The 110610-nt window shown below is 65.4% G+C and carries 113 protein-coding genes and 3 tRNA genes (2 of these 116 only partly in view); 44 read left to right on the top strand and 72 right to left on the bottom strand.

What is annotated here, in order from left to right; genetic code table 11:
- The 3 genes from E4S58_RS15400 to phaC form a co-directional block, all read right to left on the bottom strand.
- A protein-coding gene (locus E4S58_RS15400; RefSeq protein ID WP_136637334.1) for a pyridoxamine 5'-phosphate oxidase family protein crosses the window boundary here: on the bottom strand, positions 1 to 53 show its beginning. Its footprint begins 550 nt before the window's first position; only the first 53 of its 603 coding nucleotides appear in the window; its start codon is at positions 51 to 53; the stop codon falls past the left edge of the window.
- A gap of 181 nt (positions 54 to 234) precedes the next feature.
- Positions 235 to 678 (bottom strand): phasin, PhaP, encoded by a 444-nt coding sequence (locus E4S58_RS15395; RefSeq protein WP_136637333.1) that lies wholly within the window; start codon positions 676 to 678, stop codon positions 235 to 237.
- Positions 679 to 826: 148 nt separating this feature from the next.
- Positions 827 to 2650: a class I poly(R)-hydroxyalkanoic acid synthase gene (gene phaC / locus E4S58_RS15390; protein WP_136637332.1), complete on the bottom strand. Its 1824-nt coding sequence runs from the start codon at positions 2648 to 2650 to the stop codon at positions 827 to 829.
- Between the two features lie 149 nt (positions 2651 to 2799).
- Between phaC and phaZ the strand changes: the two genes are divergently transcribed.
- Entirely contained in the window at positions 2800 to 4101 is a 1302-nt protein-coding gene (phaZ, locus tag E4S58_RS15385) for a polyhydroxyalkanoate depolymerase (RefSeq protein WP_136637331.1), read from the top strand.
- A 208-nt stretch (positions 4102 to 4309) separates the two neighbouring features.
- On the opposite strand, the gene E4S58_RS15380 is transcribed toward phaZ, so the two are convergent.
- Complete coding sequence (locus E4S58_RS15380) at positions 4310 to 4771, bottom strand: methylated-DNA--[protein]-cysteine S-methyltransferase (RefSeq protein WP_136637330.1); 462 nt, start codon at positions 4769 to 4771, stop codon at positions 4310 to 4312.
- Between the two features lie 168 nt (positions 4772 to 4939).
- Between E4S58_RS15380 and E4S58_RS15375 the strand changes: the two genes are divergently transcribed.
- From E4S58_RS15375 to E4S58_RS15365, 3 genes are all read left to right on the top strand, one after another.
- Positions 4940 to 5944 carry an NAD(P)H-dependent flavin oxidoreductase gene (locus E4S58_RS15375; protein ID WP_136637329.1) on the top strand — a complete coding sequence of 335 codons (1005 nt, stop codon included), beginning with the start codon at positions 4940 to 4942 and terminating at the stop codon, positions 5942 to 5944.
- Positions 5941 to 6354: a VOC family protein gene (locus E4S58_RS15370; RefSeq protein WP_136637328.1), complete on the top strand. Its 414-nt coding sequence runs from the start codon at positions 5941 to 5943 to the stop codon at positions 6352 to 6354. The genes E4S58_RS15375 and E4S58_RS15370 overlap by 4 nt, the downstream gene beginning before the upstream one ends.
- A gap of 90 nt (positions 6355 to 6444) precedes the next feature.
- Positions 6445 to 7581 carry a lytic murein transglycosylase gene (locus tag E4S58_RS15365; protein ID WP_136637327.1) on the top strand — a complete coding sequence of 379 codons (1137 nt, stop codon included), beginning with the start codon at positions 6445 to 6447 and terminating at the stop codon, positions 7579 to 7581.
- Between the two features lie 18 nt (positions 7582 to 7599).
- Here E4S58_RS15365 and E4S58_RS15360 read toward each other — a convergent pair whose 3' ends face one another.
- The 9 genes from E4S58_RS15360 to E4S58_RS15320 form a co-directional block, all read right to left on the bottom strand.
- A complete protein-coding gene (locus E4S58_RS15360) occupies positions 7600 to 8319 on the bottom strand; it encodes a nitroreductase (RefSeq protein ID WP_136637326.1) in 720 nt (239 codons plus the stop codon).
- A 100-nt stretch (positions 8320 to 8419) separates the two neighbouring features.
- Positions 8420 to 9526, bottom strand: a complete 1107-nt coding sequence (locus E4S58_RS15355) for an acyl-CoA dehydrogenase family protein (RefSeq protein ID WP_169052690.1) — start codon at positions 9524 to 9526, stop codon at positions 8420 to 8422.
- Between the two features lie 7 nt (positions 9527 to 9533).
- Entirely contained in the window at positions 9534 to 10736 is a 1203-nt protein-coding gene (locus tag E4S58_RS15350) for an acyl-CoA dehydrogenase family protein (protein ID WP_136637324.1), read from the bottom strand.
- Positions 10737 to 10745: 9 nt separating this feature from the next.
- Positions 10746 to 12416 (bottom strand): AMP-binding protein, encoded by a 1671-nt coding sequence (locus E4S58_RS15345; RefSeq protein ID WP_169052689.1) that lies wholly within the window; start codon positions 12414 to 12416, stop codon positions 10746 to 10748.
- Between the two features lie 339 nt (positions 12417 to 12755).
- On the bottom strand, positions 12756 to 15059 hold the full coding sequence (locus E4S58_RS15340) for a xanthine dehydrogenase family protein molybdopterin-binding subunit (protein ID WP_169052688.1): 2304 nt from the start codon (positions 15057 to 15059) through the stop codon (positions 12756 to 12758).
- A gap of 210 nt (positions 15060 to 15269) precedes the next feature.
- Positions 15270 to 16586: a TRAP transporter large permease gene (locus E4S58_RS15335; RefSeq protein ID WP_136637321.1), complete on the bottom strand. Its 1317-nt coding sequence runs from the start codon at positions 16584 to 16586 to the stop codon at positions 15270 to 15272.
- Positions 16583 to 17143 carry a TRAP transporter small permease subunit gene (locus tag E4S58_RS15330; protein ID WP_136637320.1) on the bottom strand — a complete coding sequence of 187 codons (561 nt, stop codon included), beginning with the start codon at positions 17141 to 17143 and terminating at the stop codon, positions 16583 to 16585. The genes E4S58_RS15335 and E4S58_RS15330 overlap by 4 nt, the downstream gene beginning before the upstream one ends.
- Positions 17144 to 17274: 131 nt before the next feature.
- Entirely contained in the window at positions 17275 to 18315 is a 1041-nt protein-coding gene (dctP, locus tag E4S58_RS15325; protein ID WP_136637319.1) for a TRAP transporter substrate-binding protein DctP, read from the bottom strand.
- Positions 18316 to 18591: 276 nt separating this feature from the next.
- Complete coding sequence (locus tag E4S58_RS15320; RefSeq protein ID WP_136637318.1) at positions 18592 to 19242, bottom strand: hypothetical protein; 651 nt, start codon at positions 19240 to 19242, stop codon at positions 18592 to 18594.
- 151 nt (positions 19243 to 19393) lie between these two features.
- On the opposite strand from E4S58_RS15320, the gene E4S58_RS15315 reads away from it, so the two are divergent.
- The 4 genes from E4S58_RS15315 to E4S58_RS15300 are packed head-to-tail and all read left to right on the top strand — an operon-like array spanning position 19394 to position 24219.
- On the top strand, positions 19394 to 20659 hold the full coding sequence (locus tag E4S58_RS15315; RefSeq protein ID WP_136637317.1) for a S1C family serine protease: 1266 nt from the start codon (positions 19394 to 19396) through the stop codon (positions 20657 to 20659).
- Between the two features lie 6 nt (positions 20660 to 20665).
- Positions 20666 to 21367: a response regulator transcription factor gene (locus tag E4S58_RS15310; protein ID WP_136637316.1), complete on the top strand. Its 702-nt coding sequence runs from the start codon at positions 20666 to 20668 to the stop codon at positions 21365 to 21367.
- Entirely contained in the window at positions 21351 to 22712 is a 1362-nt protein-coding gene (locus tag E4S58_RS15305; protein ID WP_169052687.1) for a sensor histidine kinase, read from the top strand. The genes E4S58_RS15310 and E4S58_RS15305 overlap by 17 nt, the downstream gene beginning before the upstream one ends.
- Before the next feature lie 43 nt (positions 22713 to 22755).
- Positions 22756 to 24219 (top strand): patatin-like phospholipase family protein, encoded by a 1464-nt coding sequence (locus E4S58_RS15300; protein ID WP_136637314.1) that lies wholly within the window; start codon positions 22756 to 22758, stop codon positions 24217 to 24219.
- 53 nt (positions 24220 to 24272) lie between these two features.
- Here the strand turns inward: E4S58_RS15300 and E4S58_RS15295 are convergent, their stop codons facing one another.
- From E4S58_RS15295 to E4S58_RS15285, 3 genes are read right to left on the bottom strand one after another with little or no spacing between them, the layout of a single operon-like run.
- Positions 24273 to 25160 carry an MBL fold metallo-hydrolase gene (locus tag E4S58_RS15295; protein ID WP_136637313.1) on the bottom strand — a complete coding sequence of 296 codons (888 nt, stop codon included), beginning with the start codon at positions 25158 to 25160 and terminating at the stop codon, positions 24273 to 24275.
- Entirely contained in the window at positions 25157 to 26302 is a 1146-nt protein-coding gene (locus E4S58_RS15290) for an NADH:flavin oxidoreductase/NADH oxidase (protein ID WP_136637312.1), read from the bottom strand. The genes E4S58_RS15295 and E4S58_RS15290 overlap by 4 nt, the downstream gene beginning before the upstream one ends.
- Before the next feature lie 9 nt (positions 26303 to 26311).
- Positions 26312 to 27454 (bottom strand): zinc-binding dehydrogenase, encoded by a 1143-nt coding sequence (locus tag E4S58_RS15285; protein WP_136637311.1) that lies wholly within the window; start codon positions 27452 to 27454, stop codon positions 26312 to 26314.
- Between the two features lie 220 nt (positions 27455 to 27674).
- Here E4S58_RS15285 and E4S58_RS17945 point away from each other — a divergent pair, with 220 nt between their 5' ends.
- On the top strand, positions 27675 to 27839 hold the full coding sequence (locus E4S58_RS17945; RefSeq protein WP_169052686.1) for a hypothetical protein: 165 nt from the start codon (positions 27675 to 27677) through the stop codon (positions 27837 to 27839).
- Positions 27840 to 27894: 55 nt separating this feature from the next.
- Here E4S58_RS17945 and E4S58_RS15280 read toward each other — a convergent pair.
- Both E4S58_RS15280 and E4S58_RS15275 read right to left on the bottom strand, forming a co-directional pair.
- Positions 27895 to 27970, bottom strand: a tRNA-Thr gene (locus E4S58_RS15280).
- A 41-nt stretch (positions 27971 to 28011) separates the two neighbouring features.
- Positions 28012 to 29697 (bottom strand): ABC transporter permease, encoded by a 1686-nt coding sequence (locus E4S58_RS15275; protein ID WP_136637310.1) that lies wholly within the window; start codon positions 29695 to 29697, stop codon positions 28012 to 28014.
- Between the two features lie 89 nt (positions 29698 to 29786).
- Here E4S58_RS15275 and E4S58_RS15270 point away from each other — a divergent pair, with 89 nt between their 5' ends.
- Entirely contained in the window at positions 29787 to 30668 is an 882-nt protein-coding gene (locus E4S58_RS15270; RefSeq protein ID WP_136637309.1) for a hypothetical protein, read from the top strand.
- 92 nt (positions 30669 to 30760) lie between these two features.
- On the opposite strand, the gene E4S58_RS15265 is transcribed toward E4S58_RS15270, so the two are convergent.
- The gene (locus E4S58_RS15265; RefSeq protein ID WP_205965397.1) at positions 30761 to 31039 is read right to left on the bottom strand and encodes a DUF2312 domain-containing protein; all 279 of its coding nucleotides are present in this window, start codon (positions 31037 to 31039) and stop codon (positions 30761 to 30763) included.
- Positions 31040 to 31172: 133 nt separating this feature from the next.
- Here E4S58_RS15265 and E4S58_RS15260 point away from each other — a divergent pair, with 133 nt between their 5' ends.
- Positions 31173 to 31388, top strand: a complete 216-nt coding sequence (locus E4S58_RS15260) for a hypothetical protein (RefSeq protein ID WP_136637308.1) — start codon at positions 31173 to 31175, stop codon at positions 31386 to 31388.
- Positions 31389 to 31391: 3 nt separating this feature from the next.
- Here the strand turns inward: E4S58_RS15260 and E4S58_RS15255 are convergent, their stop codons facing one another.
- Both E4S58_RS15255 and E4S58_RS15250 read right to left on the bottom strand, forming a co-directional pair.
- Positions 31392 to 33422: an enoyl-CoA hydratase-related protein gene (locus tag E4S58_RS15255; RefSeq protein WP_136637307.1), complete on the bottom strand. Its 2031-nt coding sequence runs from the start codon at positions 33420 to 33422 to the stop codon at positions 31392 to 31394.
- A 174-nt stretch (positions 33423 to 33596) separates the two neighbouring features.
- Positions 33597 to 33812: a hypothetical protein gene (locus E4S58_RS15250; RefSeq protein ID WP_136637306.1), complete on the bottom strand. Its 216-nt coding sequence runs from the start codon at positions 33810 to 33812 to the stop codon at positions 33597 to 33599.
- A 344-nt stretch (positions 33813 to 34156) separates the two neighbouring features.
- On the opposite strand from E4S58_RS15250, the gene E4S58_RS15245 reads away from it, so the two are divergent.
- The 4 genes from E4S58_RS15245 to E4S58_RS15230 all read left to right on the top strand — a co-directional run bounded on the left by E4S58_RS15245 (position 34157) and on the right by E4S58_RS15230 (position 36382).
- Positions 34157 to 35020, top strand: coding sequence for an MBL fold metallo-hydrolase (locus E4S58_RS15245; RefSeq protein ID WP_136637305.1), 864 nt, complete (start codon positions 34157 to 34159; stop codon positions 35018 to 35020).
- Positions 35021 to 35092: 72 nt separating this feature from the next.
- Positions 35093 to 35518 (top strand): YeeE/YedE family protein, encoded by a 426-nt coding sequence (locus E4S58_RS15240; RefSeq protein WP_136637304.1) that lies wholly within the window; start codon positions 35093 to 35095, stop codon positions 35516 to 35518.
- Positions 35518 to 35952, top strand: coding sequence for a DUF6691 family protein (locus E4S58_RS15235; RefSeq protein WP_136637303.1), 435 nt, complete (start codon positions 35518 to 35520; stop codon positions 35950 to 35952). Before E4S58_RS15240 ends, E4S58_RS15235 begins: the two co-directional genes overlap by 1 nt.
- A gap of 10 nt (positions 35953 to 35962) precedes the next feature.
- Positions 35963 to 36382 carry a protein tyrosine phosphatase family protein gene (locus E4S58_RS15230; protein ID WP_136637302.1) on the top strand — a complete coding sequence of 140 codons (420 nt, stop codon included), beginning with the start codon at positions 35963 to 35965 and terminating at the stop codon, positions 36380 to 36382.
- Between the two features lie 73 nt (positions 36383 to 36455).
- Here the strand turns inward: E4S58_RS15230 and E4S58_RS15225 are convergent, their stop codons facing one another.
- From E4S58_RS15225 to E4S58_RS15205, 5 genes are all read right to left on the bottom strand, one after another.
- Positions 36456 to 37553 (bottom strand): FliM/FliN family flagellar motor switch protein, encoded by a 1098-nt coding sequence (locus tag E4S58_RS15225; protein ID WP_169052685.1) that lies wholly within the window; start codon positions 37551 to 37553, stop codon positions 36456 to 36458.
- 161 nt (positions 37554 to 37714) lie between these two features.
- Positions 37715 to 40396: an ATP-binding protein gene (locus E4S58_RS15220; protein WP_136637300.1), complete on the bottom strand. Its 2682-nt coding sequence runs from the start codon at positions 40394 to 40396 to the stop codon at positions 37715 to 37717.
- Positions 40396 to 40689: a hypothetical protein gene (locus E4S58_RS15215; RefSeq protein ID WP_136637299.1), complete on the bottom strand. Its 294-nt coding sequence runs from the start codon at positions 40687 to 40689 to the stop codon at positions 40396 to 40398. The genes E4S58_RS15220 and E4S58_RS15215 overlap by 1 nt, the downstream gene beginning before the upstream one ends.
- Positions 40686 to 41054 carry a response regulator transcription factor gene (locus tag E4S58_RS15210; RefSeq protein ID WP_136637298.1) on the bottom strand — a complete coding sequence of 123 codons (369 nt, stop codon included), beginning with the start codon at positions 41052 to 41054 and terminating at the stop codon, positions 40686 to 40688. Before E4S58_RS15210 ends, E4S58_RS15215 begins: the two co-directional genes overlap by 4 nt.
- 82 nt (positions 41055 to 41136) lie before the next feature.
- Complete coding sequence (locus tag E4S58_RS15205; RefSeq protein ID WP_136637297.1) at positions 41137 to 42465, bottom strand: helix-turn-helix transcriptional regulator; 1329 nt, start codon at positions 42463 to 42465, stop codon at positions 41137 to 41139.
- A 221-nt stretch (positions 42466 to 42686) separates the two neighbouring features.
- On the opposite strand from E4S58_RS15205, the gene E4S58_RS15200 reads away from it, so the two are divergent.
- The 10 genes from E4S58_RS15200 (at position 42687) to aat (ending at position 53853) form a co-directional block, all read left to right on the top strand.
- A complete protein-coding gene (locus E4S58_RS15200; RefSeq protein ID WP_136637296.1) occupies positions 42687 to 44030 on the top strand; it encodes a substrate-binding protein in 1344 nt (447 codons plus the stop codon).
- Between the two features lie 121 nt (positions 44031 to 44151).
- Positions 44152 to 45183: a branched-chain amino acid ABC transporter permease gene (locus E4S58_RS15195; RefSeq protein ID WP_136637295.1), complete on the top strand. Its 1032-nt coding sequence runs from the start codon at positions 44152 to 44154 to the stop codon at positions 45181 to 45183.
- 3 nt (positions 45184 to 45186) lie between these two features.
- Positions 45187 to 46383, top strand: a complete 1197-nt coding sequence (locus E4S58_RS15190) for a branched-chain amino acid ABC transporter permease (protein ID WP_136637294.1) — start codon at positions 45187 to 45189, stop codon at positions 46381 to 46383.
- A gap of 11 nt (positions 46384 to 46394) precedes the next feature.
- On the top strand, positions 46395 to 47159 hold the full coding sequence (locus E4S58_RS15185) for an ABC transporter ATP-binding protein (RefSeq protein ID WP_136637293.1): 765 nt from the start codon (positions 46395 to 46397) through the stop codon (positions 47157 to 47159).
- A 91-nt stretch (positions 47160 to 47250) separates the two neighbouring features.
- Positions 47251 to 48006, top strand: coding sequence for an ABC transporter ATP-binding protein (locus tag E4S58_RS15180; RefSeq protein WP_136637292.1), 756 nt, complete (start codon positions 47251 to 47253; stop codon positions 48004 to 48006).
- Between the two features lie 222 nt (positions 48007 to 48228).
- The gene (gene acs, locus E4S58_RS15175) at positions 48229 to 50178 is read left to right on the top strand and encodes an acetate--CoA ligase (protein WP_136637605.1); all 1950 of its coding nucleotides are present in this window, start codon (positions 48229 to 48231) and stop codon (positions 50176 to 50178) included.
- Between the two features lie 150 nt (positions 50179 to 50328).
- Positions 50329 to 50994 (top strand): PRC-barrel domain-containing protein, encoded by a 666-nt coding sequence (locus E4S58_RS17940; protein WP_169052684.1) that lies wholly within the window; start codon positions 50329 to 50331, stop codon positions 50992 to 50994.
- Between the two features lie 164 nt (positions 50995 to 51158).
- Positions 51159 to 51662 (top strand): acetyl-CoA carboxylase biotin carboxyl carrier protein, encoded by a 504-nt coding sequence (gene accB / locus E4S58_RS15160; RefSeq protein ID WP_136637289.1) that lies wholly within the window; start codon positions 51159 to 51161, stop codon positions 51660 to 51662.
- A gap of 22 nt (positions 51663 to 51684) precedes the next feature.
- Positions 51685 to 53034: an acetyl-CoA carboxylase biotin carboxylase subunit gene (accC, locus tag E4S58_RS15155; RefSeq protein ID WP_136637288.1), complete on the top strand. Its 1350-nt coding sequence runs from the start codon at positions 51685 to 51687 to the stop codon at positions 53032 to 53034.
- 156 nt (positions 53035 to 53190) lie between these two features.
- Positions 53191 to 53853, top strand: coding sequence for a leucyl/phenylalanyl-tRNA--protein transferase (aat, locus tag E4S58_RS15150; protein WP_136637287.1), 663 nt, complete (start codon positions 53191 to 53193; stop codon positions 53851 to 53853).
- Here the strand turns inward: aat and E4S58_RS15145 are convergent.
- From E4S58_RS15145 to E4S58_RS15135, 3 genes are read right to left on the bottom strand one after another with little or no spacing between them, the layout of a single operon-like run.
- Entirely contained in the window at positions 53808 to 54179 is a 372-nt protein-coding gene (locus E4S58_RS15145; RefSeq protein WP_136637286.1) for a DUF2155 domain-containing protein, read from the bottom strand. The genes aat and E4S58_RS15145 overlap by 46 nt on opposite strands.
- Positions 54176 to 54628 carry an outer membrane lipid asymmetry maintenance protein MlaD gene (gene mlaD, locus E4S58_RS15140; protein ID WP_136637285.1) on the bottom strand — a complete coding sequence of 151 codons (453 nt, stop codon included), beginning with the start codon at positions 54626 to 54628 and terminating at the stop codon, positions 54176 to 54178. Before mlaD ends, E4S58_RS15145 begins: the two co-directional genes overlap by 4 nt.
- A gap of 11 nt (positions 54629 to 54639) precedes the next feature.
- Positions 54640 to 55023, bottom strand: a complete 384-nt coding sequence (locus E4S58_RS15135) for an NADH:ubiquinone oxidoreductase subunit NDUFA12 (protein WP_136637284.1) — start codon at positions 55021 to 55023, stop codon at positions 54640 to 54642.
- Between the two features lie 172 nt (positions 55024 to 55195).
- On the opposite strand from E4S58_RS15135, the gene E4S58_RS15130 reads away from it, so the two are divergent.
- The gene (locus E4S58_RS15130) at positions 55196 to 56950 is read left to right on the top strand and encodes an FkbM family methyltransferase (protein WP_136637283.1); all 1755 of its coding nucleotides are present in this window, start codon (positions 55196 to 55198) and stop codon (positions 56948 to 56950) included.
- Here E4S58_RS15130 and E4S58_RS15125 read toward each other — a convergent pair.
- The 16 genes from E4S58_RS15125 to E4S58_RS15050 all read right to left on the bottom strand — a co-directional run bounded on the left by E4S58_RS15125 (position 56935) and on the right by E4S58_RS15050 (position 70710).
- Positions 56935 to 57306 (bottom strand): RidA family protein, encoded by a 372-nt coding sequence (locus E4S58_RS15125; protein WP_136637282.1) that lies wholly within the window; start codon positions 57304 to 57306, stop codon positions 56935 to 56937. The genes E4S58_RS15130 and E4S58_RS15125 overlap by 16 nt on opposite strands.
- Positions 57307 to 57371: 65 nt before the next feature.
- Positions 57372 to 58640 carry an ATP-dependent Clp protease ATP-binding subunit ClpX gene (gene clpX / locus E4S58_RS15120; protein WP_136637281.1) on the bottom strand — a complete coding sequence of 423 codons (1269 nt, stop codon included), beginning with the start codon at positions 58638 to 58640 and terminating at the stop codon, positions 57372 to 57374.
- A gap of 185 nt (positions 58641 to 58825) precedes the next feature.
- Entirely contained in the window at positions 58826 to 59455 is a 630-nt protein-coding gene (locus E4S58_RS15115) for an ATP-dependent Clp protease proteolytic subunit (protein ID WP_136637280.1), read from the bottom strand.
- A 173-nt stretch (positions 59456 to 59628) separates the two neighbouring features.
- Positions 59629 to 59895, bottom strand: coding sequence for a Txe/YoeB family addiction module toxin (locus E4S58_RS15110; protein WP_136637279.1), 267 nt, complete (start codon positions 59893 to 59895; stop codon positions 59629 to 59631).
- Positions 59876 to 60133, bottom strand: coding sequence for a type II toxin-antitoxin system Phd/YefM family antitoxin (locus E4S58_RS15105; RefSeq protein ID WP_240789591.1), 258 nt, complete (start codon positions 60131 to 60133; stop codon positions 59876 to 59878). The genes E4S58_RS15110 and E4S58_RS15105 overlap by 20 nt, the downstream gene beginning before the upstream one ends.
- Positions 60134 to 60253: 120 nt before the next feature.
- A complete protein-coding gene (locus E4S58_RS15100) occupies positions 60254 to 61522 on the bottom strand; it encodes an NAD(P)/FAD-dependent oxidoreductase (RefSeq protein ID WP_136637277.1) in 1269 nt (422 codons plus the stop codon).
- A gap of 48 nt (positions 61523 to 61570) precedes the next feature.
- Positions 61571 to 62224 (bottom strand): c-type cytochrome, encoded by a 654-nt coding sequence (locus E4S58_RS15095; RefSeq protein ID WP_240789590.1) that lies wholly within the window; start codon positions 62222 to 62224, stop codon positions 61571 to 61573.
- A gap of 398 nt (positions 62225 to 62622) precedes the next feature.
- The gene (locus E4S58_RS15090; RefSeq protein ID WP_136637603.1) at positions 62623 to 63648 is read right to left on the bottom strand and encodes a c-type cytochrome; all 1026 of its coding nucleotides are present in this window, start codon (positions 63646 to 63648) and stop codon (positions 62623 to 62625) included.
- 262 nt (positions 63649 to 63910) lie between these two features.
- A complete protein-coding gene (gene soxC / locus E4S58_RS15085; RefSeq protein ID WP_136637276.1) occupies positions 63911 to 65200 on the bottom strand; it encodes a sulfite dehydrogenase in 1290 nt (429 codons plus the stop codon).
- 100 nt (positions 65201 to 65300) lie between these two features.
- Complete coding sequence (soxB, locus tag E4S58_RS15080; protein WP_136637275.1) at positions 65301 to 66998, bottom strand: thiosulfohydrolase SoxB; 1698 nt, start codon at positions 66996 to 66998, stop codon at positions 65301 to 65303.
- A gap of 87 nt (positions 66999 to 67085) precedes the next feature.
- Complete coding sequence (gene soxA, locus E4S58_RS15075; protein ID WP_136637274.1) at positions 67086 to 67946, bottom strand: sulfur oxidation c-type cytochrome SoxA; 861 nt, start codon at positions 67944 to 67946, stop codon at positions 67086 to 67088.
- Positions 67947 to 67970: 24 nt separating this feature from the next.
- Positions 67971 to 68300 (bottom strand): thiosulfate oxidation carrier complex protein SoxZ, encoded by a 330-nt coding sequence (gene soxZ / locus E4S58_RS15070; protein WP_136637273.1) that lies wholly within the window; start codon positions 68298 to 68300, stop codon positions 67971 to 67973.
- Between the two features lie 23 nt (positions 68301 to 68323).
- Positions 68324 to 68740 (bottom strand): thiosulfate oxidation carrier protein SoxY, encoded by a 417-nt coding sequence (gene soxY / locus E4S58_RS15065; protein ID WP_136637272.1) that lies wholly within the window; start codon positions 68738 to 68740, stop codon positions 68324 to 68326.
- A gap of 24 nt (positions 68741 to 68764) precedes the next feature.
- On the bottom strand, positions 68765 to 69244 hold the full coding sequence (soxX, locus tag E4S58_RS15060; RefSeq protein ID WP_205965396.1) for a sulfur oxidation c-type cytochrome SoxX: 480 nt from the start codon (positions 69242 to 69244) through the stop codon (positions 68765 to 68767).
- A gap of 151 nt (positions 69245 to 69395) precedes the next feature.
- A complete protein-coding gene (locus tag E4S58_RS15055; protein ID WP_136637271.1) occupies positions 69396 to 69962 on the bottom strand; it encodes a thioredoxin family protein in 567 nt (188 codons plus the stop codon).
- 10 nt (positions 69963 to 69972) lie between these two features.
- A complete protein-coding gene (locus E4S58_RS15050) occupies positions 69973 to 70710 on the bottom strand; it encodes a cytochrome c biogenesis CcdA family protein (protein WP_136637270.1) in 738 nt (245 codons plus the stop codon).
- 48 nt (positions 70711 to 70758) lie between these two features.
- On the opposite strand from E4S58_RS15050, the gene E4S58_RS15045 reads away from it, so the two are divergent.
- From E4S58_RS15045 to E4S58_RS15020, 6 genes are all read left to right on the top strand, one after another.
- Positions 70759 to 71172, top strand: coding sequence for a thioredoxin family protein (locus E4S58_RS15045; protein ID WP_240789572.1), 414 nt, complete (start codon positions 70759 to 70761; stop codon positions 71170 to 71172).
- A 107-nt stretch (positions 71173 to 71279) separates the two neighbouring features.
- Positions 71280 to 71618 (top strand): ArsR/SmtB family transcription factor, encoded by a 339-nt coding sequence (locus E4S58_RS15040; protein WP_136637600.1) that lies wholly within the window; start codon positions 71280 to 71282, stop codon positions 71616 to 71618.
- 45 nt (positions 71619 to 71663) lie between these two features.
- On the top strand, positions 71664 to 72725 hold the full coding sequence (locus E4S58_RS15035; RefSeq protein WP_136637269.1) for a YeeE/YedE family protein: 1062 nt from the start codon (positions 71664 to 71666) through the stop codon (positions 72723 to 72725).
- Between the two features lie 80 nt (positions 72726 to 72805).
- Positions 72806 to 73495 carry a DUF1045 domain-containing protein gene (locus E4S58_RS15030; RefSeq protein WP_169052709.1) on the top strand — a complete coding sequence of 230 codons (690 nt, stop codon included), beginning with the start codon at positions 72806 to 72808 and terminating at the stop codon, positions 73493 to 73495.
- A gap of 236 nt (positions 73496 to 73731) precedes the next feature.
- Positions 73732 to 74994 (top strand): TetR/AcrR family transcriptional regulator, encoded by a 1263-nt coding sequence (locus E4S58_RS15025; RefSeq protein ID WP_136637267.1) that lies wholly within the window; start codon positions 73732 to 73734, stop codon positions 74992 to 74994.
- Between the two features lie 130 nt (positions 74995 to 75124).
- Positions 75125 to 76018, top strand: a complete 894-nt coding sequence (locus E4S58_RS15020) for an alpha/beta fold hydrolase (RefSeq protein WP_136637266.1) — start codon at positions 75125 to 75127, stop codon at positions 76016 to 76018.
- A gap of 114 nt (positions 76019 to 76132) precedes the next feature.
- Here the strand turns inward: E4S58_RS15020 and E4S58_RS15015 are convergent, their stop codons facing one another.
- The 9 genes from E4S58_RS15015 to E4S58_RS17935 all read right to left on the bottom strand — a co-directional run bounded on the left by E4S58_RS15015 (position 76133) and on the right by E4S58_RS17935 (position 84974).
- Positions 76133 to 77020, bottom strand: a complete 888-nt coding sequence (locus tag E4S58_RS15015) for an acyl-CoA thioesterase (RefSeq protein WP_136637265.1) — start codon at positions 77018 to 77020, stop codon at positions 76133 to 76135.
- Positions 77021 to 77153: 133 nt separating this feature from the next.
- Positions 77154 to 78134: an ABC transporter ATP-binding protein gene (locus tag E4S58_RS15010; protein ID WP_136637264.1), complete on the bottom strand. Its 981-nt coding sequence runs from the start codon at positions 78132 to 78134 to the stop codon at positions 77154 to 77156.
- On the bottom strand, positions 78131 to 79117 hold the full coding sequence (locus E4S58_RS15005) for an ABC transporter ATP-binding protein (protein ID WP_136637263.1): 987 nt from the start codon (positions 79115 to 79117) through the stop codon (positions 78131 to 78133). The genes E4S58_RS15010 and E4S58_RS15005 overlap by 4 nt, the downstream gene beginning before the upstream one ends.
- 11 nt (positions 79118 to 79128) lie before the next feature.
- Positions 79129 to 80037: an ABC transporter permease gene (locus E4S58_RS15000; protein ID WP_136637262.1), complete on the bottom strand. Its 909-nt coding sequence runs from the start codon at positions 80035 to 80037 to the stop codon at positions 79129 to 79131.
- Positions 80030 to 80983: an ABC transporter permease gene (locus tag E4S58_RS14995; protein WP_136637261.1), complete on the bottom strand. Its 954-nt coding sequence runs from the start codon at positions 80981 to 80983 to the stop codon at positions 80030 to 80032. The genes E4S58_RS15000 and E4S58_RS14995 overlap by 8 nt, the downstream gene beginning before the upstream one ends.
- A gap of 84 nt (positions 80984 to 81067) precedes the next feature.
- Positions 81068 to 82624, bottom strand: a complete 1557-nt coding sequence (locus E4S58_RS14990; protein ID WP_136637260.1) for an ABC transporter substrate-binding protein — start codon at positions 82622 to 82624, stop codon at positions 81068 to 81070.
- 428 nt (positions 82625 to 83052) lie between these two features.
- Positions 83053 to 83520, bottom strand: coding sequence for a DUF2948 family protein (locus E4S58_RS14985; protein ID WP_136637259.1), 468 nt, complete (start codon positions 83518 to 83520; stop codon positions 83053 to 83055).
- Positions 83517 to 84785, bottom strand: coding sequence for a UDP-N-acetylglucosamine 1-carboxyvinyltransferase (murA, locus tag E4S58_RS14980; protein WP_136637258.1), 1269 nt, complete (start codon positions 84783 to 84785; stop codon positions 83517 to 83519). Before murA ends, E4S58_RS14985 begins: the two co-directional genes overlap by 4 nt.
- A gap of 36 nt (positions 84786 to 84821) precedes the next feature.
- A complete protein-coding gene (locus E4S58_RS17935; protein WP_169052682.1) occupies positions 84822 to 84974 on the bottom strand; it encodes a hypothetical protein in 153 nt (50 codons plus the stop codon).
- A 105-nt stretch (positions 84975 to 85079) separates the two neighbouring features.
- Here E4S58_RS17935 and E4S58_RS14975 point away from each other — a divergent pair.
- A tRNA-Thr gene (locus E4S58_RS14975) sits at positions 85080 to 85154 on the top strand.
- A gap of 149 nt (positions 85155 to 85303) precedes the next feature.
- On the opposite strand, the gene E4S58_RS14970 is transcribed toward E4S58_RS14975, so the two are convergent.
- From E4S58_RS14970 to E4S58_RS14915, 12 genes are all read right to left on the bottom strand, one after another.
- Positions 85304 to 86068 carry an ABC transporter permease gene (locus tag E4S58_RS14970; RefSeq protein WP_136637257.1) on the bottom strand — a complete coding sequence of 255 codons (765 nt, stop codon included), beginning with the start codon at positions 86066 to 86068 and terminating at the stop codon, positions 85304 to 85306.
- On the bottom strand, positions 86068 to 86868 hold the full coding sequence (locus E4S58_RS14965; RefSeq protein WP_136637256.1) for an ABC transporter ATP-binding protein: 801 nt from the start codon (positions 86866 to 86868) through the stop codon (positions 86068 to 86070). The genes E4S58_RS14970 and E4S58_RS14965 overlap by 1 nt, the downstream gene beginning before the upstream one ends.
- A gap of 36 nt (positions 86869 to 86904) precedes the next feature.
- Positions 86905 to 87915 carry an ABC transporter substrate-binding protein gene (locus E4S58_RS14960; RefSeq protein WP_136637255.1) on the bottom strand — a complete coding sequence of 337 codons (1011 nt, stop codon included), beginning with the start codon at positions 87913 to 87915 and terminating at the stop codon, positions 86905 to 86907.
- A 224-nt stretch (positions 87916 to 88139) separates the two neighbouring features.
- On the bottom strand, positions 88140 to 89411 hold the full coding sequence (locus E4S58_RS14955; RefSeq protein ID WP_136637254.1) for a cytochrome P450: 1272 nt from the start codon (positions 89409 to 89411) through the stop codon (positions 88140 to 88142).
- A 186-nt stretch (positions 89412 to 89597) separates the two neighbouring features.
- Complete coding sequence (locus tag E4S58_RS14950; RefSeq protein ID WP_136637253.1) at positions 89598 to 91499, bottom strand: acyl-CoA synthetase; 1902 nt, start codon at positions 91497 to 91499, stop codon at positions 89598 to 89600.
- 205 nt (positions 91500 to 91704) lie between these two features.
- Entirely contained in the window at positions 91705 to 92115 is a 411-nt protein-coding gene (gene lysM / locus E4S58_RS14945; protein WP_136637252.1) for a peptidoglycan-binding protein LysM, read from the bottom strand.
- A 54-nt stretch (positions 92116 to 92169) separates the two neighbouring features.
- Positions 92170 to 93984 (bottom strand): ABC transporter transmembrane domain-containing protein, encoded by a 1815-nt coding sequence (locus tag E4S58_RS14940; RefSeq protein ID WP_136637251.1) that lies wholly within the window; start codon positions 93982 to 93984, stop codon positions 92170 to 92172.
- Between the two features lie 145 nt (positions 93985 to 94129).
- Positions 94130 to 94203, bottom strand: a tRNA-Gly gene (locus E4S58_RS14935).
- 72 nt (positions 94204 to 94275) lie between these two features.
- Complete coding sequence (locus E4S58_RS14930) at positions 94276 to 95175, bottom strand: AEC family transporter (RefSeq protein WP_240789571.1); 900 nt, start codon at positions 95173 to 95175, stop codon at positions 94276 to 94278.
- Positions 95176 to 95246: 71 nt separating this feature from the next.
- Positions 95247 to 96320 carry a DUF475 domain-containing protein gene (locus E4S58_RS14925; protein ID WP_136637250.1) on the bottom strand — a complete coding sequence of 358 codons (1074 nt, stop codon included), beginning with the start codon at positions 96318 to 96320 and terminating at the stop codon, positions 95247 to 95249.
- Between the two features lie 198 nt (positions 96321 to 96518).
- Positions 96519 to 96839 (bottom strand): hypothetical protein, encoded by a 321-nt coding sequence (locus E4S58_RS14920; protein ID WP_136637249.1) that lies wholly within the window; start codon positions 96837 to 96839, stop codon positions 96519 to 96521.
- A gap of 9 nt (positions 96840 to 96848) precedes the next feature.
- Positions 96849 to 97175 carry an ElaB/YgaM/YqjD family protein gene (locus E4S58_RS14915; RefSeq protein ID WP_136637248.1) on the bottom strand — a complete coding sequence of 109 codons (327 nt, stop codon included), beginning with the start codon at positions 97173 to 97175 and terminating at the stop codon, positions 96849 to 96851.
- A gap of 200 nt (positions 97176 to 97375) precedes the next feature.
- On the opposite strand from E4S58_RS14915, the gene E4S58_RS14910 reads away from it, so the two are divergent.
- Positions 97376 to 98056: a hypothetical protein gene (locus E4S58_RS14910; RefSeq protein WP_136637247.1), complete on the top strand. Its 681-nt coding sequence runs from the start codon at positions 97376 to 97378 to the stop codon at positions 98054 to 98056.
- Here E4S58_RS14910 and E4S58_RS14905 read toward each other — a convergent pair.
- Both E4S58_RS14905 and E4S58_RS14900 read right to left on the bottom strand, forming a co-directional pair.
- Complete coding sequence (locus E4S58_RS14905) at positions 98053 to 98712, bottom strand: SOS response-associated peptidase (protein WP_136637246.1); 660 nt, start codon at positions 98710 to 98712, stop codon at positions 98053 to 98055. The two genes, E4S58_RS14910 and E4S58_RS14905, sit on opposite strands and share 4 nt — an antisense overlap.
- Positions 98712 to 99020 carry a DnaJ family domain-containing protein gene (locus E4S58_RS14900; protein ID WP_136637245.1) on the bottom strand — a complete coding sequence of 103 codons (309 nt, stop codon included), beginning with the start codon at positions 99018 to 99020 and terminating at the stop codon, positions 98712 to 98714. Before E4S58_RS14900 ends, E4S58_RS14905 begins: the two co-directional genes overlap by 1 nt.
- A gap of 154 nt (positions 99021 to 99174) precedes the next feature.
- Between E4S58_RS14900 and E4S58_RS14895 the strand changes: the two genes are divergently transcribed.
- Both E4S58_RS14895 and E4S58_RS14890 read left to right on the top strand, forming a co-directional pair.
- A complete protein-coding gene (locus E4S58_RS14895; protein ID WP_136637244.1) occupies positions 99175 to 99465 on the top strand; it encodes a GNAT family N-acetyltransferase in 291 nt (96 codons plus the stop codon).
- A 1-nt stretch (position 99466) separates the two neighbouring features.
- Entirely contained in the window at positions 99467 to 100423 is a 957-nt protein-coding gene (locus tag E4S58_RS14890) for a pirin family protein (RefSeq protein WP_136637243.1), read from the top strand.
- Between the two features lie 88 nt (positions 100424 to 100511).
- Here E4S58_RS14890 and E4S58_RS14885 read toward each other — a convergent pair whose 3' ends face one another.
- Positions 100512 to 102080 carry a bifunctional metallophosphatase/5'-nucleotidase gene (locus tag E4S58_RS14885; RefSeq protein WP_136637242.1) on the bottom strand — a complete coding sequence of 523 codons (1569 nt, stop codon included), beginning with the start codon at positions 102078 to 102080 and terminating at the stop codon, positions 100512 to 100514.
- A gap of 173 nt (positions 102081 to 102253) precedes the next feature.
- On the opposite strand from E4S58_RS14885, the gene E4S58_RS14880 reads away from it, so the two are divergent.
- Genes E4S58_RS14880 through arsC form a run of 3 tightly spaced genes read left to right on the top strand, consistent with a single transcriptional unit; the run spans position 102254 to position 103988 of the window.
- Positions 102254 to 102592, top strand: a complete 339-nt coding sequence (locus tag E4S58_RS14880; RefSeq protein WP_136637598.1) for a DUF952 domain-containing protein — start codon at positions 102254 to 102256, stop codon at positions 102590 to 102592.
- Positions 102589 to 103647 (top strand): quinone-dependent dihydroorotate dehydrogenase, encoded by a 1059-nt coding sequence (locus E4S58_RS14875; RefSeq protein ID WP_136637241.1) that lies wholly within the window; start codon positions 102589 to 102591, stop codon positions 103645 to 103647. The genes E4S58_RS14880 and E4S58_RS14875 overlap by 4 nt, the downstream gene beginning before the upstream one ends.
- Positions 103644 to 103988: an arsenate reductase (glutaredoxin) gene (arsC, locus tag E4S58_RS14870; protein ID WP_136637240.1), complete on the top strand. Its 345-nt coding sequence runs from the start codon at positions 103644 to 103646 to the stop codon at positions 103986 to 103988. The genes E4S58_RS14875 and arsC overlap by 4 nt, the downstream gene beginning before the upstream one ends.
- A gap of 82 nt (positions 103989 to 104070) precedes the next feature.
- On the opposite strand, the gene E4S58_RS14865 is transcribed toward arsC, so the two are convergent.
- From E4S58_RS14865 to E4S58_RS14855, 3 genes are read right to left on the bottom strand one after another with little or no spacing between them, the layout of a single operon-like run.
- Positions 104071 to 105384, bottom strand: coding sequence for an MATE family efflux transporter (locus E4S58_RS14865; RefSeq protein ID WP_136637239.1), 1314 nt, complete (start codon positions 105382 to 105384; stop codon positions 104071 to 104073).
- A complete protein-coding gene (locus tag E4S58_RS14860; protein WP_136637238.1) occupies positions 105377 to 105883 on the bottom strand; it encodes a PaaI family thioesterase in 507 nt (168 codons plus the stop codon). Before E4S58_RS14860 ends, E4S58_RS14865 begins: the two co-directional genes overlap by 8 nt.
- Positions 105880 to 106332: a PaaI family thioesterase gene (locus tag E4S58_RS14855; RefSeq protein WP_420821287.1), complete on the bottom strand. Its 453-nt coding sequence runs from the start codon at positions 106330 to 106332 to the stop codon at positions 105880 to 105882. Before E4S58_RS14855 ends, E4S58_RS14860 begins: the two co-directional genes overlap by 4 nt.
- 146 nt (positions 106333 to 106478) lie before the next feature.
- On the opposite strand from E4S58_RS14855, the gene E4S58_RS14850 reads away from it, so the two are divergent.
- The 5 genes from E4S58_RS14850 to E4S58_RS14830 all read left to right on the top strand — a co-directional run.
- A complete protein-coding gene (locus tag E4S58_RS14850) occupies positions 106479 to 106907 on the top strand; it encodes a MerR family transcriptional regulator (RefSeq protein ID WP_240789569.1) in 429 nt (142 codons plus the stop codon).
- A gap of 221 nt (positions 106908 to 107128) precedes the next feature.
- Positions 107129 to 107533 (top strand): MerR family transcriptional regulator, encoded by a 405-nt coding sequence (locus E4S58_RS14845; RefSeq protein WP_136637236.1) that lies wholly within the window; start codon positions 107129 to 107131, stop codon positions 107531 to 107533.
- 27 nt (positions 107534 to 107560) lie between these two features.
- Positions 107561 to 109339, top strand: coding sequence for an acyl-CoA dehydrogenase C-terminal domain-containing protein (locus tag E4S58_RS14840; RefSeq protein WP_136637235.1), 1779 nt, complete (start codon positions 107561 to 107563; stop codon positions 109337 to 109339).
- Between the two features lie 148 nt (positions 109340 to 109487).
- Positions 109488 to 109700, top strand: coding sequence for a hypothetical protein (locus E4S58_RS14835; protein WP_136637234.1), 213 nt, complete (start codon positions 109488 to 109490; stop codon positions 109698 to 109700).
- 286 nt (positions 109701 to 109986) lie between these two features.
- Positions 109987 to 110610, top strand: partial view of a glutathione S-transferase family protein gene (locus tag E4S58_RS14830; RefSeq protein ID WP_136637233.1) — the 5' portion only. It continues 12 nt past the right edge of the window; the window shows 624 of its 636 coding nt (coding positions 1-624); its start codon is at positions 109987 to 109989; the stop codon falls past the right edge of the window.

The following is a 110610-nucleotide window of genomic DNA, read 5'->3' as shown; positions in this document are numbered from 1 at the left end:
ACGGGATCGCCGTAAAGTTCTTCCAGTCGGGCAATGTCGGTGATCGGGTTCATGGGCCGCTCCTGTGATGTCGGGGGCACCATGCGGCGACGGGGGCGCCGCCGCAACGCGCATATGAGCCGATTCCGGAACCCCGGGGCTTGCGCGCACGAAAAAGGGCGGGTCCGTAATTGGACCCGCCCGTCTTTCACGTTCCGTTTAGGGAGGAGAATGGAACGTGTTCCGGTAACCGGATTACTTCGCTGCGGCCTTCTTGGCGGCTGCGGTGGTGTCCTTCGCGGCCTTCTGAACGGCAGCAGAGGTTTCTTCCGCCATGTCCTTGCCGGCAGCCATCATCAGCTCGACCGTGTCGGTCTGGGCTTTCTTGGCGATCTCGGCGAAGGCGGCCAGGTTTTCGGCAGCCATCTCGGCCGAGGCGGTCGCGAAATCGGTCACGGCCTTTGCGTAGTCTGCGGGCTCTGCCTTGACCTTTGCGAGGTCGGACATCTTGGACAGGGTGTCCTTGGTCCATTTGGTGGACAGGTCGCTGGACTTTTCAGCTGCGTTCAGCGCGATGCCGGACAGCTTTTCGTTCAGGGTTGCGGTGGACTTGAAGGAGTCTTCGAACGACTTGGTGTCGACCGGGAAGGCGCCCATCATGTCTTTCATCATCGCGGTGAAGTCTTGGGTAGTAGCCATTGTTAGTTCCTCTCTCGGGGTCGGTCCCGCTTCCATTCGGGTCCGTATTGCATCTCCGAGAAAGAATATGGATGCTGCGCCGCAGAAAATCAAGTTCTTTTTGCTGCAGCGCAGAAAATGTAGCCTAGTCCGAAGGATAGGTCGCGGGTCACGCGGGCAGAGGTGCCTTTACGTAACGTCCGGGTGCCGGGCACAGCGCCGGATGAGTCGAATCCCCCGGTTCGCGCGCCGGAACCATCTTGCCGGAATTGGCCTTGATCCATTCGCCCCAACGCGGCCACCAGCTGGCCTTGGTGAACTCGGCCCCTTCCAGCCACTCCTCGGGCGACAGGGTCAGGTCGTCGTTGGTGTAGTGGCCGTACTTGTTCCGGCTGGGCGGGTTCACGATCCCCGCGATATGACCGGACTGCGACACCACGAAGGTGCGCTCCTTGGCGCCGGTCATCTTCTGGATGCCCGTATAACTCGTCTTCCAGGCGGCGATGTGATCGGTTTCGCAGGTGATCGCATAGACCGGAACGTTCACGTCCGACACATGCAGGCGTTCCCCGCAAAGCTCGATTCCCTGGGTGGTGAATTCGTTGCGCTGGCAGAGCCCCCGCAGGTATTCGACCGCCATCTTGCCCGGCAGGTTGGTGCCGTCGCCATTCCAGAACAGCAGGTCGAAGGCGGGCGGCGCCTCGCCCATCATGTAGCTGCGGATCGCGGGGCGATAGATCAGGTCGTTCGACCGCAGGAAGGAAAAGGTGCGCGCCATGATGTGGCTGCGCAGGATGCCGGTCTGGGCGACCTCGGCCTCGATCCCGTCGATGAAGTCGTCCTGCAGGAAGGGTGTGAAATCGCCCTGGTCGGCAAAGTCGGTCAGCGCGGTAAAGAAGGTCGCCGTGTTCACCGACCGGTCCTTGCGGTGCTTCATCAGCGACAGGGTCATCGCCAGTGTCGTGCCGCCGATGCAATAGCCGATCGCATTGACCTTCTTCTGGCCGGTGATCGCCTTGGCCTCGCGGATGGCGGCCAGGTAGCCGTCCTCGATGTAATCTGCCAGCCCGGTCTCGGCATAGCTGACGTCGGGGTTGACCCAGCTGACCACGAACAGCGTGATCCCCTGCTCGGTCACCCACTTGATGAAGCTGTTCTGTTCCTTCAGGTCGAGGATGTAGAACTTGTTGATCCACGGCGGGAAGATCACCAGCGGGATCGCGTGCACCTCTTCGGTGCGGGGCGCGTACTGGATCAGCTCCATCATGTGGTTGCGGTAGACCACCTGCCCTTCGCTGGCGCCGACGTTTTCGCCGACCGTGAAGGCCGTGCTGTCCGCCAGGCGCACCTGCATCTCGCCGTTCGAGGCCTCGATATCCGCGACGAGGTTCTCAAGCCCCTTCACCAGACTCTCCCCCTCGGTCTCGACCGCGCGTTCCAGCGCGTCGGGATTGGTCGCCAGGAAGTTCGTGGGCGCCATCATGTCGACGATCTGCTGGCTGAAATACTTCAGCTTCTTGCGTTCGGTCGGCTCCAGCCCCTCGGCATCCTCGACCGCGTCGTGCATCGCCTTGGCGTTCAGCATGTACTGCTGCTTGATGAAGTTGAACCAGGGGTGGGTCTTCCACAGCGGGTTGGCAAAGCGCGGATCGTCGGGGGTGTGATCCTCGGGCGCCTGCAGGTTTCCCTTGGCCAGCGCCTGCTGGGCTTCCATGAAGTGATGCACGGATTTCGTCCAGAAATCCGCCTGGTGTTCGAAGATGCGGGCGGGGTTCTGCATCATCTCGGTCCACCACGCGCCTGACGCCTTGGCAAAGATCTCGGGGTCTGGTGCGTTGAGCGCGGCATTGGACGGCGTGCGTTTCGCAAGTGCAGCAGTCAGCCGCTGCGTCAGATCATCGACACGCCGGAGGTTGGCGTTCAGGCGTTCAAGCGCGGCATCCGTGACACTGTCAGCACCTGATTCACCGGAATTGTTATCTTTTGTTGCCATGTTAATCGTTCCCCCCTAAATTGCTGCTATGCAGCATAGTCAGCTGCCCCCGGAGACCACCCAGATGCCTTGTGGTAATACCAAGGCACAGGATGCAGGACCGCGAGGCCGTTGATAAACTGGCCAAAATGATCCTCCGGGAGACGCACATGCGCTATATGGCAACTTACGACCTTATGGAGTCGTTCCGCAACACCCAGCAATGGATGGGCGCGACGGCGCTGTCGATGGCATCCTACCCTGCCTTCCAATTGATCCCCAACCCGGCCCTCAACTTCATGGCCGCCTGGGGCGAAGTCGCCGAGCGGTCGTACAGCCGCATGGTCGTCAAACCCGACTGGGGCATCCATTCGGTCCCCTGCGATGACGGACGCGACCACATCGTCACGGTCGAAAAGGTGGTCCAGCGCCCCTTCGGCGACCTGATCCATTTCGACGTGAAGGGCCGCGAGCCGATGGATCGCAAGATCCTGCTCGTCGCGCCGATGTCCGGGCATTATGCGACCCTCCTCCGGTCGACCGTGATTTCGCTTCTGCCCGATGCGGACGTCTATATCACCGACTGGCACAACGCCCGTGACATCCCCGTCTCCGAAGGCAAGTTCGATATCGAGGACTACACCCTCTACCTTGTCGATTTCATGAAGGAACTGGGCCCCGACACCAACGTCATCGCCGTCTGCCAGCCCGCGCCCCTGACGCTCGCCGCCACCGCCTACCTGGCCGAGATCGACCCGGACGCGCAGCCGCGCACCCTGACCCTGATCGGCGGCCCGATCGACCCGAACGCCACCCCGACCGAGGTGACCGATTTCGGCCATTCGGTCACCATGGGCCAGCTGGAAGAGATGATGATCCAGCGCGTCGGCGCGTCCTACAAGGGCATCGGGCGCCGCGTCTATCCGGGCCTGCTGCAGCTGACCTCGTTCATCTCGATGAACGCGGACAAGCATTCCAAGGCCTTTCAGGACCAGATCATGCGCGTCATGCGCGGCGAAGCCTCGGACCACGACCACCACAACCGGTTCTACGATGAATACCTCGCGGTCATGGACATGACGGCGGAATTCTACCTGACCACGGTCGATCGCGTCTTCAAGAAAGCCGAAATCGCCGCCAATGAATTTGTCGTCGACGGCCACAAGGTCGATATCGGCAAGATCACCACCGTCGCCGTCAAGACGGTCGAGGGCGAGAACGACGATATCTCGGCCCCCGGCCAGTGCGTCGCCGCGCTTGACCTCTGCACCGGCCTGCCGGACGAGATGAAGGCATCCCACCTGGAACCCGGCGCGGGCCACTACGGCATTTTCGCCGGGTCGTCCTGGCGCAACAACATCCGCCCCCTGGTGCTGGATTTCATCGACGCCAACACGGGCGAGCGCAAGACGACCAAGCGCAAGGGCAAGGCGACGAAGGACAGCGCCACGCCGAACCTGAAGGCGGTCTGAGCACGGCGTCAGTCGCTGACGGACCACAAGAAAAACAATCGACATGAAAAAACCCTGCGCTGACACCAGCGCAGGGTTTTTCATGTCGGCCGGCAAACCTGCACAGGATGGTCGGGCCGGAGGGGGCCGTGGGACCGTCGGCCCCTGCTGGGTCAGTCAGCCACAGCCAGGATCCGCACAAACGGACGCCAATAAGGCCTCGTCCCCTTCAGATCAGCAGCCCCGCCGCCCCCTCGTGCCGCAGCAGGATCACCTTGCTCTCCACCCCGCCGGGGGCGGAAAATCCGCCCAGCCCGGTGGCTGACAGGATCCGGTGGCAGGGCACAATCAGCGGGATCGGATTCTGACCGCAGGCCTGACCCACGGCCTGCGCAGGACGGCCAAGTGCCCGGGCCAGATCGCCGTAGGTGCGCGTCTCGCCAAAGGGGATCGCCTGCAACAGGGCGCAGACGTCCTGCACCAGTGGCCCGGCATCGACACGCACCGGCAGGTCGAACGCCTCCCGCTCTCCGGCCCAATAGGCGCGGACCTGCGCCTCGGCCTCGATCAGAAGCGGCGTGGGCTCTGCGCCCGTCATCGCCCGCCACCCGGCCTCCACGATCGCGCCGCCGCCGTCGCGGACCGAAAACCGCCCAAGCGGCGTGTCGAAGGAATGCACCGGATCAGCCATGGCGCCACGCTGCCCGGCCCGGTCAAATTCCGCAAGGCGGATTGACGTAACGACTTGCCGCGTCACCTCTTGGAGCGCCTTCGAATCCATGCTTCAAACATGGGTAACGCGTGTCGGACCGGCGCTTCGTCCCGAAGCCCCGCCACAGGCCCAAGGGAGGATACCACCATGACCATGCCAGCCCAGTTGCAGAACCTGCGGATCCCGCTGATCGGCAGCCCGCTTTTCATCATCTCGAACCCCGACCTCGTTCTGGCCCAGTGCAAGTCCGGCATCGTCGGATCCTTCCCCGCGCTCAACGCGCGCGAGGCCGCGGGCGAAGAGATCGAACTGGACAAGTGGCTGACCCGCATCACCGAGGAACTGGACGCCCACAACCAGGCCAACCCCGATCAGCCCGCCGCGCCCTATGCGGTCAACCAGATCGTGCACAAGTCGAACGCCCGCCTTGAGCGCGACGTTGAGATCTGCGTCAAGCACAAGGTTCCGGTCTGGATCACCTCGCTCGGGGCGCAGGAATGGGTCTACGAGGCCGCGCATTCCGTCGGCGCCATCGTCCTGCACGACATCATCAACGACATGTTCGCCCGCAAGGCCATCGCCAAGGGGGCCGACGGTCTGATCGCCGTGGCGGCCGGGGCCGGTGGTCACGCAGGCGCCCTGTCGCCGCTGGCGCTGGTGCAGGAAATCCGCGAATGGTTCGACGGCCCGCTGTTCCTGTCCGGTGCGATCGGCAAGGGCGACAGCATCCTTGCCGCACAGGCCATGGGCGCGGACGGCGGCTATGCCGGGTCGATCTTCATCGCCACCGAAGAGGCCAACGCCCAGCCCGACTACAAGCAGATGATCGCGGACCATGGCGCGTCGGACATCGTCTATTCGAACCTCTTCACTGGGGTCTGGGGCAACTACCTCAAGCCGTCGATCGCGGCGGCAGGCATGGACCCCGAGGCGCTGGAACGCTCGGACCCCTCGGCGATGAACTTTGGCGGCGGCGCGTCCAAGGCCAAGAAGTGGAAGGATATCTGGGGCTCGGGCCAGGGCATCGGCGCGGTCAAGGACATCCGTCCGACGGCCCAAGTCGTCGACCAGCTGGCAGCGGAATATCACGCCGCGCAACAGCGCCTGGCCGCCACCATCGGCTGGCCCGGCGTCGCCAAGGCGGCAGAGTGAGCTATACGGTCGGGCGGCTGATCGATCACCTGGACATCCGGGTGAGCGATCCGGCCGTCTCCCTGCCCTTCTACCGCGCGATCTTCACCGCCCTCGGCCATCAGGTCGAGGCGCTGGAGGATGCCATCAACTGTGACGAGGTCTATGTCACCGCATCCGGGAACACCGGCCGGGTGACGCGCGATCTGCACCTGTGCTTCCAGGCCGCCACCCGCGCGCAGGTCGCGGCCTTCCACGCGGCGGGCCTGGCCCATGGCGGCCGCGACAATGGTGCGCCGGGCCTGCGCGATTACCATCCGGGCTACTACGCGGCCTTCCTGCTGGATCCTGACGGCAACAACCTTGAGGCCAAGGTCGACGAACGCATCACCGACCGCACGGCCCCCGCAATCACGCTCACGACGGCGTGACCCGCAGCGGGCCGCTCATCGCCTGTGCCGCCCTTCCCGCCCTTGGTCGGCTGTGCTCTACTCCTCGCAAACCAGTGGGAGGAGAGCAGAATGATCCCCAGACGCACCTTCATGGCCCTGACCGGCGCGGCCACCCTGACGGCCTGCGGCGCGGCCCCCAGCCTGCCCGGTCGCAGCAGCCCCGACACCCCCGATGACCTGCGCCCGGTGCGCAACAGCGGCTTCGATGCCTGGGTCACCGCCTTCCGCCCCCGCGCGCAGGCCGCAGGGATCACGCCGCGCACTCTGGACGCCGCCTTCCGGGGCGCGGGCTTCATCCCCGGCGTGGTGACCCGCGACCGGTCACAGCCTGAAAGCTCCTATTCACTGGAAGACTACCTTCAGATCGCCGCCTCGGACGACCGCGTTGCCAAGGGCCGCGCGGCCTTTGCCCGCCAGCGCGGCACGCTGAGCGCCCTTGAGCGCCGCTATGGCGTTCCGGCCGAAATCCTCTGCGCGGTCTGGGGGCTGGAAAGCCAGTACGGGGAAAAGCGCGGCACCGTGCCGGTGATTTCCGCCACCGCGACGCTGGCCTACGACGGTCGGCGCGGCGCGTTCTTCGAAAAACAGCTGATCGCCGCCCTGCGCATCCTGCAATCGGGCGATGTCACGCCCGCCAACATGGTGGGCAGCTGGGCCGGCGCCATGGGGCACACGCAGTTCATCCCGACCTCCTACCTCGCCTATGCGGTCGACTTCACCGGCGACGGCCGGCGCGACATCTGGTCGGATGACCCGACCGATGCACTGGCCTCCACGGCTGCCTACCTCGCGAAGTCCGGCTGGACGCCAGGGCTGAAATGGGGCGGGGAAACCGGCGCGCCGGGCACACCATCGGGGCGCGTGATCGCGCCGCAGCCAGGCGGGCCGACCTTTACCGTCACCTCGAATTTCGACGCGATCAAGCGCTACAACAACTCGGATCTCTACGCGATCGGCATCGGGCACCTGTCTGACCGGCTGGCGGGCGCGGGCCCGCTGCGCGGCAGCTTCCCGCCCGACCGCTACGGCATGACCCTGCGTGACCGGATCGCCCTGCAGAAACGCCTGACCGCGGCCGGCTATGACACCGGCGGCACCTCGGGTGTGATCGGCCCGAAAAGCCGCGCCGCGATCCGGGCCTACCAGCAGGCGAACGGGCTGGCGGTCACGGGCGATCCCTCGATGGATCTGCTGGCGCGGGTGTGACCCCGCGCCGCGCGCCATCTACTCCGCAGCCTTCGCGGTGATGCGCCGTCCCTGCCCCGCGTCGTCAAAGCCCTGGAACGAACAGTTCTCGGTGACGGCGCGGCGGTGCGATTTCACCCCGTTGGCGGCAAAATCCTCGTCCGGCCAGCCAAGCGCCACGCAGGTCAGGATCACCTGGTCCTCGGGGATCTCGGCGCATTCGCGCACGACAGGTGACTGCATGATCCCCTGCCCGTTGATCACCGCGCCCAGCCCCTTGTCCCAGGCCGCCAGCACCAGCCCATAGACCGCAGCGCCCGCGTCGAAGATCGCGACCGGCCCGTGATCGTCCAGCGCGCGATCATAGGTCACCACGACCGACACCGGCGCATCAAACTGCCGGAACCCGCGCATGACCCAGTCCTGCCGCATCTCCTTGTCCTCGCGGGCGATGCCCATGGCGGCGAAAAGCTGCTTGGCGATCTCGACCTGCCGCTCGCGGTGCACGCCTTCATAGGCCCCGTGCGCCGGGATCTCGCGACTTGGCGGCACGCCGCCCAGCATCCTCTCCGAATTGCCGCGTCGCACGTTTTCCAGCACCTCGCCCGTCAGCACGTGGAAATGCCAGGGCTGCGTGTTCATCGACGACGGCGCCATGTTGGCCACCGCCAGCAGCTCCTCCATCAGCTCCCGGCTGATCGGTTCATCCGTGAACCCCCGGATCGACCGCCTGTCGCGCATCGCCTTGACCAGATCCATCACTCTCTCCCTTTGGTGTCAGGGGCACGGCCCGCGCCGCGCCCCATCTTCATCTTGCAAAAAATACTCCCGCCGGAGGCATCGCGCCCCTCGGGGGCGATCAGGCCGCCAGGCCACCCGCCTCGCACAGCCGGTCCATGTGGAAATCCCGGTCGCCATGGGCAATCTCAAGCATCGTCAGCCGTTTGAAGTAATGCCCGATGGCATATTCCATCGTCATGCCGACCCCGCCATGCAGCTGGATCGACATCTGCCCCACCTCGCGCGAGGCATCGCACATCTTCACCTTGGCCGCCGACAGCGCCAGGTCGCGCGCCTGCGCGTCCGTGTCGTCGCACATGACGCTGGCATACATCGCCATCGACTTGACCTGTTCCTTCTCGACCACCGCGCCCGCCGCGATATGTTGCAGCGCCTGGAACGACCCGATGGCACGGCCGAACTGTTCGCGGCCCTTGATGTACTCGACCGTTTCTTCGATGGCCTTCTCCATGCACCCAAGTGACTCTGCCATCACCGCCGACAGCGCCCGCGCCTCGGCCAGGGCAATCGCTTCGGCCGCCGCGATACCGCCCGTCAGCTTCTCCGAGGGCGTGCCGTCAAAGCTCAGCTCTGCCGCACGTTTGCCGTCCTGGGTCTTGTAGGCCCGCGCCTCCACGCCCTTGGCCCCGCCCTTCACCATATAAAGCCCCAGCCCCTCCGGGCCCTTGGCCGTGACGAAGATCAGGTTGGCCTCGGCCCCGAAGGACACGACCGTCTTGGTGCCCGACAGCGCGCCGTCGGCCGTGGCTGTGGTCGCGATATCCTCGCCCCGGTCGATCATGCCCGGTTCCAGATGCGCCCAGGTCGGCAGGGTGTCTCCGCCGATGATGCCTTCGGCCACGCTCGCCCGCTGATCGGCTGACCCCGCCTGCAAAAGCGAGGGCGCGATGGCCATCGCCTCGGCCCAGGGTTCGTTGGTCAGCGCATAGCCCATGGCCTGGCCCACGATCATCGTCTCGACCGAGCTGCCGCCAAGGCCGCCTTCGTCTTCCGAAAACGGCAGCGCGAAGATGCCCAGATCGGCATAACCGCGCCAGATCGCCGGATCGTACCCGCCATCCTTCGCCATGTACCTGCGGCGCGCCTCGAAGTCGTACTTGTCGCCCAGAAACCGTGTCAGGCTGTCCGAGAGCATCCGCTGTTCGTCATTCAGTTCAAAGTTCATTTCGTCCTCACAGCCCCAGAATTGCCTTCGAGATGATGCCCTTCTGCACCTGGTCCGACCCGCCATAGATCGAGGATTTGCGGAAGTTGAAGTAGTTCGGCGCCGCCCGTTCGACCCAGGGATCGCCGATCCGGGCATTGTCGCCCAGCTCTCCGTCCGTCCAGGGCATGGCCTGTTCGCCCGCGACCTCGACGAAAAGCTCGGTCATCCGCTGCACCATCTGCGCGCCCTTGATCTTGATGACGCTGGTCGCCGGATCGGGTTTCGACTGGTCCGCCCCCGCCTCCATCGACGACAGCACGCGCATGGTCGTCATCTCAAGCGCCTTGAGCTCGACCTGCGCCTCGACGAACTTGTCGCGGAACCGGGGATGATCCCACAGCGGCTTGCCACGCACGATCCGGGTCTTGGCGATCTCTTTCAGCTCTTCAAGCTTGGCCTGGCTCGCGCCGACACGCGGCGCGCCCAGACGTTCGTTGCCCAGCAGGAACTTGGCATAGGTCCAGCCCTTGTTGACCTCACCGATCAGGTTCTTCGCGGGCACCTTGACGTCGGTGAAGAAGACCGAGTTGATCTCGTGCGCGCCGTCCATGGTCTGAATCGGATGCACCTCGACGCCCGGGGATGTCATGTCGACCAGCAGGAAGGAAATCCCCTCCTGCTTCTTGCCCTCGGTCGAGGTCCGCACCAACAGGAAGATCCAGTCGGCGTGCTGGGCATAGGTCGTCCAGGTCTTCTGCCCGTTGACGATCCACTGCTGGCCCGCCTCGTCCCATTCCGCCTTGCACTTGAGCGAGGCAAGGTCGGACCCGGCGCCGGGTTCAGAGAACCCCTGACAGAACCAGTAGTCCAACGACGCGATCTTGGGCAGAAATTCCTTCTTCATCTCGTCGCTGGCGAACTGGATCAGCACCGGGCCGATCATGCCGACGTTGAACCCCTGCGGGTCCGGCGCCCCGGCCTTCTGGTTTTCCTGCTGGAAGATGTACATCTGCGTGACCGACCAGCCCGGCCCGCCCCATTCGGCAGGCCAGCGCGGCGTGGCCCAGCCCTTGGCATGCAGGGTCTTGTGCCACTGCACCGTCATCTCTTTCGTCGGCGGGTTGCCGCGTTTCAGGTAATCGCGCGTCTCGTCCGGCAGGTTCGCGTCGATGAAGTCGCGGACCTCCTTGCGAAACGCCTCTTCCTCGGGGGTGAATGTCAGCTCCATGGGTGCTCCTCAGGCCGTCTCTTCGGCCGCGCGGGCCAGTTCCTGTTCCTTCAGCATCTTGCGGGATGCCTTGCCGACCGCCGTACGCGGCAGTTCGCTGCGGAACTCAAGATGTCGGGGGATCTCGTGTCGCCCCAGCTTGTCCTCAAGGAAAGCCTGCAGGTCCTCAAGCGTGAAGGCCCCGGCGCCTGGGTTCAGCATGACGAAGGCCTTGGCGCTTTCGCCGCGATAGGCATCCGGCACGCCGATCACCATCGCTTCCAGCACGTCGGGATGCTGGTGGATCGCGTTCTCGATCGTCAGCGGATAGACGTTGAAGCCGCCCGATAGGATCATGTCCTTCTTGCGGTCCACGATGTAGAACCAGCCGTCTTCGTCCATGTAGCCGATGTCGCCGGTCAGGAAGTATCCGTCACGGGTGTAGCACGCCGCGTTTTCCTCATCGGACCGGTTCCAGTAGCCCGCCGTGACGTTCGGCCCCTTGATGACCATCTCGCCCGACTGGCCCGGCGCCAGGTCCTTTTCACAATCGTCCACGTCGACGATCTTCATGTCGACGCCCGGCACCGGGATGCCGATGGTCCCCAGCTTGTTGTCGGGCATACCGCGCGGAACGGTCGTTCCGGCGGGCGAGGTTTCGGTCATGCCCCAGCCGCCGCGCAGCTTGAGCCCGGTCAGTTGCTTGACCCGGGTGTAGACCTCCATCGGCAGCGGTGCGCCGCCCGAGGCGACGTAATCCAGCGACGACAGATCGCGCTTGTCGATGTCCGGCAGGGCGAGGATCGCGATCCAGGTGGTCGGCACCCCGCCAAGCGATACGATGCCCTTCTTTTCGATCTCGTCGATGGCGCTGGCGGCGTCGAACCGCAACCGCAGGCACAGCGTCCCCCCTTCGGAGGCGCGTTTGATCATGCCCGAGCTGAGCCCCATGATGTGGAACAGCGGCGAATAGCCAAGCGCGGGCTTGCCGGGCTGCTGCGAGGCCTCGCCCTTGCCCATTTCCGAATACATCTGCGATGCAGTCGCAAGGTTCGAATGTGTCAACTGCGCGGCCTTGGGAACCCCGGTTGTGCCGCCAGTATATTGCAAAAGTGCAAGGTCTTCCGGCGTGGTCGGGGCTGCATCCATCGGCGCGGCGCTATGGCCGCCCAGCAGATCCTCGACCGCATGGGCGCCTTCGATCACCGGGCAATCGCGCCCCTGCGCCGACACTGGGTCCGGGCAGAGGTAGAGCGTGGGACAGGTGCCATTGGCCAGAAGCCGCGGGAACCGGCCCGAGAATTCCGGCGTGGTCAGGGATATCACCAGCTTCGCACCGCTGTCGGTCAGCTTGTGCGCCAGTTCCTGTTCCGCATCCAGCGGCGACAGGTGCGTCACCGCGGCCCCGGCCCAGAGCGCGCCGAAAAAGAAGATCGGATGCCAGGGACAGTTCGGCAGGTGCAGCGCGATCCGGTCACCCTTTTCGATGCCGGCGGCCTTCAGCGCCCGCGCGACCTGGCTGACCAGCCCGTGCATCTGCGCGAAGGTGAATTCCTGGCCGTAGTATTCGATCATGACCGTGTCGGGCCAGGTCGCGAAACTGTGCGCCATCCGGTCGTTCACCGTCTGCGGCACCGGGGTAAAGCGCGGATCGACCCCCTCTGCGTACCAATTGAACCACGGGCGTTCCGGCCTCATCATGTCGTCCTCCCTTCGACGCACGCACCGCCCGGGCTTAACGGCAGACGTCATCGGGACCGGCAGATCGCCAGTCCCAATGACCCCGGCCCCGCCGTCCATCAAGACGGAGACCCCGTGACGCTTGCGATGTCCTCCCTGCGCGAAATTCCGCCTTGCAGAATTGAGTTTCACGCTCTTATCGCAGGCTAGTCCAAGCCCGCGCGGGCCGTCAATGGCCATTGACCGGGAGGTTAGCAAAACTGGCGAAGGGGGTTATTTGACGGGGTGTGACGACCGGACGAACCGATCGTTCCGCTACGGAAATCACGTAGCGGAACGGTCGGTCAACGCCAGCACCGCTCAGGCCCTTGCAGCGTCGATCGCGGCCCAGACCCGGCCGGGCGTGGCGGGCATGTGGAAGTCGGTGACACCGACCTGCGCCAGCGCATCCAGCACCGCGCTCATCCCCGCCGCCAGGCCGCCGACCGACCCGGCCTCGCCCACGCCCTTGACCCCAAGCGGGTTCATGCCCGTCGGCACCTGGTAGAAGCCGCAGTCGTAATTGGGCAGGTCGCTGGCACGCGGCATCGCGTAATCCATGAAGGACCCGGTCAGCAGCTGGCCGTCATCGGCACCATAAGCGATCTCCTCCATGAAGATCTGCCCAAGCGCCTGCGCCACGCCACCCTGGATCTGGCCTTCGGCGATCTGGGGTTGCAGCACGCGGCCGATGTCTTCGACGGCCGCGTAGCCAAGGATCTCGAACCGGCCGGTCTCCGGGTCCAGTTCGACCTCGCAGACGTGGCAGCCATTGGGGAAGGTCGGCGCCTCGGGCGAGAATTCGCCGTTCGCGGCCAGGGGGATGCCCTTTTCGCCCGCAACCTTGGCCACCTGTTGCAGCGTGATCTCGCGGTCGGTCCCGGCAATGCGGAACACGCCGCCCTCGTATTCGATGTCGGCCACGTCGGCCTCAAGCTCTTCGCCGGCCAGCCCCCTGGCATCCGCCAGGATCGTATCGACCGCGCCCTTCAGCGCCGAGCCGCATTTGATCATCGCGCCCGAACCGCCCATGCCGCCGCCCTTGGCGATCACATCCGTGTCGCCCTGGGCATAGCTGATTTGGTCCGGCGCGATTTCGAACCCTTCGGCGGCCAGGTCGATCAACGCGGTCTCGACCCCTTGGCCTGCGGAAAACGCCCCCGCCGCGATCGAGATCGAGCCGTCGCCGTGCAGTTCCACATTGGTCCAGTCGGCGCCGCGCCGTCCCCACATGCCGCCCGCCGTCTCGATACACAGCGCGAGGCCAAGCCCCCGCACCCGCCCACGGGCGGCGCTGTCGGCCTTGCGCGCCGCGTACCCGTCCAGATGGGCGCGGGCGATCCCGGCGTCCATGACCTTTTCAAACGCGCCGCTGTCGTAGCCGAAGTACCAGTTGGCGGGCCAGGGCATCTGGTCTTCGCCGATCAGGTTGCGCCGACGCAGGTCGATCCGGTCGATCCCAAGATCACGCGCGGCCTTGTCGATCAGCCCTTCGATGATGAAGGTCGCCTCGGGTCGCCCGGCCCCCCGATAGGGCGCGACGGGCACGGTGTTGGTCAGATAGGCCTCAAGCCGGCCGGCGATCACCGGGGTGGTGTAAACGCCCGCCACACCGCCGAAATTCAGCACCGGCGGCAGGGTCCGCCCCGAAGCATAGGCGCCCGCGTCCAACCGTTGCAGCACCGTCAGCGCGGTAAAGCGCCCCTCGGCGTCCAGCCCCAGTTCGGCCTCGAACTCCATCGCGCGGCCCCCTTCGTCCGACAGCAGCGCCTCGCCCCGGTCGGCGCGCCAGCGCACCGGACGATCCAGTTGCATCGCGGCCCAGAAGACCAGCATCTCTTCCCGCAGGGGGCCAGATTTCATCCCGAAGGCCCCGCCCACGTCGCCGCCGACGACACGGATCTGTGCAGGTTCCATCGCAAAGGCCTCGGCCAGGGCGCCGCGCATCGCGGGCGGGTTCTGGTGGCTGGCATATAGCCCGTGCCGTCCACCGGGTTCGGGACGGGCCAGCGCCACGCGCGGCTCCATCGTGGCGGCGGCGACGCGGGTGATCGGGGCGGACAGGCGGATGCGATGCGCGGAGGCGGCGAGCGCAGCCTCGGCCTCGGCCCAGTCGCCGCGTTCCCATTCCGCCGCGACATTGCCGGGCCGGTCGTCATGCACCGCCCGCGCGCCCTCGGCCCGGGCGTCGGCGATGCTGACCACCGCCGCCTGTTCATCGAGGTCGGGCATCACCGCCTCGGCCGCATCCATCGCCTGTTCGCGCGTCTCGGCCACCACCATGGCGATCGGTTCGCCGATGAACCGGACCGCGCCTTCCGCCAGCAGCGGGCGGGGCGTTTCAGTCCACTTGCGCCCGTCCGGCCCTTCAAGCGCCATGGCCGCCTGCACCGGGCCGATGCCAGCCGCCGCCAGATCCGCCGCCGTGTAGATCGCCACCACACCCGACATGTCCCGCGCGTCGTCGCAGTCGATGTCGCCGATCGTGGCGGCGGCATAGGGCGAGCGCACGAAGACGGACCAGAGCGCGCCGTCCACCTGAAGGTCGTCGGTGTAGCGTCCCTGCCCGGTGGTGAGGCGATGGTCTTCGACCCGTCCGATACGGGGGGCTGTCTGCTGGCTCATGGGGGACTCCTTGCTCGCGCGGCGCAGCGTGAGGTTAGTCATATCGGCGGGGCCGTCAAACCCGCGCGCCCTGCACAGATCGCCACTGCGCCTGTGCATCGGGGCAAGATGCCGAAACCTTCGGCAGGAGGCCGGGCGCGCGACAAGGCAGGACGCCCGGCATCGGCCCGAAGGCAAACCGCCGCCCCGGGTCGGGGGCGGCGGTCAGGGTCATCTGGCGAAGAAGACCTCGGGTAGATAGAGCGCGATGCCCGGGAAGAGGATGATCAGAAGCACCCCCACCAGCGTCACGATCACGTAAGGTATGACCGAGGCATAGATGTCGCCCATGGTCACCCCCGCAGGCGCCACCCCCTTGAGATAGAAGAGGTTGAAGCCGAAGGGCGGGGTCATGTAGCCGACCTCCATCATGATGATGAAAAGGATGCCGAACCAGATCGGATCGAAGCCGTAGGCCTCGACCACCGGCAGGAAGACCGGCAGCGTGATCAGCATGATGCCGACCGGGTCCAGCACCATCCCGAACAGGAACAGCACGAACAGCATGAAGACCAGCGCGCCCCATTTGCCGCCGGGGATATAGGTCATCAGGTCCGAAATCAGCGACTGTGCCCCAAGCGCCGTGTAGGCGGTCGAGAACGCATGTGCCGCAAACAGGATCCACATCACCAGCGCCGTCAGCTTGAGCGTCGCAATGGCGGCCTCGTGGATGACCTTCCAGCTCAGCTGCCGGTTCACGGCCGTCGCGAAAAGCGCGCCGAAGACGCCCACGGCGGCCGCTTCGGTCGGGGTGGCAAAGCCGCCGAAGATCGCGCCCAGAACGATGACCACGATCAGGATCGGCAGGATCACCGCCTTGAGCGACCGCAGCTTCGGCCCCCAGCCCGCGCGTTCTTCCTTCGGCAGCGCCGGGCCCATTTCCGGCTGCAGCCAGCAGCGCACGCCGATGTAGATCGACACGAGGATGAACAGCGTCAGCCCCGGCCCGATGCCGGCGGCGAAGAGACGCCCGACCGACACCTCGGTCAGCAGCGAATAGAGCACCATCAGGATCGACGGCGGGATCAGGATGCCCCAGCCCCCGCCGGCGTTGATGGCCCCCAAGGCAAGTTTTTTATCGTAACCCCGCTCCAGCATCTTGGGCAGGGCGATGGTGCCCATGGTGACGACCGCCGCGCCGGAAATCCCGGACATGGCCGCGAAGATCACGCAGATCAGCACGGTGCCGATGGCCAGACCGCCACGAAGGCCGCCCCACCAGACGTGCATCATGTCATACAAGTCATTGGCGACCCCTGATTTTTCCAAAAGGATCGCCATGAAGACAAAGAGCGGGATGGCCATCAACGTGGGGTTCGCCATGGCATCCCACATCTTGGACCCGATCAGGTAGAAGCCGATCGTCCCCATTTCGTACCACAGGAACGCGGCCGAGATGCCGCCCAGCACGAAGACCAGCGGCGTGCCCAGCAGCACGAAGAAAAGAAGCGCGCCGAAAAAGATCAGCGTCAGAAGTTCAACGCTCATACTTCGGCCTCCTCGCCATGAGGTGTTTCGTCAGGCGCCTGCACGCCAAAGATGTCTTCGGGCACCGGCAGTCCCATCAGGATGCGGATATCCCCCCAAAGCCGCACGCAGCCCTGCAACAGCAGCAGCCCCGCCGCCACCGGGATGAAGGATTTGGTCGGCCAGAGGTACGGTTTCCACAGCGAATTCGACCGTTCCATGTCCTGGATGGATTCCATCGCCAGCTTGAAGCCTTCCCAGAACAGGATGCCGACGAAGAAGACGAACATCGGCCAGGTCACCAGGTCGATCAGCGCCTTACGCTTCTGGCTGAACCCGCCATAGAAGATGTCGACGTTCACATGCCCGCGTTCGGCCAGAAGATAGCCACCGCCCATGATCGCGTAGACGCCGAAGATCAGGACCGCCAGTTCGGACGTCCAGATCGCCGGGGCCCCGACAAGGTAGCGCATGACCACATCGGCCAGCAGAAAGACGAACAGGATCAGAACGGCGAGCGAAACCCACCTTCCGATCCAGCGATTTAAGCGCGTGATCGCGCGCGCGACCTCAAACATGCCGGACGCCCCCGAAAAACAGACCCGTCACGGTGCCGTCGCGAAACCCGTCGCGTCGGGGTGATGACCGTGGCCTGACAGTTGATTGTGAGTGTGACGCGACCCGTGCCCCGGGTCGCGCCGATGTTGGATCAGACGTAGCCCAGGTCGGACATCAGGCCGGTATAGGCCGCATGGGCCCGCGCGGCGATCTCGCCCTTCGCCTTTTCCTCTTCCAGGATGTTGGTCGAGGCGGATGCGAACATGTCCAGGACTTCCTGCGGGAACTGCATCACTTCGACGCCGTTCTCGTTCACGCCCGCGGTCAGCGCGATGGCTTCCTTGTGCATGTATTCCGCAGAGCGGCGGAAGAAACGGATTTCCATCAGGTCGAGGATCGCGGTCTTCAGATCGTCATCGAGACCCTGAAGCTGGTCTTCGTTGACGATGAAGGCGTCGATGGTGAAGCCGAGCGCGGGCTTGTAGTGGTATTTGCAAACTTCCCACAGGGACATCGACTTGGCCCCGATGGCCGCGCCCCAGTGTGCGCCGTCGACGACGCCCGAGGACAGCGACTGGTAGAGTTCCGAGCCGGGGATGTACTGCGGCGCGGCACCGGCCGCGGCCAGGTAGTCCAGCAGCGTGCCCGAGGACCGCAGCTTGATGCCCGCGAAGTCTTCTGCGGTCTCGATCTTTTTCGAGGTCACAAGCTCGGTCGGGTAGGCCTTTTCGGACATCATCCGCACGCCGTCGGGGATCAGCTCTTCGTTGACCATGTCCTCGATGCCAAGGTTCTTGGCCGCGTGCTGCGGTTCCCAGTTCTCGCGGAAGGTGCCGGGAATGCCCATCAGGAAGCTCGCCGCCTGCGCCTTGTCGAGGATGTAGGACGGAGAGATGGTCCCCATGGGGACAACGCCCTTGCGGATCAGGTTGTAGATGTCGGGGCCCTTGGCGAATTCGCCGGCGCCGAACAGTTCAAGCTTGAACGCGCCTTCGGTGCGCGCCTCAAGCTCGGTCGCCAGAACGCCGAGGCTGTCGTCGAACGACCCGGAGGCCTTGGGCCAGTGCGACTGCACCCGCCAGGTCACCTTGCCCTGCGCGATACCCTTGCCGACCAGCGCCGGTGCGGCCAGCGCCGCGACCCCTGCCCCACGCAGCAGCGCGCGGCGGTTCACATTGTTCGATTTCGTCATGTTGTCCTCCCAGAACATTGAACGTGCGAGAGGAAGGGCCAAACGGCCCCCGGTTCCTCCCGTTGGTCGCAAGCGTGCTCCTGTCCACCACTTGCCCTGGCCCAAGCAGACCACGGTTCCCCGGGGGCGTCAACACGCTCAAAGCGGTCATGACGCCAAATTGTTCAATGAATGAGAGGACTTGCGCCTCGGCCAAATTCCGCTTGGCAGAATTGGAGGGACCCCGGAACTGCGGAATTTGGCAAAAGGTGACGCAGGGGCACCCTGACCCGCCGTCTAGTTCGTGATCAGCGAATAGGAAGTCGCCGCACCGCTTTTGTTGGTCACGACCACCGTGAACCCTTCCGAGGCCGAGGGCCGCCAGCCGCAATAGGCAATGGCCGAAATGTCGGTGTCCGAACAGACCAGCCGCCCCTTGGCGTCCTTGACGAAGACGTTCAGATCGGCCGAGCTCTGGGCACCTTCGACGTAGACATCCGCATATTGGCCGCCCGTATAGGTCATCGGCGGATAGGTGTCCGTGCCACCGCCCCGGATGGTCGTGATCGAATAGACCTGACCAGACGTCACCCCCTTGGTGCCGGCGAACTTGACGTCCTGGGCCAGCTTTTCGATCACCGGGTCGTTCGGCGCAACCTGCAGGGCAAAGGCGATCATGTCCTGCCAGGACATCAGCCGGTCATAGCCCGCATCCTCGGGCGCGGCGCCGTCCTTCTGGGGTTCGATATCCACCCGCCGCGCCAGCACGGACTTGCGCAGCCGCGCCGCCGCGATGGCCAGCATCGGATCCTGCTGATCCACCGCCGCCTCGAACAGACGCGCCGACAGTTCGGCGTTGCGCACCGGGTTGTCGGCCCGTGCCCCGGCGGGCAGGCCCATGATCAGCGCAAGACCAAGCGCGGAAAGGGTGGATTTATGACGGCACATACGGTTTCCTCCGGGTCAGCTTTGGCGATATTGCGGGGGAGAAGACGGATTTCAAAGCAAAAAGCCGCGCGTCGCGACCCGATGACGATCTTTGTCACATGAACGGCGGCGCCCGATCCGCTAAGCCTTCCGAAAAACGACGGACAGCCGCATGACCCCATTCCGCCCCTGGATCGCCGCGGCGCTTGCCAGCCTGCTGACCGTGCTGGTGGCGCTTTGGGCGATGCCCGCCGACGCCCCGACCGATCGCGCCATCGACCGCACGCTTGAGGCAACGCTGGTCGTCCATAGCGCCGACGGTGCCCGGTTCCTCGGCTCGGCGCTGCTGTGGGGCGAGGGGCGGGTGGCATTGACCAACCACCACCTTTTGACGGGCGAGACGCAGGTGCAGCTGACCACGCGCGACGATCACCGCGTTCTCGCCCGCGTCACCGCCGTGGACCCGGCCCGCGATCTGGCGCAACTGGAGCTGGACGAGCACCTGGGTCCCGGCCTGCAGGCGGTCGATCCGCCCGCCATCGGATCCCCGGTGCTGGCCGTCGGTGCCCCGCTCGAGGCCGGATGGACCGTGACACGCGGCATCGTCTCGGCCACCCGCCAGGTGCTGCCTGCGGTGCCGGTCCGGTTCTTGCAGCACGACGCGGCCATCAATCCCGGCTCATCTGGCGGCCCGCTGGTGGATCCTCAGGGCGGGCTGATCGGCATGAACACCCGCATCGCCGACGGATCGCGGTTCTACGTCGGCCTCAGCTACGCCATCCCCGCCGATCTGCTGACCGATTTCGTCGCGGGCCGCCTGCGCCCCGTCCCGCAGCTTGGCCTGGCCCTGCGCGTCATCCACCCGGCGATCGGACGCGCGCTGTCGCAGCCGCCGAGACAGGGCCTGCTGGTCGACAGCGTCGAGGTCGGCGGCGCGGCTGCCGAGGCGGGGCTTACCGCCGGTGACCTTCTTTTGTCGGCGGCAGGCCAGACCCTGCACACCCCCGGCGACATGGCCATGGCACTGGCGCAACCCCCCGCGCCGCCGATCGACCTGACGATCCTGCGCGACGGCCAACGCCGCACGCTCGCCCTGTCCCTGCCCGCCGATGATCCATCCCCGCGTGCCGCCCGCGCTGTCCCGGCCCCCGGGCCCGTCCCGATCACGGATCTGGGCCTGACCCTCGCCCCCGATGGCACCGTTCAGACGATCAATGAGACCGGTCCGGCCTATGTCAGCGGGCTGAGCGCCGGGGATGTCATCCGGCGCATCGACGGCGCGGCCTTCCCCGGCCCCGATGCGCAGGTCACGCCGCCGACGCTGTTGCTTGTCACGCGCGGGCAGGACACCCTGCATGTGCTGATCGATCCCGCCAGTCGCCGCCTGCGTCCGCTTGGCGGCGCCAATGCGATCGACCCCGATGTCATCCCGTTCTGAGGCCCCATGACCAACCCCGAGACCCTGCCCAAGATCCTGATCGTCGAGGACGACGCCGTTGCCGCCGACGCCATCGCCCATGCCGTCACCGATATCGGCGCCCGACCCGTCACGCGCACCTCTTATGCCGACGGGCTGACCGAGGCCGAAAGCGGCGCATATGCCGTGATCGTCTTTGACCGGATGCTACCCGGCGGCGACGGGATCGACGCCATCGCCAAGCTGCGCGCCGCCGGATCGACGGCGCTGGTCATGGTCGTCTCGGCCCTTGGCCGCGCGGCGAACAAGATCGAGGGGTTGGAGAAGGGCGCCGACGACTACCTTGCCAAACCTTTCGACCCGGACGAGCTGCGCGCGCGTTTGCGGGCCCTGCTGCGGCGGCAGTCGATGCAGGTGCTCGACAACGATCTGATCGCCTTTGGCGCGTTGCAAATCCGGATGAAGGCCCGCACCGTCCACGCCGGACAGACCCACATCGCCGTCAGCCCGAAAGAATTCGAGCTGATCACCTTTTTCGCCCGCAACGCAGGCGAGGTCGTGACGCGCATGCAGCTGCTGGAGACTGTCTGGAACCTGCATTTCGACCCCGGCACAAATGTCGTCGATGTCCATGTCGGCCGGCTGCGGCGCAAGCTGGAACAGGCGCTTGGCCAGCCCGCGATCCACACGGCGCGCGGCGAAGGATACATCTTTGACCCGGCCCGTTAGACGCCCCCGTCTGGCCCGCGCCAGCCTGCGCATGACACTCGCGGTGGCGGCGGGGATCATCCTGCTGTCGCTTGGCGCCATGGCGCTGCAATACCGGGTGACGGCGGCTTCGCTGGCCACGCGGCAGGCGGAACTGCTGGCCGCCGATCTGGCGAGCTTCGAGGCGATCTATGAACAGCGCCGCATCCCCGCCCTGCGCGAGGCCATCGAATTTCGCGCCGCCGCCACGCCCGAGGGCACCGCGCTCTACCTGCTACAGGATCGCGCGGGCACCGTTCTGGCCGGGAACACCACGCGCTGGCCACCAGGGATCACCGCGACCGACGACGGCTTCGCCCCCGATCCGCAGCAGACATACACGGTCGACGGGGTCAGCTATCGTGGGGTTGCGCGCACCCTGCCCGGCGGCTTCCCCTTCCTCGCCGCGCGGGCCGAAACCCCGGCGCTGGCGACCTTGGCGGACCTGCGCGCGCTGATCTGGCAGGTGACGCTTGGCCTGATCGTGCTGTCGTTGGCGGCAGGCTGGCTGGTCAGCCGCGCGACGCTTGGCCGGATCACCCGGGTCAATGCGCTGGCCGACCGGGTGGCGGCGGGCGATCTGTCGGCCCGCCTGCCGGGGCCGCGCAGCGACGACGAATTCGGCGCGTTGGAGGCCCACGTCCACCAGATGCTCGACCGGATCGAAACGCTCGACCGCGCCCGCACCCGCCTGTCGGACATGATCGCGCATGAGTTGCGCACGCCGCTGAACCGCGTCCGGCAGCGGCTTGGCGCGCTGGACGGTGACGCGGAGGCCGTGGCCCAGATCGACGCCGACATGGCCTCGACCCTGCGGATCTTCGACAGCCTGCTCGACATCTCCTCGGCCGAGGCCGCGCGTGGCCAGCGCCCCGGGCTTGTCCCCGTCGACCTGTCGACCCTGACCGACGAGGTGGCCGAGCTTTACGCGCCGCTGGCCGAGGACAGCGGTATGACGCTGGACACGCAGATCACGCCCGGCGCGATGATCCTGGGTGACCGCAACCTTGCGGCGCAGGCGCTGACCAACCTGATCGGCAACGCGATCAAATACTGCGCCCCCGGCGATGCGATCACCGTGGCGCTGACCGAGACCCCCGACCGCTGGCGGCTGAGCGTTGCCGACACCGGCCCCGGCGTGCCCGAGGGGTTCGATCCCTTCGACCTGTTCAGCCGGGCGGACCGCGACGCCGACAAGGACGGTCACGGGCTGGGCCTTGCCTTGGTCCGCGCCATCGCCCTGCGCCATGGGGCCAAGATCGACCTTCCAAGCACGCAAAAAGGTTTCAGAATCGAAATCCTCTGGCCTAAGCTGCCCCGGGCCTGACAGGGACCACCTGATAGGGGCCACCTGACCGGGGGGACAGGACGTGCGGACACATTTGAAAATGCTGGCGCTGCTGGCAGCCCTGCCCGGCTGCGCCGCGCTGAACCCGCCTTTGAACGAGGTGCTGGACAGCGGGACCAATGCGCCGCTGGTCGATATGGATCGCGTGGCGGACCAAAGCGGCGAAACCTGGGTCGGCCTGGCATTTTCCGGCGGCGGCATGCGCGCCTCGGCCTTTGCGCACGGCATGTTGGAGGAGATCCGAGCCGCCACCGCCTCCGCCGGCGATCCGAACGGGTTGCTCGATGACGTGCGGTTGGTCACCGGCGTGTCGGGCGGATCGGTCACGGCGGCCTATTTCGGCCTGCACGGACCTGCGGGCGTCAGCCGGTACCGCGACATCTACCTGACCCGGAACGCCGAGACATACATGGCGAACAGCCCGATCAACCCGGTCACCATCGCCAAGGGCCTTTCGGGCGGTGCAAACGGGCGCAAGACCTTCGGCCGGTTCCTGGACGAGACGCTGTTTCACGGCGCGACCTTCGGCGACCTGCGCAAGCGATCAAGGATCAAGACCTGGATCAACGCCAGCGACGTGGCGAACCAGACGACCTTTCTGTTCTCGCCCGAGACGTTCGATGCCTTATGTTCGGATTTGGCAAGCTTCCCGATCTCGGATGCCGTTGCCGCATCGGCTGCCTTCCCTCTTGTCTTCTCTCCGATCGTGATCGAAGCGCACCAGAAAAAGTGTGATTATCAAGAACCTGAGTGGCTGACATCGGCCAGGTACAACCCCGAGGCCTCCTATGCCATGCGCGCACACGCGGCGGCGCTGGAAAGTTATGCACAGGCAAAGGATGTCAAGTATGTGAAACTGCTGGATGGCGGGATCACCGACAATTTCGGCACCACGGGCCTGGCTGTCGAACGCGCGCGGGCGCAGGTTCCCTTCGCGCCACTGACCGAAACCGAGGCCGTCCGGATGAAGCGCCTTCTGTTCCTCGTCGCTGATGCGGGGGTCCAGCGCGACAATTCCTGGACCGAAAAACTGCGCGGACCGGGCGGCGTGAACCTGGCCATGTCGATCGCGTCGTCGGCCATGTCGGCGGCCTCGCGCACCGGGTTCGACGCGATGCGGCTGCAGCTGGACAAATGGCAACGCGACCTGGTCGATTACCGCTGTTCGCTCAGCCGGGCGCAGGTGGCCCGGATGCGCGGGACGGCGGCCGGTTGGGATTGCAAGGATCTGAAGTTCTTCATCGGGCTGATCAGCTTTCGCGACGTTCCGACGGGCATGAAGCGCAGGCTGGACGACATCCCGACCCGGCTGAAGCTGAAGACCGAAGAGGTCGACCTGGCGATCGAGGCTGGCCGGATTGCCACCCGGGGCAACGCCGAATTCAACGGCTTCCTGGTGGCAAGCGAAATCGGGGATACCGACGCCCCGCGCGGTCGCCGCACCCCGCCCGTCGGAGCCCGCCGGATCGTGCCGGTCAAGAACTAGGTGCATCGACAGACCGGGTTCGGCCAGTGGGGGTCCGCTAGATCGGGGGCCAGCTAAACCGGTGCCAGCCGGAACGCCCGCCCGCCTTCGCTGACCCGGCCGATGGACCAGTCGGGGATGTGACCCGCACACAGCAAGGCGCCGGTGCCCGCGCAATGCTCCATCAGGCTGCGACGCGACCGCGCGGCCATCGCCGGATCCCAATCCGCCCGCATCACCAGATCGGGCATGTCGAACTGCACCGCATTGTGGATCGCATCGCCCGCGATCACCGCCTCGGCCCCTTGCGCCCTGGCGTGAACGCAGACGTGGCCGGGCGAATGGCCGGGAGACGGCGACAGGAAGACCTCCTCTCCGATCTCGGTCAGCACGGCGTGGGTATCGCTGACGAAATCGGCCTGCCCGGCCTCGACCACGGGCAGCACCGAATCCTCGATATGCGCGAACCGGGTGCCGCCTTGCCCCAGCAGCGCGTGGAAATGGTCGAACTCGGCCCGGTTCATCACGTAGCGCGCGTTCGGAAAGGTCGGCACCCATGCGCCGTTCACCAGCCGCGTGTTCCAGCCGACATGGTCGGTGTGCAGATGGGTGCAGAGCACGACATGGATGTCTTCGGGCCGCAGCCCCAGATCGGCCAGCGCGGTCAGGAAGGCGTGGGACCGCATGTCGTGCTGCCAGGGCGCATGAGGGCGCGGCTTGTGATTGCCGTTGCAGGTGTCGACGAGGATGTTCTGCCCCCGCGCCCGGATCAGCACGGATTGAAACGCCATCCCGACCGCCAGCGTGTCGGGATGCAGGTGGCGCGGACCCAGCCAGTCGGCATTGCGTGCCGCGTCGTCCTGCGTCAGGTCGTTGAACAGGAACGCCTTCGGCATCAGCCGATATTTGACCTCGGGCACCAGATCGACGCGGATCGCCCCGATGTCGACCCCTGTGGTCACACCAATGGCTCCTCGTCCATGGATCCCAGCCCGCGCTTCCACTTGGACAGCCACCAGGCATATTGGGGCGGCCAGACATCCCAGTCGGCGACGCCGAGCTTTTCGGCCGCATGATGCGCCCAGTAGGGATTGAACAGCGCCTGCCGCCCGATGGCGATCAGGTCGGTCTGCCCGTCCTGCAACAGCTGCTCGGCCAGTTCCGGTGTACGGATCAGACCGACGGCCTGGGTCATGATGCCGACCTCTTCGCGCAGCAGCTTGGCGAAATGCGCCTGGTAGGCCGGCCCGCGTGCGAGGTTCGAATTCGTCGCGCCATGCAGCATGTTCCCGCCCGAGGAACAGTCGACCAGGTCGACCCCGGCCTCTTTCAGCGCGCGCGCCAGGACGACGCTGTCCTCCGGCTCCCAGCCGCCGTCGATCCAGTCGGTGGCCGAGATCCGGCACAGCAGCGGCACGTCATCGGGCAGCGCCGCCCGGACCGCGCGTGCGACCTCGAGCGGATAGCGCATCCGGTTTTCCAGTGACCCGCCGTAGTCGTCGGTGCGCTGGTTCGCCAAGGGCGTCAGGAAGCTTTGCAACAGGTAGCCATGGGCCATGTGGATCTCGACCATGTCGAAACCCGCATCCAGCGCCCGGCCGACGCCCGTGACGAAGGCATCGCGCACCTCGTCCATGTCGGCGCGGGTCATTTCCTTCGGCATCTCCCAACCGTCGGTGAAGGGCAAGGCCGAGGGCGCCAGCGGCTGCCAGCGTTCGTCGCCTGCGTCGATGTTGTCTTGGCGAAGCGGCCCGTTGCCCTGCCACGCCCGTTGGGTCGAGGCCTTGCGCCCACCATGCGCCAGCTGCAGGCAGGACTTGAACCCCATGTCGCGGATCTGCCGGGTGATGGGCCGCAAAGCATCCACGTGGCTGTCGTAATAGATGCCCATGCAGCCGTTGGTGATCCGCCCCGTCCGGGTCACGCCCGTCGCCTCGACAAAGACAAGCCCCGCGCCGCCGAAGGCGAACTTGCCATAATGCGTGCGGTGAAAGTCGGTCGCATGCCCGTCCTCGGCGCAATACATGTCCATCGGCGGGATCGCGACGCGGTTGGGGATGGTGACCCCGCGCAGGGTGAGCGGGGTGAAAAGCTTGACCGTCATCAGGTCTCCTCAGGTGCCATGTGGGGCGAGGATCTGGCGCAAGGCCTTGCCCTCGTTCAATTTGTCGAAACCGGCGTTCACCTCGTCAAAACCAAGATAGCCGTCGATCAGGCTATCCACCGGCAGCTGCCCGGCATGGAACATCCGCAGGAACCGCGGGATGTCACGCACCGGCACCGACGATCCCATGTAGGACCCGATCACCGCCTTTTCGTTGCTGACGAGGTCCGCGTGTTCAAAGCCGAACTGCGCCCCCGCCGGCGACAGCCCCGCCGTGACCAGCCGCCCGCCCCGACGCAACACCGCATAGGCGCCGTTCATCGCCGCGACCGCGCCCGCCAGTTCGACCGCGCAATCGACGCCGCCCCGGGTCAGATCGGCCACCTTGGTCGCCAGCTCGGGATCGCGGGCGTCGAAGACATGGGTCGCCCCCAGCTCAAGCGCCTTGGTGCGCTTGGTCTCTTCCAGATCGACCCCGATCACCACCTCGGCGCCCGAGGCCTTCGCCCCCATGATCCCGCACAGGCCCACGCCGCCCAACCCGAAGATCGCAACGGTTTCGCCCGGCTGGATCTTCGCGGTGTTCATCACCGCCCCCGTGCCGGTCATCACCGCGCAGCCGAAGACCGCCGCATCCACCATCGAGATCGGGTCATCCACCACCACGACCGACCCCCGGTTGACCACGGCATATTCGGCAAAGCACGAGATCCCGGTGTGGTGATACATCGGCGCGCCGTCTTCGTCGGTGATCCGCGTGCCGCCCGACAGCAGCCCGCCCTCGGCCCGGGCCTTGGCGGCGGCGCTGCAGATCTGCGGCCGCCCCGACTGGCACATCTCGCATCGCCCGCAGGACGGCGCGAATTGGAATACCACCTTGTCGCCGACCTTCACGTCGTCGATCCCGGCCCCGATCTCGACCACCTCGCCCGCGCCTTCGTGGCCCAGCAGCATCGGCACCATCCGTCCGCGCGATCCGTTGATCACCGACAGGTCCGAATGGCACAGCCCCCCGCCGCGCACCTTGACCACAAGATCCGTGGGCTTCGGCGATGCCAGCGTCACGGTTTCCAGCTTCAGCGGTCGGCTGTCCGCATAGGGCGCAGGCAGCCCCAGTTCGCGCAGAACAAGCCCCTTGCACGTTACTGTCATGATGTCCTCCCTCGACGCGGGCTCCTCCTCCCGCTTCTCCTGGGAAACCATAGGCAAAGACCGAAGGTGCTGGCAATGGTATACCATAGATGTCCGTTGGCGCCGATATGCGGGGCAGACATCTGCCGATCGCGCGGGGCCGCGACCTCACCTGCCTCTTGCGGCGACGCGGGAAATGCCGGCATGACAGGCGCAGATCAACCGACTTCGGGACAGACAGATGGATTACGGCAAATCGGGCGCCCCGCAAAAGGGCAAGAACAAACCCCGCCATTCGGAACACAACGCCAAGGGATCGCGCAAGAACCCCTTCGGCCAGCAGCAACCCAAGGCCGAGCTTCTGGCCCGCATGAAAGCGGCTGCCGAGAAGAACAAGAAGGACTGAGAGAAGACGGGCTATATGGGGGAGAGCACCGGATCTTGCCAAGGCCGGAAAGCCATGGTGCCCCCACACGGACTCGAACCGCGGACCTACTGATTACAAATCAGTTGCTCTACCAGCTGAGCTATAGGGGCATTCCATGGTGGCGCGTGTCTACGCGCAAGGCTTCGGGCGATCAAGCGGTTTCCGCGTTGTGATTGGCGCGGGCCAGGAAGGCGACCGCGACAAGGCCGACCAGCATGATCATCACCGCCCCCGGTGCCGCGCGGGACAGCTGTTCAAGGCTGGCCTGCTCGTGCACCCGGGTGGCCAGCGTGTCATAGTTGAACGGGCGCAGCAGCAGGGTCGCGGGCAGTTCCTTCACGCAGTCGACAAAGACCAGCAGCAGCGCCGAAGCCAGCGTGCCCCGGACCAGCGGAGCATAGATCGCGCGCAGCACCTGCCCCTTGGTACGCCCAAGCGACCGGGCCGCCAGCGGCAACGACGGAGAGACCCGGCCAAAGGCAGCATCCGCCGCGCCCTGCGCAATGGCGAAGAATCGCACCGAATAGGCCAGCACAAGCGCAAAGGCCGATCCCGTCAGGATCAGGCCGATGTCGGTGCCGGTCAGCGCCTCGATTCCGTCGGCCAGCGCATGATCGGCGCGGGCCAGCGGGATCAGGATGCCGACCCCCAGCACCGCGCCCGGCGCGGCGTAGCCGATGGTTGTCAGTGGCATCAGCCGTCGCGGCAGCGCCCGCCCCGACAGGCGCACGCCGTAGACAAGGAAAACCGCCGCCAGCACCGTCACGACCGCCGCGATCCCTCCGACCGCCAGCGTGTGCCACAGCGCCAGCAGAAGCGCGGGATCGGCCCAGAGCTCGGCCTGGCCCAGGGCGTGGTTCAGGATGACGCCCGCAGGCAACACGAAGCCCATCAGGATCGGCACCAGGCACAGCGCCGTCGCCACCCATCCGCCGACCCCGGTCAGGTCGCGCTTGGTGACGGGGCGGTGGCGGCTGGACAGCATGTAGAACCGTGACCGGCGGCGCGAGGCCTTTTCGATCAGCACCAGGGCGACCACCAGCGCCAGCACCACGCCGGCGATCTGCGCAGCACCCGAGGCCGAGTTCGCCTCGAGCCAGGTGGTGAAGATGCCGGTCGTCAGCGTCTGCACGGCGAAATAGTCCACCGTGCCGAAATCGTTGACCGATTCCATCATCACGATGGCCACGCCCGCGGCGATCGCCGGGCGCGCCAGCGGCAGGCCGACGCGCCAGAACCGGCGGAACGGGCCGACGCCCAGGGACATCGCGACCTCTTCGCCCCCGCCCGACTGTTCGCGCAGCGCCGCGCGGGTCAGCAGGTAGACGTAGGGATAAAGCGCGGCCGCCAGCACCAGGATCGCCGCGCCAAGCGACCGGATCTCGGGGAACCAGTAATCCCGGGCGGTCTGCCAGCCGAAGACACCGCGCAGGAAGGTCTGCACCGGCCCCGCGTATTCCAGGAAATCGACCAGCGCATAGGCCCCCACGTAGGCCGGCACCGCCAATGGCATCAGCAGCGCCCATTCGATCCAGCGCGCGCCGGGAAAGCGGTAGCGCGCGATCAGCCAGGCGGCACCCGTGCCGACCATCGCCGTCAGCAGCCCTACACCAAACATCAACTTGATCGTGGTAGAGAGATAGCGCGGCAGCGTCGTCGCCCACAACTGCCCCCACGTGCCCCCGCCGTTGCCCGCCACGACCGGCGCCAGCGCGATCCAGACCACCGCCAGCACGGGGCCCAGAACCACGGCGGCAATCACCACGGCGCCGACGGACCAGGCCGACGGCATCCGCACCCGATATCCGCGCCGCGAGGCTGAGGTGAGATCTGTCATGCCAAGCCTCCTGCCCGAAACATGTTTTACTGTCCAGACGATCCCCTATATTCCGATCCCGGAATGCTGACCGATCAAGGAGGCTGGCCATGAAAATCGTCCTGCACGCCGGGGCCCATTGCACGGACGAAGGGCGCATCGCCCGCACGTTGCTGCGCAACCGCCCCGATTTCCTGGCCGACCGCATCTCTGTCCCGCCGCAGTCGAACTATACGGTCTTGCTGCGCGAGGCGATCCATGCGCTGGACCGCAGCGCCCCTGCCGAGGACAGCCAGGAGGTCCTGCTGGACACCATCCTGCAGCAGGACGAGGCCGACAGGATCATCCTGACCAACGACAATTTCTTCGGCACGCCGCGCATGACCATGCAGCAGGGCCAGTTCTACCCCGAGGCCGAGGACCGGGTCGGCGCCCTGCGCCAGCTTCTGCCCGATTGCGAGATCGAGCTGTTCCTGGCCATCCGCGATCCGGGCACCTTCATTCCCGCGATCCATGCCACGGCCAACAAGGCCCCGTTCGAGGTGCTGCTGAACCAGACCGACCCCGGCACACTGCGCTGGTCGCACCTGATCACCCGCCTGCGCGCGGCCGAGCCCGAGGTGCCGATCACCGTCTGGAGCAACGAAGACAGCCCGCTGATCTTCGGGCACCTGATCCGCACCATGGCGGGCCTGCCCGAGAACGCGAAGCTGAAGGGGGCGTTCGATCTTCTGTCCGACATCATGTCGACCGAGGGGATGAAACGCTTCCGCGCCTATTTCGCCCAGAACCCCACCATGACCGAGGCGCAGAAACAGCGCGCCATGACCGCGTTCCTCAAGAAATACGCGATCGAGGACAAGGTCGAGGAGGATCTGGAGTTGCCCGACTGGCCGATCGAGGTCTTCGAATACCTGACCGACGCCTACGAGGAAGACGCGGAAGCCATCGCGAAGATCGACGGCGTGCGCCTGCTGACGCCCCTGGGCTAGGCTGCGCGGGCCGTCCTGACCCAGCTTCGCCCTGCCCCAAAAGAAAAGGCCGACCTTCCGGCCGGCCCCGTCACTGAGGTCGCTCAGGACGCTCAGGTCATCCCGAGCGCTTCCTTGTACATCTCAAGAACCGCCTCTTCCTCGGCGATGTCGTCCTTGTCGCGCTTGCGCAGCGCGATCACCTTGCGCATCACCTTGGTGTCGTAGCCGCGCGCCTTGGCTTCGGCCATGACCTCTTTCTGCTGTTCGGCGAGGTCCTTTTTCTCGGCATCCAGCCGTTCGATCCGTTCGATGAACTGGCGCAGCTCTCCGGCTGTCACTCGGTAGTTCGCCTCGGCACTGGATTCCATCACGTCGGGACTGTCGGTCATTGGCCTTGCTCCTGCTCTCACTGCATCGCCCTGGAAGGCCCTCTGACTAGCGCCCGGGCCGGGACTTGGCAAGCGGGCGGCGATGGCTTAGGCGGGGCGCGGCAAGCTTGGGGCATCGGAAAGGGACCACAGCATGGAAACGCTTATCTGGATCGGCGCGGCGATTTCGGTCGCGGGGCTGTGTGGGCTGGTCTACTGCATCCTGCGCGTGCTCAAGGCCAAGAAGACCGCAGCGGACGACGACGCCCTGCGCGCCGCCGTGGCCAAGGTGGTGCCGATAAACCTTGCGGCACTGTTCCTGTCGGTGATCGGCCTGATGATGGTGATCCTGGGGATCTTCCTGGGCTGAGGATCAGGCGGCGCGGACACCCGGGTCGCTCTGGTCGAGGTCCAGAAAATTCAGCCCGTTGGTGACGAAATCCCGCAGCATCGGGTGCGGCGTCCAAACCTGCGCGTCCAGGTTTTCGAACCGTCGGCACCGGTCCAGCACGTTGGCCAGCCCAGTCATGTCGGCCTCGGCCATCGGGCCGCCCTGCGCACGGGGATAGCCGAAGCCGTGCAGCATCAGCGCATCGATCAGCATCGGGCGGAACGCTGCCCCCTCGGCCAGAAGTCGACAGCCCGTGTTGGCCAGCGCCGCCGTCATGGCGCCGATCACCATGGCATCATCCGGCGGCGTGCCCCCGACTTCGACCATTTCGGTCGCGACGTAATCCAGCGTCAGGCTGGTCCGTCCCTCGGACATGGGCGCGATGCCTTCGGCCAGGATGCGGTGTGACAGCCCCATGCGCGACCGCCGCGACAGGGTGCGGGTCAGGTAGGCCGCGCTGCTGGCTTGCAGAAGCAACCCGTAGGGGCCGCGTGCGAACCCATGTGCCAGCATCACCTTTTCGATCCGGCTGGGCGCCACGCCGTGGCGCACCAGCGCATCGGCGGCCGACATGATCGTGTCGAACAGCGCGGGCGTCATCATCGATCGCCCCGCCACGCCGCGCAGGACCAGCCGGTTCAGCCTCCACAGCGCCGCCTGGGCGGTGGCCAGGGCCGGGCGCAGCGCGTCTTCTGGGGCCGACACCTCGGCCGCGCGGGCCGGGAAATTGCGATCGGCCATGGCCAGGCCGAAGACCCGGCCCAGCAAACGCGCGGGCGCCAGCGACGGCACGTCCGGCAGTTCGGTCTGGCACAGGATCACCGCGTCGGCCGCCACGTGATCGGCAATCCGTGTCAGGTCCTCGGTCAGCTTTTCGGCCGATGCGGTCTGGGTCAGGAAGATCACCTGCGCGGATGCCAGATCCGAGGGGGCACGCGCCGCGCTCAGCCGGTCTGCCGCGGCGCTGATGGCCGAGGCCCCGCGTGCCGCCAGCGCCGTCCGGGACCGCGCCAGAAGATCGTCACGCGCCTGCGCGGCACAGGCCGGATCGGGATCGTACATCACCACGTGCGCGCCACTGAAAAGCGCCGCGCCGCCGGTGCGGATCATGCCCGACGCCTGCCCCATGACCGCGATCCGCGAAATCTGCGGCCCCGGCACGGCAGTCAGCCGGTTCGACTGCTGTTCCGCATGCCGCGACCGGCGCAGGCCCTTCGACCGGGGCGACTGCAGAAGATCCTGGAAACACGCGCTTTCCATCGCCAGCCCGGCCTCGAACGGCAGCAATTGCGCAGCCTCGACCGCTTCGATGATGCGGGTGACCGTGTCGTCGCGCACATCGGCGAACCGGTCGCGCCACGATTTGACGTGACGCTGGAAGGTGATCGGATCGCCCAACCCGTCATGGCGGTCGCGGGTGCGGACCCATTGGCCCGTCTCGGCCAGCTCGGCGGCAAGGCGCAGCGCATCCTCCATCGCCGCCGACCCCTTGACCAGCCGGTCGATCAGCGGCGCGCAGATCGATGACGGGGCAAAATGCGGCTCGGCCTCAAGCAGCATCTCAAGCGCGCCACCTGCCCCGATCAGGCGCGGCAGCCGTTGCGTGGCCCCGCCCCCAGGCGACAGGCCCAGGCGAAAATCCGGCATCCCCAGTTTTGCCACCTCGGTCGTGACACGAGCATGGGCAGCCAGCGCGATCTCAAGCCCCGCTGCGGCGACGTGGCCGTCCATCAGGGCGACCACCGGTTTCGACGCCATTTCGATGCGTTGGCAGACCTCGCCCAGGCTGGGCAGCTCGATCCCCCGATCCACTTCGCCAAGCGGGATGCCCGAGGCGAAATGCCGACCCGCGCCACACAGCACCACGGCCTTGATCGTATCGTCGGCTTCAACCGCCTCGAACGCTTCAACCAGCATGCGGCGCACGGGCGCCGATACCGCGTTGACCGGCGGATTCACGATCCGGATGACGGCGATCCTGCTCGCACCGGTGACGACGACCTCAAAGGCCATGAAACGGATTCCCGATGTTCCTCTGCCTTGCCGGTCTGGCGCCAGCTTGGAGGCAACTCATACGCCCGGCGATTCTTCGTCGGGATGGACACAACATATGCCCATTCCATGCAGTATACCCCAACAAGATCCTGAATCCACGTCGACGTGAACCCAAGGGCGTTCGGAATTGTGTCAGACGGGCATGTTCTCGAACCGGGCTTCGACGGCTTCGTCGGTCAGTTCATCAAGCAGGCGACGCAGGGTCACGGGGCTGGCACGACCGGCGCGGGAATAGGCCGCCATGACCTTATGCACGCGGTCCAGATCCTTGTGCCGCTTTCCCGGAACCTGATTTGCAATGTCCGCTATCAGCCGACGGGTTTCAAAGTCGAGTTCTTCGGTCGTCATGATCGGTCTCCTCCCGATAGGTTCCCATGGGGTGGCATCCCTGCCATCCCGGCAACGGCCCGCTGCCCCCTTGCAGGCAAGCCGACGTCGTGTCGGAACCGCCACGCACCCGTCCTCCCGAAGGGCGTGCGACGTAACGTCACTTTAGCGAAGCGGAGGACAGAGTCCAAACGCGGATTGCGGTTATCCACCGTTTTTGCAGCTGCATGCCTAATCATTGGCAAACGGGCGGCGGCAGGCCGCCGATCGGGCCGCGCAAAGCCCCATCGCACGGCCCGTCACAACGGGGCTTGCAATACATTCGTAAATTGCTATATGTATACCGAAGCAAGCAGGAGAGTCCCATGTCACCCGAAGTCACAGCCTTCTTCGACGAAGCGACCAACACGATTTCCTATGTCGTCCGCGACCCCCAGGGCAGCGCCTGCGCCGTGGTCGACAGCGTGCTGGACTTCGACTACGCCTCGGGCCGCACCGACACCCGGTCTGCCGATGCGATCATCGCCTTCGTTCGGGAAAAAGGGTACGAGGTTCAGTGGCTTCTGGAAAGCCACGTCCACGCCGACCACCTGTCCGCCGCGCCCTATATCCAGGACAAGCTGGGCGGCCAGATCGGTATCGGCGACAATATCAAGATCGTGCAGGACACCTTCGGCAAGGTCTTCAACGAAGGCACCGAATTCCAGCGTGACGGGTCACAGTTCGACAAGCTGTTCGTCGAAGGCGACAGCGTGCACATCGGCCAGATGCGCGTCGATGTGCTGCATACGCCCGGCCACACGCCCGCCTGCCTGACCTATGTCGTGGGCGATGCCGCTTTTGTGGGCGATACGCTGTTCATGCCCGATTTCGGCACCGCGCGCTGCGACTTCCCCGGCGGCTCGTCCGAGATGCTGTTCTCGTCGATCCAGAAGATCCTGGCCCTGCCGGACGAGACCCGGATCTTCGTGGGCCACGACTACAAGGCCCCGGGTCGCGACGAATATGCCTGGGAAACCACCGTCGGCGAACAGAAGGCCCTGAACATCCACGTCGGCAGCGGCAAATCCGCCGAGGATTTCGTCAAGATGCGCGACGCGCGCGACGCGACGCTGGCAATGCCCAAGCTCATCATCCCGTCGCTGCAGGTCAACATGCGCGCGGGCCAGATGCCGCCGGCGGATGAAAAGGGCGACGTCTATCTCAAGGTGCCGGTCAACAAGCTTTGACCGCACCCGCCCTGCCCGGCGCGCGAACCGCCGGACGGGGTCAACCACCACCAGGACTTCAAGGAAACGCACATGCAACCTGACTGGATCATGGGCCTGATCGGCGGACTGCTGATCGGCCTGGGCGGCGCCGTCCTGCTTCTGGGCAACGGCCGCATCATGGGGGCTTCGGGCATCATCGGCGGGCTCGTCGACGGATCGGGCTTCGGCGACAAGTGGGACCGCGTGGTCTTCCTCGCCGGGGTTTTCCTGATGCCGTTGCTCGCGATGCCCTTCGTGGGCACGCCCGAAACAAACGCCACCGGAAACTGGGTCATCCTGATCGCCGCGGGGCTTCTTGTCGGCCTCGGCACGCGGATCGCCAATGGCTGCACATCCGGCCACGGGGTCTGCGGGATTTCCCGGTTCTCGTTCCGGGGCATCATCGCCACGGTCTTCTACATTCTCGCGGGCGGCCTTTCGATGGTCCTGTTCCGCCATATCCTGGGGGTGATCTGATGTCGCTTCTCATCTCTCTGATCTCGGGCGCGCTGTTTGGCACGGGCCTGTATCTGTCCGGCATGACCGACACCACCAAGGTGCAGGGCTGGCTGGACGTCTTCGGCAACTGGGACCCGACGCTGGCCTTCGTCATGGGTGGCGCGATCATTCCGATGACCATCGCCTGGCGGCTGACCCGCGTGGCGCGGCGGCCGGTGTCTGGCGGCCAGTTCCCCCCTGCCCCCATGCCCGAGATTGACCGTCGTCTGGTCATCGGGTCGGTGCTGTTCGGGATGGGCTGGGGCCTGGCCGGGCTGTGCCCCGGGCCGGCCATCGCCTCGCTGTCCTTCGGTGGCGTGTCTGGCATCGTCTTCGTCGCGGCCATGGCGGGCGGAATGCTGCTGGCGCCCGGCGTGAAGGCGCGACTGGACAGGGCTGTTCCCGCAGAATAAGGCTAGCGTCATGCAAATACGTCAGGTCACCCCCCGCTACTCCGTCTCGCCGCAAATCGCGCCCGAGGATATGGAGGCCATCCGCGCCCACGGCTTCACCACCGTGATCTGCAACCGCCCGGACGAGGAAAATCCGCCGGATTGGCAGGCTGCCGCCATGGCCGAGGCCGCGAAGGCTGCGGGGCTCGACTTCGTGGTCATCCCGCTGACCCATCAGACGATGACGCCGGACAACATCGCCCGGCAGGATGCCGCGGTCACCGGATCCGATGGACCGACGCTGGCCTATTGCGCTTCGGGCACCCGCAGCACGGTGATCTGGTCCCTGGCCCGCGCGGCCGAGGGGATGTCGGCAGACGAGATCCTGAAGACCGCCGCCGAGGCAGGCTATGACCTGTCGGGTCTGCGCCCCCGGCTGGAACAGGGCTGACAGGCCCGTCCGACCGACGATCCGACGTTCTGAAACCGGCCGCGCTGTGGCCGGTTTTTCTTTGGACCCAAGCTCAGTCGATGATCGGCAGGGTCGCCATAGGCATCGCGCCCAGGTCAGGTAGGTCATCCTCGTCGTCGTCCATGCCCGGCAGATCCCCAAGATCCGGCAGGTCCCCCAGCAGATCATCCTGCTGTTCGACGGGGGCCGGGGCGAAATCGGGCTCGGCCCCGACCGCGCCGATGTCGATCTGCGGCAGCGGCGCGGGGTCGGGCTCCGGCTCGGGCGCGGGTCTTGCAGCGGCGGAAACCGCGACAGGATCGGCCCCGGGGGCATCGGGCGGCGCGACATCGCCCGCAATCTGCGCAATCCTCGCCTCGGGGGCGCCGGGCAGATGCAGGCGGAGCGCACGCATCCCGTTGACCTGACCCAGTTTCGTCGTCCCGATCACCGTCTGCGGCCCGACCTCGACCTCGGTCCGGGCCAGCGCATCCCGCGGGATGGTCAGCACCTCTCCGACTTCAAGCTTGCTGACGGCGGACAGTGGCATCGACACGCGATGCAGCACCGCGCGCAATTCGGTCGGGGCCTGCAATATCTGCGGCTCGAGCGCACCTGAGACATCCGTGCCGCCGCCCACCGGTCCAATGGCGACCTCTTCGACGACGGGCATCATGATCATCGCCTCGCCCTCGCGGCGCGCGGCCAGGTCAAGCGAATAGCGGATCACGTGGAAATCCGTGGCCTTCAGCGCCAGCGACAGCATCCGCGCCGAGTCCATCATCGTGCCGAAGCGAAAGCCGCGCGCCCAGGGCGCGATACCGCCTTCGTCCAGCAGGTCCTCGAACCGTTCCAGCATGTCGTCGATCAGCGGCGCGACCATGGCGGCGTCGGTCCGGGTCACGCGCCGGGTGTCGGGCGCGTTGGCCGCCACCTGCCCAATCGTCTGTGCTTCGACCAATCCCGCCACCAGGGGAAACGGCAGATGCGCCGCCCCGACAAGCCCTTCAGGACCTTCGAGCAGAAGGATCAGCCCGCCGTCGGGAATCGACTCGACCGCCGCGTCCAGCGTTTCCTCGGAAACCGAGATTCCGCTGGCCGCCGCGGGAAGATCCCACAGGTCCTCTGCGGCGCGGGCAATGGACAGACGAAGGGCCTTGGCTGGCGACATCGCACGTGCCTGCCAGACCTCCTTCGCCACGCTTGCCTTGCGGCGCAAGATTGATTTTGGGCTAGCGCTTTCCATCGCCTCCGACACACTGACCCCACTGACTGGAGAGCAGACTAGTCAAGGATGGTTACCATCTTCTTTATCGAAACCATGCCGTCGGACTATTGCGCGGCCATTGCATCCCGAAGCGGCAGGGTGACCCGGAACGCGGCCCCCTGCTGTCCCGGCAGATAGGTGATCGACCCGCCCAGGCGCGCCATGATCTCGCGACAGATGGCAAGGCCCAGCCCCGCGCCACCGGCCTGCTGTTCGCCGACGCGAGCGAATTTCTCGAAGATCATGTCCTGCTGATCCGGCGCGACCCCGGTGCCGTTGTCGACGAAATCGATCATCAGCAGCCCGTCGACCGCCCGCGCCCCGATGGTCAGCGTCGGCTCAGGCGCGTCGCAGTATTTCTGGGCATTCGCGATGAGGTTGATGAAGACCTGCGCCAGCCGGTCGCCATCAGTCACCAGAACCGTATCCTCGCGCCCCTCGCGGTGCAGGCGCAGCTTGCCCCGGTCGGCCCCCGTCGCCGCCACCGCGTGGTCCAGGAAATCCGACAGCCGTCCCGGCGCGATATTCATCCGCACCTGCCCATTTTCCAAAACCGACAGGTCCAGCAGATCGTCCAGAAGTCGCGTCAGGCGGATCGCCTCTCCGTGGATGATGCCCGCGTATTTCGCCTTGGCCTCGCCCTCCAGATCCTCGGCGTCGCGCAGGATTTCCGAAAACGCCCGGATCGAGGTCATGGGTGTGCGCAATTCATGGCTGATCTGGCTGAGAAACGCGTCCTTCTGCACCGACAATGCGGTCAGCTTTTCGTTGGCCGTGCGAAGCTGTCGCGCGGTGCGGGTCAGCTCGGCTGATTTCGCCTCAAGCTGGCTGGAATGTTCCATGATCTGCGCGGTCTCATCCGCCACGGCCAGCAGATCCTCGACCGAGATATTGGCCCCCCCGGTGATCTGCGCGATCATCGCATGCGCCGTCGCGGCCCCGACCGACCCGGCCAGTTCACGCTCAAGCTGCAGCAGGAAGGCCGGTGTGGGTTCGGGCAGGTACCCCTCAAGCCCCTGGTCCAGGGCGGCGCGACGGAACAGGTCCTGCGCCTCGGTCGCGCCAAGGATGCGCTGTGCCATGATCATCAGGTCTTCGCTTTGCGCCATCCCCCCGGACCAGCCCCGCGTCGGGGCGGTGTGGTCGAAGACATTGACGAACTGCGCGCCCTGCAGCCGTTCCAGCGGCGTCGGGAAGGTAAAGACCGAGGCCGTGACGAAGACCAACGCATTCAGCGACAGCGACCAGAAGACCCCGTGCACCAGCGGGTCGAGCCCCGGGATGCCGAACAGCGCATAGGGCTTCAGCCACCCCATGCCAAACGGCCCCTCGGCCATGGTGCCCGCAGGGATCACCACGTCGGGACCGAAGCTGGGCAGGAACAGGCACCAAAGCCAGACCAGGCCGCCCGTCACCAGCCCCGCCAGCGCACCGACCCGGTTCGCGCCGCGCCAGAAGATGCCGCCGATCAGCGCGGGCAGGAACTGCGCCACCCCCGAGAACGAGATCAGGCCGATCGCCGCCAGCGCCGTGCTGCCGCCCGAGATGCGGTAATACAGGTATCCAAGCGCCAGGACCCCCACGATGGAAAACCGGCGCGACAGGATGACGATGTTGCGCACGTCGCCAGACACCATCGCCCCCGCCTGCTGCCGCGACAGCCAGATCGGCATGACGATGTGGTTCGACACCATGGTCGACAGCGCGATCGAGGCGACGATGACCATCGACGTGGCCGAGGAAAAGCCCCCCAGGAAAGACAGAAGCGCCAGCCCGTTGCGCCCCTCGGCCAGCGGCACCGACAGCACGAAAAGGTCGGGGTTCGTGCCCGCGGGCATCAGGTCCAGCCCCACGACCGCGATCGGCACGACGAACAGCGACATGGCCAGCAGGTACAGCGGGAAGGCCCAGGCGGCGGTGCGCAGGTGGCGTTCGTCCTCGTTCTCGACCACCAAGACCTGGAACATCCGCGGCAGGCACAGGAAGGCCGCCGCCGACAGCGCCGACAGCGCCATCCAGCGGTCAGGCTGCACCTGCCAGTCCCCAAGGGAGGACGCGTCGATCCGGTCCATCGTGGCCCCGATGCCGCCGCCGATCCCCCAGACGACGAAGACCCCGACTGCCAGCAGTGCAAAAAGCTTCACCACCGCCTCGACCGCGATGGCCATGACGACGCCGTGGTGGCGTTCGTTGGCATCCAGGTTGCGCGTGCCGAAGAGCACGGTGAAGAACGCCAGCCCCACGGCCACCCACAGCGCGGTAGAGTTCTGGTCATCCAGCGGGCGCACCGTGGCGTCGGCGACGGAAAAGCTGGCCACGGAAAGGGTTACGGACTGAAGTTGAAGCGCGATATAGGGGGTCGTGCCGACCACGGCGAGGCCGGTCACCAGCACCCCCAGCAGCGTCGACTTGCCATAGCGCGACGAGATCAGGTCGGCGATCGAGGTGATGTTCTGGCTGCGCCCGATCCGCACCAGCTTGCGCACCGCCCAGAACCAGCCGATCATCATCAGCGACGGGCCGATGTAGATCGTCAGGTACTCCATCCCCGACCGCGCCGCATAGCCGACCGCCCCGTAAAAGGTCCAGGCCGTGCAGTAGATCGACAGCGACAGCGTGTAGACCATGGGGGATCGCAACCAGGCCGCCTGCCCCCGCATCGCCGCGCGTTCCGCCCCGAAGGCCACCAGGAACAGCACCGCCACGTAGCCCAGGCAGACGAAGACCAGCAGGTTCAGCGACGCCATCAGCCGCCCCGCGACGGGTCGTCATCCCCCCGCGCCTCTGTTTCTGTGGGGTCCAGGTTGTGCGACAGGTAGAGAGAGGCCAGCACCAGCGCCACCCAGACCCCGAAGATATAGATCATCGCAGAGGAGGTCGGCGGCACCTCGGACGCCTCGCCGATGCCCTGACGCGGCCAGAGCAGTGGCAGCATCAGCAGCACGCCGCCCAGGATCGGCATCAGACGCGCCGCATCCGCAAGCCGCCGCTGGCGGTAACTGCCGCGCCCCAGGAACAGGCGATTGCGCAGATCGCTCATGGCCGGACGAGGTCCCGGACGGCCTCCAGCACTTCGGAGTTCGAGAAGGGCTTGGCCATGAACCGGCTGGCGCCAAGCGATTCGGCCATCTCGCGGTCCTTGGTCTGCCCGCGCGCGGTCAGCATCAGCACCGGCAGATCGGCCGTCTCGGTCGCGGCCCGCAGGTCGCGCAGGATGTCATAGCCCGACCGCCCCGGCAGCATCACGTCCAAAATCACGAGGTCGGGCTTGCGCGCGCCGACCGCCGACACGGCATCCACCCCGTTGGAATGGGTCGCCACCCGCCAGCCATCCCGCGACAGGATAAAGCTGATCGCCTCGATGATGTTTGGTTCGTCCTCGATGACCAGAACCGTCTTGTCCATCCCGTCTCCCCCTACGGCACGAAACCCCGGTTACCCGTGGTGGGTCAACCTGCCCGATTGAAACTTCCAAGTCAAAGACAACTCACGCCCCCCGCGCCATGATCGACGGCTCGCGCCGCGCCGCGCAGTCTTCGCGCGGGCAGATGCGGCAGGTCACGCCCACACCGCGCACCGGGGTGTTCGCGCCCTCGCCCGCCCCCTCGGCCGGCCAGAGCAGCATGTGCGTCCGCAGGATAGGCTCGTCCCAGCCCGGCGCCGCGCCATCAGCTTCGGCAATCGCGTAGGCGTCGAAAACCCCGTCGCTGCGCCCGGCCATCTGCACCCGCGCCCGCACCGGGTACATCGGTCGCTGCAGGGCGGTGAACAGCGGCCACAGCGGACAGGCCGCGCCGAACCGGGGCAGCGGAAACCCCGGCAGGTCGCGACGATAAAGGAACGTGCCCGAAGCATCGGCGATCACCAGCCCCGGCGCGGCGGGCAGCAGATCGTCCGTCACCTCGCGCGGCAGGCTCACCAGCCGCCGCATCACCAGTGCCACACCCAGCCCAAGCGCGGCGGCCAGCCGGACCGGATCCGCCCTGTCCTCGGAGCGCAGCCCGCGCAGCGCTTCGACAAGCCGCGCCATGGGCAGCGCCGCCACATCCGCCGCCATCCGGCCCAGCCGGTCGCGCGCCAGCCCCTGCGCCGAGACCGATGTCAGGTTTGCGGCCGCGATCACCGCGTCCGGGGCCGCCCCGCGTTCCAGGTCGGGAAAGGCATGACCGGCGGCATCGAGGAAGGCGTCCACCTCCTCTTGCGGAGAGTTCACGGTGGCGTCGCGGGCCTGCCCGGCGTCCAGTTCATCCACCAGCCGCTGCGCCCCTTCGGCCAGCCGGGCGCTGTCTTCGTGGATATTGCGGTGAAAGCGGTCGCGCCATTCGGGCTCAAGCTCTTTCGTATCCACGAGGATCGAGGAGGAGGCATGGATGGCGGTGACGGTCGACAGCACCTCGTGCAGCGACGCGGCCAGATGCGGGTCATGGGCCAGCCGGTCGGTCAGCGCCTCGACCGATTGCTCCAGCTGCCCGATCCGGCCGTGCTGCGTCGACAGCAGCTGCGCCCACCCCGGGAACCGCCCGGCAAATTCATCGACGGCCTCGACCTCGGCGGCGGCCAGGGCCCCGTCCGCGGCTGCCTCGCGCAGGGTGCCGGTCAGCGCGGCCTCGGCCCCCTCCGACAGCAGCGCGGCCTCGACCCCCAGTACCTGCGCGATATCCAGCAGCAGTTTTCCGCCGATTCTGCGCCGGTTGTGTTCGATCAGGTTGAGGTAGGAGGCCGAGATCCCGGCCCTCCGCGCCAGTTCTGCCTGCCTGAGGCCCAGCATCACCCGCCTTTCGCGGATCCGACTGCCGGCAAGTGAGCTGCGCGCCATCGCCAATTCCTCCGCCGTTTCAAGGGCTTTCTGCAGTGCGAAATAATTTCTTTACATCCCATACCACGGCATTGTGCATTTGTTTACAAAAAAGTTTAACGATTAAAGGCCGTTGTTGATTTGTTTTCTTTCCCTCTGCGATAGTGACTTTGCACACATGTGCCTGCGAGGCGCGCTAGAGGAGACGCGCACCCCGCATCCATACATATGGGAGGAAACTCATGACCAAGACTCTGTCGCGTCGTGGCGTGCTGAAAACAGGTGCCGTAGCCGGCGCCGGTGTTGCATTGCCCACGATCTTCACCGCGTCTTCCGCGGCGGCCTTCACAAACGAACCGACGGGCAGCACTGTCACGCTTGGCTTCAACGTGCCGCAGACCGGCCCCTACGCAGAGGAAGGCCTTGACGAACTGCGCGCGCAGGAACTTGCCGTCCAGCACCTGAACGGTGAAGGCGATGGCGGCATGATGAACACCTTCAGCTCAAAGGCGCTGAAAGGGAACGGCATCATGGGCAAGCAGGTGAAGTACGTCACCGGTGACACCCAGACCAAATCCGACGCCGCCCGCGCATCCGCGAAGTCGATGATCGAAAAAGACGGCGCGGTCATGATCAACGGCGGCTCGTCCTCGGGCGTGGCCGTGGCTGTTCAGGGCCTCTGCCAGGAAGCCGGCGTGATCTTCATGGCCGGTCTGACCCACTCGAACGACACCACCGGCAAGGACAAGAAGGCCAACGGGTTCCGTCACTTCTTCAACGCCTACATGTCGGGTGCAGCACTCGCACCGGTGCTGGCGAAGGAATACGGCAAGGACCGTCGCGCCTATCACCTGACCGCCGACTACACCTGGGGCTGGACGCAGCAGGAATCGATGGCAGCCGCCACCGAGGCCATGGGCTGGGAAACCGTCAACAACGTGCTGACGCCGCTCGCCTCCACGGACTTCTCGTCCTACATCACGCCGGTCCTGAACTCCGGCGCAGACGTGCTGGTCCTGAACCACTACGGCGGAAACATGGTGAACTCGCTCACCAACGCCGTTCAGTTCGGCCTGCTGGACAAGATGGTCAACGGCAAGAAGTTCGAGATCGTCGTTCCGCTGTATTCGGAACTGATGGCCGCCGGTGCAGGTGAAAACGTGCAGGGCGTCATCGGGTCGATGAACTGGAACTGGCAGCTGCAGGACGAGGGCTCCAAGGCCTTCACCAAGTCCTTCGGTGAAAAGTACGGCCGTCCGCCGTCGAACTCGGCGCACACCTGCTATGTGCAGACCCTGCTTTACGCAGACGCCGTGGAACGTGCCGGGTCCTTCAACCCCTGCGCCGTGGCCGAAGCCCTCGAGGACTTCGAATTCGACGGCATGGGCAACGGCCCGACCACCTATCGCGGCGCCGACCACCAGTGCTTCAAGGACGTGCTGGTCATGCGCGGCAAGGAAAACCCGACGAACCAGTACGACACGCTGGAAATCGTCGAAGTCACTCCGCGCGCGCAGGTCGAATACGCACCGGATCACCCGATGTTCGCCGGCGGCGATCTGGGTGAATGCAACCCGGGCGCCTAAGCCATGACACCTGGGGTGCGTGCACGTCGCGCACCCCACATCGACACCCTGGTCCCCAAGGGGACCGGCAGGGTGCGTGCCATGCACGCGCCTTGGCTTTTCTCATCCAGAGGGACGGGACATGGACGTCATCATTCCACAAATTCTGAACGGCCTGGACAAGGGATCGGCCTATGCGCTGATCGCCCTTGGCCTGACACTGATCTTCGGCACGCTCGGCGTGGTCAACTTCGCCCATGGCGCGCTGTTCATGATCGGCGCCTTCTGTTCGGTGGCGCTGTCCAAGCTGCTGTCGGTCAGCTACGTGACCGAAGACCCGACCCAGAAGGACTTCCTGGGCAACCCTCTCAAGGTGGAAACGCCCTACGTCGAATCCTGGTTCGGTCCCGAGGTGGGCGGCGCGATCATCGACTGGTCCGTGCCGCTCGCCATCCTCTTTTCCATCCCGATCATGATCGTGGTGGGTCTGGTCATGGAACGCGGGCTGATCAAGCACTTCTACAAGCGTCCGCACGCTGACCAGATCCTCGTGACCTTCGGTCTGGCGATCATCCTGCAGGAACTGGTGCGCGGCATCTACGGTGCCAACCCGATCCAGACCCCCGCCCCCGACGCCTTCAAGGGATCGGTCGATTTCGGCGCGGCCTTCGGCTTTGACCCGAACGTCATCATCTATCCCTACTGGCGGATGATCTACTTCTTCTTCTCAGCCGTGGTCATCGGCGGTGTCTTTGCCTTCCTGCAGTTCACCACCTTCGGCATGGTCGTCCGCGCCGGAATGGCAGACCGCGCCACCGTGGGCCTTCTGGGCATCAACATCGACCGCCGCTTCACCATCATGTTCGCCATCGCCGCCGTTGTCGCGGGCTGGGCGGGCGTGATGTACGCACCGATCAACGCGCCGAACTATCACATGGGCATGGACTTCCTTGTGCTGTCCTTCGTCGTGGTCGTCGTCGGCGGAATGGGCTCCCTGCCCGGAGCGGTCGCCGCGGGCTTCCTGCTGGGTATCCTGGAAAGCTTCGCCTCGATGACAGCGGTGAAAGAGGTGCTCGACGGGATCGACCAGATCATCATCTACCTCGTTGCAATTATCATTCTGCTCACCCGCCCGCGCGGCCTGATGGGCAAAAAAGGCGTGATGGAGGACTAACTCATGCTGGGTCTCGATAAGAAAGACACCGGGCTCCTGCTCGTCGTGGTGGTGCTGGCGCTGTTTGCACCCTTCATCCTCAACCTCTTCCCGACCAACTCCGGCATGGCCTTCTTCAACGGCGGCTATCCCGACCTGATGCAGCGGTTTGCCATCTTCGGCATCTTCGCCATCGGCTTCAACATCCTGTTTGGCCTGACCGGGTACCTGTCCTTCGGTCACGCTGCCTTTCTGGGTGTCGGATCCTATGCGGCGGTGTGGATGTTCAAACTGCTGAACTTCAACATCCTGCCGGGCCTGGTGCTGTCGGTGATCGCCGCGGGCCTGCTGTCGGTGCTGATCGGCTATATCTCTCTGCGCCGGTCGGGGATCTACTTCTCGATCCTGACGCTGGCCTTCGCGCAGATGATGTACGCCATCGCCTATTCGGACCTTCTGGGCCGCTGGCTGGGCACCACCATCACCAACGGCGAAACCGGCCTGCAGATCTACAACGACGATCCGCAGATCCTGCTGGGCAACGGACCGAACGTGCCGCACCTCTTCGGGCTCGAGATGCGCTCGAAGGTCGACCTGGCGCTTGGCCCGTGGAACTTCACTTTCCCGGTCGGCTACTACCTGTGTGCGATCCTGCTGATCCTGGCCTTCTACCTGTCGATCCGCATCTTCCGCTCGCCCTTCGGCCTGATGCTGCGCGCGATCAAGTCGAACCAGACGCGGATGATGTACACCGGCCTGAACGCCAAGCCCTACACGCTGGCCGCCTTCGTCATCTCGGGCATGTACGCGGGTCTCGCGGGCGGTCTGCTGGCGGCGATGGACCCGCTGGCAGGCGCCGAGCGGATGTACTGGACCGAATCCGGCGCGGTGGTGATCATGACCATCCTCGGCGGCGTCGGCACCCTGATCGGCCCGATCCTGGGCGCAGGCACCATCAAGTACATGGAAAACATCATCTCCAAGATGAACGAAAGCCTGCTGGACTCCTGGTTCGCCTTCCTGCCCGACTGGCTGCAGCACGCGGTCGTCTGGGTGGCCACCTGGTTCACCGGCGAAGGCTGGCACATGACCCAGGGCCTGCTGTTCATGCTGGTCATCATCTTCCTGCCCGGCGGGCTGGTTGAGGGCGGCCAGAAACTCACCGGTCTGTTCGGGCGCAAGCGCGCCCAGACGCAGACCAAGACCGAACCTGCGGAATAAGGACTGGAGCAATGGGAATTCTCGAAGTCAAGAACGTCAACAAGCGGTTCGGTGGCCTCAAGGCCCTGTCCGAGGTCAACCTGAGCGTCGAGGAAAACTCGGTCCACGCGATCATCGGGCCGAACGGCGCGGGCAAGTCGACGCTGCTGAACTGCCTGGTCGGCAAGCTGATCCCCGACACCGGGTCGGTCATGTTCGACGGCCAGTCGGTGCTGGGCCGCAACGCCTATGAGATCAACCAAATGGGGATTTCGCGGGTGTTCCAGACGCCCGAGATCTTCGGCGACCTGACCGTCATGGAAAACATGATGATCGCCTGCTTTGCAAAGCGCGACGGCGCCTTCACCCTGCAAGCCATCGGCAACATGATGAAGGAGAAAGAGGTCGTCGACAAAGCCGAGCACATGCTGGAAAGCATGAACCTGGCCGACAAGCGCGAGATGCATACGGCTTCCATGTCGCGCGGCGACAAACGCCGGATGGAAATCGCCATGTGTCTGGCGCAGGAGCCGCGCCTGCTTCTGCTGGACGAACCGACTGCGGGCATGGCGCGTGCCGACACCAACAACACCATCGATCTGCTCAAGAAGATCAAGGACGAACGCGACATCACCATCGCGATCATCGAACACGACATGCACGTCGTCTTCTCCTTGGCGGAACGGATCACGGTGCTGGCGCAGGGCACGCCCCTGGTCGAGGACACGCCGGAAAACATCAAGGGCCACCCGAAGGTGCGCGAAGCGTATCTTGGTGAAACCCAGGTCGCTGCGTGACACGGGCTGTGGCGGGGTGAACCCCGCCCTACGCCAACACCACCCGTAGGGCGGGGTTCACCCCGCCGCTCCCGGAAAAAGGACCGTTACCATGAACGTCAAACCCGACTTCTCCAAGGGCCACAACTTTGCCGAAACCGCCCCGGCCTTCCTGTCCGTCTGGAACATGGAGGCCTATTACGGCGAAAGCTACATCGTGCAGAACATCAGCTTCAACGTGCACGAGGGCGAGATCCTGGCGCTGCTGGGCCGGAACGGCGCCGGCAAGACCTCGACCCTGCGGTCGATCGCGCGGATGGACGATCCGCAGGTCACCCATGGCGAGATCTGGCTGGACCACCAGCCGCTGCACAAGATGAAAAGCCACGAGGCCGCGCAGGCCGGGATCGGCCTTGTGCCCGAGGATCGCTGCATCATCCCCGGCCTCACGGTCGAAGAGAACATCAAGCTGGCCCAGATCGCCCCGCCGATCGGCTGGTCGCTCGATCGTCTCTATGAACTCTTCCCGCGCCTCGGCGAACGCCGCCAGCAGGAAGGCGTCACGCTGTCGGGCGGGGAACAGCAGATGCTGGCCATCGCCCGCGCCCTGTCGCGCGACATCAAGGTGCTGCTGCTGGACGAACCCTATGAGGGCCTTGCCCCCGTCATCGTCGACGAGATCGAGAAGACGCTGCGCATCATCAAGGAACAGGGCATCACCACGATCCTGGTGGAACAGAACGCCGTGCGCGCGCTGGAACTGGCCGACCGGTCGGTGATCCTGGACACCGGGTCGGTGGTCTTTGACGGCTCTGCGAAGGAAGTGCTTGGCAACGCCGAGCTGCGCGCCGAATATCTGGCCATCTGATCGGCTTCGATCCCCGCAAGGGCGACCACGACCTTTGTCGCCCTTGCAGGAAACCCAGTGATTTCCGATAGCTGGGCCAACCAATACCCTGGCGACGTCCCGAAGGAGGGGCCGGACGACGCCAGCCGGACCCGGGTCTCGGCCCGCCACGCCACCGCCCCTGCCATCGACGACCCGCTGGCCCGCACGGCCATCGGATGTTCCAGTACCGAAGGAGTGATCATGACCGATCAGACCTATCCGCCCTCTGCCGACATGGTGTCGAACGCCCATGTGGATGCGGCGAAATACGATGCGATGTACAAGGCCTCTGTCGCCGACCCGGACAGCTTCTGGGCAGACGAGGCGCGCAAGCGTCTGGACTGGAGCACGCCCTTCACACGCGTGAAGAACACCGATTTCACCCTGGGCCAGGTCGCGATCAAGTGGTTCGAGGACGGAGAGCTGAACGTCGCGGCCAACTGTATCGACCGCCACCTGGACACGCGCGGCGACCAGACCGCGATCATCTTCGAACCGGACGATCCCAAGGACCCGGCGCAGCACATCACCTATGCCCAGCTGCACGACAAGGTCAGCCGCCTGGCCAATGTCTACAAGGCCCATGGCGTCGGCAAAGGTGACCGGGTCATCATCTACCTGCCGATGATCCCCGAAGCCGCCTATGCCATGCTGGCCTGCGCCCGCATCGGCGCGATCCATTCGGTCGTCTTCGCGGGCTTCAGCCCTGACGCGCTGGCCAACCGGATCAACGACTGCGACGCCAAATGCGTCATCACCGCAGACACCGCCCCCCGTGGCGGCCGTCGCACCGCGCTGAAATCCAATGCCGACGCGGCCCTGCTGCACTGCAAGGACAGCGTGAAATGCCTGGTGGTCAAGCATACCGGCGACCAGACCACCTGGGTCGAGGACCGCGATGTCGACGTCAAGGCCGAGATGGAGGCCGCCTCGGCCGACTGCCCCGCCGTGCCCGTCAACGCCGAGGATCCGCTGTTCATCCTCTATACCTCGGGCTCGACCGGCAAGCCGAAGGGCGTGGTGCATTCCTCGGGCGGTTACCTGCTCTATGCCGCAATGACCCAGCAGATCACCTTCGACTACCACGACGGCGACATCTTCTGGTGTTCGGCGGACGTGGGCTGGGTGACCGGCCACAGCTATATCATCTACGGCCCCCTCGCGAACGGCGCGACCACGCTGATGTTCGAAGGCGTGCCGACCTACCCAGACGCTTCGCGCTTCTGGCAGGTCTGCGAAAAGCACAAGGTGAACCAGTTCTACACCGCCCCGACCGCCATCCGGGCCCTGATGGGCCAGGGCGACAGCTTTGTCGAAGGCGTGGATCTGAGCGACCTCAAGGTGCTGGGCACCGTGGGCGAACCGATCAACCCCGAGGCCTGGAACTGGTACAACGACAAGATCGGCAAGGGAAAACTGCCAATCGTCGACACCTGGTGGCAGACCGAAACCGGCGGCCACATGATCACCCCCCTGCCCGGCGCGACGCCCACCAAGCCCGGCTCGGCCACCACGCCTTTCTTCGGCGTGCAGCCGGTCGTGCTGGAACCGACCTCGGGTGAGGAAATCCACGACACCACGGCCGAAGGCGTTCTGGCCATCAAGGACAGCTGGCCCGGCCAGATGCGCACCGTCTGGGGCGATCACGACCGGTTCGAAAAGACCTATTTCAGCGACTACAAGGGCTACTATTTTGCCGGTGACGGCTGCCGCCGCGACGCGGACGGCTACTACTGGATCACCGGCCGGGTCGATGACGTCATCAACGTCTCGGGCCACCGCATGGGCACGGCCGAGGTCGAATCCGCACTTGTCGCCCACGCCAAGGTCGCCGAAGCGGCTGTCGTCGGCTACCCGCACGAGGTCAAGGGACAGGGCATCTACTGCTACGTCACGCTGATGAACGGGGTCGACCCGTCGGACGAGCTGAAGAAGGAACTCCGCACCTGGGTCCGGACCGAGATCGGCCCGATCGCCAGCCCCGACCTGATCCAGTGGGCCCCCGGCCTGCCCAAGACCCGGTCGGGCAAGATCATGCGCCGCATCCTGCGCAAGATCGCGGAAAACGACTATGGCGCGCTTGGCGACACCTCGACCCTCGCCGATCCATCGGTGGTGGACGAGCTGATCGAAAACCGCGCCAACCGCTGATCCTGCCGGTCAGACATCGCAAGGGCCGTCCCCCGGGGCGGCCTTTCGCGTGCGGAATGGCAACAATGCGCCGCATTCATGGTTAACGACGGAACAGTTTCACCCGGTCCCTTGTTGGTTCTTCGCAACCGTATGGGAAAGGAGAGAGACATGAGCCAGTTCACAACCAAGATTATGTCAAGCATGCTCTCTGGGGTGACGATGGTTGCCCTGTCCCTTCCAGTGACGGCGCAATCCGCCAACGGCTCTGCCAATGCCGCAGGGGCCTCGGCCGCAGCAAGCGGTGCCGCGAGTGGCGCGGCCGGTGCGGCCAATGCCGCCGGTGGTCTCGGTGGTGCCAGTGCAGCCGGTGGTGCAAACGCAGCCGGTGGTGCAAACGCAGCCGGTGGCGCCAGCGCGGCCGCAGGCGTCGCGACCAACGCATCCGCCGACGCCCCCGGCACCGCACGTAGCGAAATGGCCAAGGAAAAGTCCACGCCCCCCCGCGCAATCCCTGCCGATCAACTTCCCGACAACCAGACAACCGTCGGAGAGCTTGTCGGGCAGCATCTGGCCAATGCCCAGGGTCGCTATATCGGCCAGATCGACGATGTGGTGATGATCCGGGGCGAAGCCATGGCCATCATCGGTGTGGGCGGTTTTCTGGGGATCGGAGAGCGCGACGTCGCGATGCCGGTGACCGAACTGTCGTTCCGCAACAACCGCGTGACCGCCATGGGCTATACCGAAGACCAGCTGGAAGCGATGCGCGAATACCGCCCCGAAAGCTCGACGCCGCTGAAATCCGACACGCTTTTGATGATCGGCGCGCTGTAGACGCCATCCGGATCGGGCATATGCCTACGCCGCATGCCCCAAACCACCCCAGACAGAATGTCGCAGGTCAATCCTTTCCTCCCCGGACGACTTGGCCTATAAGGCGGCCCAGTCTGGAAACGAGCAGCGGCCGATCCGGCGCGCTTTCTCTGGTGAGGACCCATATGACCAACAAGACGACCGAAGCCGACGTGGCCTTCATCAAGGCGCTGGCGGAACTGCTGCGCGACAACGAACTGACCGAGATTCAGGTCAAGCGGGACTATGGCGAGGATGACAGCATCAACGTCCGCGTCTCGAAGAAGGTCGAGGTCGCCGCGGCGCCTCAGGCCGTGCACGTCGCCGCTCCGGCACCTGCAGCCGCCCCGTCTGCCGCAGCCGCCCCCGCGGCCGCCGCAGCCTCCGCAGCACCCGATGAAGATCCCGCCCAGCATCCCGGCGCCGTGACCTCTCCGATGGTGGGCACCGTCTACATGCAGGCCGAACCGGGCACGCCCCCCTTCGTGAAGGTCGGCGACCAGGTGTCCGAAGGCGACACCCTGCTGATCGTCGAGGCGATGAAGACCATGAACCAGATCCCGGCTCCGGTATCCGGCACGGTCAAGCGTATCCTCGTCGAGGACAAGGCCGCCGTCGAATACGGCGCCCCGCTGATGATCATCGAATAAGCCACGGAAATAGGACCAGCGCATGTTCGACAAGATCCTGATCGCCAACCGGGGTGAGATCGCCCTTCGCGTGATCCGCGCGGCCCGCGAGATGGGCATTCGCAGCGTCGCGGTCCATTCGACCGCAGACGCCGACGCGATGCACGTCCGTATGGCCGACGAATCCGTCTGCATCGGCCCGCCCCCGGGCACCGACAGCTACCTGCACATCCCCTCGATCATCGCGGCCGCCGAAGTGACCGGCGCGCAGGCGATCCATCCGGGCTATGGCTTCCTGTCGGAAAACGCGGGCTTCGTGCAGATCGTCGAGGACCACGGCCTCACCTTCATCGGCCCGACTGCGGAACACATCCGGGTCATGGGCGACAAGATCACCGCCAAGGACACGATGAAGGCGCTTGGCGTGCCTTGTGTCCCCGGATCCGACGGCGGCGTGCCTGACCTGGCCGCGGCCAAGGAGATCGGGCGCGAGTTCGGCTATCCCGTCATCATCAAGGCCACCGCCGGCGGCGGCGGTCGCGGCATGAAGGTGGCCAATTCCGAAGCCGAGATGGAACGCGCCTTCCAGACCGCCCGGGCCGAGGCGAAATCCGCCTTCGGCAACGACGAGGTCTATATCGAGAAATACCTGACCACGCCGCGCCACATCGAGATCCAGGTCTTCGGTGACGGCAAGGGCGGTGCGGTGCATCTGGGCGAGCGTGACTGTTCGCTGCAGCGCCGCCACCAGAAGGTCTTCGAAGAGGCCCCCGGCCCCTGCATCACCCCCGAGGAACGCGCCCGCATCGGCAAGGTCTGCGCCGATGCCGTGGCCAAGATCAACTATGCCGGCGCCGGCACGATCGAGTTCCTCTATGAAAAGGGCGAGTTCTACTTCATCGAGATGAACACCCGCCTGCAGGTGGAACACCCGGTGACCGAGGCGATCTTTGGCGTCGACCTGGTGCGCGAACAGATCCGCGTCGCCGAGGGCATGCCGATGTCCTTCACCCAGGACGACCTGACGATCAACGGCCACGCCATCGAGGTCCGCCTGAACGCCGAGAAACTGCCGGACTTCGCCCCGCGCCCCGGCAAGATCACCGCGTTCCACGCCCCCGGCGGGCTGGGCGTGCGGATGGATTCGGCACTCTACGACGGCTACGTGATCCCGCCCTACTATGACAGCCTGATCGGCAAGCTCATCGTGCACGGCCGCGACCGGGCCGAAGCTCTGGCGCGTCTTGACCGGGCCCTGGGCGAGCTGATCATCGACGGCGTGGAAAACACCGTGCCGCTGTTCCATGCCCTGCTGCAGGAGCCCGACATCCAGTCCGGCACCTACAACATCCACTGGCTGGAACACTGGCTGGCCCAGGGCAAGCTGGGCTGACCCTGCGCCCCGGCCAGCGCGCCGGGGCTTTCCCGATGGTGGCTGCGTGCTTTGCACGCACCACTGCGCGAGTGTTAAGCCAACCGCTTGGCAACCCCTCGCAATTTCCCATCCTGCATGGCACACTGCCCCCAAGACCAGGGGCGCGGGCAGACGATGAAAGACCACGACAGCGCGGATCTGACAGCAGACCTGTTGCTGCACGCCTATACGGCGGGCATCTTTCCCATGTCCGAACATCGCAATGACCCGGATGTCTTCTGGGTCGAACCCCGCCGACGCGGCATCATCCCGATGGACGGGTTCCGGATTTCGCGGTCACTGGCGCGGGCACTGCGGCGCGACGACTACCACGTCACGATCAACCGCGATTTCGACGGCACGGTGGCGGGCTGCGCCGACCGGGACGAGACATGGATCAGCGGCAAGATCACGGACCTGTATGGCCAGCTGCACGACAGCGGCCATGCCCATTCGCTTGAGGTCTGGGATGACCTCGGGCTGATCGGCGGCGTCTACGGCGTGTCGCTCGGGGCTGCGTTTTTCGGGGAAAGCATGTTCTCGCGCCGGACGGATGCGTCGAAGATCGCCCTGGCCTGGCTGATGGTGCACCTGAACCGCAGCGGCTATCGGCTGTTCGACGCGCAGTTCCTGACCCCGCACCTGGCCACGCTTGGCGCGATCGAGGTCAGCCGGGGTGAATACCGCGCACAGCTGGCCGACGCGCTGATGCTGCCCGCCGAATTCACCTCACAGCCCCTGCCCGCCAGCGGTCAGGAGGTCGTGCAGCTCAATACCCAGATATCGAAGCGGAAATGATCCAGCGCGTTCAGCGCCGGGGATGACGCCACCATCCAGCCCGAGAAGATCGGGTCCGGAGACTTGGCCGGTTCGGTGATCGTCATGAAGGCAAAGGCATCGCCTGCCTCGTTGCCCTCGGGATAGCGGCATTCCCACATGGTGACCGACAGCTTGCCGATCATGGCGGCCGATCCCGCAGGCACGGTCACGTCCGTCCGCAGGCCGGTCATCTTGTCCAGCCCGCGCAGCACCGCACCGGTGCCGACCGAGACGTCTTCCTGCGCCGCCACGGGCGACACCATGGCCCCGCACAGGGCCAGTGACATCAGAACCTTGCGCATCATTCGCTGTCGCCCCCGCCGGCCACGAATTTGAGAAGCAGGGAGATCAGGCTGACCGCGCCCTGGGTGTCCAGCACCTCGTCTCCGGCTTCGTAATTGAAGGGCGATCCGCCCGGCAGGATCTCGACGAAGTTCCCGCCCAGCAGCCCTTCCGAGGATATCACCACCTGGCTGTCGTCAGGCAGCATCACGCCGTCCTGCACGGTAAAGGTCGTCCTGGCGCGGAAGCTTTGGGGATCCAGGTCGATCCCCGTCACCGTGCCCACCTTGACACCCGCCAGCCGCACGTCTGTGCCCAGGCTCACGCCCTCGGCCGACCGGAAAGAGGCCGACAGCGGATAGCCCCCTGCCGCACCGCCGACCCCGGCGATCTGACCCGCGTAGACGGCAAAGCCGATCGCCAGCGCCAGAACGGCGCCGCCCACGGCGACTTCGGTGGTGCTGTGCGACATGTGCGCTCCGCTTATTCGGGGCTCCAGGCCTCGTAATCCTTGCGCACCACCGGTTCGGGGCGGCGCAGGGATCCGGCGGGGGCATAGGCTTCGGGCGTGCCGGTCAGGTTCGGCAGGTGCGGCTTTTCCCAGTCCTTGTGAACCAGCGGCCGTTCGGTCGGGATTTCCTTGAAGGTGTGGTGCAGCCAGCCGTGCCAGTCCGGGCCGATCCGGCTTGCCTCGACCTCGCCGTTGTAGATGACCCAACGCTTCTTGCCATCATTGGCCGAATAGAAGACGTTGCCATATTCATCCTCGCCCACCTTGGTGCCCTTGCGCCGCGTGTACAGCAGCGTGTTCAGGGTCGCGCCCTGCCACCAGGTGGTCGCGCGGAAGAGGGTGTTGAGAATGCCCATGGAAGCCTCCGTCATTCGGTCCCCCCTTCTATGGCGAATGCGGGCCGCTTCGTCCAGTGGCCCCGGCGCCGCATCCCCCCGGCATGACGCCGGATTTACCGAAAAACCGCTGTTTTCCAAGACATCCTGTGGCAAGGTCCCGCCAAGTGACCGCAGCAGGCCCCCGACCCCCATGACCGATGCCCCCTACGCCGCGATCTGCAAAGGCGTGAAAATCCCCCCCTCGCCCTTCCTGACCGACACGCGGATCGCGCGGATCGAAGAGGCGCGGTATGAGGGCGAGGAAATCGCGGGCGCGCTGGCGGTGGTCACGGAAAAGGACCGCGTGCTGGAAATGGGCGCGGGTCTGGGCGTGGTTGGCGGTGTCACGGCGATGAACGCGAAGCCGCAGGCCATCCTGTCGTTCGAGGCCAACCCCAACCTGATCCCGCACATCCGCGCGCTGTATGCGCTGAACGGCATCGAGGACCGGATCGAGGTGCGCAACCAGCTGCTGATCGCCGCGCCCGACCGGCCCGACACGCTGACCTTTCATGTCCACAACAGCTTTCTCGGCTCATCGCTGATCGACCGCGAGGACCGCAGGACCACCCCCGTCACCATCCCGACCGTCGGTTACGAGGCGATCCGGACCAAGTTCCGCCCGACCGTGCTGATCATGGACATCGAGGGCGGAGAGATGGACTTCCTGGAAAATGCCAACCTCGACGGGATCCGCGCGGTGGTGATCGAATTTCACCCGGGCGTCTATGGCGTCGACGGCATGAAGGCCTGCAAGCGCGTGCTGCGCCGGGCGGGGTTCACGCCGGTCAAGTCGAAGTCCACCCGCTTTGTCTGGACCTGCCTGCGCAGTGACACCGCCTTTGCCGCCCCCGACCCCGATGCGGGCTGGTCGCGCCGGATCGTGACCATCGATGGCGCGATCGTGGTGCCCCCCGCCGAACGCAAGCATGTCCAGACCACCGGCGTTCTGACCGCGCTTGGCCAGCCCGTGCCCCAGGCCGCGCTCTGGCGCGGGCACCGGCTGCTGACCGAGGCCCCCGCAGAACCCGCCGAAGCGAAACCCCTGCCCGGCACATGGCTGTGGGGCGGTGTGATGTGGCGGTATTTCCCGCATTTCGTGACCGAAAGCATCACACGTCTCTGGGCGCTGGACCAGCTGGATCAATCGGACCTGGCCGGGATCCTGTTCGTGCCCAAAAGCCCCGACAACACGGACCCGCCGCCGGGATTCCAGAAGGACTTCTTCCGCCTTATGGGCACCGACCTGCCGCTTGTCGAAGCGCGTGAACCGCTGGCGCCCGAACGGCTGATCGTGCCCGGTCAGGGGTTCGGCCTGGGCGACATCAGCCGCGGCACGGTGGAATTCCGCGCGGCGGTGAAGAACCGCTTTGCCGTCGATGTGCGGCCCCATGGCCCCGAGAAGATCTATATCAGCCGCTCGCGGCTTGGCCCGCAGCGTGGTGCGCTGCTGGGCGAACCCTACCTGGACGCCTACCTTGAGGCCGAGGGATACGAGGTCTTTCACCCGCAGGATCACAGCCTTGAGGTTCAGATCGCCCGCTACCGCGCCGCGACCCATGTGATCGCCGCCGAGGGGTCATCGCTGCACCTCTATGCCTTTGCCGGGCGTCCCGATGCGAAGATCGCCATGCTTCTGCGGCGGCAATCGGCGGCCACGCAGCATATCTCGACCCATATCGAAAGCTTCACCGGGGTCGCGCCGCTGTGGATCGACCACCTGCGCCAGACGTGGAAACGGACGGACACGCCGCGCAAGCGGTTGCACATAAGCGAACCGGACTTCGCGGCGATCCAGTCCGACCTGCGCCGCGCCGGATTGATCCGTCGCGACGGCCCAGACTGGCAGCAGCCCCCGCAGTCTGAACTGCAGGCGCTGCTGGGATCGAATTACGAGCTTGCCTGAGGCGCCAGCGCGGTCACCTCGATCTCGATCTTGTACTTGTCGTCGATCAACCGGCATTCGATCATCGTCGCGGCCGGCGGGTTGTCTTCGAAGGCGTCCGCCAGGATCGGCCAGCAGGCTTCGAAGTCCTTGCGGTCGGGCAGGTAATAAACGACCCGCACCGTATCGGCGAGCGACGCACCCGCCTTTTCCAGCGCATCCGCAATGGTGCCCAAGGCAGCGCGGCACTGGTCCTCGACCGTGTCGCCCTGGCCAACGGTGCCCGCGACATGCACGAAGCCCCCGGCCACGACGGCGCGGCAGTAGCCGATCTTCTTCTCGAACTCGCCGCCCGAGTGAATGCGTTGAATTGTCATTGGTCTCTCCACGAAAATGGGCGGGAAAAACCCCGCCCATGTCAGTCAGTTCATGCCAAGGCGGGTCAGCCCGCCGTCGCGCCTTCCTTCTGCGCTTCGGCATAGATCATCAGAGGCTTCGCGTCCGAGGACACGGCCTCTTCGTTCACGACGACCTCGGTCACGTCCGACATGCTGGGCAGGTCGAACATGGTGTCCAGAAGGATGTCTTCCAGGATCGACCGCAGGCCGCGGGCCCCGGTCTTGCGTTCGATGGCGCGCTTGGCGATGGCGGTCAGCGCGTCGTCGGTGAAGCTCAGCTTGGCCTCTTCCAGTTCGAACAGGCGCTGGTACTGCTTGACCAGGGCGTTCTTCGGTTCGGTCAGGATAGTGACCAGCGCGTCCTCGTCCAGGTCTTCCAGCGTTGCCAGGACCGGCAGACGGCCGACGAATTCCGGGATCAGGCCGAACTTGAGCAGATCCTCGGGTTCGAGTTCCTTGAACAGCTCGCCCACGCCGCGATCGTCATTGTCCCGCACGTCGGCGCCAAAGCCCATGGCCGAGCCCTTGCCGCGCATCGCGATGATCTTGTCGAGCCCGGCAAAGGCGCCGCCGCAGATGAACAGGATGTTGGTCGTGTCCACCTGCAGGAATTCCTGCTGCGGATGCTTGCGGCCACCCTGCGGCGGCACCGACGCCACGGTGCCTTCCATCAGCTTCAGCAGCGCCTGCTGCACGCCCTCGCCCGACACGTCGCGGGTGATCGAGGGGTTTTCCGACTTGCGGGTGATCTTGTCGACTTCGTCGATGTAGACGATGCCGCGCTGCGCTTTCTCGACGTTGTATTCCGACGCCTGCAGCAGCTTGAGGATGATGTTTTCCACGTCTTCGCCCACGTAACCGGCTTCGGTCAGCGTGGTCGCATCGGCCATGGTGAAGGGCACGTCGAGGATCCGCGCCAGCGTCTGCGCCAGCAGCGTCTTGCCACAGCCCGTCGGGCCGATCAGCAGGATGTTGGATTTCGCCAGTTCGATGTCGTTGCCGGCCTTGGCCGAATGGTTCAGGCGCTTGTAGTGGTTGTGCACCGCCACCGACAGCACGCGCTTGGCGATCTTCTGGCCGATCACGTAGTCGTCCAGAACGTCGCAGATCTCTTGCGGAGAGGGTACCCCTTCCGAGCTTTTCAGCCCGGTCGACTTCGTCTCTTCCCGGATGATGTCCATGCAAAGCTCGACGCATTCATCGCAGATGAACACGGTCGGTCCCGCGATCAGCTTGCGCACCTCATGCTGGCTCTTTCCGCAGAAAGAGCAGTAGAGGGTGTTCTTGCTGTCACCGCCAGAGTTGTTCGCCATCTCGCACCTTTCCCCCCAAAGGGGATCATCCTTTCCCGGGTGTCCACCAGGGGCGGACGCGGGCCGGGCCTTGTGATCAGCCTAGGGTAGGCCCCGGCTGTCCACAATGTCAAAAATCTGTCACGACGGGATCGTGACCGGGCCGCGACAGGTCGCCGCGCGGTCACTTTTTGCCGCAACCCTCGTTACTTGTCGTCGTCTTCTTTCGGACGTGCGGCAAAGATCTCGTCGATCAGGCCCCAGTCCTTGGCTTCCTCGGCGGTCATGAAGTTGTCCCGCTCAAGCGCGTCGACGACCGTTTCATAATCCTGGCCGGTGTGCTTGACGTAGATGTTGTTCAGCCGTTCCTTCAGGCGTTCGGTGTGCTTGGCGTGGATCATGATGTCCGTCGCCTGGCCCCGATAGCCGCCCGAGGGCTGGTGCACCATGACCTCGGCATTGGGCAGCGCATAGCGCATCCCCGCTTCGCCGCCCGCCAGCAGCAGCGAGCCCATGGAGGCCGCCTGCCCGATCACCAGCGTCCCGACCTTGGGCCGGATGTACTGCATCGTGTCGTAGATCGACAGACCCGAGGTCACCACGCCACCGGGGCTGTTGATGTACATCGAGATATCCTTGGTCGGGTTCTCGGCCTCGAGGTGCAGAAGCTGCGCCACGATCAGCGAAGACATGCCGTCATGCACCGGGCCGGAAACGAAGATGATCCGTTCCTTCAGCAGGCGCGAGAAGATGTCATAAGCCCGTTCGCCACGGCTGGTCTGTTCGACCACCATCGGCACCAGCATATTCATGTAATTTTCGTAAAGGTCGCTCATGTCCATCCCTGCTCGTCCTACCCGTCAGTCATACCCTGTCAGGGGCTAACAGAGTCTTAGTTACGCGTTCCCCGGGCTGCAAGGGCCAGCGGGTTAAAGTGTAACCCGGTGGTAAATGACGAGGCGGAAACAGGGCGGCCGATACCGTGCCGATAGCCCGCCGCTCCGGTCGGTCAATAGTGATAACGGCATTGCGCAATCTCGATCGCCTGCGCGTCGCGCGGCCCCGAGATGCGATAGACCAGCCGGTCGGCCTTGGTAATGCGTCGCGACCACCAGCCGCTCAGATCGCCCTTCAGAGGTTCAGGCGTGCCCGTGCCGGTGAACGGCGTGCGCATCGCTTCGCGGATCAGGGCATTCAGCCGATCGAACACCTTTGCATCCGTTGTCCGCCAGTGATGGTAATCCTGCCAGGCGTGGTCAGAAAAGATCAGCCTCATCGTCCAGCACCCGCTCTGTCCCCTTGCCGTTGTCAAGCTCGGCCACGGCGGCGTGCAGCCGCTTGGCGTTGGCAGGCGAGCTGAGCAGGTACAGGGTTTCCTGGATCGCGTCCCATTCCTCCTTGCCGACCACGACCACGGCCTCCCGGCCCGGGCGGGTGATCACCGTCTCGGTCTTGTCATGGATCGCGTGGTCCATGACGTCTTTCAGGTGTTTGCGCGCGTCGGAATAGGTCACGATGTTCAAGGCGGGGCCCTCGCTGACGTGACCCCATGGCCACCAGGCCAATGTGGTACGCGATCGCGTACAAGTCAAGCCAGCGCCCCCACCCGACGATAGGGGCGCCCGACCGTCACGTCACCCGAACATGTCCGCCGTGATCCCGGCGTACCAGCCGATCGACTCCTCGTAGGTCGCCTTGCGCAGGGCCGCGTCCTCTCCGGTCTGGCTGACGAAGCTGGACACCGAGGCGATTTTTTCGTCCGTCGCCTCATAGGCCGCGCCGACCTTCACGCCGTCGTCAGTGCCGATCAGCGACCAGCAGGTGTTCGAGAACTTGGCCGGGAAGATCCTGGACCCGGTGAGCGCGCCGCGCACCGCCATCGCCGCCACCTTGGCCTGCGAATTGGCGGAAAAGCCCGACTTCGGCATGTCGCCCTGCGCCGAGGCATCGCCGAGGATGTGGATGTTTTCGTCCAGTCGGCTTTGCATCGTGGCGGGGATCACGGGCGCCCAGTTACCTTCGGTCAGCCCGGCGCGTTCGCAGATCAACCCGGCCTTCATCGCCGGAATGACGTTGCAGACATCGACCTTTTCGACCGCGCCGTCGATCGTGACCGTCATCGCATCCGCATCGACCGACACCTTGTCGCCGCCGAAATCCGGCCCGATGCGGTCGATCATGCCGGAGTAGTGCTTGGCCCAGCCTTCCTCGAACAGACCCTGTTTCGAGAACTTCTCTTTCGGGTCGACGATCAGGATCTTGGCGGTCGGGTTCTTTTCCTTCAGCACATGCGCCACCATCGACACCCGCTCATACGGTCCCGGCGGGCAGCGATAGGGGTTGGGCGGGGCGACCATGGCAAAGACGCCGCCCTCGGGCATCGCTTCGATCTGCGCCTTGAGCAGTTCGGACTGCGACCCGGCCTTGTAGGCATGGGGCATCCTGTTCTGAGTGGTCACGTCCCAGCCCGGAACCGCACCGTCGACGAAATCGATCCCCGGCGACAGGATCAGCCGGTCGTAGGGCACAGATCCGCCGCCTGCCAGCGCCACCGTCTTGGCGTCGCGGTCCACGCCCACGGCCCAATCGTGCACCACGTTGATGCCATACTCGGACGCCAGCGTGCCGTAGCTGTGCGCGATCGACGACAGGTCGCGGAAGCCGCCGATGTAGAGGTTCGAGAAGAAGCAGGTGTAATAGCTGCGCGAAGGTTCGATCAGCGTCACGTCGATCTCGCCCTGGCTGTCCTTGGCGATATAGCGCGCGGCGGTCGCGCCCCCTGCACCACCGCCCACCACGACGACACGCGGCCGTCCGTGGCTGGCCCCGATCGCGCGGGGCGCGGAAAGGGCCACGGTCGCGGCCGCGCCGGTGCCCAGAAATGTCCTTCTATTCAAAGTCATTGGGTTTCCTCCCTGAATGCGGGCCACGACGGGCCCTGACCCGGTGCCCTAGTCGAGGCCCCGGAAATACGCGGCCAAGGCCGCGATTTCTTCGTCCGACAACCGCCCGGCCATCATCTGCATGACCGGATGCGGGCGGATCTTCTGCTTGTAGGCATGCATCGCGACGACGAAATCCGCCTCGGGCCAGCCGGTGATTGCCGGGATCCCGTCGTCCGCGCCACTGCGCTGGTGGCAGGTTTCGCATTCCGAGGCGAGGTAGGCGCCGTATTCGGGATCCCCCACGATGGCGAGGATGTCGTCGGACAGCGTGACCTCGGGCGCCATGGCGGTCGGCGCGGCTTCTGGAATGTTCTGCGGCCGGTCGGAATACTGCCGCAGGAAGGCCAGCACGTCGGCCCTGTCCTGCGCCGCCTTGAGGCCCGCGAAATTCATCCGCGTCCGCGACACCAGCGCCTTGGGGTTTTCCAGGTAGGCGTCAAGCGTATCAAGCGTCCAGGTCAGCCCGTCCGCCCCCATCATCGCCATGTCCTCGGAATAGCGGAACCCCGCGTGTGCCCCCGCCCTGCGCCCGAAGATTCCGTTCAGGTGCGGGCCAACCCGATCCTCGGCCCCGGCGCCCACGGAATGGCAGGACTGGCATTTGCGAAACACATCCGCCCCGGCCTGCGCGTTGCCCAGGCCGGGCTGCGCCGCGTCGATCTGTGGTGTCGGCGGGGCCTCGACGGCGGCCGCACTGACCTCGGGCTGACGTTGCGCATCTGTCAGCGCCGCCTCAAGCTCTGCAACACGCGCCGTCAGCGCATCTGTCTGCGCAGCCTCCGCACGCAGGGCCGCGTTGGTGGCCTCGACCCGGGCCAGCCGATCGGTCATGACCTGCAGTTCGGCGTCACGATAGCTGCGCGTGTTTACACCGTAAGCCACACCAACCACCAAGGCCGCGCCGCCCAAGGCCAGCATGATGCCTGACCCGGTGCTCATGTCGTGAACCCCGTTCCGAATGCGGCAAATCCAGTGTGTCGCATTCACTCCTCCCTGTTCGCGCAACGCCCTGATCCGACGCTTCCGAGGGCCCCGGTACGGGACCCCCGGTCAGACCGTCAGTTGAAGGTCTTGAGGTATTCTATCACGGCTTTCCGATCATCTTCCTTGCGAAGTCCGGCAAAGCTCATCTTGGTCTTGCTCAGGTAACCCTTGGGCTTTTCAAGGAATTTGGACAGCTCCTCTTCCGTCCAGACCTTCCCCTCTTCGCCAAGCGCCGCCATGTCGTTCGAATACTTGAACCCGTCGACATGCCCGATCACCGCGCCGACCACACCGTTCAGCACCGGACCGGTACGGTTCTTGGCACCGTCCCCGACCTGGTGGCAGGATTTGCACTTCTTGAAGACATCCTCGCCTTCCGAGGCCAGCGCCATGTCGATAGCCGGTGCCGCATCCCCCGCCGGGGCAGGCTCCGAGGCGGAGGCTTCTTCGGCGGGCGCTTCGGTCGCGGCCTCGGTTCCGCTGTCCATCGTGGCCTCTTCCGCGCCCTCTTCTTCCGGCGTCACGTCCAGCACGGCGGCGCGCATCGTGATCTCGACCGCGTCCTTGCAGTTCTCCATGCAGGGTTCGGTCCAGAAATGCGCCTCGGCTGTGTCGCGGTCGTCGATGATGAAACCCTCGGCATTGGGCATCTCGACATCCAGAAAGGTCTCGTTCGACAGGACAAAGTCGTCGTCCACAAGGTCGTTGGAATAAAGGATGTAGGCCACGATGGCATAGACATCGTCATCCGACAGCGACTGCGCATTGCCGAAGGGCATGGACCGGCGGACATAGTCGAAGGTCGTCGACAGGTAGGGCCAGTAGGATCCCACGGTCTTGAGCGGATCCTTGTGATCCAGCGTGCCCTGCCCCCCGGCCAGCTTGGGCCAGTTGCCCCGGCCTTCGGCGAAATCGCCGTGGCAGGACGCGCAGTGTTCGGCAAAGACCTCGTCCCCCGTCCAGACATCGCCCGAGCCGACCGGCAGGCCGGTGCCGTCGGGCAGCACGTCGATGTTCCAGGCGGCGACTTCCTCGGGCAGGGCGTCGCGGCCCAGACCGAAGGGGCCCGGGGCCGAGGCGCCCTGCGTCGATACGGACATGGCGCGCGGCGCGCTGTCGCGGGCGGCCATCTGGTCACGCAGGCTGGCCAGTTCGGCCTCGGCCGCGCCCTGTGCGTCGGTCGCCGCCGTGGCGGCAGCCTCCAGTTCCGCGATGCGCGCCGTGGCGGCCTCGACCTGCGCCAGGGCACGATCGGATTGTGCCATGGCCAGATCAGCCTCGGCTGCGCGGTAATCGCGGGTCGACACGCCGTAGGCCAGCCCGGCCACCAGCGCCGCCCCGCCCAGAGACGGGGCAAAGATGTTAAGAAACTTCGACATTTTCCGCCTCTCCGGTGTCCTTGATCCACCACGTCTGGATGCAGTTGTTGTGGTAGATCGAATTCTCGCCGCGCACGTCGCGCAGCATGTGCTTGGTCGGCTGGACATAGCCGGTCTCGTCCATGGCGCGCGATTGCAGCAGCCACTCTTCGCCGTTCCATTCGGTATCAAGGTAGAACCGCGTCAGCGCCTTGGTGTCGCCCTGCGTCCGGCCCAGCCGCGCGGTTTCCCAGGTCTTGCCGCCGTCCTTCGACACGTCGACGCGGGTGATCCGGCCACGACCGGACCAGGCGAGGCCGGTGATGACCAGCGGGCCCTTGCCATGGGTGATCGGGGACTGCGGGCTAGGGCTGGTGACGACGGATTTCGCATCCATCACCCAGGTCCACTTGCGCGAGGTGCCGTCGGCCAGCGTGTCGGTGTATTTCGAGGTCTCCTCGCGGCTTTCGACCGGCTGGTCCATCACCTCGATCCGGCGCAGCCACTTGATCCACATGTTGCCTTCCCAGCCGGGCACGACCAGCCGCACGGGATAGCCGTGTTCCTTTCGCAGCGCCTCGCCATTGGCCTTGAAGGCCACCAGCACGTCGTCCAGCGCCTTTTCCATCGGGATCGACCGGCCGTTCGACGACGCATCCGCGCCCTCGACATAGACCCACTTGCCCGCCAGATCGCCCGCCGCGTCCAGCCCGGCTTCTTCCAGCAGGGTGCGCAGGGGGATGCCGGAATATTCCATGTTGTGGATCATGCCGTGGGTGAACTGCGCCCCGTTCAGCTGCGCGCCTGCCCATTCCATGCCGGTATTGGCGGCGCATTCGCAGAAATAGACGTGGTTTTCGCGCGGGAACCGTTCCAGATCGGCGTAGGTGAAGACCAGAGGCCGGTCGACCAACCCGTTGATCATCAGACGGTAATCGGCCTTGGCCAGTTCGATCGCACCGGAATGGTGCCGTTCGAACGCGCAGCCCTGCGGCGTGATCGTCCCGTCCAGCGCATGGATCGGCGTGAAGTTGATCGAGGAGATCGGATCGGCCGTCAGCCAAGGCACATTGCGCCGCACCACGTCGGATTCGAACCTGATCGGCAGGCCATATGGCGTCTCGTCAACGCCGTCGCCCAGCCCGCTGGCCCACTCCTGCACCTCCATAATCAGCGGATCCGGGCCCTCGGCCCGCGCGGCACCTGCGCCCAAGGCCGCAGCCCCTGCCCCGCCGGCGACCCCTTTCAGGAACCCGCGCCGAGAGGTGGTGTTTCCTTCGAAGCCATCGCTCATCAGCTTCTCCTCCTCAGATCATTGAATTCATCTGTGTGAATTCATGAGACAAATTTTTTAGACGTCAGGCCGCGCACCGCAGGACGCGCGGCCCGGGGGCTTACATCCCCGTGACTTTCACGCTGGTGTTGTCACCCACGGTGACGGTGCCCATCTTGCGAATGTGCGCCTCGACCACGTCCCAGATCGGCGGGCCTTCGGTGCCTTCGTTGACGCTGGCCCAGCCCGCGACGACGTAGGTCTTGGCGGGATCGACCGCTTCGCCCGTGGCCAGCATCGTCATGTCGGAAATCCGGCTGCCCTGCGGCTTCGAGATATCGATGGAATAGCCCAGCCCCCCGGTGCGCACCATGTCGCCGCCCTGCTGGTAATAGGGGTCGGGGTTGAAGATGTTGTCGGCCACGTCTTCAAGGATCACCTTGATGAATTCACCTGTCATTTCGGTGCGATAGGCGTTCGGATAGGACATCGAGGTGACGTTGAAGATGTCTTCGCGGGTGATGTCGTCGCCGGGCACCAGCGACGGGCCCCACCGCACCCCGGGGGACATCGCGATCTCGGCGTCCCGTTCCGACAGAAGCGCGTCGCAGATCAGGTCGTCCCAGGTGCCGTTGAAGTTGCCGCGCCGGAACAGCGTGCTGTCGGTCTTGCCGATGACCTCGGCCAGCTGCGCCTCATAGGGGGCGCGCTGTGCGTCGATCAGTTGGGCGATTTCTGCATCCGGGGCGATCACGTCGGAAAAGATCGGGATCAGCTTGTGCCGCAGTCCCATCATCTTGCCGTCGCGCACGTCCAGATCGACGCGCGACACGAACTTGCCGTTCGAGCCGGAGGCGATGATGAAGGTCTGCCCGACCTGCACCGGTTCGGGCAGCGCATCATGCGTATGGCCCGACAGGATCACGTCGATGCCCGTCACCTTGCCCGCCATCGCCTTGTCGACGTCGAAGCCGTTGTGCGACAGCACGACCACCAGATCGGCGCCCTCGGCCCGGACCTCGTCGACCATGGCCTGCATGTGTTCATCGCGGATGCCGAAGGAAAATTCCGGGAACATCCAGCCCGGGTTTGCGATCGGCATGTAGGGGAAGGCCTGGCCGATCACGGCGATCTTCGCCCCGCCCCGTTCGAACCATTCGTAGGGCTTGAACAGCTCCGACGGCTCGTCCCACTCGGCGTCAAAGATGTTCTGGCCAAGCGCGGCAAAGGGCAGCCCCTCGACCAGGTCCTGCACGCGCTCGGACCCAAGCGTGAATTCCCAGTGGAAGGTCATCGCGTCAGGCTTGAGCGCGTTCATCACGTTGACCATGTCCTGGCCTTCGGTGTGATAGCAGGTGTAGGAGCCGTGCCAGGTATCCCCGCCATCCAGCAGCAGTGCATCGGGCCGGTCCGCCCGGATCGAATTGATCACGGTGGCCACGCGGTCCAGCCCGCCGACCCGACCGTAAGCCTTTGCCAGAGATGCGAAATCGCCCGAAGACAGCGCGTAATGCGACGGCGATCCGTCCGCGATGCCATAGCGCAGCCGGAATTCCGCGCCGGTCAGATGCGGCACCTCGCCCTTGTTGCCGCCGACACCAAGGTTGATCGACGGCTCGCGGAAATAGATCGGTTTCAGCTGGGCGTGGATGTCGGTCACATGGATCAGCGACACGTTGCCGAAGGTCTCGAACTCAAGCAACTGGTCCTGCGTCAGCGCCTGCTGCGCGGCCAGCCGCGCCCAATTGCCGAAACCGGAAACCCCGTAGAGCGCGGAGGCGGCCATGGAAACCTGAAGGAAATCGCGGCGGGAGATCATGCGGCGTATTCTTTCTATATATTCACATGTGTGAATTGATTGAGCATCGAAAACCCCGCGCGGTGAAAACGACGCGGGGTCCTTGGATCAGTTGCGGACCGACGGCCCTTCGACCGACAGGCCATTGCCGCGCGAGGCGACATACATCTCAAGCGCCACGAATTCCGGGCTGCCGGCCTTGAAGGGCTCGGCGCGGGTGTCGCGGATGCAGCCTTCGAACCGGGCCTGGACCGCGTTCAACTTGGCGTTCTTCAGGCGGTAGGTCGGGAAACCGTTGATCTGACCCTGGCTCAGGTGGTCTGCGCGGATGTAGTTGCCATAGTTGTCTTCGTGGCAATTCGCGCAGCTCAGCTCAAGCTGGCCATAGCGGGTGTAGTAGATTTCCTTACCCTTTTCCCAGGTCTCGGCGCCGGGGCCATCAATGGCCACGTTGACCGGCATGCCACGCGACTGGACCGCCAGAAGCGCCTGCATCGCGACCATGTCGCCGCCCGTGATCTTCCACGGCTTGGCGCCCATGCGGTTTTCGCGGCAATCGTTGATCTGCTGCCAGGTGGTGCGCACCTCGCCCGCCGTTTCAACCCACTTGGGATAGGTCGCGCTGACGCCCGCCATGCTTTCCGGGCCCTCGTGGCACGACGCACAGCTTTTGCCTTCGGACCCGTCAACGGCCGCCCAGGCGTCCATCGCCTGGTCGACGAAGATCATGCCGGGGTTGTCGAAGTCATCCGCCTGCATCATCTGCGTGTCGTCATTGCGGAAGACCCAGCCGGAATAGATCGTGTCGAGCGCATCTTGCAGGTGCGCAGGCGCGTCCGTCCGGACGGTCATCTCGGTCTCGCCGTTGATGACCAGGTCCGCCTCTTCGTCCGCCATGGCAGCGCCGGCGGCGAGGGTCAGGGCCCCCGCAACCGCGAAAGCCAGACGGGATGTTGCGATGTTACGCATTGTCGTTCCTCCCTTATCGCTGGCTCAGCCGACCGTGACCGGCTTGCTGTCTTCGTAGACGGATCCGTCGTCGTCGTACCAGGTGAACTTGAATTCGCCCGACTCGGGAACCTTGGCGTCGAATTCGAAATACGGGTTGGTCGAAATCGCGGGCTCCATCGTGACGTCGATCACGGAGGTTCCGTTGAATTCGGCGGTGAAGCGGTTGATGATCGACCGGGGGATCTTGTTCCCGTCGCTGTCCTTGCGCTGACCCGATTCCATCGGGTGCGAAATCAGCGTCTTGATCGTGACGACTTCGCCAGCAGAGGCGGATTTGGGCGCTTTGACGCGCGGTTTGACACCTTCAGCCATAATACTCTCTCCTCTGTTTCCGGTTAGCCGCCGCAGCCGCCGATGGTGACCTTCACGGTCTTCGACGCCTTGGCAAAGGATCCATCCGCCAGCTTGGCGATGGCGATGACGTCCTGCGTGCCCGCAAGGCGCATCCGGGTCGACGCGCTGGTCGATCCGGCCAGTTCGCCGAACTTGAATTCGGCCACGCCCGGCGTCGGGTTGCCCGCCGCCAGAACGAGGATCGATGTCGCGCCTTCGGCCGAAACCGAGATCGGAACGGTATTGCCGTTTTCGGCGATTTCGGGCGCGGTCAGTTCGACCCCGCTGTCGGCCATGTCGGCGCCGCCGGTGAAGGCGGCGATGGCGTCATCCGCCGCCGCGCTCACGCGGAACGGCAGGACGGTCAGCGCCGCTGCGCCCAGGCCCAGGGCCAGAGTGTCGCGTCGTGTGATGCTCATGGGTGTCTCCTCAGCTTGTCCTGATCACTGATCTTTCAGCGTCATCAGGAACGCGATGGTGTCCTCGATCTGCTGGGCACTCAGCAGCGGCGGCAGCGGTTCCTGCGCGGGCTTCGACGTGAACCCCTCGCCGGGCCGGATGTAGCCGGAGGTCTTGTAATAGGCGGGCATGATCGTGCCTTCGAAGGTCTTCTTCGAATTCACGAGGATACCGCGCAGTTCTGCTTCGGTGCGGCTTTCGCCGGTCCAGCTCAGCTCCGGTCCGACTTCGCCGTGGAACGGCACGTCGGACAGCTGCGCCACCGCATGGCAGGCGATGCAGTTGCCGATCTTCTTGCTCGACATGACCTCGCGCCCGGCTTCCGGGTCGCCCGGCACGCCGGTCAGCGAGGTTTCGACCGCGCCATATTCGTCAAAGACGACCTTCTCCGGCGCGACGTCCTCGGCCACGGCGGCACCCGCCGTCAGTAGCACAGCCGCCAAAGTGACTTTCAAGCTCCGCATGTTTCCTCCCCTAGCTATCGATCCCGTTCGATTGGCTCGTATACGGTAGTGGACCGGCGGCGGCAACGCAATGATAAATTCACGTTTGCGCATTTGTGCATAACATTCCGCAGCGCAGCAGGAAATGCCGCAGCGCAGCCCCGTCGCGCGCCTATTGCTTGGCCCGTTCGTTGATTTTTCGTGCATGGTATTTCTGGAACGGCTCGTCGGTCTCGTAGCCATGTTCCAACACCCATGTCAGAAGGTCCAGCGTCGTGCCCTTGCCGAAGGCGCCGGGCATGGTGACAACGGCCGCGCGGTTGGCGGGCGTATCCTCGGCGACCTCTTCGGGGAAGAAGATCATCGTCGGCGTGAACAGCGCGCCCCACTTGGCCACCGCGTCCTTTTCCGGCAGCGATTCCCCGTCGAAGTCCGTCACCTCGACATCGCCGAACATGTTCAGCTGCACGACGAAGTACTTGTCCTGCAGCAGCGACTCGATCTCGGGCTGGACGAAGACCTCTTCGTGCATCTTGGTGCAGTAGATGCAGCCGCGCTGTTCGATCATCACCAGCAGGCGCTTGCCCTCGGCATTGGCTTCCGCAAGATCCTCGCGCAGGTCCTTGAAGGTGTCGTGCATCCAGGGCGCCTTGTGCAGCCCGTCATCGCCCAGCTCGGCGCCAAGGGCGGGCAGGCTCAGCAGGGAAAGGGCGGCGGCAAGCAGGGTCCGGCGGTACATGGCAGATCTCCTATCCGAGGTTGGTGAAGCCCGGGAACCAGCGGATCATCAGATCGGCGATCCGGTTCACGGAATTGGTGGCAATCAGCAGGGCGAAGACGATCAGCATGACGCCCATCACCTTCTCGACATGACCCAGATACTTGCGGTTGCGCTGCATCCACGCAAGGAACGGGCGGGCAAAAAGCGCCGCGACGATGAAGGGCGCGGTCATGCCGATCCCGTAGACCAGCAACAACAGCGCGCCCCGCCACAGATCCCCCATACCGCTGGCAACCATCAGGATCGCCGCCAGCGCCGGGCCGACACAGGGCGTCCAGCCGAATCCGAAGGCCAGCCCCATGAGGTAGGCCCCGAAGACCGTCGTCGGTTCGGTTTTCGATTCAAGCCGCGCCTCGCGGTACAGAAGCGGGATCTTCACGACGCCCAGGAAATGCAGGCCGAACAGGAACAGCACCAGCGCCGCCACATAGCTGAGCGGACCTTTCCACTGGGCAAAGGCCTGCCCAAGCGCGGTGGCCCCCAGCCCCAGCAGCACGAAGATGGTGGTCACGCCCGCCGCGAAGAACACCGCCGAGACGATCAGCCGTTTCTGCGCCCCCGGCGGGATTGCATCTTCGCCGCGCAATTCGTTCATGGACACGCCGGCCATGTAGGCCAGATAGAACGGGACCATGGGAAGGATGCACGGCGTGAAGAAACTCAGCAGCCCGGCGAACAGCGCGCCCGCGTAGGTCGTTTCAAGCATGTGCTCCCCCCGGCTTGAAAAATTCACATATTCATATTAAGTATTGAAATGTCCCGACGTCAATTCGGTCCGATGATGATCCGCCTTTGCGCAACCATAGGTCTTGCCCTGCTTGCCGCGCTGCCCGCGCGGGCGGTCGAACTTGTCATGGTCGAACAGCCGGGCTGCGCCTATTGCGCCGCCTGGGACGACGCGATTGCCCCGATATACCCGAAAACCGATGCGGGCAAGTTTGCCCCGCTGCGCCGCGTCGATCTGCACGACGGCCCGCCCGAGGGCATCACCTATGCCCGCCCCGCCCGGTTCACCCCGACCTTCATCATCATCGATGACGCGGGCACCGAAGTGGCCCGGATCGAAGGCTACCCCGGAGAGGACTTCTTCTGGGGCCTGCTTGAGAAGATGCTGGCCGAAAACACCGACTTCCTGACGGCTTTTCCGCCACAGTCCGCGGTGAACTGACGCAAGGCCGCGCGCCTTTCTTGATGGCTGACCAAGAGTTTCTGTAAGATATGCCCCATCTGCCACATACCGATCAACAGGGCGGCCCCGAGGCCGCGATGCATGCCATGACGCTTCCCGTGCTCAGCCCCGACATCAGCGAAGACGAAATGGACCGGATCGCCAAGAATGCGGCAGAGGCCTCCAACTTCCTCAAGGCGCTCAGCCACGAAGGCCGCCTGATGATCCTGTGTCATCTGGTGACCGGGGAAAAATCCGTGACCGAACTTGAAGAGCTGCTGTCGGCCCGCCAGGCGGCGGTGTCGCAGCAACTGTCGCGCCTGCGCCTCGAGGGGCTCGTGGTGCCGCGTCGGGACGGCAAGGCCATCTACTATCGCCTCGCCGACGACCGCCCCCGGCGCATGCTGGATCTGGTGTACGAGATGTTCTGCGGCGACACGCCCTGACATCCCGGCAGCCCGGAGGAGGACCGGGCGTAGGGGAGGACAATGATGCTTGAGTATCTGGGCGACGCCTGGACCATGACCCTTGTCGGGCTGGTCGGCGGCATCCTTCTGGGCCTTGCCGCGCGGCTGGGACGGTTCTGCACGCTTGGCGCGATCGAGGACATGCTGTACGGCGGCTCGTCCCGCCGGATGCGCATGTGGCTGACCGCGATCGCCCTGTCGGTGATCGGCAGTTTTACCCTGATGGCCGCCGGGCTGTTCGATCCGCTGGACAGCTACTACCTGTCGCTGCGCTGGATGCCGCTGGCCGCCGTAACCGGCGGGCTGACCTTCGGCTATGGCATGGCCCTGGCCGGCAACTGCGGCTACGGCTGCATTGCCCGGCTGGGCGGCGGCGACATGCGGGCCTTTGTCATCGTGCTGGTGATGGGCGTGTCGGCCTGGTTCACCCTGTCGGGCCCGCTGTCCTGGCTGCGCAACGCCGCCTTCCCGCAATCCGATGTGATCCCCGGCGAAACGCCCCCCGGCATCGCCCACTGGATCGCCGCGCAGACCGGCGCGGGGGTCGAGGTCATCGGGATCGCCCTGGGCCTTGCGCTTCTGGCGGGCGCCGTCGCATCGCGCAGCTTCCTGCGCGACCTTCCGGCCCTGTGCTGGTCCGCCGTCGTGGCGATGGCGATCCTGTCGGGCTGGGCCGGAAGCCATTACGTCGCCTCCTCCGGGTGGGACGGGCTTCAGACCGTGTCGCACAGCTTTGCCGCACCGGTCGGGGAAAGCCTTCTGTATGTCATGACCGGATCGGTCCGCGCGCCCTCGTTCGCCGTGGGATCGGTCTTCGGCGTGGCGCTCGGGGCCTTTGCCGGATCGCTCTTCAAGGGGCATTTCAGGTGGGAAGCCTGCGAGGACCCGCGCGAACTGCGCCGCCAGATCCTGGGCGCGGCGCTGATGGGCGTGGGGGCTGTGGTGGCGCTTGGCTGCACGGTCGGCCAGGGGCTGACGGGCTTTTCTGTCCTGGCCTTTTCGGCCCCGCTGACCTTTGCCGCGATCTTCGTCGGCGCCGCGCTTGGACTGCGCCAGCTGATCGAAGGCTTCCGCCGCATCGCCTGAGCCCGGGAATGCCCCCGGATGCGGGCACAAATCGCCCGCCGTGTCATTTGCCTGTCACATCCGTATCGGATAGGCGCGGGATCATGACCTATGCACGCTATGCCATCTACTACGCCCTTGCCCCCGGCCCGCTGGCCGACTTCGGGGCGTCCTGGCTGGGCTGGGACATCGCCGATGGTGCGCCCCGTGCCCATCCCGACCTGCCCGACCTGCCCCGCCCGGTGGACGAGATCACCCGCACCCCGCGCAAGTACGGCTTTCACGGCACGGTCAAACCGCCCTTCCGGCTGGCCGAAGGCACGGACGCCGAAGCCCTGACCACCGCCGCCCGCGCCGCCTGCGCCGCGCAGCGCCCCGTGACGCTGGACGGCCTGGCCCTGACCCGCATCGGTCGCTTTCTGGCCCTGACCCCGGTCGGCGACACGCGGCCCCTGTCGGACCTGGCCGCCACCATGGTCCGCGATCTCGACCCGTTCCGCGCCCCCGCCCCCGAGGCCGAGCTTGCCCGGCGCCGCCAGCGCGGGCTCACCGATCGGCAGGACGCCCTGCTGACCCAGTGGGGCTATCCCTACGTGATGGAGGAGTTCCGCTTTCACCTGACCCTGACCGGTCCGCTGCCCGGATCCGAGGCCGAGGACATCCTGCCGCGACTCGGCGTCATCCTGGCGCCCCTGCTGACCGGCCCCGTGACAATCGACTCACTCTGCCTGGCCGGAGAACGCCCGGACGGCCGCTTCGAGATTGTGCATCGGCTGCCGCTCGCCGGTTAAATTTCGTGCGAAAGCAACATAGTTATCCGAACTTGTGGACCATTAAGTCAAAAATGTGGCGAATTCTGGCCGAAATGTGTTAATATTCCCTTATAGGAATCGACAAACACTTTTCTCTTTCAGCATCAGCGGCGGCCCCCCACGGCCGCCGCAATTTCGTTCCACCCCCGCGCACCGTGATCCTCGCTTGCGGCAGCGCGTCGTGACAGCCCCTCGCGCCCTTGATATTGCAAGACATGGACACGCCCTCCGCGCCCCTGACCGCCACCTCGGTGGACGACCCGACCGAACCCTCGGACCGGTTCCGCGCCACCCGCGACCGCATCCTGGATGCCTCGGCGCAGGTCATCAACGATCGCGGGCTGCGGGGCCTGACCTTTGTCAGCGTGGCCGAGGCGGTGAAGATGAACACCACCTCGATCACCTATTACTTCAAGCGCAAGGAACTGCTGGCCGCCGCAACGCTGGAACGCACCATCGACGAGATGGAGCACAGCGTCGACATCGCCGCGCGTCAGGCCACGCCCGAGGCCCGGGTCGATGACCTGCTGCGCCAGGTGCTGGATCAAAGCGCGCAGGAAAAGCTGGGCCATCGCCGCCCCCTGGCCCGCCTGTCGGACCTGCGATCGTTGAACGAACCGCTCAACACCGACCTGAACGCCCGCTACATGGCCGTCTTCCGCAAGGTGGTCGGCTTCTTCGACCCCGGCGCCGGGCGCGACCGCAACTGGGCGCGGACGCATATTCTGCTGGACACGCTGCACTGGTGCCGGGTCTGGCTGTCGCAATATTCGATCCGTGACTACGACCGGGTGCACGCCCGGATGATGGAGCTTTACCGCACCGGTTACGCCCAGCCCGGTGCCGCCTGGGCCCCGGCCCGCCTGGCGGTGCCCAACAGTGATGCCGACGACAAGGAGATCAACCGCGAGACTTACCTGCGTGCCGCCACGATCATGATGAACGAACGCGGCTATCGCGGCGCCTCGGTCGAACGGATCGCGGGTGCGCTGAACCTGTCGAAAGGGTCGTTCTATCATCACCTTGACGGCAAGGACGGGCTGGTGACGGACTGCTTCGACCGATCCTACACCCGGATAAGCCTGACGCAGCGCGCCGCCATGGCCCAAGGGGGAAGCTGGTACGACCGCCTGACCGCCGCCACCGCCGCGCTGACCGAGGTACAGTTCGACGCAGGCTTTCCCCTGCTGCGGGTCACGGCCCTGTCGGCGCTGCCGCAGCCCCTGCGCCAGCCGATCCTGGCGCGGTCGGACCGGATCTCGCAACGGTTTGCGGGGATGATGATCGACGGCATCACCGAAGGGTCGATCCGCCCGATCGACCCGCTGATCGCCTCGCAGTGCCTGATCGCCTCGCTGAACTCGGCCTTCGACTTCCGCCTCTGGGCCGCCAACCGCCCCGACCGGGCCACGGCGGTGCGTCTCTATTCCGAGGTGCTGGCGTTCGGCATGCTCTCGGACCACCGCCATACAGCGTAAGTAAAAGTTCTCGCGCTCACCTGCGGAATAATATTCCACGCACCCCCAATTTCCCCTTCCGGCCCTGCGACCCTGCGCCTATCGTCCTGACACCCCGACCAAATCGGGCCGCGACAGGAGGAGACGCGACATGCCAACCGCACAGGTGAACGGAATTGAGATCTGGTACGACGTGATCGGCCCCGAGGACGGCAAGCCGATCCTGCTGATCTCGGGCGTGGGGACCCAAAGCACCCGCTGGCGCGACGATTTCGTGGGTGAGCTCAACGCCCGCGGCTACCGCGTCATCAAGATGGACAACCGCGACATCGGGCTGAGCCAGAAGTTCACCGACCACGGCATTCCCGACACCCGCCAGATCCTTGCGGACAAGGCATCAGGCAAGGCGCCGGACGTGCCCTACACCCTGTCGGACATGGCCGCCGACGGGGCGGCGCTGCTGGAATACCTCAGCATCGACAAGGCCCACATCTGCGGCTTCTCCATGGGCGGCATGATCGTGCAGCTGATGGCAATCGAACATGGTGACAAGGTGTTGTCGATGACCTCGGTCATGTCGAACACCGGCAACCCGGACCTGCCACGCGCCACGGACGAGGCCATGGCGGCCCTGACCCGCCCGCGCCCCGATGCGACCGTCGATCGTGAAGGGGCGATCCAGTCACGGATCGAAACCGATCTGGTCATCGGATCCCCGGCCTTCCCGATCCCGGTGGAAGAGCTGCGCGCCCATGCCGAAGCCGACCTGGACCGGTCGATCCACCCCACGGGCTTTGCCCGCCAGTATGCCGCCATCCTGGCCACCCGCGACCGCCGGGCCGAGCTGCAGACCCTGACGATGCCGGTGTCGGTGGTGCATGGCGTGGACGACCCGCTGGTGCCGATCCACGGCGGCCGCGACACGGTGGCCAACTGCCCCACGGCGGTGATGTTCGAAGTGCCCGGCATGGGCCATAACTTCCCGCGCGAGGTCTACGGCAACGTGCTGGACGGCATCGACCACGCCGCGAACCGCGCAGTCTGACGAAGGCCGTCCCCGGTCCCGCCCGGCATCACCGGGCGGCGCCCCAAGGGTGCGTGTCGGCACGCATGATCACCGGCCCCCGTAGGGTGCGTGCTTGCACGCACCGCGCGCCCCTTACAGCTTGCGCCGGGTCATCCCTTCCTGCGCCACGGTCGCCACCAGACGCCCGTCGCGCGTGAAGAACCGCCCGCGCGTCAACCCGCGTCCGCCCCCCGACCAGGGCGACTCCATCCCGAACAGCAGCCAGTCGTCCGCCCGGAAATCCGCGTGGATCCACATCGAATGGTCCAGCGAGGCCACCCGCACGCCGGTGGTGTGGAAGTTGATCCCATGCGTCGCCAGCGCCGCGCCGATCAGCCCCATGTCGGACGCATAGACCAGCGCCCCGCGATGCAGGTCCATGTCATCGGGCAGCGCCGCCTTGGTCTTGATCCAGCGGAAGGTTTCGCCCGTCACGGCGTCATTCACGAAGGGCGGGAAAGGCTGGCAGGGCCGGATCTCGACCGGGCGGTTCCAGCGCATGAACCGCAGGAAGCTTTCGGGCAGCGGATCCCCGGTGTGCTGATCCACCAGCTCCCGCTCGGTCGGGCAGTCCTCGGGCATGGGAATGCCCTCGGGCATGCCTTCGGAATGGATGAACCCCTCTTCCCGGACCTGGAACGAGGCCGCGAGGTTCAGGATGGGCTGGCCGTTCTGGATCGCGATCACGCGCCGCGTCGCGAAAGACCGGCCGTCCATGTCCCGTTCGACCCGGTAGAGCACCGGCTTCGTCGCATCGCCCGGACGCATGAAATAGCCGTGCAGCGAATGATTGACCTTCTCGCCCTCGACCGTCTGGGCCGCCGACATCAGCGCCTGCCCCAGCACCTGCCCGCCGAACATCCGCCCCTCGCCCTGCGGGGTCGCGATGCCGCGGAAAAAGGTTTCCTCGATCTTCTCGACCGAGAGGATCTGGATCAACTGGTCTGGCGTCGGGTGCTGGATGTCTTTGGTATCGGTCATGTCGGTCTCTTGCTGTCTCGCCCGGATTGGTTCCGCGTCTGCGGCGGGAATGCAAGGGCGAACTGCCGCGCGGGGGATCGCGGGCGCGGCCCGCGATGGCCTCCGGCGGGAGTATTTACGGGAAGGTGAAGGGTCAGGGCGTGTCGATATGCGGATGGTGGCAGGCTACCATCTGGCCGGGCGCGATCGGGGCCAGATCCGGCATCTGCTGCGCACAGATCTCGCTGGCGCGGGGGCAGCGGGTGCGGAACGGACAGCCCGAGGGCGGGTTGACCGGCGACGGCAGCTCTCCGGGGATCACCGCCACCTGGCGCGGCGGTGCGTCCGGGTCGGGTTCCGGCACCGCCGACAGCAAGGTGCGCGTGTAGGGATGCACCGGATTGCGGTAGATGGTTTCCGCATCCGCCACTTCGCACAGCCGCCCGAGGTACATCACCGCCACGCGGTCGCTGACGTGTTTGACCACCGCCAGGTCATGGCTGATGAACAGCATGGTCAGCCCAAGCTCGGTCTTGAGCCGTTCCAGAAGGTTCAGCACCTGCGCCTGGACCGAGACATCCAGTGCCGACACGGCCTCGTCACAGACCAGCAGGTCGGGCTGCAGGATCAGCGCGCGCGCAATCGAGATGCGCTGACACTGCCCGCCCGAGAATTCATGCGGGCGGCGCTCCATCGCCTGATCAGCGTTGATCCCGACCATTTCCAGCATCTCGGCCACCCGGACATGACGGTCGGCCTTCGTGCCGATCCCGGCGATTTCCAGCGGGGCGGCGACGATATCGCGGATCGTCATGCGCGGGTTGAGCGAGGCGATCGGATCCTGGAAGATCATCTGGAACCGCCGCCGCGCCTGTTGCAGGGCCTTGCCCCGCAGGCCCGTGAGGTCCTGTCCGTCAAGCGTGACCTTGCCGCCGGTCGGGCGCGGCAGCTGCATCACGGCCCGCGCGGCCGAGGACTTGCCACAACCGGATTCCCCCACGAGACCAAGGGTTTCGCCACGTCGGACACGGGCGGTGAAATCGGTGACCGCATGGACCTTGCGCCCGCTCTGCAGCGGGTATTCCACGGTCAGATTTTCAAGGCTGAGGAAGCCGTCGGCGGTATGCGCAGTCATGCCGGGGCCTCCTCGCCCAGGGGGTTCAGGCAGGCCCATTGGTGGCGCGACGTGCCCGCAAGCACCGGTTTCTCGGCGTCACAGCCCGCGTCCGCCCGCAGGCAGCGCGGCGCGAAGGGGCAGCCGGGCGGCGGGTTGATGATGTCGGGCGGGCGCCCTTCGATCGCGTCCAGCTTGCGGTGCGGCGGATCGGTGATCTTGGGGATCGAGGCCAGAAGCGCCGCCGTGTAGGGCATCCGCGTGTGGTGAAACAGATCCCGGACCGGCGCCTTTTCGACGATCCGGCCCGCGTACATCACCGCCACGTCATCGCACCGCCCCGCGACCACGCCCATGTCGTGGGTGATCAGGATCATCGCCATGTTGCGGTCGCGGACCATGCGTTGCAGCAGGTCGAGGATTTCGGCCTGCACCGTCACGTCAAGCGCGGTCGTCGGTTCATCCGCGATCAGCAGGTCGGGTTCGCAGGCGATGGCAATCGCAATCGCCACCCGCTGCCGCATCCCGCCCGAGAGCTGATGGGGATACTGATCCACCCGTACGTCCGGCTGCGGCAGGCCGACGGCGCGCAGCAGCTCGATCGCCCTGTCCCGCGCGGCGCGCCGCTTCAGCCCCATGTGGAAGGTCAGGACCTCGGTGATCTGGCGGCCGATCGTCAGCACCGGGTTGAGCGAGGTCATGGGGTCCTGGAAGATGATCGCCACCTCGGGCCCGCGCAACCGGCGCAGCTCGGTCTCGGTCATCCGGGTCAGGTCACGCCCGTTCAGGATCACCCTGCTGTCGGCAGGCACCAGGGCGTTCGACGGCAGGAGCCGCATGATCGAGCGCGAGAGCACCGATTTGCCCGACCCGGATTCGCCCACCACGCCCAGGGTCCTGCCCCGTTCCAGCGTGAAGGACACCCCGTCCACCGCCTGCGCCATGCCGCGCGCGGTGACAAAGGCCGTCTTCTGGTTGCGCACGTCCAGGATGATATCGCCCATGGCCCCCCCTTTCAGATCGCGCCTTCGCGGACATCCGCGAGGCGGCGGCGGATCGCATCCCCCACCAGGTTGAAGCTGAGCACCGTCAGGAACATCACCACCGTCGGGACCATGGCGATGTGGGGCGAGGTCGACAGAACCTCGCGCCCCTCGGCGATGATGCCGCCCCAGCTGGGCGTCGGCGCCTTGACCGACAGGCCGAGGAAGGACAGCGAGCCTTCGACCACGATGGCGATCGGGATGTCGATCAGAACGAAGGCGATAAGCGGCCAGATGATGTTCGGGAAGACCTCCTTGCGCAGGATCCGGATATCCGACGCCCCCATGGCCTTGGCCGCCAGCACGAACTCGCGGGTGGCATAGTTCAGCGTCGCCGCCCGGGTGATGCGCGCCGCCGTCGGGATGAACAACAGCCCGAGCGAGACGCAGACCATGAAGAGCGATCCGCCGAAGACGACCGAGAAGAGAAGCAGGATCACGAGGCCCGGAATGGCCAGCCAGGCGTCGATCAGGATGCCGATGACCTCGTCCGCCCAGCCCCGGTAATAGCCCGCGATCAGGCCCAGGATCAGGCCCAGCCCGACGCCGATGAAGGGGGCGGCAAAGCCCACGGTCAGCGACACACGCCCGCCCCAGACGATCCGGGACAGCAGGTCGCGGCCCAGGTTGTCGGTGCCCAGGGGGTGGCCTTCGACGGGCGGCGACTGGATGTAGACCCAGTCGATCTCGTCCGCCGGCGGCAGGCCCCAGAACGGCGCAAAGATGCAGGCCACGGCGACCACGATCAGCCAGACCATCGGGATCCAGAAGAACAGCCCGAACCGGCGCGACCTGCGGTGCAGGGCGATGGCGATGGCGTTGCGGTCGATCTCGGGTCTCTGGGTCGCATCGCGTTGTGTGGAGGAGGTCACGTCAGCCATGGGCGCCTCCGGTCCGCACGCGCGGGTCAAGCCAGGCATAGGCGATGTCGACCAGGAAATTGGCGGTCACGAAGGCCAGCGCAAAGAAGGTGACGCAGCCCTGGATGACGATGAAATCGCGGGTGTAGACCGCGTGGATCAGCAGGCGTCCGACCCCGGGAATTCCGAAGATCTGTTCGATGATGATCGTGCCGCCCAGAAGCCGCGCGACCTGCAACCCCAGCAGGGTGATCATCGAAAACGACGAGGGCCGCAGCGCATGGACCAGCAGGATGCGCATATTCGACATCCCCTTGGCACGGGCCAGCGCGATGTAGTTTTCCTGAAGCACGGCGATCATCTCGGCCCTGAGCGTCCGCATCAGCACGGTCCATTCGACCAGCGCGAGGCTCAACGCCGGCAGGATCATAGGCCGCAGGTTGGCCCAGAGCCCTTCCGAGATCGGCTCGTACCCCGTGGCGGGCAGCCAGCCGAAACCCAGGGCAAAGATGAAGATCAGCAGGATCGCGGTCATGAACGACGGCATCGAAACCGACGCAAAGGCCAGCGACCCGATGATCCGGTCCGCCCGGCCATTGGGCCGGAAGGCCGAGGCCACGCCGGCCGGGATCGCCAGGCTCAGCGCGATGATCTGCGCCAACAGCATCAGTTCGAACGACACCGGGAAGCGGTCGGTGATCGCCTCCCAGACGTTTTCCTGGTTGATGTAGGATGTGCCCCAATCCCCGACGAAGACGCCGCCAACCCATTCGGCATAGCGCAGCAGCACCGGCCGATCGAGGCCAAGGTCCTCGCGGATCGCCTGCACCTCTTCCTCCGACGAATCCATGCCCGCCATTTCATAGGCGACATCGCCTGGCAGCACGTTCACCAGCAGGAAGGTGATGAAGGTCACGACGCCCAGCACGATGGCCAGACGCCGCAGCCTGTAAAGTAGATATCGCATGACGCTTCCCTCGATGCGGGCTCTGCGGCCCGCTGCCTGGGTTATGGTCCCGCCGGTGCCCCGACCGGCGGGATCCCTGCCCGATCAGGACTGCTCGTCGATCCAGGCGCGGGTCACGTCCACCACCCCGCGATAGGGGGCCGGAACGCCCTTGACGCGTGGCGTGGTGAAGGCGTGATACCGCCCGCCGCCGCGATACAGGATGCCGCCGTCATCGTTCATCAGCGACACCATCTGGCACTGCAGGTCCAGCCGTTCCTCCATCGTCAGCGCCACCCGCATCTTCTGCGAGATCTCGGTCAGCTCGGGATTGTCGAAGCCCGTCAGGTTGTAGGACGACCCGGGCATCGCATAGGCAAAGAGCTGCGGTCCCATGTCGGCACCATCGGCAATCCGCCAGCCCGAGATGTCGAAATCGTTGGTGAAGACGCGCTTCACCAGCGTCGACTGATCGACCGGCTGCAGTTCCAGCGGAATGCCGGCGGCCTTCGCGGTCTGCTGATAGATCTCGCCCAGCTCACGCCCGCGCGGGGTCGTGGTGTGGATCATGACGATGGTCGGCACCTCGGTCTTGCCGGTCTCGTCAAGGTAGGCCTGCACGTATTCCTTGGCCTTGGCCACGTCGAACCCGCGATAGTTCGCATCGCCGCAGTCCTTCACCGGACCAAGCGGATGGGTCACCGCCGGCCGCGTGTTCTGCCACGAGATCTTGACCAGCGCGTCCTGGTTCCAGGCATGGGCCAGCGCCTTGCGCAGGTTGGCGTTCGACAGTGGTTCCTTCTTGCCGTTCAGCAGGTTGACCGCCGCCCCCGCCCCTTCGGATTCCAGCGCGACCAGCTTGCTGTCGGTCTTCGCCTCAATGATCGACGGGCCGCGATCGGTCCACATCACGTCCACCTCACCCGACCGCAGCGACGCAAAGCGGGTCTGCGTGTCCGGCAGGATGCGGAAGGTGATCTTGTCGAGGTTGATTTCATCCGCCGCCCAGTAGTCGGGGTTGCGTTCGACGGTGATCCGGTCGCCCGAGGCCCAGTCGACAAAGCGGAACGGGCCGGTGCCCACGGGGCTGCGGTTCTGCGTATCGGCCTCTACCGCCTCTTTCGGCGGGATCGGACCCGACATCGACGTCGTCGCAAGATAAGGCAACAGCGCCTGCCACGGATGCGCCAGGTGGAATTCGACCGTCAGCGGATCCACCGCCACCACCTTTTCGATCGAGGCGATGAAGGTCCGCGACCGCGACTTCATGGCCGGATCGAGGATCCGGTTGTAATGCGCCGCCACGTCGCCCGCGTCGAAATCGCTGCCGTCGTGAAACTTGACGCCCTCGCGCAGCTTGAAGGTCCAGACTTTCTGATCCTCGCTGGCCGACCATTCGGTGGCCAGCAGCGGCTTCACCTCGTTGGTCTCTCCGTCATAGTCCAGCAGCGGTTCCTGGATCGTGCGCATCACGATCTCTCCGGTCTGGCCAAGCACGCCGCCCGCCACAGTGTCGAACCCGCGCACGTCGGTTTCGATGGCGACGGTCAGCTCTCCGCCCTTCTTGGCCATGGCGTGCGTGTCGGCAAAGACCGCCGTTCCGGCCAGCATGGCCATCGCCGTCGTCGCGGCAAGTTTGAATGGCAGACGAATGGTCCGCATGGTCAGTCCTCCCTGATGATCCTCCAACCGTTCTCCCGACGGTTAAGGAATATTGGGCAGGAAAACCGGACCTGTGAATACCCAATCTTCGAATAATCTCCATTTCGGCAGGATTTCGATGACATCGTCAGGTATCACCGAAAAACACAGCGGAATGAATTTGCGCAATGCGGATCATCGTCGGTATGTAGTTTTTTTATATTATTTCAATAACTTAAAAAGAAACCCTCGCCCGTGGAATTCTATCTACCAGCCGGACCTTCCGCACAGCGGAAGGCACCTCACCCCTGCCGCAATGCAGAATGCCACCAATGCAGCCGCAGCAGGCCCGCGCCATACCCAATATTGGAATCACCAGATCACCACACCCGAAAAACGAAAACGCGCGAAGGTTTCCCTTCGCGCGCCATGCAAAAATCCCGGGGATGTCAGTCGTGGGTCGGCCTGTGCCCCGACACCGCGCCATAGGGCCGGGTCACGTCGCGCAAGCGTGCCTGCGGCGCCTCGACCCGGATGCGGATCGCCCCGTCCCCGGCCAGCGTCAGCAAAACCGCCCCGCCCGGCGCTTCCTCGTCCGGCTCGAAGGTCAGCGACAGCAGCGACAGCACCAGGTCCGGATCGCTTCGGTCGACACCCTGGCTGGCCACGCTCTGAACCGTTTCAAGCGTCAGCACCGACCGCACCCGTTCCGGCCCATGCCGGTCGGCGCCGCCGTCTTCCCACCGAAACCGGTTGAGCAGGATGGAAAACCGCCGTGCGCCCTTTTCCCACTTCATGTCCGGCGTGCCGAACACCGCGTCCTGCGCCAGCGCAGACAGCACCGCCAGGTCCTCGGCATCCTCGGCGCCAAGGTTCAGCGGCGCCTCGCGCCCGTCTTCGAACTTTGCGTCGCTCATTCTTCCCGCACCCGTTCGATCTTGGCCCCGCAGGCCATCAGCTTGTCTTCGACCCGCTCATAGCCGCGATCCAGGTGATAGACCCGGTTCACCACCGTCTCGCCTTCGGCCGCAAGACCCGCAAGGATCAGGCTGACCGAGGCCCGCAGATCCGTCGCCATCACCGGCGCGCCTTTCATCCGGTCAACGCCCGTCACGGTGGCCGTGCCGCCATGCACGTCGATCTTGGCCCCCATGCGGATCAGCTCCGGCGCATGCATGAAGCGGTTCTCAAAGATCTTCTCTTCCAGCACCGATGTCCCTTGGGCGGTGCACAGCATCGCCATCATCTGGGCCTGCAGGTCGGTCGGGAAGCCGGGGAAAGGTTCGGTCGTCACGTCGACGGCCTGTACCCGGTCGCCCCGGCGTTTCACCTTCAGACCGTTCGCCGTCTCGGTCACATCGACCCCGGCCTGGTCCAGCTTTTCGACGAACGAAGCCACAAGATCCATCCGCCCGCCCAGGCATTCGACCTCTCCGCCGCAGATCGCGGGGGCCAGCATGTAGGTGCCCAGCTCGATCCGGTCGGTCACCACGGGATGCGTCGCCCCGCCCAGACGGTCGACACCCTGGATGGTGATCTGGGATGTGCCCTCGCCTTCGATCTGCGCGCCCATCTTGCGCAGGCATTGCGCCAGATCGACGATCTCGGGCTCGCGCGCGGCGTTCTTCAGAACCGTCGTGCCCTTGGCCAGCGTCGCCGCCATCAGCGCGTTCTCGGTCGCGCCGACCGACACGATCGGGAAATCGACCACACCGCCCTTCAGCCCGCCCGACACCTTCGCGTGCACATAGCCGTCCTTCAGCTCCAGCTCGGCCCCCATGGCCTCGAGCGCCATGAGATGCAGATCGACCGGACGCGCCCCGATCGAACAGCCGCCGGGCAGCGACACCTCCGCATGGCCGAACCGCGCCAGAAGCGGCCCCAGCACCAGGATCGAGGCACGCATTTTCCGCACGATATCATAATCGGCCTTCTGGCTGTCGATCCCATGCGACGACATGGCCAGCACCTTGCCCTCCTGCAGGGATGACACCTCGGCGCCAAGCGATTGCAGAAGCGTGGTCATCGTCTTGATGTCGGCCAGCCGCGGCGCATTGGTCAGGGTCAGCGGGTCTTCCGACAGAAGCGTGGCGGGCATCAGCGTCAGACACGCGTTCTTGGCCCCCGCGATCGGAATGGCGCCGTTAAGCGGGCCATTGCCCGTGACGATGATCTTATCCATGGAACTGCCCTTTGCCGCGTGGACGCATATCGCGTCTCATGTGTCCTTCTTTCCCTCGTCCCCGGCGGCGCGCGCCTTGGCCTGCGCCTTGCGCCGCGCCAGGTTCGCCTTCAGCGCCGCCTTCAGCCGCGCATCCCGGTCATCGCCGCCCTTGGGCTTCGCTTTCGAGGGGGTGTTTTTCTCACTCATGCCCCCTCTCTAAATCAACCTGAAAAAACCGTCCAGATTGCGCTTGCATCATCCGGCGGAACCTTCTAATCACCCGCCACGGCCCGGAAAGCTCCGGTCAGAAGGGCTGCTGTAGCTCAGTGGTAGAGCACTCCCTTGGTAAGGGAGAGGTCGACAGTTCAATCCTGTCCAGCAGCACCATCACCTTCCCCTGTCAGACTTATATGGTTGATGTATGTGGCCACCGCCACGTGACAACCGCGCCTGTCCGACTTCCCTGCCCCCGGCGCATGAAAAAGGGCCAGCCCGCGCCAGCCCTTCATCTTGCCAGAAATACTCCCGCCGGAGGCCTAGCCCTGCGGCCGCTCGGCCCAGCCGGCAAAGATCTTCTCCAGCGCCACCACGGCGTAATACAGAAGGATCCCCAGCACGGCGAGCGCGATCAGGACCGCGAACATCAGCGGATAGTTCGAATTCGTCTGCCCCGACAGGAACAGCGCGCCCAGCCCGCGCCCGTGGGGCGAGATGATTTCGACCAGATTCGTGCCGATGAAGGCCAGCGTCACCGACACCTTCAGCGCGCCGAAAAACTCCGGCAGCGTCTTGGGCAGCGCGATCTTGCGAAAGATCGTGACCTTGGATGCGCCAAGCGACCGCAGGATGTCGCGATATTCCGGCTCGAGCGTCGACAGGCCGATTCCCACGGAGACCGCGATCGGGAAGAACGAGATCAGAAAGGCCATCAGCACCGTGTTGAAATTGTGCTGCCCGATGAACAGCAGCGCCAGCACTGGCACCAGGGTCGCCTTCGGGATCGCGTTGAAACCGACCAGCAGCGGATAAAGCCCGTCGCGCGCGATGCGCGAAAAGCCCATGACCATGCCCAGAAGCGTGCCGAAGATCACCGCCAGCAACAGCCCCGCCACGGTCCGCCACAGCGTCTGCCAGGACCCGATCAGGAACAGGTTCCAGAACCGCGCGTAGGCCTCGGGCAGGTCGGACGGAGAGGCCATGACATAGTTCGGCCAGCCGTTCACCCAGACGATGAATTCCCAGAACGCCACGAACAGCGCAATGGCCAGGATCGGCACGCCGATTTTCTGCAAGGTCTGCATCAGTGCGCCTCCGCCGGATGTCGCCCCTGGGCGATCTGGATCTGCTCGCGCAGCGTCGCCAGCATCGCGGCGCATTCGGGGGTATACAGCCCCTCCAGCTGCCGCAGCCCGCCGTCACCCGGATAGTCCACATCCAGCACGAACTGCGTCCGCGCGGGCCGCCCCGACAGCACGATCACCTGGTCACCCAGGTAGACGCTTTCGCGCAGGTCGTGGGTAATCAGCACGGCCGTGAAGGGCTCTTTCGCCCGCAGCTCGTGCATGGTCTGCCACAGGTCCTCGCGGGTGAAGGCATCCAGCGCGCCAAAGGGTTCGTCCATGATCAGAACGTCCGGCTTGTGCACGATCGCCCGGCAGAGCGAGGCCCGCTGGCGCATGCCGCCCGACAATTCCGACGGGCGCTTGCCCTCGAACCCGTCCAGGCCGACCAGCTGTAGCAGCTCCATCGCCCGCGCCACGCGATCCGCGCGCGGCATCGACGGCGCCACGATCTCCAGCGGCAGAATGACGTTTTCCAGGATCGTGCGCCATTCCAGCATCACCGGGTTCTGGAACGCCATGCCCACGGTCTTGCGCGGGGATTTAACCCGCTCGCCATGCAGCCAGACCTCGCCGGTGTCGGGCTTCATCAGCCCCGCCACCAACCGCGTCAACGTCGACTTGCCACAACCCGACGGCCCGACAACGGCGGCAAATTCGCCTTCCGGCACCTCGATGGTCAACCCGTCCAGAACCGGCAGCGGCCCGTTCGGGGTCTTGTAGGCGTGCGTGACGCCCTTGATCTCGATAAGATTTCCCATGCGGTAAGGGCCGATCCAAAGACCGGCCCCCTGCCCTTACTTCAGCATCAGGCTGCCGTCAGTCGGCAGGTAGCTGCTGTCAAAGTACTTGGCCGCGTCGGGCTCGGACTGGAACTCGTAGACCGACTTGGTCTGTTCGATGGCCGAGGCCATGCGGTCCGCGTCGACGCCCCCCATGCCGTTCTCGGCGACATAGTCGGTCATCACGTTCGCATCGATCGCCATCTGAAGCCGCTCGGTCTCAAGCCCCGCGTCGGCCGCCGGGTTGCGCTTGATCAGCGCGTCCACGGCCTTGGCCGGATCGGCGATTGCCGACTTCCACCCCATGGCCACGGCCTTGAGGAACCCGGTCACCGCCTCGGGATTGGCCTTGGCGAAGTCGGTGTTGACGATGATCGCGTTGCCATAAAGGTCGACGCCATGGTCCGCCATCAGGATGACCGACTGGTCCTCCATCGGCACGCCCAGGCGCTTCAGGTTCAGCGTGGACGAGAACGAGAAACCGGTCACGGACGCCACCTTGCCCTCGGCCAGCATTGGCTCGCGGGTCGGGAAGCCGACGGGTTCAACCGTGATGGTCGACATGTCGAGGTCGTTCTCGGCGGCAAAGATCGGGAACTGCGCCCAGGCACCATCCGGCGGCGGCGCGCCCAGCACCTTGCCTTCCAGGTCCTTCGGCGTCTCGACGCCCAGGGACTTCCGGCCCACCACGGCGAACGGCGGCTTGTCATAGACCATCATCACGGCCGTCACCGGCGCATCGGGGTTCTGGTCCAGGAACCGCATCAGGCTGTTGATGTCGGCAAAGCCGATCGGATAGGCGCCGGTCGCAACCTTGGGGATCGCGTCAAGCGACCCTTTGCCTTCGGAAATCTCGACCGTCAGGCCTGCGTCCGCGAAAAAGCCTTCGTCGATTGCGGCAAAGTACGGCGCCGCCGGGCCTTCGAATTTCCAGTCCAGCGCAAAGGGCATGTCGGTGTCGGCATGGGCCGCGCCCGTCACCGCGACAGAGGCGGCGAATGCGGCAGCAATCAGTTTGGTGAACATCGTGTCTCCTTCAATCTCTCCCGGCGCGCGGCGGGTACCCCGGCGCGCCGACCTTCCCCAGATGACACCCGCCGCCACGACAATGACAAGCGGACAGGCCCCTGCCTGCACAGCAAATCAGCGCCCCGCCCAATAATCAAGCAAACCCTCCGCCGGGGGGCGAAGGGTCCGCTTCATCTTGCCAGAAATACTCCCGCCGGAGGCCGGCCGGACATCTGCCGCGATCAATGCCTGTGGGGGATGCGCACCATCAGGTTTTCATACCCCCGCACGAAGACCGAGAACGTTCGTTTCGGCTCCTCGAGCACCTCGATCACGGGGAAGCGTTTCAGGATCTCTTCCCACATGATCTGCAGCTGCATTTCAGCCACGCGGTTGCCGAAACAGCGATGGATTCCAAAGCCGAAGGAAAGATGAGACCGCACGTTCTTCCTTTGGATATCATAGGCGTTCGGGTTCTCGAAATGCCGCTCGTCCCGGTTGCCCGACAGATACCACATCGCCACCCGGTCGCCCTTGCGGATGGTCTTGCCACCCAGCTCGACGTCCTCTTTCGCGGTGCGGGCCATATGGGCCAGCGGGGTCTGCCAGCGGATGGTTTCCGACACCATGCCCGGCACCAGCCCCGGATCACCGCGCAGCAGGTCATACTGGGCCGGGTTCTGGTTCAGCGCATAGACCGACCCCGACAGGGTGTTCCGTGTCGTGTCATTTCCGCCGACGATCAGCAGGATCACATTGCCATAGAAGACATGCCGCGGCATCGAGGCGGTCTCTTCGCCCTGCGCCAGCAGCGACACCAGGTCGAAGCCGTCCGAACGGCTCTCCCGCTCGCGCCACAGCTGGTCGAAGGCGGCGAAGCAATTGTCCATCTCCTCCTTCTTGTGCTCCCAGCTTTTGACCGGCCCGTTGCCCGGCGATCCGGTGATCATGTCGGACCAGTGGGTCAGCTGGCGGCGCTCTTCGAATGGATAGTTAAACAGCGTGGCCAGCGTCATCGCGGTGAATTCCTTGCTCACCAGGTCGACCCAGTCAAAGGCCTCTCCGACCGGCAGGCTGTCCAGCAGCTTGCCCGCCCGTTCGCGCAGCAGCACCGACAGTTTCGCCAGGTTCGGCGGCTGCACCACCGGTCCCACGGCCTTGCGCTGCGGGCCATGATCGGGCTGGTCCATGGTGATGAACCCGGCCCCGTCGTTCGACTGGTAGCGATTGAATTCAATGGCTTCCGGCGTACGCAACGTGATCGCCTCGGCCGAGGAGAACCGCTTGTGATCCAGGTCCACCGCCGCGATGTCGGCATAGCGGGTGATCGACCAGTGGGGTTCGTAATTGCCGGTGTCGCACCAGTGCACAGGGTCCTCGTTGCGCAGGCGTTCGAAGAACGGAAGCTCGGCCCCGGTGGCGAACAGCGATGCCCGTGCGGCGGTGAACTGGGTCATCGGTTCGGCCAGCGCGGCTGCCTGTTTCTCTGACAGGTGGCTCAGTGCATCTTCCATGGTCAGGCCTCCCTCCCTTCCAAAGTTGACGTATGCGTAAGCATAGGACACCTGCACAGGCCGGCATGCAAGGGCCGAGGCGGATGCCGTAGCGTCGCGATGCGGATCGCCCCCCGCGCACCAAACGCAAAGGGGCCACGCGGATGGCGTGACCCCTTGTGCTTTAGCCTGTCAGGCCCGGTGAAATCAGTCGACCCACGCCCAGGGGCGCGTGAACTTGCCCAGAAGCGCGGTGATCGCCATGTCGTCGACCTCTCCGGTCTTCTTGACCTTGGCGGTCAGGCCCAGCTTCTTGTCGTCGACGACCTCGACCACCTTCGCCTCGACACCGGCCTCGGACAGGGCGGCGTTGTAGATCCGGGTGATCGCGCTCTTGCGCAGGTCGGGCTTGAAGACCTTGCCGACGGCGGTCTTGGGCAGCTCCTTCATGATCTCTACATGCTTGGGATAGGCCGCGCGTTCGTGGATATGCGAACAGGCGAACTCGGTCAGTTCCTCGGGCGTGACACTGGCCCCCTCGACCAGTTCGACATAGGCGCAGGGCACCTCGCCCGAATGCGCGTCGGGCTGGCCGATGGCGCCGGCAAAGGCGACGGCTTCGTGGCGCAGCAGGGCTTCCTCGATTTCGGCCGGGTCGATGTTGTGACCGCCGCGGATGATCAGATCCTTGGCGCGCCCGGTGATATAGAGGTATCCGTCCGCATCCAGTCGCCCAAGGTCACCGGTCCGAAGGTACAGCCGGTTCGTGTCGGGGCGCGAATGATAAAGATCGCGGTTCTTGATTTCCTCGGTATAGGTCGATCCGTCGACCACGCCCGGGTTGGAAATGCAGATCTCGCCCACTTCGTCGACGCCGCATTCACGCACGGTTCCGTCTTCGGCATGGGTCAGGATCTTGACGTCGGTGTAGGGGAACGGGATGCCGACGGACCCGATCTTCTTGACCCCCGCGACGGGGTTGCACGACACAAGGCAGGTCGCCTCGGTCAGGCCATAGCCTTCGACAATGGTCACGCCGGTCGCCTTTTCGAACCGGTTGAACAGCTCTTGCGGCAGCGGGGCAGAGCCCGAGAACGAGGTTTTCACGGTCGAGATATCGGCATCCACCGGACGCTGCATCATGGCCGAAATCGCCGTCGGCACGGTGATGATGAAGGTGATCTTCCAGCGTTCGCACAGCTTCCAGAAGTTGTCGAACACGCCGTCGCCGCGATAGCCGGCGGGCGTCGGGAAGACCACATGCGCGCCCGATTTGACCATCGACATGAAGATCACGTGGCAGGCAAAGACATGGAACAGCGGCAGCGGGCAGATCACGTTGTCTTCTTCGGTGTAAAGCAGCTCGTGCCCCAGCCAGCCGTTGTAGACGATGCCCGAGTTCTTGTGCTGCGCGACCTTGGGCATGCCCGTGGTGCCGCCGGTGTGGAAATAGGCCGCGACGCGGTCTTCCTTGCGGTCCTCGAAGCCAAGCGTCTTGGGCTGGCGGGCAAGCTCGGCGTTGAAGTTCTTGACGGCCGCATCATGCGTCGTCGTGACCTTCGGGCGGATCAGCGGCACGATCCAGCTTTTCGGCGGCGTCAGGTACCGGTTCAGGTCGATCTCGAGAACGGTCTTCACGCCCGGCGCGGCCTTCACGGCCTCGGCCGTCTTCTGCGCGACATCGGTCTGCGGGAAGCCACGCAGGGTCACCACGACCTTGGCCTTGGTTTCGCGCAGGATGGCCGCGATCTGTTCGGCATCGAGCAGCGGATTGATCGGGTTCACGATGCCCGCGACCATGCCGCCCAGGATCGAAATCGCCGTTTCGTTGCAGTTCGGCAGGACCAGCGCGACCACGTCCCCTTCGCCGATGCCAAGCGACCGGAACAGGTTCGCCGCCTGACAGGTCTTGTCGTGCAACTCCTGCCAGGTCAGCGTCTCGGCCTTGTCGGTCGGCCCCGAGGTCAACTGGAAGGAGATCGCGTCGTGCGACGGGAATTTCTGGGTGGTCCGTGCCAGCATCTCGTAGACGGTGCGCGGCAGGTCCCGGTCCTCGTAGGGCATCGCATTTTGAATGGCCAGATTGTCGGCGAGCGACGTCATTACCATGAGGCTTTCCTCCCGTTGCCTTATTGGTCTGCGCTTTATGTGGGGACCATGTGCGACAATTGCACCCGGCGCAAGCGTGACGGAACGTTCAAACCTTTGGTTTCGGGGCGCTTAGCCCCGTTTCTGACCTAGCCCTGCCCGCCAGGTCAAAGGCCGCCAGCGGGGATCCCGTGGCGGCCTGCGTCGTCAATTCGACATGCCCCGGTCACTGCGGAATGCGCAGCACCTGCCCGGGATAGATCTTGTCGGGATGGGTCAGCATCGGCTTGTTGGCCTCGAAGATCTCGTTGTAGCGGTTGCCGTCGCCAAGCGTGGTCTTGGCAATCGCCCAAAGCGTGTCGCCCTTTTCGACCGTGTGGAAGACCGCCGCGTCGGCGTCCGCCTCGACCTCGGCCACGCCTTCGACATTGCCGACCGCGAGGATGATCTTTTCCTTGATCTCATCCGAGGCGGCAGAGCCGACGGTCACCTTGTCGCCATCCACCTGGATATCAAGACCCGTGGTATCGAGGCCCAGGTCCTCGACCTCTTTTTTCAAATCTTCCGCCGACGGGGCCGCGTCACCGCCGCCTTTGACTTTCTTGCCGGATTTTTTCCAAAAATTGAACAGACCCATCACACTCTCCATCCATGGGTTCAAATACGGATGGCGCGACGGACCCCTTCGGGATCAGGTCTGATCCGGTGCAATCCCCGCGCCACCTTCGGTAAACTGCAATCTTGCAAGCCGTGCGTAAAGCCCGCCTTCGGCCACCAGGTCGTCGTGACGCCCCGTTGCGACGATGCGGCCATTGTCCATGACCACGATACGATCGGCCTTCTTCACGGTGGACAGGCGGTGCGCGATCACGATGGTCGTGCGGCCTTCGGCGACCACCTCGACCGCGTGCTGCACCAGCCGTTCGCTTTCCGCGTCCAGCGCGCTGGTCGCCTCGTCCAGCAGCAGCACCGGCGCATCGCGCAGGATGGCGCGGGCAATGGCGATGCGCTGTTTCTGTCCGCCCGACAGCATCACGCCGCGTTCGCCAAGCGGGCTGTCGTAGCCGTCGGGCAGCGCCATGATGAAGTCATGCGCGGCTGCAGCCTTGGCCGCCGCTTCCACATCGGCGTCCGAGGCGTCGGGCCAGCCGAACCGGATATTGTCGCGCGCCGAGGCCGCGAAGATCACCGGATCCTGCGGCACCAGCGCCACCGCGCGGCGGAAATCGCGCCGGGACAGGTCACGCAGGTCGGTGCCGTCCAGCCGCACCGTGCCGCGTTCGGGGTCGTAGAACCGCAGGATCATCTGGATCACGGTCGACTTGCCCGCCCCCGACGGCCCGACCAGCGCCACCGTTTCCCCGGGATTGACGGTCAGCGACACCGCGTCCAGCGCCGCCGTGCCGGGGCGCGAAGGATAGTGGAAGGTCACATCGTCAAAGGTGATCTGGCCGCGGACGGGATCGGGCAGCAGGCCGGGCGTCGCCGGATCCTTGACCGCGTCCTCGACCGCCAGCAGTTCGACCAGCCGTTCGGTGGCCCCGGCCGCGCGCTGCAGCTCTCCCCAGATCTCGGACAGCGCGGCGACGGCGCCCGCGACCATGACCGAATAGATCACGAACTGCACCAGCGCGCCGGTCGACATCTCGCCCGCGCGCACGTCATGCGCCCCGATCCACAGCACGCCGACGATGCCCGAGAAGATCAGGAAGATCACGATCACCGTCATCACCGCCCGCGCCGTCGTCCGCCGCAGGGCCGAGCGATAGCTTTGCTCGGTCACCGCGTCGAAGGTCGCGCGGCTGCGATCCTCGTGGGTGAAGGCCTGCACGGTCTGCACCGACAAGAGCGCCTCGGAGGCATTGCCCGACGACTGCGCGATCCAGTCCTGGTTCTCGCGGCTCAGCACCCGCAGCTTGCGCCCCAGGGTCAGGATCGGCACGATCACCACCGGCACGATCAGCAGCACCAGCCCCGTCAGCTTGGCCGAGGTGAACAGCATCAGCACCAGCCCGCCCAGGAAGATCAGCAGGTTACGCAGCGCGATCGACACCGACGAACCGATCACCGACTGGATCAGCGTCGTGTCGGTGGTGATCCGGCTCAGCACCTCGCCGGTCATCGTGGTCTCGTAGAAGGCGGGCGACATCTGGATGACCCGGCCGAAGACGGCCTTGCGGATATCCGCCACGACCCGTTCCCCCAGCCGCGTCACCAGCGCATAGCGCAGGCCCGTGCCAAGCGCGAGAAGCGCGGCGAACCCGATGGCCGCGCCGAAGTACTGATCCAGAAGGCCCGAGGCATCGACGCCGAAATTGTCGACCACCCGGCGCACGGCCAAGGGCAGCAGCAGCGACACGCCCGCCGTCAGCACCAGCGCCACGAAGGCCGCCGTCATCATGCCGTAATAGGGTTTCAGAAAGGGCCACAACCGGCGCAAGGCCCCAAGGTCACGGCTTTTCTCGCGGTCGTCCGCGCCCGGAATGGCTGTTGGCTGTCGTGCCATGGCTGTCCTTGCCCCCTCGGTCCCTCCCCGCCGAAGCGGGCCTTGGCTACATGGCGGGGCCACTGCGCCGGGTCAACCCGTGAGCGCGCGCAGCAGGGCGGCGCGGTGTCGCGGGGCCTGTCCGGAAGGTCATGTCGGAAGGATCTGGAGCGGGTAGCGGGAATCGAACCCGCACGACTAGCTTGGAAGGCTAGGGCGCTACCATTACACCATACCCGCGCTCAGTGCGTCGCATATTCCATACCCCAGTGTCGGGGTCAAGCCGGGCGACGCATCCCGGCCAAAACGCCCCTACCCGCCCAGCATCATCAGCCAGAACGGCAGGGTCGCGCAGCCCAGGAAGGTCGTCTGGGCGATCACCGTCGCCACGGCCTCGCGGTCCGCACCGAAGACCGAGGCCAGCACATGCGCCGCCGAGGCCGAGGGCAGCGCGGCAAAGATCACCAGCACCGTGCGGTATGGGGTATCCATCCCGATCAGGCCGGTCACGGCAAAGGTCACCGTCGGCAGGATTACCAGCCGGATCACGTTGATCGCCAGCTTGAAGAGATCGAGCTTCGCCAGCGCCTCGAGCCGCAGCGCCGCCCCGATTGAGATCATCGCGATCGGCAGCGCGGCGTCCGACAGCCGGTCAAGCGGGGCCAGCACCAGGTCGGGCGGGCGCAGTCCCGCGATGGACAGGGATATGCCCAGGAAGGATGCCAGGAAGAACGGGTTCAGCAGGATCTGCTTGACCGTATGGCCGAACGACATCGCGTTGCCCCGCGACAGCCCCGCCACCGCAAGGATGTTCGCCACCGGCACCGCAAGCCCGATGGCGATCGACAGGATCGCGCGATATTCGTCGGGAAAGCCCTGGATGCAGACAAAGCCAAGCGCGGTGTTGAACCGCCAGCTGCACTGCCACATGCCCGCGAAGTCCAGAAACCGGTCGGGCCCCAGGGGCCGCGCCAGCCAGGCGAGTGTCAGCCCCAGCCCCATGATCGCCCAGACCCCCGGCCCGATCAGCAGCAGGTCAGCCGTCGTCGGCACCCGGCCAAGCGTGGCCAGGAAGACCAGCGCGGGAAACAGCAGCAGGTAATTCAGCCGGTCGATCCCCTGCCACACCGCCGCCGCCAGCTGACGGCGCATCACGACGCCCAGCACGATCAGCGCGAAGTCGGGGATGAGGGCAAGAAGTACGGGCGACAAGGGCAGGTCCGGTCAGGCGGGGTCTTGCCCCCGTGATGCGCCGCCCTGCCCCCCTTGGCAAGCCCCTGACCTTACGTGCAATGCCGCTTGTTCCACCGCATCGACGACCACAGCGCCACGCCGATCAGCGCCGCGCCGCCCAGCCCGGTGATGACCTCGGGGATGTGGAAGAACGACTGGATGTACATGATGACCGACAGCACCAGGATCGCGTAGAAGGCCCCGTGTTCCAGATACCGGTACTGTGCCAGTGTGCCCTTTTCGACCAGCATGATGGTCATCGACCGCACGTACATCGCGCCGATCCCCAGCCCGATCGCGATGACGAACAGGTTCTTAGACAGCGCGAAGGCCCCGATCACCCCGTCAAAGGAAAACGACGCGTCCAGCACCTCGAGGTAGAGGAACGCGCCCAGCCCGCCCTTGGCGCCTTCGACCAGCGTCGCCTTTCGGTCCAGCACGCCGCCCAGCACCTCGACGCACAGGAAGGTCACCAACCCCCAGATCGCCGAGGACAGGAAGACGCGGCTTTCCACGTCGTCGTGCAACTTGGTGAAGGCCAGCACGATCAGCAGCACCACGGCCACCTCGATCCCCTTGACCGTCGCGTAAGAGGCCGCCTTGGCCTCGATCCAGCGGACCCAGTGGATGTCCTTTTCGCCGTCGAAGAAGAAGGCAAGCCCGACCATCATCAGGAAGGTGCCGCCGAAGGCCGAAATCGACAGATGCGCGCCTTCCATGATGTGGGCGTATTGCTCGGGGTTCGAGGCAGCCAGCACCAGCGCCTCCCACGGGGTGACCTTGGCGGCGACCACCACGATCAGCAGCGGGAACAGGATCCGCATGCCGAAGACGGCGATCAGGATCCCCCAGGTCAGGAACCGGTGCTGCCATTCCGGCGTCATCGTCTTGAGCTTGTTGGCATTCACGATGGCATTGTCGAACGAGAGGCTGATTTCCAGCACCGCCAGCACGGCAACGATGAAGAAGATCGTCAGCATCCCGTTCAGGCTGCCGGTCTGCTGCCAGCCCAGCACCGCACCAAGCGCAAGCCCCGCGAAGGTGACGATGAAGGCCCATTTGAAGTAATGTATCACGCCATGCGCGGGGCCCTGCCGCAGCTTGGTTCCTTGGGGGTCGGTCATGTTGAACAATATCGCGGCAGATGAGCGTTCAGTGCCGACATCGCACATGCGCCGCTCGCATGTGCCAGAGGGGCCCGGTCACCGGTCATGGGGCAAAGCTGGCTTCGCCGTCGGAATATCTGGTGTCACCCGGGCGCGCGTCAATGGCCCGACCGAAATAATTCGGACGGGTCATCGGGCATGCCTGCGGTTGCATCATCAGAGGCGCGGTTTGACGGCGGACCGGGTGGCGACGCCTGCACCGAACCCCTGGGCAAAGGCTGCGCTCAGCCCGCTCATGCTAAGCGGAGCGGCGGCAGCCGGGGGAACGTAAGGGCGCCGTGCGCCGATCGCGATGACGACCAGTCCAAGGCCGAAATAGACCCCGCCGATCACCAGCGCCGCGAATTGCGCATCCCGCATTTCGACCAGGGTGATCCAGGCCGACACGGTCAGGAAGGCCGCCCCGATCATCATCAGAAAGGCGCCGCCCAGGCCAAAGCCTGCACGACGCAGCGAGAGTTTGAGCGAGGTCAGCATCGCGACCTCTTACCGACGTGCCGAAAGCAGCCCGACGAGAAAGCCGAGACCGGCGGCAATGCCCACGGCGGCGGCCGGGTTGTCGCGCACGGCGGTCTCGGCCTGTGCATAGCCCTGGCGCACCTGCGCTTCGGCATCGGTGCGCAGGGTGTCCGCGCGGCTGCGCAGCTCTTCCGCCTTTCGGGTAGCGGCAGCCTTCGCTTCATCCGTACGCGCGCGACCGTATTCACCAACGGTCTTGGTCAACTGCGCCATGTCGGCCTGCAGGGCGGCGATCTGGTCACGGACTTCATCCGCGCTTGCGGGAACGGTGCCATTGGAATTTGCACGAGCCATGATTTGTCTCCTGTCTACGTTTCTGTTGACGGAAAAACGCATGTCCCCGGCGATTGTTCCCACGATGGCCGCCAAATCCCGGTTTCGCAGGCTATCGTCGTTAATACATTTCAAATTACGGCAGTCTTACCGCCTTATGGCCCTCACATCGCCGCAATTTGCACTCATGTTCACCTAGAACCAGCCCAAGAGGTGAGTCCATGCCCATCACATCCTGGCGCGCATCCCTGCGCCCTGCCCTTCTGAGCCTGCCCATTGCCGCGCTGAGCCTTGGCGCCACCGCGACACCGTCGCAGGCCGGGCTGGGTGATTTCCTGAACTGCTTCTTCGGCTGCTACGGCGGTGGCGGCGGCGGTTGGAGCGGCGGCGGCGGCGGCGGTGGCAATACCGATGTCGACCCGACGGGCGTGATCCACACGGTCTTCATCGTCGGGGACACCTTCTTTCCCACCCGCGTCTACGCTGAGCCGGGCGACGAGCTGAAGTTCTACAACCTGCGGAATTCGTCGATCAAGGTTCAGGCGGACGACAGTTCGTGGAACACCGGCTGGCTGTCGCGCAACCAGTCCTGGTCCATGGTCATGCAGTCCGACGACGAACTGGATTTCCGAAAAAGCAGCTATGGCTACACGTCCATGCGCGGTGAAGTCCGGCTTGAGGATCGCCCCTCGTCGGTCGACTTTGGCGACCTGATCGATCCGAACGGCAATATCATCGGCAAGGATGGTGAAACCGTCGAACTGGCGTCGGGCCTTGGCTACACGCTGGCCGGCGTATCGGGCCTGTTGCAGGACGTCGGCAACGGCCTGGGTGGTCTGCTGGGTGGTGGCCTAGGCCTTGGCCTGACCAACGACTACGGACAGGGCAACAACACCAACTAGCCGATCGGGGCCACCAGCCCTTCACCGCTGGCGCGGTTGGAGTTCACCTCCGTCCCGACGCGGTACATGTCATAGACCTCATCCGGCGCGGCCCGCATCAGGCGGGCGGCGCCTTTTCCGTCCTCGCCCAGCCACAGCCCCCAGTCGTCCGGCTCGAGCAGCACGGGGATACGGTTGTGGATCTCGGCCATCTGTCCCTCGGCCTCGGTCGTGACGATGGCGCAGGCCGTCAGTGCGTCATCGCCACGGCTCCAGTCCTGCCAGATGCCCGCGACGACCATCGGCGCACGGTCCCGGCGGTGGATGAACCACGGCAGTTTCTGGTCGCCCGCGCGGTCCCATTCATAGAACCCGTCCATCGCGATCAGGCAGCGCCGTTCCCGCGCGGCTGCCCGGAACGCGGGCTTTTCGGCGATGGTTTCGGCCCGCGCGTTGATCAGCAGCGGCCCGTCATTTGGCGCCTTGTACCAGTGCGGCACGAACCCCCACCGCATCGCCCGCAGCCGCCGCCCCGTTTCGTCCAGCGAACAGACATTGACCTGCACGGTCGGGCAGACATTGAAGTTCGGCACCTCGGCCAGATCGTTCGCGGGCACAGCCTTGAACAGCTGCGCCATCGCGTCGGGCGGCAGGGTGACCGCGAACCGTCCGCACATCAGCGCGCAAAGGCGCGGCGGGCCATTTCGATCCGCGCCTCCATCATCGACATCTCGGTCATGATCTCGCGGCGCTTCGTACGATCGGATTCCTCGACCAGTTCGGCCCGCAGCGCCGTCAGCCGCCGCGACAGCGTCACGAATTCGGGCTCGGCCCTGTTCTCCTCCATGATCCGGCGGATCAGCGCGTTCTCAGGGTCGTCGACACGCGGCAGCGGCTTGCCCGCGCCCGGCAGGTTGTCGAAGTCGCCGTTGCGTTCGGCTTCGGCGATCTTGGCCGAGATGAGGTCGATCAGAGGATGGTCCATGCGGTCAATGTAGGGCGCCCCCGGCGTGGACGGAAGCCCCCGACGTGAAGCCCCGGTCGGACACCCCGACAAGCGCGCAGACCGCCTGTGCGCGCCTGGGGGAATGCAAACGCCCCGCGCCGTGCCACATTGGGTCCAACGAGAGGAGCCCCACATGACCTTCGACATCCGCAAGGAAGATGGCGCGACCAAGGGCCGGTTCACCGTGACGGTGGACGGCCACGAGGCCGAGCTGACCTATTCCCGTCTCAGCCCGACCCGCATCATCGCCGACCACACCGGCGTGCCTGAAGCCCTGGGCGGCAAAGGCGTTGGCCTGGCCCTGGTCGAGGCGCTGGTCGCCGACGCCCGCGCCACCGGCACTACGGTCGTCCCGCTCTGCCCCTTCGTGAACGCGCAACTGGCCCGCCACCCCGCGTGGTCGGACGTCTTCGAGGGAGCCTGACATGAGCTGGAACCCGACCCACGGCCCCGACGGTGACACCAGCCTCGACAGCATCGAGACGGTGATCATCCCCCGCGCCCGAGACTTGGGCGGCTTCGAAGTGCGCCGCGCCCTGCCCTCGGTCGACCGTCAGATGGTCGGGCCCTTCATCTTCTTCGACCAGATGGGCCCGGCCGAATTCATCACCGCGCAGGGCATCGACGTGCGGCCGCATCCGCACATCGGCCTGGGCACGGTCACATACCTCTACAAGGGCGAATTCGAACATCGCGACAGCCTGGGCACGCATCAGATGATCCACCCCGGAGAGGTCAACTGGATGCTCGCCGGGCGCGGCGTGACCCATTCCGAACGCACCTCGGAAGACACCCGCAAGGCGCCGCATTCGATCCTGGGCATCCAGACTTGGGTGGCCCTGCCGGAAAACCGCGAAGATCTGCCGCCCGCCTTCGAACACCACAAGCGCGACGCCCTGCCCCTGCTGGAAGACAACGGCAGTTCCGCCCGGCTGATTCTAGGCACGGCCTGGGGCGAACGCGCCCCCGTGACCATGCAGTCCGAGATCTTCTATGCCGACGTGACCCTCGCCCCCGGCGGCACCCTGCCCCTGCCCGACGATCACGAGGATCGCGGGATCTATGTCCTGAGCGGAGAGATCCAGATCGCCGGAGAGAGCTTCGCGGCCGGGCGCATGATGGTCTTCCGTCCCGGAGACAGGATTTCCGTGCGCGCCGGATCGCAGGGCGCGCGGATCATGGCGCTTGGCGGTGAAACCCTCAATGGTCCGCGCTACATGTGGTGGAACTTCGTCTCGTCTTCCCCCGACAAGATCGAAGAGGCCAAGTCCGCCTGGAAGACCGCCGACTGGGCCAATGGCCCCTTCAACCTGCCCCCCGGCGACGCGGAGGAGTTCATCCCGATCACCGACGACATGGACCGGATGAAGATCAAGCGGTAGGCGGCGCGCGGGGTGTCCGCGTCCTTCGCGCCACGAAAAACCCCGCCGGATCTCTCCGGCGGGGTCGTCCTTGCCCGGTATCCCGGACTTACTTCTTGGTAATACGCCCGTCGGTGTAGGGCGTGTAGGGTGCGTTGGCGGCCAGGTATTCCGCCGTCACGTCTGCAAGGTCCGGCCCGAAGTCATAGGCGTTCGCCGCGTCGGTGAACATCTTGTAGCCGTCGCCGCCATTGCGGACATAGTTGTTGGTCACGGCCAGGTAGGTCTTGGCGGGATCGATGGCGACAAAGCTGTCACCTTCCTTGACCATGACGTCCGACACCCGCGACCCCGGCTCTGCCGCCGCGTCGAAGGTGAACTTGATGCCCGCCACCTGCGGGAAGCGGCCTGCGCCTTCCTCGATCTGGCTGACACCGTTTTCCAGCGCCGCAACGATGGTTTCGCCGGTGGCCTCGAAAGTCGACAGGGTGTTCTGGAACGGCAGAACCGTCAGCACTTCGCCCATGGTGACTTCGCCCGCGTCGATCGACGCCCGCAGACCACCGCTGTTGGCGATGGCGATCTGCACGCCCTGGTCCGCGACGCGGTCCAGCATGGCGTCGGCCACCAGGTTGCCCATGCCGCATTCCTGCGCGCGGCAGACATCGCGGTTGCCCTCGATCGCTTCCGAGGTCTCGGCGACCACCTTGTTGCGGATCTCGTCCAGCGGCGCGGCGGCCTCGGTGATGCGGGCCTTGGTGGATTCGTCCTCGGCCACGGCGCCGTCCATGATGATCGGCGCGCCCACGGCTTCGGTCACGTTGCCTTCGTCGTCGAAGGTCACGTTCAGCTCGCCCAGGAACTTGCCGTAGGCATAGGCCGACACGATGGCGGTGGAGCCGACCATGGTCGGATAGGCACCCTCGGCCCCTTCCATGTCACCCAGCAGGGTGTTGGTGTGGCCGCCCACGATCACGTCGACGCCGGTGGTCTTCTCGGCCACCATCTTGTCGACGCCGTAGCCCGAATGCGACAGCACGATGATCTTGTTCACGCCCTCGGCGGTCAGCTTGTCGACCTCGCCCTGAACGGCGTCCGAGGGATCGGTGAAGATGATGTTCGGACCCGGCGACGCCAGTTCATCGGTGTCCTGCGGCGTCAGGCCGATCAGGCCGATCTTCTCGCCGCCCTGTTCGATCACCGTGGATTTCATCAGCTTGTCGGCCAGCAGCGGCTCGCCCGAGACATCGGCATTGGACATCAGAACAGGGAAGTCGACCGCATCCATGAAGCCGCGCAGCACTTCTGGGCCGTCGTCGAACTCGTGGTTGCCCACGGTCATCGCCGTGTAGCCCATCTTGTTCATCATCTCGGCCGCAAGCTTGCCCTTGTAGTAGGTGTAGAACAGCGTGCCCTGGAACTGGTCGCCCCCGTCCACGAGGATCGAGTTGTTGGACCGCGCGCGGGCTTCTTCGACTGCCGTCACCAGGCGGGCCGACCCGCCAAAGCATTTGCCTTCCGTGTTGTCCTCGGCCGAGCAGCCGGAATCATATTTCGAGATCGGTTCGAACCGCGCGTGAAAATCGTTCGTGTGCAGAATGGTCAGCGAATAATCGGCCATCGCGGTGCCGGCAGAAAGCGCCAGGGCAGCGACGGAAGACAGAAAACGGACAGACATGGGAAGTCCCCTGTTGGTTGGTGATGGCTGGATGCTGCATCGCAAAGGCCCGCGCTGTCAAAGCACATCTCGCCCGCCGAGAGGCTGCGCGGTCATAACCAAGCGGCAAGTGCCCGCGCGCGGGCAGGCGCACCCTCTTGACCGGACCCGAACGGCGGGGCATCCCCTTCGCCATGCTGATCTACAAGATATTCCGCGGCCCCGAGTGGCAGAGCCTGGCGCAGGAGGGATCGACCCTCGGCGCGCCGATCGACCTGACGGATGGCTACATCCATTTCTCGACCGCGACACAGGCGGCGGAAACGGCGGCCAAGCACTTTGCCGGGGCGACGGGCCTTGTCCTGGCGGCGATCGATACCGATCTGCTGGGCGAGGACCTGGTGTGGGAACCCTCGCGCGGCGGGGCGCTTTTCCCGCATCTCTACCGTGCGCTGTCCCTGACCGAGGTCGCCTGGCACGCCCCCCTGCCGCTGGTCGACGGCGCGCACCAGTTCCCGGAGCAGATGGTATGAGCACGCTTGAATCCCTGGGCCTTGCCGCGCTGCGCCGGATCGATCCGGAACGCGCGCACCGGCTGGCGCTTCTGGCCCTGCGCTCGGGCCTGGCGCCCCTGCCCGGCCCGGTGACCTCACCGCGCCTGCAGACCCGCATCGCGGGCCTCTGGCTGCCCAACCCCGTGGGCCTGGCCGCCGGGTTCGACAAGAACGCCGAATGCCTGGCCCCGCTGGCCCGCGCGGGCTTCGGCTTTGTCGAGGTCGGCGCCGCCACGCCCCGTCCGCAGCCCGGCAACCCCAAGCCGCGCCTCTTCCGCCTGCCCGAGGACGGCGCGGTCATCAACCGCTTCGGCTTCAACAACGACGGGATGGAGGCCATCGCCGCCCGCCTTGAAAAACGCCCCGAAGGCGCCGTCGTGGGCCTGAACCTCGGCGCGAACAAGGACAGCGCCGACCGGGCCGAGGATTTCGCCACCGTGCTCTCGCGCTGCGGCCCGCACGTCGATTTCGCGACCGTCAACGTCAGCTCGCCCAACACCGAGAACCTGCGCGATCTTCAGGGCGCCGCCGCGCTCGAGGCGCTGCTGCAGGGCGTGATCGAGGCGCGCAACTGGCTGCCGACCCGCATCCCGGTCTTCCTCAAGATCGCGCCCGATCTGACCGACGCCGAACTGGCCGATATCGCGCGGGTCGCGATCTATCGCGGTGTCGACGCCATCATCGCCACCAATACGACCCTGTCGCGGCGCGGCATCTCGAACCCGAACCGTGACGAAAAGGGCGGCCTCTCGGGCGAGCCGCTCTTTGCGCGCTCCACCCAGATCCTCGCGCGGCTGCACGAGATCACCGACGGCACGATCCCGCTGATCGGCGTGGGCGGCATCACGACAGGCGAAGACGCCTATGCCAAGATCCGCGCCGGCGCATCGGCGGTGCAGCTCTACACCGCGCTGGCCTACCACGGCCTGTCGCGCGCGGCCGATATCGCCCATGACCTAGACACGCTTCTGGAGCGTGACGGCTTTGCCAATGTGGCCGACGCCGTCGGCACCGGACGAAAGGACTTCCTGTGATCCTCTGGCACAATCCCCGCTGCACCAAGTCGCGGCAGACGCTTTCCCTGATCGAAGGACGCGGCTACCAGCCCCGCATCCGCCCCTACCTCAACGATCCGCCGTCCGAAGACGAGATCCGCGCAGTCCTGTCGATGCTGGGCGTCAAGCCGATCGCGATGATGCGTCGCCGCGAAAAGCGCTTTGCCGAACTGGGCCTGACGCCGGAAACCCCCGACGACACGATGATCCGCGCCATGGCCGAGAACCCGATCCTGATCGAACGCCCGATCCTGATCTTCGGCAACCAGGCCGCCATCGGCCGCCCGCCCGAAGCCGTTCTGCCGCTGCTGGACGACTGACCCGCGCGGCCTTCCTTCACATTGCCGAAAATACTCCGGGGGAGTCCGCAGGACGGGGGCAGCGCCCCCCGCCCGGCCTGCCCTATGCGGCCACCACCGACCGCTCCAGCGCCGGATAGCGAAACGCCAGCGTGATCCCGCGCGCCGCGAAGGAAACCAGCAGCGCCATCCACAGCCCGTGGTTGCCGAAGGCCGGGATCAGCGCATAGACCGCCGCGATGTAGACCACGAAGCTCACCGCCATCATGTCGCGCATGTCCCGTGACCGGGCCGCGCCGATGAAGATCCCGTCCAGCATCCACGACGCGCAGCCCACGATCGGGGCCGCGACCATCCACGGCAGGTAGACCCGGGCGGCCTGCTGCACCTCGGGCGCCTTGGCCATCAGGTCGATGATCCAGCCCCCCGCGACGAAGAACGCCAGCGCCAGCGCGGCACAGATGCCGACCCCCCAGACGCTGGTCATCACCGCGCCCCGGCGCAGCCCCGCGCGGTCACCCCGCCCCATGGACTGCCCGACGAAGGCCTCGGCGGCAAAGGCGAAGCCGTCCATCGCATAGGCGATGATGAACATGAACTGCGTCAGCACCTGGTTCGCCGCCAGCTGCACGTCGCCGAAATCCGACCCGAAGTAGACAAACGACACCAGGATCACTTCCAGAAGCAGCGACCGGATCAGGATGTCGCGGTTGACCACGGCCATCCGCACCAGACGCGCCCGGTCGAAGACCCGGGCCCAGTCGCGCCAGGCGGGCACGCGGAACGCCGCGCGGCACAGCCAGAGCCCGACAAGGCAGCCCGACCATTCCGACAGGAAGGTCGCGACCGCCACCCCCGGCACGCCCCAGTCGAAGACCAGCACGAACAGCAGGTCCAGCACGATGTTCATGCCGTTCATGACCATCTGGATCACCATGACCGCGCCGGTGCGTTCCTGCGCGATCAGCCAGCCGGTCAGCCCGTAGACCGCAATCGCGCCGGGCGCCGACCAGATCCGGATCGACATGTACTGCCGCGCCAGAGTCTCCACCTCGTCCGAAGCCGGGGACAGCGCGAAGGCCGCCGCGAAGATCGGCCATTGCAGCACGATCATCGCCAACCCGCCCGCCCCCGCGATCAGCAGCGCGCGGGTCAGCAGCGCCGCGACCTCTCCGGTCTGGCCCGCGCCCACGGCATTGGCGGTCAGCCCCGTCGTGCCCATGCGCAGGAACCCGAAGATCCAGTAGATCGCCGTCAGGGTGATGCCGCCGATGGCCACGGCGCCGATCGGCGCGGCCTCTCCGATCTGGCCGACAACGCCGGTGTCGACCGCCGCCAGCAGCGGGATCGTGGCATTCGACAGCACGATCGGCAGGGCGATCTTCAACACCCTTGCGTGGGTGATCGGGTCAGCCATCGTCCTTCGCCGGTCGCTTGGGCATCAGGAAATGGCCCATGGCCTGGGCAAAGGGCCGGTCGCGGTTGTCCTGCCAGGCCTCGACCTGGACCGAGGCATAGCGCCGCCCCGACCGGGTGATCCGCGCCCGGGCGTAGGCGTCACGCGGCAGGCCCGAGCGCAGGTAGTCGATGGTGAAGTCGATGGTCTTGGGCAGCCGAAGCGGCCCGGCCTCGCCCTTGGGCGTCGCGCCTTCGATCTCGTCCCAGATCATCGACCAGCCCAACCCGACAAGCGCCGTGATCTCCAGGAAACCGGCCGTCACCCCGCCGTGGATCGCAGGCAGGAAAGGATTGCCGATCAGGTCGTCGCGGAACGGCAGCACCGCGGTCAGCTCGTCTCCGCGCCGGTCGAACTGCACGCCGAGAAACTGGATGTAGGGCACGCCGGCCACCAGCGATTCCAGCGCGGCATCGCGGCGCTGCTTGACCACCTGGACGGGTTCGGGACGGCGGCTCATGGTTTCACCGTGAAGGTAAAGGCCCCGGTGGCCGAGGCCACGGGACGGTCGCGATCATCATCCAGCGCCACCGCGCGCACGAAGGCCACCGACCGGGTCACCTGGTAGCAATGCGCCTGCGCCACCAGCGCCTGTCCCGGCGTGGCCGCCCGCATGTAGTCGATCCGCAGGTCCAGCGTGGCCGTGCCCCCGCCATTGTCGGGATGCGCGATCACCGCCGCACCACAGGCAGAATCAAGCAGCGCCGACACCGCGCCGCCATGCAGCACCCCCGTCTCGGGATCGCCGACCAGCCGTTCGTCATAGGGCATCGAGAACTCGGCCCGCCCGTCACCCAGCTGGTCGAGCGAAATGTTCAGCGCCTTGGCATGCGGCAGCGCCTCCATGAACTCGCGGGCGACCCGCAGCATTTCCTCGGGCGTCTGTATCTTGCTTGGATCCGGTGGCATGGACATGGCGGGATTGTTTCCTTTCCGGCGCATATGATCGGCAATATCGCGACAGGGCAATAGCATACCCCGGATGGATGACTTGCCCTTCCCCGCGGACATCTTCAAAATGACCCCACGTCACAACGTGGATGCGAGGGACAGCCATGGGACAGGGTGGGGCAGACGAAACCCGACTGAGCTTTAAGGAGATGTGCGAAAGGTTCGACGTGACCCCGCGCACCCTGCGCTATTACGAATACATCGAACTGCTCAGCCCCGAACGGCAGGGCCGGTCGCGGTTCTACCACCCGCGCGACTTCGCCCGCATGAAGCTGATTCTGCGCGGTCGCAAGTACGGCTTCTCTCTCGAACACATCCGGCAGTGGCTGGATATCTACGACGAACAGGGCTCTGCCGCGCAGATGGCAACCTGGATCGAAAGCGCGGATGCGCAACTGCAGGAACTGGAGACTCAAAGACGCCAGATCGAGGAAACGATCACCGAATTGCGCGCGCTGCGGGATCGCACCGCCGCATCTCTCGAGGTCTATGAAGAATCAACCGACGTCGTCAGCGACATCGTCGAGAATTGATGCCTCAGACATGTTTTTCACAAGGAAAACTTGGCCTTAGAGAACCAATCTAACGAGTCTCGAGTTTACAAAAGTTTCACCGAATGCGCCCCTTTCTTCGCTGATCTTACGTCAGCTTGGAAATGACGTGACGTACCGCTTACGTAAGCGTCAACTCATGTTGTAATGAGGGGCGTGTTCTGATTTTTGACCGACCGATCAAATCTGATGGGATGGAAATCATGGACACCGATCGACTGATGACGATCCGCGAGATGTGCGATGCCTACGAGGTAACGCCGCGCACCCTGCGGTTCTACGAAGCAAAGGAGCTGCTCTTTCCGATCCGCGAAGGCCAGAAACGGCTTTTCACCCGGCGTGACCGGGCGCGGCTGAAACTGATCCTGCGCGGCAAGCGTTTTGGCTTCAGTCTCGAGGAACTTCGCCAGCTGCTGGACCTGTATGACATGGGCGACCAGCAACACACGCAACTGGTGAAGACCTACGAGATTGCCGAACAGCGCCTGGCCGACATGGAGGCGCGTCGGGCCGAGCTCGACGAAGCGATTTCGGACCTGAAAGAGCAGATGGATTGGGGGGCGAAGATGATTTCGTCCCTGCAGAACGGAACGAAGGCGGCCGAGTAATCGCTCGGCCCGTGAAGGGAGAGAGAGATGCCGACATTCACAGCCCCCGTCAAAGACATGCAGTTCGTGCTGCATGACGTGCTGAACGCCTCTGGCCAGGATATCCCCGGCTACGACGAGTTGGACCGCGACTTCACCGCCGCGATCCTGGAAGAGGCCGGCAAGATCTCCTCCGAGGTCTTCGCGCCGCTGAACGCCGTCGGCGACCAGCAGGGCGTCACGTTGGAAAATGGCGTGGTCCGCACGCCGGAAGGCTTCAAGGCGGCCTTCGACCAGTTCCGCGACGGCGGCTGGTCGGGGCTGGACTGTGACCCCGACTACGGTGGCCAGGGCCTGCCGCATCTCGTCTCGACCGCGACGGGCGAGATTTTCTCGGCCGCGAACATGGCCTTCATGATGTACCCGGGCCTGACCCACGGCGCCTATTCCGCCATCCACGCCCATGGCACGGATGAGCAGAAGCAGACCTATCTGCCCAAGATGGTCAGCTGCGAATGGACCGGCACCATGAACCTGACCGAACCGCACTGCGGCACGGACCTGGGCCTGATGCGCACCAAGGCCGAACCCTCGGGCGACGGCAGCTACAAGATCACCGGCCAGAAGATCTTCATCTCGGCCGGCGATCACGACATGTCCGACAACGTCATCCACCTGGTGCTGGCCAAGATCCCCGGCGGCCCCGAGGGCATCAAGGGCGTCTCGCTCTTCATCGTCCCGAAGTTCATGGTGAAGGACGACAACACGCCCGGTGACCGCAACTCCCTCTCGGTCGGCAAGATCGAAGAGAAGATGGGCATCCACGGCAACGCCACCTGCGTCATGAATTACGACGGCGCGACCGGCTACCTGCTGGGCGAAGCGCACAAGGGCATGCGCGCCATGTTCACCATGATGAACGAAGCGCGTCTGGGCGTGGCGATGCAGGGCCTGAGCCAGGCCACCGTCGCCTATGAAAACGCGCTGGCCTACGCCAAGGACCGCCTGCAGGGGCGCGCCATCACCGGCGCGGAAAACCCCGACGGCCCCGCCGATCCGCTGATCGTGCACCCGGACATCCGCCGGTCGCTGATGGACCAGAAAAGCTTTGTCGAGGGCGCCCGTGCCTTTGGCCTCTGGTCCGCCTCGCTGATCGACCGCGCGCATCGCAACAACGACGCCGAAGCCGAAGGCCTGGTGTCGCTGATGACCCCGGTGCTCAAGGGCTTCCTGACGGACGAAGGTTTCGACATGGCCGTGCTGGCACAGCAGGTCTATGGCGGGCATGGCTACATCGAGGAATGGGGCATGTCGCAATACGTCCGCGACGCCCGCATCGCCATGATCTACGAAGGCGCAAACGGCATCCAGGCGCTCGACCTCGTCGGCCGCAAGCTGGCCGCCGGTGGTGGCAAGCCCGCCATGGCCTTCTTCGAAGAGATCAAGTCCTTCATCAAGGCGAACTCGGACGACGAAGACCTGAAGACCGCCTTCATGGAGCCGCTCAAAGGCGCCTCCAAGCAGCTGCAGGAAGCGGCGATGTTCTTCATGCAGCAAGGCATGAAGAACCCGAACGAGGCGCTGGCGGGGTCTTATGACTTCATGCACCTCTTCGGTCACGTCTGCCTGGGCTACATGTGGGCCCGCATGGCCGTCGCCGCCAAGGCCGCACTGGCCAACGGCGCCGAGGACAAGGACTTCTACGAATCCAAGCTTGCGACGGGCCGCTATTACATGGCCCGCCGCCTGCCCGCCTGCGCCATGCACGTGGCCCGGATTACCTCCGGTGCCTCGACTGTCATGGCGCTGGACGCGGCCAACTTCTGAGCCGGGACAAACCCGCGCCTTTCTTCCGACAGGGGGCTCCGGCCTCCGCTCACGGACCCGGGCCCCGGCCCGGTTGAAGGCCACGGGTGTCCATGCGGGGTTGCATGGACACCCGAACGCCCCACCTTGGGGACGAGAGGGAGGACACATGCCCAAACGCTTCCGCCTGACCCGCCGCTTCCCGGTCGCGATGACCGAAGACGGCTATCGCCGCCTGAAACGCTTCGCATCCGAAGCCGGGCTGGACGAAGGCGAGGCCCTGTCCTTCCTGTTCGAGAACTTCGACAGCGTGACGGATGAGGACAACCTCACCCACCGGCTGCGGCTGTTCAATTCGGAACTGGAGGATCGCAAGAGATGACCGGCCCCGCCATGTTGTCCGACCCTGGCGCCAAGGCGATGCGTCGATGCCTCCGGCGGGAGTATTTCCGGCAAGATGAAGCGGCAACGTCCACCCCGCACCACGGGGACGCATCCAGCGCGGCGCGGGGCTTCACCTTGCGCGTCCATCGGCTCTCCAGCCTGTAACGCAGGTGTAGGATACGCGGGTTAACCTTAACGGCAGATGAACCGCCCCTTCATCTTGCCAGAAATACTCCGGGGTGCGGGGCTGGCCCCGCGGCACAACAGTCCAAGGGAGGACGGACATGATCAAACTCTATTGCTTCGGGGAAAGCGGCAATGCCTACAAGGCGGCCCTGCCCCTGTCCCTTTCCGGCCTCGAGTGGGAACCGGTGAAGGTCGACTTCTTCGGTGGCGAGGCGCGCAGCCCCGAATATACCGCCATGAACACCATGGCCGAGGTGCCGGTGCTGAAGGATGGTGACGTCACGATTTCCCAATCCGGGGTGATCCAGATGTACATCACGGAAAAGACGGGAAAATTCGGCGGCGCGACGGCAGAAGATAACCGCCAGGTCATGCGCTGGATGTTCTGGGACAATCACAAGATGTCCTCGCAATGCGGCACGCAGCGGTTCCTGATGAACTTCCTGCCCGAGGACAAGCGCCCGGCCGATGTGATCGCCTTCAACGCGGGCCGTCTTAAGGCCGCGTTCAAGACGTTGAACACCGCCCTCGAAGGCCGCGACTGGCTGGTGGGCGACAGTGTGACCAACGCCGATTTCTCTTGCTGCGGCTACCTGTTCTATCCCGAGCCCTTCGGCTTTGACCGTGCCGACTGGCCCAATATCGATCGCTGGCTGTCCAACATCCAATCGCTGGACGGCTGGAAACACCCCTATGACCTGATGCCCGGCCGCCCGTCGGAC

The organism is Pseudooceanicola onchidii (genome assembly GCF_004959925.1).
GTDB classification, from domain to species: domain Bacteria; phylum Pseudomonadota; class Alphaproteobacteria; order Rhodobacterales; family Rhodobacteraceae; genus Pseudooceanicola; species Pseudooceanicola onchidii.
Note: the sequence above shows the minus strand (reverse complement) of the source record. Positions and strands in the feature narration are given on the sequence as shown.

Excerpts from the sequence above, each read along its gene's own strand:
- E4S58_RS15395 (WP_136637333.1), bottom strand. The coding sequence starts at position 678 with ATGGCTACTACCCAAGACTTCACCGCGATGATGAAAGACATGATGGGC.
- phaC (WP_136637332.1), bottom strand. The coding sequence starts at position 2,650 with ATGGCAACAAAAGATAACAATTCCGGTGAATCAGGTGCTGACAGTGTC.
- phaZ (WP_136637331.1), top strand. The coding sequence starts at position 2,800 with ATGCGCTATATGGCAACTTACGACCTTATGGAGTCGTTCCGCAACACC.
- E4S58_RS15380 (WP_136637330.1), bottom strand. The coding sequence starts at position 4,771 with ATGGCTGATCCGGTGCATTCCTTCGACACGCCGCTTGGGCGGTTTTCG.
- E4S58_RS15375 (WP_136637329.1), top strand. The coding sequence starts at position 4,940 with ATGACCATGCCAGCCCAGTTGCAGAACCTGCGGATCCCGCTGATCGGC.
- E4S58_RS15365 (WP_136637327.1), top strand. The coding sequence starts at position 6,445 with ATGATCCCCAGACGCACCTTCATGGCCCTGACCGGCGCGGCCACCCTG.
- E4S58_RS15360 (WP_136637326.1), bottom strand. The coding sequence starts at position 8,319 with ATGGATCTGGTCAAGGCGATGCGCGACAGGCGGTCGATCCGGGGGTTC.
- E4S58_RS15355 (WP_169052690.1), bottom strand. The coding sequence starts at position 9,526 with ATGAACTTTGAACTGAATGACGAACAGCGGATGCTCTCGGACAGCCTG.
- E4S58_RS15350 (WP_136637324.1), bottom strand. The coding sequence starts at position 10,736 with ATGGAGCTGACATTCACCCCCGAGGAAGAGGCGTTTCGCAAGGAGGTC.
- E4S58_RS15345 (WP_169052689.1), bottom strand. The coding sequence starts at position 12,416 with ATGATGAGGCCGGAACGCCCGTGGTTCAATTGGTACGCAGAGGGGGTC.
- E4S58_RS15340 (WP_169052688.1), bottom strand. The coding sequence starts at position 15,059 with ATGAGCCAGCAGACAGCCCCCCGTATCGGACGGGTCGAAGACCATCGC.
- E4S58_RS15335 (WP_136637321.1), bottom strand. The coding sequence starts at position 16,586 with ATGAGCGTTGAACTTCTGACGCTGATCTTTTTCGGCGCGCTTCTTTTC.
- E4S58_RS15330 (WP_136637320.1), bottom strand. The coding sequence starts at position 17,143 with ATGTTTGAGGTCGCGCGCGCGATCACGCGCTTAAATCGCTGGATCGGA.
- dctP (WP_136637319.1), bottom strand. The coding sequence starts at position 18,315 with ATGACGAAATCGAACAATGTGAACCGCCGCGCGCTGCTGCGTGGGGCA.
- E4S58_RS15320 (WP_136637318.1), bottom strand. The coding sequence starts at position 19,242 with ATGTGCCGTCATAAATCCACCCTTTCCGCGCTTGGTCTTGCGCTGATC.
- E4S58_RS15315 (WP_136637317.1), top strand. The coding sequence starts at position 19,394 with ATGACCCCATTCCGCCCCTGGATCGCCGCGGCGCTTGCCAGCCTGCTG.
- E4S58_RS15310 (WP_136637316.1), top strand. The coding sequence starts at position 20,666 with ATGACCAACCCCGAGACCCTGCCCAAGATCCTGATCGTCGAGGACGAC.
- E4S58_RS15290 (WP_136637312.1), bottom strand. The coding sequence starts at position 26,302 with ATGACGGTCAAGCTTTTCACCCCGCTCACCCTGCGCGGGGTCACCATC.
- E4S58_RS15285 (WP_136637311.1), bottom strand. The coding sequence starts at position 27,454 with ATGACAGTAACGTGCAAGGGGCTTGTTCTGCGCGAACTGGGGCTGCCT.
- E4S58_RS17945 (WP_169052686.1), top strand. The coding sequence starts at position 27,675 with ATGGATTACGGCAAATCGGGCGCCCCGCAAAAGGGCAAGAACAAACCC.
- E4S58_RS15275 (WP_136637310.1), bottom strand. The coding sequence starts at position 29,697 with ATGACAGATCTCACCTCAGCCTCGCGGCGCGGATATCGGGTGCGGATG.
- E4S58_RS15270 (WP_136637309.1), top strand. The coding sequence starts at position 29,787 with ATGAAAATCGTCCTGCACGCCGGGGCCCATTGCACGGACGAAGGGCGC.
- E4S58_RS15265 (WP_205965397.1), bottom strand. The coding sequence starts at position 31,039 with ATGACCGACAGTCCCGACGTGATGGAATCCAGTGCCGAGGCGAACTAC.
- E4S58_RS15260 (WP_136637308.1), top strand. The coding sequence starts at position 31,173 with ATGGAAACGCTTATCTGGATCGGCGCGGCGATTTCGGTCGCGGGGCTG.
- E4S58_RS15255 (WP_136637307.1), bottom strand. The coding sequence starts at position 33,422 with ATGGCCTTTGAGGTCGTCGTCACCGGTGCGAGCAGGATCGCCGTCATC.
- E4S58_RS15250 (WP_136637306.1), bottom strand. The coding sequence starts at position 33,812 with ATGACGACCGAAGAACTCGACTTTGAAACCCGTCGGCTGATAGCGGAC.
- E4S58_RS15245 (WP_136637305.1), top strand. The coding sequence starts at position 34,157 with ATGTCACCCGAAGTCACAGCCTTCTTCGACGAAGCGACCAACACGATT.
- E4S58_RS15240 (WP_136637304.1), top strand. The coding sequence starts at position 35,093 with ATGCAACCTGACTGGATCATGGGCCTGATCGGCGGACTGCTGATCGGC.
- E4S58_RS15235 (WP_136637303.1), top strand. The coding sequence starts at position 35,518 with ATGTCGCTTCTCATCTCTCTGATCTCGGGCGCGCTGTTTGGCACGGGC.
- E4S58_RS15230 (WP_136637302.1), top strand. The coding sequence starts at position 35,963 with ATGCAAATACGTCAGGTCACCCCCCGCTACTCCGTCTCGCCGCAAATC.
- E4S58_RS15225 (WP_169052685.1), bottom strand. The coding sequence starts at position 37,553 with ATGTCGCCAGCCAAGGCCCTTCGTCTGTCCATTGCCCGCGCCGCAGAG.
- E4S58_RS15220 (WP_136637300.1), bottom strand. The coding sequence starts at position 40,396 with ATGGCGTCGCTGAACCTGCTGGTCTTCGTCTGCCTGGGCTACGTGGCG.
- E4S58_RS15215 (WP_136637299.1), bottom strand. The coding sequence starts at position 40,689 with ATGAGCGATCTGCGCAATCGCCTGTTCCTGGGGCGCGGCAGTTACCGC.
- E4S58_RS15210 (WP_136637298.1), bottom strand. The coding sequence starts at position 41,054 with ATGGACAAGACGGTTCTGGTCATCGAGGACGAACCAAACATCATCGAG.
- E4S58_RS15205 (WP_136637297.1), bottom strand. The coding sequence starts at position 42,465 with ATGGCGCGCAGCTCACTTGCCGGCAGTCGGATCCGCGAAAGGCGGGTG.
- E4S58_RS15200 (WP_136637296.1), top strand. The coding sequence starts at position 42,687 with ATGACCAAGACTCTGTCGCGTCGTGGCGTGCTGAAAACAGGTGCCGTA.
- E4S58_RS15195 (WP_136637295.1), top strand. The coding sequence starts at position 44,152 with ATGGACGTCATCATTCCACAAATTCTGAACGGCCTGGACAAGGGATCG.
- E4S58_RS15190 (WP_136637294.1), top strand. The coding sequence starts at position 45,187 with ATGCTGGGTCTCGATAAGAAAGACACCGGGCTCCTGCTCGTCGTGGTG.
- E4S58_RS15185 (WP_136637293.1), top strand. The coding sequence starts at position 46,395 with ATGGGAATTCTCGAAGTCAAGAACGTCAACAAGCGGTTCGGTGGCCTC.
- E4S58_RS15180 (WP_136637292.1), top strand. The coding sequence starts at position 47,251 with ATGAACGTCAAACCCGACTTCTCCAAGGGCCACAACTTTGCCGAAACC.
- acs (WP_136637605.1), top strand. The coding sequence starts at position 48,229 with ATGACCGATCAGACCTATCCGCCCTCTGCCGACATGGTGTCGAACGCC.
- E4S58_RS17940 (WP_169052684.1), top strand. The coding sequence starts at position 50,329 with ATGAGCCAGTTCACAACCAAGATTATGTCAAGCATGCTCTCTGGGGTG.
- accB (WP_136637289.1), top strand. The coding sequence starts at position 51,159 with ATGACCAACAAGACGACCGAAGCCGACGTGGCCTTCATCAAGGCGCTG.
- accC (WP_136637288.1), top strand. The coding sequence starts at position 51,685 with ATGTTCGACAAGATCCTGATCGCCAACCGGGGTGAGATCGCCCTTCGC.
- aat (WP_136637287.1), top strand. The coding sequence starts at position 53,191 with ATGAAAGACCACGACAGCGCGGATCTGACAGCAGACCTGTTGCTGCAC.
- E4S58_RS15145 (WP_136637286.1), bottom strand. The coding sequence starts at position 54,179 with ATGATGCGCAAGGTTCTGATGTCACTGGCCCTGTGCGGGGCCATGGTG.
- mlaD (WP_136637285.1), bottom strand. The coding sequence starts at position 54,628 with ATGTCGCACAGCACCACCGAAGTCGCCGTGGGCGGCGCCGTTCTGGCG.
- E4S58_RS15135 (WP_136637284.1), bottom strand. The coding sequence starts at position 55,023 with ATGGGCATTCTCAACACCCTCTTCCGCGCGACCACCTGGTGGCAGGGC.
- E4S58_RS15130 (WP_136637283.1), top strand. The coding sequence starts at position 55,196 with ATGACCGATGCCCCCTACGCCGCGATCTGCAAAGGCGTGAAAATCCCC.
- E4S58_RS15125 (WP_136637282.1), bottom strand. The coding sequence starts at position 57,306 with ATGACAATTCAACGCATTCACTCGGGCGGCGAGTTCGAGAAGAAGATC.
- clpX (WP_136637281.1), bottom strand. The coding sequence starts at position 58,640 with ATGGCGAACAACTCTGGCGGTGACAGCAAGAACACCCTCTACTGCTCT.
- E4S58_RS15115 (WP_136637280.1), bottom strand. The coding sequence starts at position 59,455 with ATGAGCGACCTTTACGAAAATTACATGAATATGCTGGTGCCGATGGTG.
- E4S58_RS15110 (WP_136637279.1), bottom strand. The coding sequence starts at position 59,895 with ATGAGGCTGATCTTTTCTGACCACGCCTGGCAGGATTACCATCACTGG.
- E4S58_RS15100 (WP_136637277.1), bottom strand. The coding sequence starts at position 61,522 with ATGACTTTGAATAGAAGGACATTTCTGGGCACCGGCGCGGCCGCGACC.
- E4S58_RS15090 (WP_136637603.1), bottom strand. The coding sequence starts at position 63,648 with ATGTCCGTATCGACGCAGGGCGCCTCGGCCCCGGGCCCCTTCGGTCTG.
- soxC (WP_136637276.1), bottom strand. The coding sequence starts at position 65,200 with ATGAGCGATGGCTTCGAAGGAAACACCACCTCTCGGCGCGGGTTCCTG.
- soxB (WP_136637275.1), bottom strand. The coding sequence starts at position 66,998 with ATGATCTCCCGCCGCGATTTCCTTCAGGTTTCCATGGCCGCCTCCGCG.
- soxA (WP_136637274.1), bottom strand. The coding sequence starts at position 67,946 with ATGCGTAACATCGCAACATCCCGTCTGGCTTTCGCGGTTGCGGGGGCC.
- soxZ (WP_136637273.1), bottom strand. The coding sequence starts at position 68,300 with ATGGCTGAAGGTGTCAAACCGCGCGTCAAAGCGCCCAAATCCGCCTCT.
- soxY (WP_136637272.1), bottom strand. The coding sequence starts at position 68,740 with ATGAGCATCACACGACGCGACACTCTGGCCCTGGGCCTGGGCGCAGCG.
- soxX (WP_205965396.1), bottom strand. The coding sequence starts at position 69,244 with ATGCGGAGCTTGAAAGTCACTTTGGCGGCTGTGCTACTGACGGCGGGT.
- E4S58_RS15055 (WP_136637271.1), bottom strand. The coding sequence starts at position 69,962 with ATGTACCGCCGGACCCTGCTTGCCGCCGCCCTTTCCCTGCTGAGCCTG.
- E4S58_RS15050 (WP_136637270.1), bottom strand. The coding sequence starts at position 70,710 with ATGCTTGAAACGACCTACGCGGGCGCGCTGTTCGCCGGGCTGCTGAGT.
- E4S58_RS15045 (WP_240789572.1), top strand. The coding sequence starts at position 70,759 with ATGTCCCGACGTCAATTCGGTCCGATGATGATCCGCCTTTGCGCAACC.
- E4S58_RS15040 (WP_136637600.1), top strand. The coding sequence starts at position 71,280 with ATGACGCTTCCCGTGCTCAGCCCCGACATCAGCGAAGACGAAATGGAC.
- E4S58_RS15035 (WP_136637269.1), top strand. The coding sequence starts at position 71,664 with ATGCTTGAGTATCTGGGCGACGCCTGGACCATGACCCTTGTCGGGCTG.
- E4S58_RS15025 (WP_136637267.1), top strand. The coding sequence starts at position 73,732 with ATGGACACGCCCTCCGCGCCCCTGACCGCCACCTCGGTGGACGACCCG.
- E4S58_RS15020 (WP_136637266.1), top strand. The coding sequence starts at position 75,125 with ATGCCAACCGCACAGGTGAACGGAATTGAGATCTGGTACGACGTGATC.
- E4S58_RS15015 (WP_136637265.1), bottom strand. The coding sequence starts at position 77,020 with ATGACCGATACCAAAGACATCCAGCACCCGACGCCAGACCAGTTGATC.
- E4S58_RS15010 (WP_136637264.1), bottom strand. The coding sequence starts at position 78,134 with ATGACTGCGCATACCGCCGACGGCTTCCTCAGCCTTGAAAATCTGACC.
- E4S58_RS15005 (WP_136637263.1), bottom strand. The coding sequence starts at position 79,117 with ATGGGCGATATCATCCTGGACGTGCGCAACCAGAAGACGGCCTTTGTC.
- E4S58_RS15000 (WP_136637262.1), bottom strand. The coding sequence starts at position 80,037 with ATGGCTGACGTGACCTCCTCCACACAACGCGATGCGACCCAGAGACCC.
- E4S58_RS14995 (WP_136637261.1), bottom strand. The coding sequence starts at position 80,983 with ATGCGATATCTACTTTACAGGCTGCGGCGTCTGGCCATCGTGCTGGGC.
- E4S58_RS14990 (WP_136637260.1), bottom strand. The coding sequence starts at position 82,624 with ATGCGGACCATTCGTCTGCCATTCAAACTTGCCGCGACGACGGCGATG.
- E4S58_RS14985 (WP_136637259.1), bottom strand. The coding sequence starts at position 83,520 with ATGAGCGACGCAAAGTTCGAAGACGGGCGCGAGGCGCCGCTGAACCTT.
- murA (WP_136637258.1), bottom strand. The coding sequence starts at position 84,785 with ATGGATAAGATCATCGTCACGGGCAATGGCCCGCTTAACGGCGCCATT.
- E4S58_RS17935 (WP_169052682.1), bottom strand. The coding sequence starts at position 84,974 with ATGAGTGAGAAAAACACCCCCTCGAAAGCGAAGCCCAAGGGCGGCGAT.
- E4S58_RS14970 (WP_136637257.1), bottom strand. The coding sequence starts at position 86,068 with ATGCAGACCTTGCAGAAAATCGGCGTGCCGATCCTGGCCATTGCGCTG.
- E4S58_RS14965 (WP_136637256.1), bottom strand. The coding sequence starts at position 86,868 with ATGGGAAATCTTATCGAGATCAAGGGCGTCACGCACGCCTACAAGACC.
- E4S58_RS14960 (WP_136637255.1), bottom strand. The coding sequence starts at position 87,915 with ATGTTCACCAAACTGATTGCTGCCGCATTCGCCGCCTCTGTCGCGGTG.
- E4S58_RS14955 (WP_136637254.1), bottom strand. The coding sequence starts at position 89,411 with ATGGAAGATGCACTGAGCCACCTGTCAGAGAAACAGGCAGCCGCGCTG.
- E4S58_RS14950 (WP_136637253.1), bottom strand. The coding sequence starts at position 91,499 with ATGGTAATGACGTCGCTCGCCGACAATCTGGCCATTCAAAATGCGATG.
- lysM (WP_136637252.1), bottom strand. The coding sequence starts at position 92,115 with ATGGGTCTGTTCAATTTTTGGAAAAAATCCGGCAAGAAAGTCAAAGGC.
- E4S58_RS14940 (WP_136637251.1), bottom strand. The coding sequence starts at position 93,984 with ATGGCACGACAGCCAACAGCCATTCCGGGCGCGGACGACCGCGAGAAA.
- E4S58_RS14925 (WP_136637250.1), bottom strand. The coding sequence starts at position 96,320 with ATGACCGACCCCCAAGGAACCAAGCTGCGGCAGGGCCCCGCGCATGGC.
- E4S58_RS14920 (WP_136637249.1), bottom strand. The coding sequence starts at position 96,839 with ATGCTGACCTCGCTCAAACTCTCGCTGCGTCGTGCAGGCTTTGGCCTG.
- E4S58_RS14915 (WP_136637248.1), bottom strand. The coding sequence starts at position 97,175 with ATGGCTCGTGCAAATTCCAATGGCACCGTTCCCGCAAGCGCGGATGAA.
- E4S58_RS14910 (WP_136637247.1), top strand. The coding sequence starts at position 97,376 with ATGCCCATCACATCCTGGCGCGCATCCCTGCGCCCTGCCCTTCTGAGC.
- E4S58_RS14905 (WP_136637246.1), bottom strand. The coding sequence starts at position 98,712 with ATGTGCGGACGGTTCGCGGTCACCCTGCCGCCCGACGCGATGGCGCAG.
- E4S58_RS14900 (WP_136637245.1), bottom strand. The coding sequence starts at position 99,020 with ATGGACCATCCTCTGATCGACCTCATCTCGGCCAAGATCGCCGAAGCC.
- E4S58_RS14895 (WP_136637244.1), top strand. The coding sequence starts at position 99,175 with ATGACCTTCGACATCCGCAAGGAAGATGGCGCGACCAAGGGCCGGTTC.
- E4S58_RS14890 (WP_136637243.1), top strand. The coding sequence starts at position 99,467 with ATGAGCTGGAACCCGACCCACGGCCCCGACGGTGACACCAGCCTCGAC.
- E4S58_RS14885 (WP_136637242.1), bottom strand. The coding sequence starts at position 102,080 with ATGTCTGTCCGTTTTCTGTCTTCCGTCGCTGCCCTGGCGCTTTCTGCC.
- E4S58_RS14880 (WP_136637598.1), top strand. The coding sequence starts at position 102,254 with ATGCTGATCTACAAGATATTCCGCGGCCCCGAGTGGCAGAGCCTGGCG.
- E4S58_RS14875 (WP_136637241.1), top strand. The coding sequence starts at position 102,589 with ATGAGCACGCTTGAATCCCTGGGCCTTGCCGCGCTGCGCCGGATCGAT.
- E4S58_RS14865 (WP_136637239.1), bottom strand. The coding sequence starts at position 105,384 with ATGGCTGACCCGATCACCCACGCAAGGGTGTTGAAGATCGCCCTGCCG.
- E4S58_RS14860 (WP_136637238.1), bottom strand. The coding sequence starts at position 105,883 with ATGAGCCGCCGTCCCGAACCCGTCCAGGTGGTCAAGCAGCGCCGCGAT.
- E4S58_RS14855 (WP_420821287.1), bottom strand. The coding sequence starts at position 106,332 with ATGCCACCGGATCCAAGCAAGATACAGACGCCCGAGGAAATGCTGCGG.
- E4S58_RS14850 (WP_240789569.1), top strand. The coding sequence starts at position 106,479 with ATGGGACAGGGTGGGGCAGACGAAACCCGACTGAGCTTTAAGGAGATG.
- E4S58_RS14845 (WP_136637236.1), top strand. The coding sequence starts at position 107,129 with ATGGACACCGATCGACTGATGACGATCCGCGAGATGTGCGATGCCTAC.
- E4S58_RS14840 (WP_136637235.1), top strand. The coding sequence starts at position 107,561 with ATGCCGACATTCACAGCCCCCGTCAAAGACATGCAGTTCGTGCTGCAT.
- E4S58_RS14835 (WP_136637234.1), top strand. The coding sequence starts at position 109,488 with ATGCCCAAACGCTTCCGCCTGACCCGCCGCTTCCCGGTCGCGATGACC.